101 protein-coding genes (2 of these 101 only partly in view) are annotated in these 115,343 nt (G+C 61.9%); 74 read left to right on the top strand and 27 right to left on the bottom strand.

Annotated elements, in window-relative coordinates; genetic code table 11:
• The 8 genes from mraZ to murD all read left to right on the top strand — a co-directional run.
• Positions 1-408, top strand: partial view of a division/cell wall cluster transcriptional repressor MraZ gene (mraZ, locus tag ABWV64_RS02930; protein WP_353342783.1) — the 3' portion only. The gene continues 96 nt to the left of window position 1, outside the view; only the last 408 of its 504 coding nucleotides appear in the window; its start codon lies beyond the left edge, outside the window; it ends in the stop codon at positions 406-408.
• Positions 409-411: 3 nt separating this feature from the next.
• Positions 412-1,422 carry a 16S rRNA (cytosine(1402)-N(4))-methyltransferase RsmH gene (gene rsmH / locus ABWV64_RS02925; protein ID WP_353342782.1) on the top strand — a complete coding sequence of 337 codons (1,011 nt, stop codon included), beginning with the start codon at positions 412-414 and terminating at the stop codon, positions 1,420-1,422.
• Positions 1,423-1,779, top strand: a complete 357-nt coding sequence (ftsL, locus tag ABWV64_RS02920) for a cell division protein FtsL (protein ID WP_353342781.1) — start codon at positions 1,423-1,425, stop codon at positions 1,777-1,779.
• A gap of 2 nt (positions 1,780-1,781) precedes the next feature.
• Positions 1,782-3,566 carry a peptidoglycan D,D-transpeptidase FtsI family protein gene (locus ABWV64_RS02915; protein WP_353342780.1) on the top strand — a complete coding sequence of 595 codons (1,785 nt, stop codon included), beginning with the start codon at positions 1,782-1,784 and terminating at the stop codon, positions 3,564-3,566.
• 21 nt (positions 3,567-3,587) lie between these two features.
• Positions 3,588-5,075, top strand: coding sequence for a UDP-N-acetylmuramoyl-L-alanyl-D-glutamate--2,6-diaminopimelate ligase (locus ABWV64_RS02910; protein WP_353342779.1), 1,488 nt, complete (start codon positions 3,588-3,590; stop codon positions 5,073-5,075).
• Positions 5,072-6,499: a UDP-N-acetylmuramoyl-tripeptide--D-alanyl-D-alanine ligase gene (locus ABWV64_RS02905; protein WP_353342778.1), complete on the top strand. Its 1,428-nt coding sequence runs from the start codon at positions 5,072-5,074 to the stop codon at positions 6,497-6,499. Before ABWV64_RS02910 ends, ABWV64_RS02905 begins: the two co-directional genes overlap by 4 nt.
• 81 nt (positions 6,500-6,580) lie before the next feature.
• On the top strand, positions 6,581-7,663 hold the full coding sequence (gene mraY, locus ABWV64_RS02900; protein ID WP_353342777.1) for a phospho-N-acetylmuramoyl-pentapeptide-transferase: 1,083 nt from the start codon (positions 6,581-6,583) through the stop codon (positions 7,661-7,663).
• A gap of 216 nt (positions 7,664-7,879) precedes the next feature.
• A complete protein-coding gene (murD, locus tag ABWV64_RS02895) occupies positions 7,880-9,286 on the top strand; it encodes a UDP-N-acetylmuramoyl-L-alanine--D-glutamate ligase (RefSeq protein WP_353342776.1) in 1,407 nt (468 codons plus the stop codon).
• Here murD and ABWV64_RS02890 read toward each other — a convergent pair.
• Complete coding sequence (locus tag ABWV64_RS02890) at positions 9,283-10,491, bottom strand: BaiN/RdsA family NAD(P)/FAD-dependent oxidoreductase (RefSeq protein WP_353342775.1); 1,209 nt, start codon at positions 10,489-10,491, stop codon at positions 9,283-9,285. The genes murD and ABWV64_RS02890 overlap by 4 nt on opposite strands.
• A 165-nt stretch (positions 10,492-10,656) precedes the next feature.
• Between ABWV64_RS02890 and ftsW the strand changes: the two genes are divergently transcribed.
• From ftsW to recN, 15 genes are all read left to right on the top strand, one after another.
• Positions 10,657-11,823: a putative lipid II flippase FtsW gene (gene ftsW / locus ABWV64_RS02885; protein WP_353342773.1), complete on the top strand. Its 1,167-nt coding sequence runs from the start codon at positions 10,657-10,659 to the stop codon at positions 11,821-11,823.
• Positions 11,824-11,851: 28 nt separating this feature from the next.
• Positions 11,852-13,003 carry a UDP-N-acetylglucosamine--N-acetylmuramyl-(pentapeptide) pyrophosphoryl-undecaprenol N-acetylglucosamine transferase gene (locus ABWV64_RS02880; protein ID WP_353344478.1) on the top strand — a complete coding sequence of 384 codons (1,152 nt, stop codon included), beginning with the start codon at positions 11,852-11,854 and terminating at the stop codon, positions 13,001-13,003.
• Complete coding sequence (murC, locus tag ABWV64_RS02875; protein ID WP_353342772.1) at positions 13,000-14,409, top strand: UDP-N-acetylmuramate--L-alanine ligase; 1,410 nt, start codon at positions 13,000-13,002, stop codon at positions 14,407-14,409. The genes ABWV64_RS02880 and murC overlap by 4 nt, the downstream gene beginning before the upstream one ends.
• Positions 14,410-14,577: 168 nt before the next feature.
• Complete coding sequence (locus tag ABWV64_RS02870; RefSeq protein WP_353342771.1) at positions 14,578-15,048, top strand: hypothetical protein; 471 nt, start codon at positions 14,578-14,580, stop codon at positions 15,046-15,048.
• An 83-nt stretch (positions 15,049-15,131) separates the two neighbouring features.
• Positions 15,132-16,325 (top strand): APC family permease, encoded by a 1,194-nt coding sequence (locus ABWV64_RS02865; protein WP_353342770.1) that lies wholly within the window; start codon positions 15,132-15,134, stop codon positions 16,323-16,325.
• Complete coding sequence (locus ABWV64_RS02860; RefSeq protein WP_353342769.1) at positions 16,322-16,576, top strand: DUF2484 family protein; 255 nt, start codon at positions 16,322-16,324, stop codon at positions 16,574-16,576. The genes ABWV64_RS02865 and ABWV64_RS02860 overlap by 4 nt, the downstream gene beginning before the upstream one ends.
• The gene (locus ABWV64_RS02855; protein ID WP_353342768.1) at positions 16,573-16,824 is read left to right on the top strand and encodes a DUF2484 family protein; all 252 of its coding nucleotides are present in this window, start codon (positions 16,573-16,575) and stop codon (positions 16,822-16,824) included. The genes ABWV64_RS02860 and ABWV64_RS02855 overlap by 4 nt, the downstream gene beginning before the upstream one ends.
• Before the next feature lie 116 nt (positions 16,825-16,940).
• Positions 16,941-17,882 carry a UDP-N-acetylmuramate dehydrogenase gene (gene murB / locus ABWV64_RS02850; RefSeq protein ID WP_353342767.1) on the top strand — a complete coding sequence of 314 codons (942 nt, stop codon included), beginning with the start codon at positions 16,941-16,943 and terminating at the stop codon, positions 17,880-17,882.
• Between the two features lie 77 nt (positions 17,883-17,959).
• Positions 17,960-18,880 (top strand): D-alanine--D-alanine ligase, encoded by a 921-nt coding sequence (locus ABWV64_RS02845; RefSeq protein WP_353342766.1) that lies wholly within the window; start codon positions 17,960-17,962, stop codon positions 18,878-18,880.
• A complete protein-coding gene (locus ABWV64_RS02840) occupies positions 18,868-19,824 on the top strand; it encodes a cell division protein FtsQ/DivIB (protein WP_353342765.1) in 957 nt (318 codons plus the stop codon). Before ABWV64_RS02845 ends, ABWV64_RS02840 begins: the two co-directional genes overlap by 13 nt.
• A gap of 21 nt (positions 19,825-19,845) precedes the next feature.
• On the top strand, positions 19,846-21,192 hold the full coding sequence (gene ftsA / locus ABWV64_RS02835; RefSeq protein ID WP_353342763.1) for a cell division protein FtsA: 1,347 nt from the start codon (positions 19,846-19,848) through the stop codon (positions 21,190-21,192).
• A gap of 459 nt (positions 21,193-21,651) precedes the next feature.
• Positions 21,652-23,349 carry a cell division protein FtsZ gene (gene ftsZ / locus ABWV64_RS02830; RefSeq protein ID WP_353342762.1) on the top strand — a complete coding sequence of 566 codons (1,698 nt, stop codon included), beginning with the start codon at positions 21,652-21,654 and terminating at the stop codon, positions 23,347-23,349.
• 268 nt (positions 23,350-23,617) lie between these two features.
• Positions 23,618-24,544, top strand: a complete 927-nt coding sequence (lpxC, locus tag ABWV64_RS02825) for a UDP-3-O-acyl-N-acetylglucosamine deacetylase (protein WP_353342761.1) — start codon at positions 23,618-23,620, stop codon at positions 24,542-24,544.
• Between the two features lie 174 nt (positions 24,545-24,718).
• Complete coding sequence (locus ABWV64_RS02820) at positions 24,719-25,567, top strand: outer membrane protein assembly factor BamD (protein WP_353342760.1); 849 nt, start codon at positions 24,719-24,721, stop codon at positions 25,565-25,567.
• A gap of 36 nt (positions 25,568-25,603) precedes the next feature.
• Positions 25,604-27,259: a DNA repair protein RecN gene (recN, locus tag ABWV64_RS02815; RefSeq protein WP_353342759.1), complete on the top strand. Its 1,656-nt coding sequence runs from the start codon at positions 25,604-25,606 to the stop codon at positions 27,257-27,259.
• On the opposite strand, the gene ABWV64_RS02810 is transcribed toward recN, so the two are convergent.
• Positions 27,256-28,632, bottom strand: a complete 1,377-nt coding sequence (locus ABWV64_RS02810; protein ID WP_353342758.1) for an FAD-binding oxidoreductase — start codon at positions 28,630-28,632, stop codon at positions 27,256-27,258. The genes recN and ABWV64_RS02810 overlap by 4 nt on opposite strands.
• Before the next feature lie 186 nt (positions 28,633-28,818).
• Here ABWV64_RS02810 and ABWV64_RS02805 point away from each other — a divergent pair, with 186 nt between their 5' ends.
• Positions 28,819-30,465, top strand: coding sequence for a chloride channel protein (locus tag ABWV64_RS02805; protein ID WP_353344476.1), 1,647 nt, complete (start codon positions 28,819-28,821; stop codon positions 30,463-30,465).
• Positions 30,466-30,540: 75 nt separating this feature from the next.
• On the opposite strand, the gene ABWV64_RS02800 is transcribed toward ABWV64_RS02805, so the two are convergent.
• The 3 genes from ABWV64_RS02800 to cobT all read right to left on the bottom strand — a co-directional run bounded on the left by ABWV64_RS02800 (position 30,541) and on the right by cobT (position 34,720).
• Complete coding sequence (locus tag ABWV64_RS02800; protein ID WP_353342757.1) at positions 30,541-30,882, bottom strand: DUF427 domain-containing protein; 342 nt, start codon at positions 30,880-30,882, stop codon at positions 30,541-30,543.
• Positions 30,883-31,010: 128 nt separating this feature from the next.
• On the bottom strand, positions 31,011-32,831 hold the full coding sequence (locus ABWV64_RS02795; protein WP_353342756.1) for an aminopeptidase P family protein: 1,821 nt from the start codon (positions 32,829-32,831) through the stop codon (positions 31,011-31,013).
• Positions 32,831-34,720, bottom strand: coding sequence for a cobaltochelatase subunit CobT (gene cobT, locus ABWV64_RS02790; RefSeq protein ID WP_353342754.1), 1,890 nt, complete (start codon positions 34,718-34,720; stop codon positions 32,831-32,833). Before cobT ends, ABWV64_RS02795 begins: the two co-directional genes overlap by 1 nt.
• Before the next feature lie 205 nt (positions 34,721-34,925).
• Between cobT and ABWV64_RS02785 the strand changes: the two genes are divergently transcribed.
• The gene (locus ABWV64_RS02785) at positions 34,926-35,519 is read left to right on the top strand and encodes an NADPH-dependent FMN reductase (RefSeq protein ID WP_353342753.1); all 594 of its coding nucleotides are present in this window, start codon (positions 34,926-34,928) and stop codon (positions 35,517-35,519) included.
• Here the strand turns inward: ABWV64_RS02785 and ABWV64_RS02780 are convergent.
• The 3 genes from ABWV64_RS02780 to cobS all read right to left on the bottom strand — a co-directional run bounded on the left by ABWV64_RS02780 (position 35,516) and on the right by cobS (position 37,618).
• Positions 35,516-35,944 carry a hypothetical protein gene (locus ABWV64_RS02780; protein ID WP_353342752.1) on the bottom strand — a complete coding sequence of 143 codons (429 nt, stop codon included), beginning with the start codon at positions 35,942-35,944 and terminating at the stop codon, positions 35,516-35,518. The two genes, ABWV64_RS02785 and ABWV64_RS02780, sit on opposite strands and share 4 nt — an antisense overlap.
• A 129-nt stretch (positions 35,945-36,073) precedes the next feature.
• Positions 36,074-36,505 carry a hypothetical protein gene (locus ABWV64_RS02775; protein ID WP_353342751.1) on the bottom strand — a complete coding sequence of 144 codons (432 nt, stop codon included), beginning with the start codon at positions 36,503-36,505 and terminating at the stop codon, positions 36,074-36,076.
• Between the two features lie 129 nt (positions 36,506-36,634).
• Complete coding sequence (cobS, locus tag ABWV64_RS02770) at positions 36,635-37,618, bottom strand: cobaltochelatase subunit CobS (protein ID WP_353342750.1); 984 nt, start codon at positions 37,616-37,618, stop codon at positions 36,635-36,637.
• Between the two features lie 239 nt (positions 37,619-37,857).
• On the opposite strand from cobS, the gene ABWV64_RS02765 reads away from it, so the two are divergent.
• From ABWV64_RS02765 to msrB, 4 genes are all read left to right on the top strand, one after another.
• Positions 37,858-38,433, top strand: coding sequence for a sigma-70 family RNA polymerase sigma factor (locus tag ABWV64_RS02765; protein WP_353342749.1), 576 nt, complete (start codon positions 37,858-37,860; stop codon positions 38,431-38,433).
• Positions 38,430-39,146: an anti-sigma factor gene (locus ABWV64_RS02760; RefSeq protein WP_353342748.1), complete on the top strand. Its 717-nt coding sequence runs from the start codon at positions 38,430-38,432 to the stop codon at positions 39,144-39,146. Before ABWV64_RS02765 ends, ABWV64_RS02760 begins: the two co-directional genes overlap by 4 nt.
• Positions 39,147-39,355: 209 nt before the next feature.
• Entirely contained in the window at positions 39,356-39,922 is a 567-nt protein-coding gene (locus ABWV64_RS02755; protein WP_353342747.1) for a fasciclin domain-containing protein, read from the top strand.
• Positions 39,923-40,123: 201 nt separating this feature from the next.
• Positions 40,124-40,603: a peptide-methionine (R)-S-oxide reductase MsrB gene (msrB, locus tag ABWV64_RS02750; RefSeq protein WP_353342746.1), complete on the top strand. Its 480-nt coding sequence runs from the start codon at positions 40,124-40,126 to the stop codon at positions 40,601-40,603.
• A gap of 80 nt (positions 40,604-40,683) precedes the next feature.
• Here msrB and ABWV64_RS02745 read toward each other — a convergent pair whose 3' ends face one another.
• Positions 40,684-41,307: a J domain-containing protein gene (locus tag ABWV64_RS02745; protein ID WP_353342745.1), complete on the bottom strand. Its 624-nt coding sequence runs from the start codon at positions 41,305-41,307 to the stop codon at positions 40,684-40,686.
• A gap of 74 nt (positions 41,308-41,381) precedes the next feature.
• Here ABWV64_RS02745 and ABWV64_RS02740 point away from each other — a divergent pair, with 74 nt between their 5' ends.
• Positions 41,382-41,639, top strand: coding sequence for a BolA family protein (locus ABWV64_RS02740; protein ID WP_353342744.1), 258 nt, complete (start codon positions 41,382-41,384; stop codon positions 41,637-41,639).
• Between the two features lie 2 nt (positions 41,640-41,641).
• Here ABWV64_RS02740 and ABWV64_RS02735 read toward each other — a convergent pair whose 3' ends face one another.
• Entirely contained in the window at positions 41,642-42,172 is a 531-nt protein-coding gene (locus ABWV64_RS02735; RefSeq protein WP_353342743.1) for a DUF4177 domain-containing protein, read from the bottom strand.
• A 172-nt stretch (positions 42,173-42,344) separates the two neighbouring features.
• Here ABWV64_RS02735 and ABWV64_RS02730 point away from each other — a divergent pair, with 172 nt between their 5' ends.
• Positions 42,345-43,094 (top strand): sulfite exporter TauE/SafE family protein, encoded by a 750-nt coding sequence (locus ABWV64_RS02730; RefSeq protein WP_353342742.1) that lies wholly within the window; start codon positions 42,345-42,347, stop codon positions 43,092-43,094.
• 4 nt (positions 43,095-43,098) lie between these two features.
• Here the strand turns inward: ABWV64_RS02730 and ABWV64_RS02725 are convergent, their stop codons facing one another.
• The 3 genes from ABWV64_RS02725 to gatB form a co-directional block, all read right to left on the bottom strand.
• Positions 43,099-43,578 carry an acyl-CoA thioesterase gene (locus tag ABWV64_RS02725; RefSeq protein WP_353342741.1) on the bottom strand — a complete coding sequence of 160 codons (480 nt, stop codon included), beginning with the start codon at positions 43,576-43,578 and terminating at the stop codon, positions 43,099-43,101.
• A 95-nt stretch (positions 43,579-43,673) separates the two neighbouring features.
• On the bottom strand, positions 43,674-44,297 hold the full coding sequence (locus tag ABWV64_RS02720) for a VPLPA-CTERM sorting domain-containing protein (protein ID WP_353342740.1): 624 nt from the start codon (positions 44,295-44,297) through the stop codon (positions 43,674-43,676).
• Positions 44,298-44,511: 214 nt separating this feature from the next.
• Complete coding sequence (gatB, locus tag ABWV64_RS02715; RefSeq protein ID WP_353342739.1) at positions 44,512-46,023, bottom strand: Asp-tRNA(Asn)/Glu-tRNA(Gln) amidotransferase subunit GatB; 1,512 nt, start codon at positions 46,021-46,023, stop codon at positions 44,512-44,514.
• A gap of 195 nt (positions 46,024-46,218) precedes the next feature.
• Between gatB and ABWV64_RS02710 the strand changes: the two genes are divergently transcribed.
• The gene (locus ABWV64_RS02710) at positions 46,219-47,421 is read left to right on the top strand and encodes a GAF domain-containing protein (protein WP_353342738.1); all 1,203 of its coding nucleotides are present in this window, start codon (positions 46,219-46,221) and stop codon (positions 47,419-47,421) included.
• Positions 47,422-47,436: 15 nt separating this feature from the next.
• Here the strand turns inward: ABWV64_RS02710 and ABWV64_RS02705 are convergent, their stop codons facing one another.
• Together ABWV64_RS02705 and pepN are read right to left on the bottom strand one after the other, a co-directional pair.
• Entirely contained in the window at positions 47,437-48,717 is a 1,281-nt protein-coding gene (locus ABWV64_RS02705; RefSeq protein ID WP_353342737.1) for a hypothetical protein, read from the bottom strand.
• A gap of 277 nt (positions 48,718-48,994) precedes the next feature.
• The gene (pepN, locus tag ABWV64_RS02700) at positions 48,995-51,559 is read right to left on the bottom strand and encodes an aminopeptidase N (RefSeq protein WP_353342736.1); all 2,565 of its coding nucleotides are present in this window, start codon (positions 51,557-51,559) and stop codon (positions 48,995-48,997) included.
• A 300-nt stretch (positions 51,560-51,859) separates the two neighbouring features.
• Between pepN and ABWV64_RS02695 the strand changes: the two genes are divergently transcribed.
• Positions 51,860-52,645 (top strand): gamma-glutamyl-gamma-aminobutyrate hydrolase family protein, encoded by a 786-nt coding sequence (locus tag ABWV64_RS02695; protein ID WP_353342735.1) that lies wholly within the window; start codon positions 51,860-51,862, stop codon positions 52,643-52,645.
• Between the two features lie 44 nt (positions 52,646-52,689).
• On the opposite strand, the gene ABWV64_RS02690 is transcribed toward ABWV64_RS02695, so the two are convergent.
• The 3 genes from ABWV64_RS02690 to ABWV64_RS02680 all read right to left on the bottom strand — a co-directional run bounded on the left by ABWV64_RS02690 (position 52,690) and on the right by ABWV64_RS02680 (position 60,852).
• A complete protein-coding gene (locus ABWV64_RS02690; protein ID WP_353342734.1) occupies positions 52,690-57,798 on the bottom strand; it encodes a Hint domain-containing protein in 5,109 nt (1,702 codons plus the stop codon).
• 338 nt (positions 57,799-58,136) lie between these two features.
• A complete protein-coding gene (locus ABWV64_RS02685; RefSeq protein WP_353342733.1) occupies positions 58,137-60,380 on the bottom strand; it encodes a xanthine dehydrogenase family protein molybdopterin-binding subunit in 2,244 nt (747 codons plus the stop codon).
• A gap of 4 nt (positions 60,381-60,384) precedes the next feature.
• Complete coding sequence (locus ABWV64_RS02680) at positions 60,385-60,852, bottom strand: (2Fe-2S)-binding protein (RefSeq protein ID WP_353342732.1); 468 nt, start codon at positions 60,850-60,852, stop codon at positions 60,385-60,387.
• A gap of 183 nt (positions 60,853-61,035) precedes the next feature.
• Here ABWV64_RS02680 and ABWV64_RS02675 point away from each other — a divergent pair, with 183 nt between their 5' ends.
• Positions 61,036-61,698, top strand: a complete 663-nt coding sequence (locus ABWV64_RS02675) for a TetR/AcrR family transcriptional regulator (RefSeq protein WP_353342731.1) — start codon at positions 61,036-61,038, stop codon at positions 61,696-61,698.
• A 46-nt stretch (positions 61,699-61,744) separates the two neighbouring features.
• Here the strand turns inward: ABWV64_RS02675 and ABWV64_RS02670 are convergent, their stop codons facing one another.
• Positions 61,745-62,497, bottom strand: a complete 753-nt coding sequence (locus ABWV64_RS02670) for an SDR family NAD(P)-dependent oxidoreductase (RefSeq protein ID WP_353342730.1) — start codon at positions 62,495-62,497, stop codon at positions 61,745-61,747.
• 144 nt (positions 62,498-62,641) lie between these two features.
• Between ABWV64_RS02670 and ABWV64_RS02665 the strand changes: the two genes are divergently transcribed.
• The 5 genes from ABWV64_RS02665 (at position 62,642) to ABWV64_RS02645 (ending at position 68,940) form a co-directional block, all read left to right on the top strand.
• Positions 62,642-63,595, top strand: coding sequence for an MBL fold metallo-hydrolase (locus tag ABWV64_RS02665; RefSeq protein ID WP_353342729.1), 954 nt, complete (start codon positions 62,642-62,644; stop codon positions 63,593-63,595).
• Between the two features lie 152 nt (positions 63,596-63,747).
• Entirely contained in the window at positions 63,748-64,209 is a 462-nt protein-coding gene (locus ABWV64_RS02660) for a methyltransferase family protein (RefSeq protein WP_353344474.1), read from the top strand.
• A gap of 137 nt (positions 64,210-64,346) precedes the next feature.
• Positions 64,347-65,918 (top strand): Re/Si-specific NAD(P)(+) transhydrogenase subunit alpha, encoded by a 1,572-nt coding sequence (locus ABWV64_RS02655; RefSeq protein WP_353342728.1) that lies wholly within the window; start codon positions 64,347-64,349, stop codon positions 65,916-65,918.
• A 13-nt stretch (positions 65,919-65,931) separates the two neighbouring features.
• The gene (locus tag ABWV64_RS02650) at positions 65,932-67,365 is read left to right on the top strand and encodes an NAD(P)(+) transhydrogenase (Re/Si-specific) subunit beta (RefSeq protein WP_353342727.1); all 1,434 of its coding nucleotides are present in this window, start codon (positions 65,932-65,934) and stop codon (positions 67,363-67,365) included.
• Between the two features lie 294 nt (positions 67,366-67,659).
• Positions 67,660-68,940: a DUF3422 family protein gene (locus ABWV64_RS02645; RefSeq protein WP_353342726.1), complete on the top strand. Its 1,281-nt coding sequence runs from the start codon at positions 67,660-67,662 to the stop codon at positions 68,938-68,940.
• Here the strand turns inward: ABWV64_RS02645 and ABWV64_RS02640 are convergent.
• The 4 genes from ABWV64_RS02640 to ABWV64_RS02625 all read right to left on the bottom strand — a co-directional run bounded on the left by ABWV64_RS02640 (position 68,876) and on the right by ABWV64_RS02625 (position 73,911).
• The gene (locus ABWV64_RS02640; RefSeq protein ID WP_353342725.1) at positions 68,876-69,937 is read right to left on the bottom strand and encodes a YeeE/YedE family protein; all 1,062 of its coding nucleotides are present in this window, start codon (positions 69,935-69,937) and stop codon (positions 68,876-68,878) included. The genes ABWV64_RS02645 and ABWV64_RS02640 overlap by 65 nt on opposite strands.
• Positions 69,938-70,171: 234 nt before the next feature.
• Entirely contained in the window at positions 70,172-71,119 is a 948-nt protein-coding gene (locus ABWV64_RS02635; protein ID WP_353342724.1) for an ABC transporter permease, read from the bottom strand.
• On the bottom strand, positions 71,112-72,119 hold the full coding sequence (locus ABWV64_RS02630; RefSeq protein WP_353342723.1) for an ABC transporter permease: 1,008 nt from the start codon (positions 72,117-72,119) through the stop codon (positions 71,112-71,114). Before ABWV64_RS02630 ends, ABWV64_RS02635 begins: the two co-directional genes overlap by 8 nt.
• A gap of 94 nt (positions 72,120-72,213) precedes the next feature.
• A complete protein-coding gene (locus ABWV64_RS02625; RefSeq protein ID WP_353342722.1) occupies positions 72,214-73,911 on the bottom strand; it encodes a peptide ABC transporter substrate-binding protein in 1,698 nt (565 codons plus the stop codon).
• Positions 73,912-74,228: 317 nt separating this feature from the next.
• Here ABWV64_RS02625 and ABWV64_RS02620 point away from each other — a divergent pair, with 317 nt between their 5' ends.
• The 3 genes from ABWV64_RS02620 to ABWV64_RS02610 are packed head-to-tail and all read left to right on the top strand — an operon-like array spanning position 74,229 to position 78,389.
• Positions 74,229-76,049 (top strand): ABC transporter ATP-binding protein, encoded by a 1,821-nt coding sequence (locus ABWV64_RS02620; RefSeq protein ID WP_353342721.1) that lies wholly within the window; start codon positions 74,229-74,231, stop codon positions 76,047-76,049.
• Between the two features lie 6 nt (positions 76,050-76,055).
• Positions 76,056-77,222, top strand: a complete 1,167-nt coding sequence (gene argE, locus ABWV64_RS02615) for an acetylornithine deacetylase (RefSeq protein ID WP_353342719.1) — start codon at positions 76,056-76,058, stop codon at positions 77,220-77,222.
• A 3-nt stretch (positions 77,223-77,225) separates the two neighbouring features.
• Entirely contained in the window at positions 77,226-78,389 is a 1,164-nt protein-coding gene (locus tag ABWV64_RS02610; protein WP_353342718.1) for a M20 aminoacylase family protein, read from the top strand.
• A gap of 95 nt (positions 78,390-78,484) precedes the next feature.
• Here ABWV64_RS02610 and moaA read toward each other — a convergent pair whose 3' ends face one another.
• Positions 78,485-79,516, bottom strand: a complete 1,032-nt coding sequence (moaA, locus tag ABWV64_RS02605; RefSeq protein WP_353342717.1) for a GTP 3',8-cyclase MoaA — start codon at positions 79,514-79,516, stop codon at positions 78,485-78,487.
• Between the two features lie 108 nt (positions 79,517-79,624).
• On the opposite strand from moaA, the gene ABWV64_RS02600 reads away from it, so the two are divergent.
• Positions 79,625-80,164 (top strand): hypothetical protein, encoded by a 540-nt coding sequence (locus tag ABWV64_RS02600; RefSeq protein WP_353342716.1) that lies wholly within the window; start codon positions 79,625-79,627, stop codon positions 80,162-80,164.
• A gap of 7 nt (positions 80,165-80,171) precedes the next feature.
• On the opposite strand, the gene ABWV64_RS02595 is transcribed toward ABWV64_RS02600, so the two are convergent.
• Genes ABWV64_RS02595 through glmU form a run of 3 tightly spaced genes read right to left on the bottom strand, consistent with a single transcriptional unit; the run spans position 80,172 to position 84,105 of the window.
• Positions 80,172-80,933, bottom strand: coding sequence for a DNA alkylation repair protein (locus ABWV64_RS02595; RefSeq protein ID WP_353342715.1), 762 nt, complete (start codon positions 80,931-80,933; stop codon positions 80,172-80,174).
• A complete protein-coding gene (gene glmS, locus ABWV64_RS02590; protein WP_353342714.1) occupies positions 80,930-82,750 on the bottom strand; it encodes a glutamine--fructose-6-phosphate transaminase (isomerizing) in 1,821 nt (606 codons plus the stop codon). Before glmS ends, ABWV64_RS02595 begins: the two co-directional genes overlap by 4 nt.
• Positions 82,750-84,105: a bifunctional UDP-N-acetylglucosamine diphosphorylase/glucosamine-1-phosphate N-acetyltransferase GlmU gene (gene glmU, locus ABWV64_RS02585; RefSeq protein ID WP_353342713.1), complete on the bottom strand. Its 1,356-nt coding sequence runs from the start codon at positions 84,103-84,105 to the stop codon at positions 82,750-82,752. Before glmU ends, glmS begins: the two co-directional genes overlap by 1 nt.
• Before the next feature lie 163 nt (positions 84,106-84,268).
• On the opposite strand from glmU, the gene ABWV64_RS02580 reads away from it, so the two are divergent.
• The 31 genes from ABWV64_RS02580 to nuoN form a co-directional block, all read left to right on the top strand.
• Positions 84,269-84,961, top strand: coding sequence for an HAD hydrolase-like protein (locus tag ABWV64_RS02580; protein ID WP_353342712.1), 693 nt, complete (start codon positions 84,269-84,271; stop codon positions 84,959-84,961).
• A 9-nt stretch (positions 84,962-84,970) separates the two neighbouring features.
• Positions 84,971-86,164, top strand: coding sequence for a DegT/DnrJ/EryC1/StrS family aminotransferase (locus ABWV64_RS02575; RefSeq protein WP_353342710.1), 1,194 nt, complete (start codon positions 84,971-84,973; stop codon positions 86,162-86,164).
• Between the two features lie 191 nt (positions 86,165-86,355).
• Positions 86,356-87,519 (top strand): isovaleryl-CoA dehydrogenase, encoded by a 1,164-nt coding sequence (locus ABWV64_RS02570; protein ID WP_353342709.1) that lies wholly within the window; start codon positions 86,356-86,358, stop codon positions 87,517-87,519.
• Positions 87,520-87,546: 27 nt separating this feature from the next.
• Complete coding sequence (locus ABWV64_RS02565; RefSeq protein ID WP_353342708.1) at positions 87,547-89,109, top strand: AMP-binding protein; 1,563 nt, start codon at positions 87,547-87,549, stop codon at positions 89,107-89,109.
• Positions 89,106-90,710 (top strand): carboxyl transferase domain-containing protein, encoded by a 1,605-nt coding sequence (locus tag ABWV64_RS02560; protein ID WP_353342707.1) that lies wholly within the window; start codon positions 89,106-89,108, stop codon positions 90,708-90,710. The genes ABWV64_RS02565 and ABWV64_RS02560 overlap by 4 nt, the downstream gene beginning before the upstream one ends.
• Before the next feature lie 141 nt (positions 90,711-90,851).
• Positions 90,852-91,820, top strand: a complete 969-nt coding sequence (locus ABWV64_RS02555) for an NAD(P)H-dependent flavin oxidoreductase (RefSeq protein WP_353342706.1) — start codon at positions 90,852-90,854, stop codon at positions 91,818-91,820.
• Between the two features lie 3 nt (positions 91,821-91,823).
• Positions 91,824-92,309 carry a hypothetical protein gene (locus ABWV64_RS02550; protein WP_353342705.1) on the top strand — a complete coding sequence of 162 codons (486 nt, stop codon included), beginning with the start codon at positions 91,824-91,826 and terminating at the stop codon, positions 92,307-92,309.
• Between the two features lie 57 nt (positions 92,310-92,366).
• Entirely contained in the window at positions 92,367-94,379 is a 2,013-nt protein-coding gene (locus tag ABWV64_RS02545) for an acetyl/propionyl/methylcrotonyl-CoA carboxylase subunit alpha (RefSeq protein ID WP_353342704.1), read from the top strand.
• A 207-nt stretch (positions 94,380-94,586) separates the two neighbouring features.
• Entirely contained in the window at positions 94,587-95,276 is a 690-nt protein-coding gene (locus tag ABWV64_RS02540) for a glutathione S-transferase family protein (protein ID WP_353342703.1), read from the top strand.
• A 220-nt stretch (positions 95,277-95,496) separates the two neighbouring features.
• Entirely contained in the window at positions 95,497-96,165 is a 669-nt protein-coding gene (locus ABWV64_RS02535; RefSeq protein ID WP_353342702.1) for a glutathione S-transferase family protein, read from the top strand.
• Between the two features lie 179 nt (positions 96,166-96,344).
• Positions 96,345-97,202 (top strand): hydroxymethylglutaryl-CoA lyase, encoded by an 858-nt coding sequence (locus ABWV64_RS02530; RefSeq protein WP_353342701.1) that lies wholly within the window; start codon positions 96,345-96,347, stop codon positions 97,200-97,202.
• 592 nt (positions 97,203-97,794) lie between these two features.
• The gene (locus ABWV64_RS02525; protein WP_110795272.1) at positions 97,795-98,160 is read left to right on the top strand and encodes an NADH-quinone oxidoreductase subunit A; all 366 of its coding nucleotides are present in this window, start codon (positions 97,795-97,797) and stop codon (positions 98,158-98,160) included.
• Positions 98,151-98,684 carry a NuoB/complex I 20 kDa subunit family protein gene (locus ABWV64_RS02520; RefSeq protein WP_353342699.1) on the top strand — a complete coding sequence of 178 codons (534 nt, stop codon included), beginning with the start codon at positions 98,151-98,153 and terminating at the stop codon, positions 98,682-98,684. Before ABWV64_RS02525 ends, ABWV64_RS02520 begins: the two co-directional genes overlap by 10 nt.
• 3 nt (positions 98,685-98,687) lie before the next feature.
• The gene (locus ABWV64_RS02515) at positions 98,688-99,293 is read left to right on the top strand and encodes an NADH-quinone oxidoreductase subunit C (protein WP_353342698.1); all 606 of its coding nucleotides are present in this window, start codon (positions 98,688-98,690) and stop codon (positions 99,291-99,293) included.
• Positions 99,293-100,516, top strand: a complete 1,224-nt coding sequence (locus tag ABWV64_RS02510) for an NADH-quinone oxidoreductase subunit D (RefSeq protein ID WP_353344472.1) — start codon at positions 99,293-99,295, stop codon at positions 100,514-100,516. The genes ABWV64_RS02515 and ABWV64_RS02510 overlap by 1 nt, the downstream gene beginning before the upstream one ends.
• Before the next feature lie 113 nt (positions 100,517-100,629).
• Positions 100,630-102,009: an NADH-quinone oxidoreductase subunit NuoE gene (gene nuoE, locus ABWV64_RS02505; protein ID WP_353342697.1), complete on the top strand. Its 1,380-nt coding sequence runs from the start codon at positions 100,630-100,632 to the stop codon at positions 102,007-102,009.
• A gap of 16 nt (positions 102,010-102,025) precedes the next feature.
• Positions 102,026-102,244 (top strand): DUF5337 domain-containing protein, encoded by a 219-nt coding sequence (locus tag ABWV64_RS02500; RefSeq protein ID WP_353342696.1) that lies wholly within the window; start codon positions 102,026-102,028, stop codon positions 102,242-102,244.
• Positions 102,245-102,262: 18 nt separating this feature from the next.
• The gene (gene nuoF, locus ABWV64_RS02495; RefSeq protein WP_353342695.1) at positions 102,263-103,561 is read left to right on the top strand and encodes an NADH-quinone oxidoreductase subunit NuoF; all 1,299 of its coding nucleotides are present in this window, start codon (positions 102,263-102,265) and stop codon (positions 103,559-103,561) included.
• 9 nt (positions 103,562-103,570) lie between these two features.
• Entirely contained in the window at positions 103,571-104,083 is a 513-nt protein-coding gene (locus ABWV64_RS02490) for a DUF3291 domain-containing protein (RefSeq protein WP_353344470.1), read from the top strand.
• Entirely contained in the window at positions 104,080-104,418 is a 339-nt protein-coding gene (locus ABWV64_RS02485; RefSeq protein WP_353342694.1) for a hypothetical protein, read from the top strand. The genes ABWV64_RS02490 and ABWV64_RS02485 overlap by 4 nt, the downstream gene beginning before the upstream one ends.
• Before the next feature lie 125 nt (positions 104,419-104,543).
• Complete coding sequence (locus tag ABWV64_RS02480; RefSeq protein WP_353342693.1) at positions 104,544-104,948, top strand: DUF5333 domain-containing protein; 405 nt, start codon at positions 104,544-104,546, stop codon at positions 104,946-104,948.
• Positions 104,949-104,954: 6 nt separating this feature from the next.
• The gene (gene nuoG / locus ABWV64_RS02475; RefSeq protein WP_353342692.1) at positions 104,955-106,973 is read left to right on the top strand and encodes an NADH-quinone oxidoreductase subunit NuoG; all 2,019 of its coding nucleotides are present in this window, start codon (positions 104,955-104,957) and stop codon (positions 106,971-106,973) included.
• 14 nt (positions 106,974-106,987) lie between these two features.
• Complete coding sequence (locus ABWV64_RS02470; RefSeq protein ID WP_502902635.1) at positions 106,988-107,383, top strand: YNQ4 family lipoprotein; 396 nt, start codon at positions 106,988-106,990, stop codon at positions 107,381-107,383.
• A 7-nt stretch (positions 107,384-107,390) separates the two neighbouring features.
• Positions 107,391-108,431, top strand: coding sequence for an NADH-quinone oxidoreductase subunit NuoH (gene nuoH, locus ABWV64_RS02465; protein ID WP_353342691.1), 1,041 nt, complete (start codon positions 107,391-107,393; stop codon positions 108,429-108,431).
• Positions 108,432-108,433: 2 nt separating this feature from the next.
• Positions 108,434-108,928 (top strand): NADH-quinone oxidoreductase subunit NuoI, encoded by a 495-nt coding sequence (gene nuoI, locus ABWV64_RS02460; protein WP_353342690.1) that lies wholly within the window; start codon positions 108,434-108,436, stop codon positions 108,926-108,928.
• Positions 108,929-109,022: 94 nt separating this feature from the next.
• A complete protein-coding gene (locus ABWV64_RS02455; protein WP_353342689.1) occupies positions 109,023-109,427 on the top strand; it encodes a carboxymuconolactone decarboxylase family protein in 405 nt (134 codons plus the stop codon).
• Complete coding sequence (locus tag ABWV64_RS02450; protein WP_353342687.1) at positions 109,424-110,032, top strand: NADH-quinone oxidoreductase subunit J; 609 nt, start codon at positions 109,424-109,426, stop codon at positions 110,030-110,032. Before ABWV64_RS02455 ends, ABWV64_RS02450 begins: the two co-directional genes overlap by 4 nt.
• A 61-nt stretch (positions 110,033-110,093) precedes the next feature.
• Positions 110,094-110,399 (top strand): NADH-quinone oxidoreductase subunit NuoK, encoded by a 306-nt coding sequence (gene nuoK, locus ABWV64_RS02445; protein WP_110795259.1) that lies wholly within the window; start codon positions 110,094-110,096, stop codon positions 110,397-110,399.
• A gap of 5 nt (positions 110,400-110,404) precedes the next feature.
• On the top strand, positions 110,405-112,579 hold the full coding sequence (gene nuoL, locus ABWV64_RS02440) for an NADH-quinone oxidoreductase subunit L (RefSeq protein ID WP_353342686.1): 2,175 nt from the start codon (positions 110,405-110,407) through the stop codon (positions 112,577-112,579).
• Entirely contained in the window at positions 112,579-114,123 is a 1,545-nt protein-coding gene (locus ABWV64_RS02435) for an NADH-quinone oxidoreductase subunit M (RefSeq protein ID WP_353342685.1), read from the top strand. Before nuoL ends, ABWV64_RS02435 begins: the two co-directional genes overlap by 1 nt.
• 15 nt (positions 114,124-114,138) lie before the next feature.
• Positions 114,139-115,343, top strand: partial view of an NADH-quinone oxidoreductase subunit NuoN gene (nuoN, locus tag ABWV64_RS02430; RefSeq protein WP_353342684.1) — the 5' portion only. It continues 232 nt past the right edge of the window; the window shows 1,205 of its 1,437 coding nt (coding positions 1-1,205); it begins with the start codon at positions 114,139-114,141; the stop codon falls past the right edge of the window.

The raw sequence follows: 115,343 nt of genomic DNA, 5'->3' as shown, positions 1-115,343 counted from the left end.
GATCCCAACTGGACCGAAGGGCTGAACCCCGAATTGGTCATCGTTTACGGCGATCACCGCCGCAAGTTTCTCGAAGTCTATACCGTCGAGGCCATGGCCGAGGTCGACGAGAAGATCACCGCGCTCAAACGCGGCTCGCGCGAGCGTAAAGTCTTGCAAAGCCTGTTTCACGCCCAAGCCGTCGCCACAAATGTGGACGAGACCGGCCGTTTGGTCATTCCGGCCAAATTGCGCGCCAAGATCGACCTTGATGGCGAGGCGATGTTTGTGGCCGCGGGCGACACCTTCCAGATCTGGAAGCCCGAAACCTACGAGCAAGAGGAATTGGCGCAAACCGAAGCCTTCCTTGACGAATTGCCCGAGGATTTCGACCCGCTCATGTTCCTTGATGATGTGGAGCTGGACTAGGCAATGTCGCCCGACCCGACCGCCCCCGATACGCCCCAGACCAGCGGCTCTGACGCTCCTCATATCCCCGTTCTTTTGCGCCCGCTTTTGCGGGCTGTTGCACCTGTAAAGGGCAGGTGGCTCGATGGCACCTTTGGCGCCGGCGGGTATACGCGCGCCCTACTGGCCGAGGGCGCAGATACCGTATATGGTGTGGACAGAGACCCGTTGGCCCTCGATATGGCCGCAAAATGGGCGGATGATTATGGCGAGCGGTTGAAATTGGTGCAGGGCGTTTTTTCGCGGATGGACGAGTATGCGCAAGACCTCGACGGGGTCGTGCTTGATCTGGGCGTCAGCTCGATGCAACTCGACCTTGCCGAGCGCGGGTTTTCCTTTATGCGCGACGGGCCGCTGGATATGCGGATGAGCCAATCGGGCCGCTCTGCCGAGGATATCGTCAACGAGGCCGATGAGGGCGATATCGCCGATATTCTTTATCATTACGGCGAAGAGCGCGCGAGCCGCCGCATCGCCCGCGCCATTGTGCGCGAACGCGAGGCTGCGCGCATCAATACCACGCTGCAACTATCTGGTATCATTGAAAAATGCCTGCCGCGCAGCAAACCCAACCAAAGCCATCCGGCGACCCGCAGCTTTCAGGCGTTGCGCATCGCGGTGAATGACGAATACGGCGAATTGGTCGCGGGGCTGGAGGCGGCGGAGCGCGCCTTGGCACCGGGCGGTCAATTGGCGGTGGTGACCTTCCATTCGATCGAGGACCGCATGGTCAAGCGCTTCTTGGCCGCGCGCAGCGGCGGGGCGGGGCGGGCCAACCGCTATGCGCCCGAGATGGTCGAGGCCAAGCCGCAATTCACGGTCAAAAGCCGCAAGGCCATCGGGCCGGACGATCAAGAGCTAAGTGAAAATCCCCGCAGCCGCAGCGCCAAGCTGCGTGTGGCGGTGCGCACGGACGCGCCCGCGGGGCCGGTGGATCGCAAATCCATCGGAATGCCGATGTTGAGGGGGGCTTGAATGCGCACGCTGTTTTTTGTGCTGACCGCGCTGGCGGTGATCGGATTGGCCTTTTGGGCCTATCACGAGAATTACAACACCCAACAGGCGATTGCCGAAACCGAACAGGTGCAGCGCGATATCTCGCAGGCGCGCCAGCGTTTGGGCGTGCTCAAGACCGAATGGGCCTATCTCAACCGCCCCGACCGTTTGCGCGAATTGGCCGATATCAATTTCGACCGCCTCGGGCTTTTGCCGCTCACCCCCGAGCAATTCGGCCATATCGATCAGGTCGCGTTCCCGTCCAATGAGGTTTTGCCGATCACCGATCCGGTGGATGTGTCGGGCATGGATGACGTGCGCGGGGTGGATCAATGAGCATGACCCGCACTCCGCTGCGCCCGCTGGCGCGGATTTTGCAAGCCCGCACCAAGGGCGAGAACCCCGACGCGATTGAACGCGAGAATATCCGCCTGCGCCACGAGCAGATGCGCGACCGTGCGCGGCTGCGCGCCGAGGGGCGGCTTTTGGTTTTGGGGCTGTTTTTCTTTTGCGCCTTTGTCGTCGTTGGCGTGCGCATGGGCATGTTGTCGGGCTCCGAGCCGAGCGAGCCGCGCGCCTCTGCGGCGGGGGCCTCGATCCTGACGCAGCGCGCCGATATCGTGGACCGGCGCGGGCGGGTTCTGGCGACGAATTTCGAAACCCACAGCCTTTATGCCCAGCCGCAACAGATGATCGACGCCGAGCGCGCCGCGGCCGGATTGGTGAAAATCTTCCCCGATCTGGACGCCGAAGAGCTGCTCGAAGATTTCACCGGAAAGCGCAAGTTCTTGTGGATCAAGAAGAAAATCAGCCCCGAGCAAAAGCAGGCGGTGCATGATCTGGGCGAGCCGGGGCTGCTGTTTGGCCCGCGCGAGATGCGGCTTTATCCCAACGGCTCGATTGCCGCGCATATCCTTGGCGGGGCCAGCTTTGGCCGCGAGGGGGTCCATGCCGCCGAGGTGATCGGCGTGGCGGGGATCGAGAAATTCTATGACAAGGAATTGCGCGATCCGGCGCGCGCCTCCAAACCGCTGGAACTGTCGCTCGATCTGACGGTGCAGGCCGCTGCCGAGCGGGTGCTGCATGGCGGTATGAAGCTGATGAATGCCAAAGGCGCGGCGGCGGTGCTGATGGATGTGCACACCGGCGAGGTCGTCGCCTTGGTCAGCCTGCCCGATTTCGACCCCAACGACCGCCCGCGCCCCGCCACCGAGGGCGTGCCCTCCGACAGCGTGCTGTTCAACCGCGCGGTGCAAGGCGTCTATGAGTTGGGATCGACCTTCAAGATTTTCACCACCGCACAGGCGATGGAATTGGGGCTGGTCAATCCCAACACGGTGATCGACATTCGCGGCCCGCTCAAATGGGGCCGCCACAAGATCCGCGATTTTCATAACTATGGCAAAGAGTTGTCGGTCTCGAAGATCATCGAGAAATCCTCCAACATCGGCACGGCGCGCATCGCGCAGATGATCGGCACGGCGCGCCAGCGCGCGTTTCTGGGCCAATTGGGCCTGTTGGAAACCGTGCCCTTGGAGATGGTCGAAGCCTCGGGCGGGCGTCCGTTGTTGCCGCCCAACTGGTCGGAAATCTCGACCATGACGATTTCTTACGGCCACGGGCTGTCGACCTCGCCGCTGCATCTGGCCGCTGGCTACGCGGCGATTGCCAATGGCGGCACCAAGGTCACGCCGACGCTTTTGAAACAATCGGGCCCGCAATATGGCGCGCGCATCATGCGCCCCGAAGTGGCCGCCGCCTCGCGGGTGATGCTGCGCAAGGTGGTGACCGACGGCACCGCCAGTTTCGGCGAGGTGCGCGGTTATAATGTCGGCGGCAAGACCGGCACCGCCGACAAGCCCAAGGAAATGGGCGGCGGTTATTACAAGGATAAGGTCATCGCGACCTTTGCCTCGATGTTCCCTGCCGAAGACCCCAAATATGTGCTTATCGTGACGCTGGACGAGCCGGTGGAAACCTCGGGCGACAAACCGCGCCGCACCGCCGGTTGGACCGCCGTTCCGGTCGCCGCCGAAATGATCCGCCGCGTCGCGCCGCTTTTGGGGCTGCGGCCAGAGATTGAACCTGCGCCCGCCGCTGGTATAACGCTGACATCGAATTGAGCGCTAAAAACAGGTGACGTAATGGCAGGCCCCGCAGTTAAATCCCTCGCAGAGCTTGGCCTGACCGCGCAGGGCGGGCGTATGGCCCAGATCACCGGTTTGGCCGTGGACAGCCGCGAGGTGCGCGAGGGCACGTTATTTGCCGCCATGCCGGGCACCAAGGTGCATGGCGCCAGCTTTATCGAGAGCGCCATCACGCGCGGCGCGGTTGCGGTTTTGACCGATGCCGAGGGGGCGAAGCTGGCCGAGGCGGCTTTGGCGGCCTCCGATATCGCGGTGATCGTGGCCGAAGACCCGCGCCAGACCTTGGCCTATACGGCGGCGCTATGGTCGGGGGCACAGCCCGAAACCATGATCGCCGTGACCGGCACCAATGGCAAAACCTCTGTGGCGACTTTCGTGCGGCAAATCTGGACCGAACTGGGCCATGAGGCGATCAACCTTGGCACCACAGGGATTGAGGGCGCATGGAGCGCGCCGCTCCATCACACCACCCCAGAGCCGATCACCTTGCACCGCAATCTGGCGGCGGCGGCGGCGGCGGGGGTCACCCATGCGGCGATGGAGGCCTCCAGCCACGGGCTGGAGCAGCGCCGCCTTGACGGGGTGCAACTCAAGGCCGCCGGTTTCACCAATTTCACCCAAGACCACCTCGATTATCACATCAATTTCGACGCCTATTTCTCCGCCAAGGCGGGATTGTTCGCGCGGGTTTTGCCCGAAGAGGGCACGGCGGTGATCAATATCGACGGGCCGCGCGGCGGCGATATGGTCGAAGTGGCCGCCAACCGCGGTCAGGACCTGATCACCGTGGGGCGCACCGAGGGGGCGGATTTGCAAATCCAAGGACAGCGGTTCACCGCCCATGGCCAAGACCTGCTCTTCGAATGGGAAGGGCGCAGCCAGCAGGTGCATTTGCCGCTGATCGGCGGGTTTCAGGCGGAAAATATCGCTTTGGCGGCGGCTTTGGTCATTGCGGCGGGGGGCGATCCCTACCGCGTTTTCGAGACCCTGCCGCATCTGTCCACGGTGCGCGGGCGCATGCAACTGGCGGCCAAACGCGAAAACGGCGCGGCGGTGTTTGTCGATTACGCCCATACGCCCGATGCGGTCAGCACGGCGCTCAAGGCGCTGCGCCCGCATGTCATGGGGCGGCTTGTGGCGATCATCGGCGCGGGCGGCGACCGCGATGCGACCAAACGCCCCCTGATGGGCGAGGCGGCGGCGCAAAATGCCGATCTGGTGATCGTGACCGATGACAACCCGCGCTCCGAAGACCCCGCCGCGATCCGCGCCTCGGTCTTGCTGGGTTGCCCTGCGGCGCAAGAGATCGGCGACCGCGCCGAGGCGATCTTGCGCGGGGTGGATGCGCTTGGCCCTGGCGATGCGCTGCTCATCGCGGGCAAGGGGCATGAGACCGGACAGGTGATCGGCGATGACGTCTTGCCCTTTGACGACGCCGAACAGGCCTCGGTCGCGGTGATGGCGCTGGACGGAGGTTTGATATGAGCGCGCTTTGGACATCCGCCGATGCGGCGGTGGCCACGGACGGGACGCCCGTTGGCACATGGTCGGTGACGGGCGTGTCGATCGACACGCGCACGATCAAAGAGGGCGATTTGTTTGTGGCGCTGGCCGCCGCGCGCGACGGGCATGAATTTGTGGCGCAGGCATTGGCCAAAGGCGCGGGCGCGGCCATGGTCACCCACCGCCCCGAGGGCGTGGCCGAGGATGCGCCGCTTTTGATCGTCGATGAGGTCCTGCCCGCGCTGGAGGCTTTGGGCCGCGCCGCGCGCGCGCGCACGGGGGCGCGCGTTGTGGCGGTCACCGGATCGGTGGGCAAGACCTCGACCAAGGAAATGCTGCGCGATGTTTTGTCGGGGCAGGGGCGCTGCCATGTGGCCGAGGCGAGTTACAACAACCATTGGGGCGTGCCGCTGACCTTGGCGCGGATGCCGCAAGACAGCGAATTTGCGGTGATCGAGATCGGCATGAACCACGCGGGCGAGATCGCGCCGCTGGCGATGATGGCGCGCCCGCATGTGGCCATGGTCACCACCGTCGCCGCCGCCCATCTCGAAGCCTTTGACAATATCGAGGGCATCGCGCGCGAGAAGGCCGAGATTTTCCGCGGGCTCGAACCTCATGGCACGGCGGTGATCAATGCCGATCTGGAGGTCACGCCGATCCTGCGCGCCGCCGCCGAGGCACAGCGCGCCCATATCATCGGCTTTGGCGAGAGCGCCCCCGACTACCGGCTGACCGGCGTCAAGCTGATCGGCGATGCCACGGTGATCAGCGCCGAGATTTCCGGCGCGCCGGTGCATTTCAAATTGGACAGCGCGGGGCGGCATTTTGCGATGAACGCTTTGGGCGTGCTGGCCGTGGCCGATGCGCTTGGCGCCGATGCGGCGATTGCGGCCACCGATATCGGCCGTTGGCGCCCGCCCGCAGGGCGCGGCACCCGCGAAGAGGTTTGCCTTGATCGCGGCGATGCAGAGGCGGTGATGGAATTGATCGACGATGCGTTCAACGCCAATCCCACCTCGATGAGCGCCGCGCTCGAGGTGCTCGCCGCCGCGCAGCCCAAGGACGGGCTGGGCCGCGTCAGCAAGGGGCGCCGCATCGCGATCTTGGGCGATATGCTCGAACTTGGCCCAGGCGAGCACGCCATGCACGCGGGTTTGGCCGAGCTTGATTACATCACTGATCTCGACCTTGTGCATTGCGTCGGGCCGCGGATGCGCGCCCTGCATGAGGCCTTGCCGCAGGCGCAGCGCGGCAAATGGTTCGAGGGCGCGCCCGAAATGGCCGCCGTGGTGCACCGCTTGGTCGATGCGGGCGATGTGGTGCTGGTCAAAGGCTCCAAGGGCAGCAAAGTGAGCACGGTTGTTGACGCGCTGCGCAAATTGGGCCAAGCCGCGCGGGACTGATTTGCTTTGCCGTTTTAGGGCGCGCAGGGCATAGATATCGGGGGGTAGCCCCCGCAAAAGACTAAATGAGGGACGTGTCGCATGTTTTATTGGTTAACCGGACTGTCGGACGGTGGGGATTTTTTCAACCTCTTCCGCTATATCACCTTCCGCGCCGGTGGGGCCTTTCTGACGGCGCTGGTCTTTGGTTTTATCTTCGGCAAACCCTTGATCAACGTGCTGCGCCGCCGCCAAGGCAAGGGCCAGCCGATCCGCGATGACGGCCCCGAGGGTCATTTCGTCAAGGCCGGAACCCCCACGATGGGCGGGCTGTTGATCGTCGGGGCCTTGCTGACCTCGACGCTGCTTTGGGCGCGGCTCGACAATCCCTATGTGTGGATGGTGCTGTTTGTCACCATGTCCTTCGGCGCCATCGGTTTTGCCGATGACTATGCCAAAGTCTCCAAGCAAAACACCGCAGGTGTGCCCGGTAAATTGCGGCTATTGCTCGGCTTTTTGATCTCTGGCATTGCCGCTTTTTGGGCCACGCAATACCACCCCGATGCCTTGCAATATCAAATCGCCCTGCCGGTGTTCAAAGATGTTTTGCTCAATACGGGCATGTTCTTTGTGCCTTTTGCGATCATCGTGATCGTCGGATCGGCCAATGCGGTGAACCTGACCGACGGGCTGGACGGGTTGGCGATCATGCCGGTGATGATTGCCTCGGCGACTTTGGGGGTGATCTCCTATTTCGTCGGCAACTCGGTTTTCGCCGGATATCTTGATGTGCATTACGTCGAGGGCACGGGCGAGATTTTGATCTTCTGCGCCGGTCTGATCGGCGGCGGTTTGGGCTTTTTGTGGTATAACGCGCCGCCCGCTGCGGTGTTTATGGGCGATACCGGATCGCTGGCGCTTGGCGGGGCCTTGGGGGCCATTGCCGTGGCCACCAAACATGAAATCGTCTGGGCCATCGTCGGCGGGCTGTTCGTGGTCGAGGCGCTCTCGGTGATCATTCAGGTGCTCTATTTCAAACGCACCGGCAAGCGGGTGTTCCTCATGGCGCCGATCCATCACCATTACGAGAAAAAAGGCTGGGCCGAGCCGCAGATCGTGATCCGCTTCTGGATCATCGCGCTGATCCTCGCGATGATCGGTCTGGCGACGCTCAAGGTGCGTTAGGGCGTAAATGCGCGCGGGACGCGGGCAAGGCGCTCGCGGGTTTGCGCGCGTTGCAGGTCCGCCGATATGGCCACCGACGCAATACCGACGTTATACCGACGTGATACAGACAGCGATTTCGCGCCCTGATCTGCCCCTTGCGGGGCGGCGCGCGCGGGGGCCTTGTCGCGCGGCGCGCGCGGGGGCATTGTGCGGGCAACAACGACGGGGGCGGGCATGATTCCGGTGCAAGGGTTTGACGGGCTGCAGGTGGCGGTCTTGGGGCTGGGTCGGTCGGGCCTGACGGCGGCGCGGGCCTTGCGCGCGGGCGGGGCAGTGCCGCTGTGTTGGGACGACAACCCACAGGCGCGCGCGGCGGCCGAGGTCGAGGGCTTCGAGCTGCGCGATCTGTCGCGGGCAGGGGGGTTCGAGGGCGTCGCTCTTTTGGTGGTCTCGCCTGGTATCCCGCATCTCTACCCCGCGCCAAACCCTTATGTTTCAATGGCTTGGGCGGCTGGCGTGCCGGTGGACAATGACATCGGCCTGTTTTTCCGCAGCTTCGCCACCGAGGATTGGAGCGATTACGACAGCCCGCCCAAAGTCGTCGCCGTCACCGGATCGAACGGCAAATCGACGACTTCGGCGCTGATCGCGCATGTGCTGGGCGCGGCGGGAAAACCGGTGCAGCTTGCGGGCAATATCGGGCGCGGGGTGCTGGACATCGACGAGCCTGACGATGGCGGTGTGGTGGTGCTTGAACTGTCGAGCTACCAAACCGATCTTGCCCGTGCTCTGACCCCCGATATTGCTGTTTTTACTAATCTTTCTGCCGATCACCTTGATCGCCACGCCGGTATGGGCGGCTATTTCGCGGCCAAGCGGCGGCTCTTTGCCGAGGGCGGCCCCGACCGCGCGGTGATTGGCGTGGACGAGTTCGAGGGGCAATATCTGGCCAACCAGATGTCGGAGGGCGCGGGCGATGATCGGGTCATTCGCGTCTCGTCGGGGCAAAAGCTGACGGGGGCCGGATGGACGGTGTTTGCGCGCAAGGGGTTTTTGAGCGAATACCGCAAGGGCAAGCAAATCGGATCAATAGATTTACGTCAAATCAAAGGCTTACCAGGCGCGCATAACCATCAAAACGCCTGCGCCGCCTATGCGGTGTGCCGCGCTTTGGGGCTTGCGCCGCGGATGATCGAGCAAGGATTTGCCAGCTATGGCGGGCTGCCGCACCGCAGCCAGATCGTCGCCGAAGCGGGCGGGGTGACCTATGTGAACGACAGCAAGGCCACCAATGTCGACAGCGCCGCCAAGGCCCTGTCGGCCTTCAAACGTATCCGCTGGATTTGCGGTGGCTTGGAGAAGGAGGGCGGCGTTGCTTCCCTTTCGGCGGCGGCGGGCGAGGTGATCAAAGCCTATGTCATCGGGCGCGAGGCGGCGGGTTTCGCGGTGCAATTACAAGGGGTTGACGCCGAGGTCTGCACCACGATGGAAGAGGCGGTGCGCCGCGCGAGCGCCGAGGCGCAGGCGGGTGATACCGTTCTTTTGGCCCCTGCGGCGGCGAGTTTTGATCAATATGACAACTTCGAGCGGCGCGGCGAGGATTTCATGGCGCAGGTGGCGGCGGTGACCGGCGCGCCCTAGGGGCGGCGCGCGGCGATATCCTTGCCTGCGGCGACGCCCGAGGACCATGCCCATTGGAAATTATAGCCGCCGAGCCATCCGGTGACATCGACGCTTTCACCAATGAAATAAAGGCCTTGCACGGTTTTTGACATCATTGTCGAAGAGGATAGCCCATCGGTGTCGACCCCGCCGACGGTGACCTCGGCGGTGCGGTAGCCTTCGGTCCCTGAGGGCGTCAGCCGCAGGTTCGTCAGCCGCTCGCAGAGTGCCCGCAGCATCGCATCACTTTGATCAGCCAGATTGCCCGCAAGCCCCCAAGATTTGCTCAGATCATCCGCCAGTTTCGCAGGCAAAAGCCGTGCCAGTTCGGTGCTCAGGTTCTTGCGGCCCTGCTCTTGGCGCCGCGCGCGCAGCATCTCGAAGGGATCGGCGGCGGGCAGCAGGTTGATGGCGATCTCTTCGCCCTCGCGCCAATAGGAAGAGATTTGCAACATCGCCGGACCCGAAAGGCCGCGATGGGTAAAGAGCATGTTTTCCTCAAACGAGGCGCCTCCCGCCGCGGCGCGAACCGGCAACGCCACGCCTGCCAGCGGCGCAAAACGGCCTTCGGGGAAGGTAAAGGGGACCAGCCCCGCGCGGGTCGGGGTGACCGCCATGCCGAATTGCGCGGCGATCTGGTAGGCAAAGCCCGTCGCGCCCATTTTGGGGATGGATTTTGCCCCCGTGGCGACGACCAGATGGCGCGCCGTGACGCTTTTGCGCTTGCCGGCGACCTCCAAACTGGCGTGAAACCGCTCGCCGCGACGGGTCAGATCAACGACAGAAGTGAGCAGCGACAACTGCGCCCCCGCGCGGGCCATTTCGTCAAGCAACATGGCGACGATCTGCTTGGCGCTTTCGTCGCAAAACAGCTGTCCCAGCGTTTTTTCGTGCCATGCGATGCCGTGGTTTTGCACCAGATCGAGGAAGTCCCATTGGCTGTAACGGCTTAGGGCGGATTTGTGGAAGTGCTTGTTCTGGCTGATGAAATTTTCGGGCGCGCAGTGCATATTGGTGAAGTTGCAGCGCCCGCCGCCCGATATGCGGATTTTCTCGCCCGCGGCTTTGGCGTGGTCGATGACCAAAACCCGCCCGCCGCCTTGGGCCGCATGGGCCGCGCACATCATCCCCGCCGCCCCCGCGCCAAGGATCAATGTGTCATACTCTACATGCCGCTGTTCCATGGGGGTGAGGTGCCGCGCAAAACGCCGCTTGGCAAGGCGTTTGTGCCCCTAAAAGGCTAGCGCCGCGCAAATTTTCGCGTTACACTTATAGGCAGACCCGGCAAACGGGCGGTGCGGACCCTCAAACGGGGGCCGTTTGATGAGGCAGTGTTAGGCAGTTTACCCATGACAGAAATGGTCTATGGCACGATTCCCGTTCGGGATGTTGAGCCGGTTCTTCCCAAATGGTGGCGCACGATCGACAAGTGGTCGATGACCTGCATTTTGATGCTTTTCGGTGTCGGGATTTTGCTCGGGCTGGCGGCCTCGCCGCCCTTGGCCGCGAAAAACGGGTTCGACCATTTTCATTATGTGCAGCGGCAGGCGGTTTTTGGCGGCATGGCGATGGTGGCGATGTTCATCACCTCGATGATGAACCCCAATCTGGTGCGCCGTTTGGCGGTTCTGGGGTTTTTGGCGGCTTTCGCGGCGCTGATGATGTTGCCCTTCTTGGGCACCGATTTTGGCAAGGGCGCGGTGCGCTGGTATAGTCTTGGCTTTGCTTCGGTGCAGCCGTCGGAGTTTCTCAAGCCAGGGTTCGTTGTGGTCGCCGCATGGATGATGGCCGCGAACCAAGAGATCAACGGCCCTCCGGGGATGAGTTGGTCCTTTATCTTGGCGGTTGTTATTGTTGCCTTTTTGGCGATGCAGCCGGATTTCGGGCAGGCCTCGCTGGTTTTGTTCGGCTGGGGTGTGATGTTCTTTGTCGCCGGTGCGCCGATGATTTTGCTCTTGTCGATTGCGGGGCTGGTGGTGCTGGCGGGCAGCTTTGCCTATAACAATTCCGAGCATTTCGCGCGCCGCATCGACGGGTTTTTGAACCCCGATGTCGATCCGACCACGCAGTTGGGATATGCCACGAATGCGATCCGCGAGGGCGGGTTCTTTGGCGTGGGTCTGGGCGAAGGGCAGGTGAAATGGTCGCTGCCCGATGCCCATACCGATTTCATCATCGCCGTGGCCGCCGAGGAATACGGGTTGATCCTGGTGATGGTGATCATTGCGCTTTATGCCTTTATCGTGGTGCGCTCCTTGATGCGGTTGATGCGCGAGCGCGATCCCTTCATCCGCCTCGCGGGCACGGGGCTTGCCTGCATGTTCGGCGTGCAGGCGATGATCAACATGGGCGTGGCGGTGCGGCTCTTGCCCGCCAAGGGCATGACCTTGCCCTTTGTCAGCTACGGCGGCTCGTCGGTGATCGCCTCGGGCATTGCGGTGGGGATGCTTTTGGCCTTCACCCGCACACGGCCGCAGGGCGAGATCGGCGATATCCTGCGCGGGCGCGGGCGGTAAACGGTAGGGCGAGGGCGCAGATATGAATATGAACGCACCTCTTTTGATCATCGCGGCGGGCGGCACGGGCGGGCATATGTTCCCCGCGCAGGCCTTGGCCGAGGTGATGCTGCGCAAGGGCTGGCGGGTCAAGCTGAGCACCGATGCACGCGGCGCGCGCTATACGGGCGGCTTTCCCCATTCGGTGCAGATCGAAGAGATCTCCAGCGCGACCTTCGCGCGCGGCGGCGCTCTGGCCAAGCTGGCCGTGCCGTTTCGCATTCTGGGCGGGGTGTTCGGCGCGACGATGAAGATGCCGCGCGACAAGCCTGCGGTGGTGGTCGGATTTGGCGGATACCCCTCGATCCCCGCGATCGCGGCGGCGACAATTTTGCGCAAGCCGCGGATGATCCACGAGCAAAACGGTATTTTGGGCCGTGTGAACAAGGTTTTTGCCAAACGCGTGGATGCGGTGGCCTGCGGCACTTGGCCGACCGATCTGCCGCAAGGCGTTCAGGGGTTTCACACCGGCAATCCGGTGCGCGCGGCGGTGTTGGAGCGCGCGGGCGCGGCCTATATCGTGCCGGGGGATTATCCGATGTCCTTGCTGGTGATGGGCGGCAGCCAAGGCGCGCGCATTCTCTCCGATGTGGTGCCCGAGGCGATTTCGAAACTGCCGCCCGAGGTGTTGCGCAACATCCGCGTGGCCCATCAGGCGCGGGACGAGGATGGCGCGCGGGTCAGCGAATTTTACGCCAGCCACGGCATCGACGCCGAGGTCGAGCCGTTTTTCCACGATGTGCCGCGCCGTATGAGCGAGGCGCAACTGGTGATTTCGCGCTCGGGGGCTTCCTCGGTCGCCGATATCAGCGTCATTGGCCGCCCCTCGATCCTCATTCCTTTTGCCGCCGCGTCGGGGGACCACCAAACCGCCAATGCGCGCGGATTGGTTGACGCGGGGGCGGCAATCTTGATCCCCGAAGACGCCCTTGCGCCCGATGTGCTTTGCGCGCAAATAGGCGCGGTTTTGGGCCACCCCGACGGGGCGCTCAAAATGTCGCAAGGGGCGCTCGGCGTCGGCAAACCAGATGCGGCCGATGATTTGTCGCAGATGGTCGAGGCGCTCGCCAAAGGATGGCGGCCCAAGACCCGCGCCAGTGAAAACAGCGCCAGTGATAGCAGTGAAGGACAAAGCCAATGAACGCAGCCACGAAACTCCCCGGTGATGTTGGTCCGATCCATTTTGTCGGGATCGGCGGGATCGGTATGTCGGGGATTGCCGAAGTGCTGCTCAACCACGGCTATGTGGTGCAAGGCTCGGATTTGAAGACCTCGAAAATCACCGACCGTTTGGTGAAGAACGGCGCGCTTGTGTTCGAAGGCCAGCGGGCCGAGAACCTCGCAGGGGCCGAGGTGGTGGTGATTTCTTCGGCCATTAAACCGGGCAATCCTGAATTGGACGAGGCGCGCCGTCTGGGCTTGCCGGTGGTGCGCCGCGCCGAGATGCTGGCCGAGTTGATGCGGCTCAAATCCAACATTGCGATTGCGGGCACCCATGGCAAAACCACCACCACGACGATGATGGCCGAGCTTTTGGTCGCGGGTAATTTCGACCCCACGGTGATCAATGGCGGGGTCATTCATGCTTATGGCTCCAATGCGCGCATGGGGCAGGGCGAATGGATGGTGGTCGAGGCCGACGAAAGCGACGGCACCTTCAACCGTCTGCCCGCGACCATCGCGATTGTGACCAATATCGACCCCGAGCATATGGAGCATTGGGGCGATTTCGACACGCTGCGCCAAGGGTTTTTGGACTTCGTGTCCAACATCCCCTTCTATGGGCTGGCCGTGTGCTGCACCGATCACCCCGAGGTGCAAACCTTGGTGGGCAAAATCACCGACCGGCGCGTGGTGACCTACGGGTTCAATGCGCAAGCCGATGTGCGCGCGGTGAACCTGACCTATAAGGCGGGCGTGGCGCATTTCGATATCGCGCTGCAAGCCGAAGGCGTGGTGATCGAGGGCTGCACCCTGCCCATGCCGGGTGATCACAATGTGTCCAACGCCCTGTCGGCCGTGGCCGTGGCGCGGCATCTGGGCATGAAGGGCGAGGAAATCCGCGCCGCTCTGGCTGCTTTCGGGGGCGTGAACCGGCGCTTTACCAAAGTGGGCGAGGTGGACGGCGTGACCATTATCGACGATTACGGCCACCATCCGGTGGAAATTGCCGCCGTGCTCAAGGCCGCGCGCCAAGCCACCGAAGGGCGGGTGATTGCCGTGCACCAACCGCACCGCTATTCGCGGCTGCATTCGCTCTTTGATGATTTTTGTTCGTGCTTTAACGAGGCCGATGTCGTCGCCATTGCCGAGGTCTTTGCCGCAGGCGAGGAGCCGATCGAGGGCGCGGGGCGCGATGATCTGGTCGCGGGTTTGATTGCCCATGGCCACCGCCACGCGCGCGCGTTGCAAAGCGAGGACGATTTGGAGCGCCTCGTGCGCGAGCAGGCCAAAGCGGGCGATATGGTGGTCTGCCTTGGCGCGGGCACGATCAGCGCATGGGCCAATAACCTGCCCGCGCGTCTGGCCAAGCCGGACGCGGCCTGAGAGTTTCGAGTCTGCGCCGCCGCGCGCGCGGGCCAAACGCGCATCCGTGCAGGCAAATGCGCGGGGCGAGATATTTCCAAGGCCCGCATCAAGACGGGCCATATTCAATAAGACCGCGCCTGTGCCATTTCGCTCAGGCCGCTCTTGGGGCAGTCAAGGAGCGTTTCCATGAAGGATGCTTTGTTTTTCATGCTGTTGTGTTTGCCGTTTATCGCGGTTCTGGTGGCGGGCTACGGCGGCTACCGGCAGCGGGTGCCGACGGCAATTTTGGCGGTTGTCTTGTTGATTGGCGTGCCGGGGCTGGTGCTGACGGCGGCCTATTTCATCTCTTCGGTGTTGGGGGCGGATGATCCTGATGCGCGGCTGTTTTTCATGTTGGTGCTGATGGGGCATCTGGGCGCTTTGGCCTTTTCCATCGCCAGCTTTGCCTTGATGTGGCGGCTGCGCAATGCGCAAGAGCGCCGCCGTCAGCGCGAGCAGGGCGTTTTTGCGTCCAAGCGCCAACTCGCCGCCGCCACGGCGAAAGCGCAGGTGCCCGCGCAAGACGAGAGCGCGAGCAAGGGCACGGGCACGAGCACGGGGCAAAGCGACGCAGAAGGCTATGCGCCCTCTGATACGCTTGAGTTTTCGCGCACTTAGGGGCAGGTTGCTTGCACCATGATCCTTGATAGCCCTCCTCTCCTCTTTGCGCCGATGCGCGCCGCGCGACTTTGGTGCGCGTCATGAGCGCGCAACTGCAAAGACGCATCGGGCCGGGTTTACTGACCGCTTATGGCGTCGGCATCATGGTCGGAGCGGGCATCTATGTTCTGACCGGTGCGGCGGCGGGGGCGGCGGGCCTATGGGCGCCTTTGGCCTTTGTCTTTGCGGGGCTGGTGGCTGTGCCCTCGGCGCTCAGCTTTGCCGAACTTTCCGCGCGCATACCCGAAGCCGCGGGCGATAGCGCCTATGTCGAGGTTGGTCTCGGGCGGCACGGATTGGCGGTTCTGGTCGGTGCGATCAATATCATCGCGGGGACCGTGGCCGCCGCTGCGGTGTTGCGCGGCGGGGTGGGGTATCTGACCTCGATAGTGGATGTGCCCTCGGCTTGGGCGATCATCGGGCTTGGGCTGTTTTTGACGGCCGTGGCGATCATCGGCGTGCTCGAAAGCCTTGCTTTGGCCGCCGCCCTGACGGTGGTCGAGGTGATCGGTTTGATGTTGGTGATCTATGCGGGGTTTCACGCCGTGCCGGTGCCGGAGTGGTCGGTGCCCTTGCCGCCCGTTGAATGGAACGGCGTGGCCGCCGCGACGGTTTTTGCATTTTTTGCCTTCATCGGCTTTGACGACATGGTGAATATGGCCGAAGAGGCCCGCGATCCGGCCCGCACCATGCCGCGTGCGATCATTGCGGCGCTGGCGCTGACGGCCTTGCTTTATGCTCTGGTGTCCTTGGCCGCCGTGCGCGCGGTGCCGCGCGAGGCTTTGGCCCTCTCCGAGCGGCCCTTGGCCTTGGTCTGGGAGGCGGGCACGGGGACGGGCGCGGTGTTCCTCTCGGCCATCGCCGTGGCCGCCGCGCTCAACGGCGTTCTGGCCCAGATCGTCATGGCCTCGCGGGTGCTGTTCGGGCTGGGGCGCCGCTCGCCCGCCATGGCGGTTTTCCACAAAACCCACCCGCGGTTCGGCACGCCGGTTCTGGGCACGCTGGCCGTGGGCGCGGCGGTGATCGTCTCGGCCTTCAGCCTGCCTGTCGCGGCTTTGGCCGAAATCACCTCGCAGGCGCTTTTGATCGTCTTTGCCATCGTCAATGCGGCTTTGATAGGCGTGAAGCGCAAACAGCCCGCATCGCCCTTTGCGGTGCCGCTCTGGATGCCGTGGCTGGGCATCATTGCCTGCCTCGCCGGATTTGAAGCGTCTTTCTTGGGAGGCGGCGCATGAGCCTGTCTTTGATCATCGCCTGTTGCTGGGTTCTGGCCGCGACCGTGACGGCGATGTTGCCGATGCGGCGGCAATATTTGCCTGGTCTGGCGCTGCTGTTGGCCGCGCCTTTGCTGATCGGTGCGATCGGTTGGGACTATGGCTGGATACCGGCGCTGGCGGCGCTGGCGGCCTTCGTGTCGATGTTTCGCAACCCGCTTAGATACCTGTGGAAGCGCGCCAAGGGCGAGCGGCCGGAGATCCCGAAATGAGCCCCTCGTTGATCCTTGCCTGCCTATGGGCGGTGGCGGCGAATGTCTTGGCCATGACGCCCAGCCGTGATCACCATTGGCGCAATGCCTATATGTTGATCGCCGTGGGGATTCCGATCTTGGGCTATGTGACATGGCAAAACGGGCCTTGGGTCGGGCTATTGGTGCTGGCCGCCGCGATGAGCATCCTGCGATGGCCGGTGATCTACCTTGGTCGCTGGCTGCGGCGGCGGGTCGGGCGCGGATAGGCATCTGCCCCAGATCTGTTGGGGCATCTGGTCCGACATCTGGCCCCACATCTGGTTTGCCCTGCGGCCTTGCTTCGCGTATATCGCGGGGGACACAGTATATATGGGGTTGCTTGATGATATCGCAGGATGATGTGCCACAGGTGCGCGGGAGCGTGACATTCGGGCGCGCGCTGTCCGAATTGACGTGGCTGCGCGTGGGCGGGCCTGCGGATGTTTTGTTTCAACCTGCGGATCTGGCGGACTTGCAGGACTTCTTGCGCGGTCTTGCACCAAACATTGCGGTGTTTCCCATGGGCGTCGGGTCAAACCTGATCGTGCGCGACGGCGGGCTGCGCGCTGCGGTGATCCGGCTTGGGCGCGGTTTCAACGGGATCGAGATCGAGGGCACTCGCGTGACGGCAGGGGCGGCGGCGCTGGATGCCCATGTCGCGCGCAAGGCCGCGGCGGCGGGCGTCGATTTGACGTTTTTGCGCACCATTCCGGGTGCGATTGGCGGGGCGGTGCGGATGAATGCGGGCTGTTACGGCTCCTATGTGGCCGATCATTTGATCGAAGCGCGCGCGGTGCGCCGCGATGGCGCGCTCGAGGTGCTCAAGCCCGATGATCTCAAATTCGCTTACCGGCAAAGCAGCCTGCCCGAAGGTTGGGTGTTGACCGAGGCGGTATTCGAGGGGGCGGCGGGCGATCCCGATGCGCTCGAGGCGCGCATGAGCGATCAATTGGCCAAACGCGATGCCAGCCAGCCGACCAAAGAGCGCAGCGCCGGCAGCACCTTTCGCAATCCGGCGGGGTTTTCCTCGACCGGCAAGGCCGATGACGTGCATGATCTGAAGGCGTGGAAGGTGATCGACGATGCGGGGATGCGCGGTGCAAGGATCGGCGGTGCCCAGATGAGCGAGATGCATTCCAATTTCATGATCAACACGGGCGGCGCCACGGCGGCGGACCTCGAAAACCTCGGGGAATTGGTGCGAAAAAAGGTTTACGAAAATAGCGCAATAACGCTAGAGTGGGAAATTATGCGGGTGGGCGACCCCTCGCGTGAGCAAGCATAAATACAGGCAGTTTCGCCCGCAAAAGGGCGACGATAAAAACACGGGCCGCAAAGGTCCGGATGATTAAGGCATAACCGGTGGTGGGTTCGAGCAAAACAGCCTCCAAAGTTGCAGTGTTGTTGGGTGGTCCTTCGTCTGAGCGCGAAGTGTCGCTGGCGACGGGGGGCGCATGCGCCGCGGCTTTGCGTGAGGCGGGATATGAGGTGGTCGAGGTCGATGCGGGCCGCGATCTTGCGGCGCGTCTGACCGAGATCGCGCCTGATGTGGTATTCAACGCCTTGCATGGCCCCTACGGCGAGGACGGCACGGTGCAGGGTTTGCTCGAATGGATGGGGCTGCCCTATACCCATTCGGGGGTTTTGGCCTCGGCCCTCGCGATGGACAAACAGCGCAGCAAAGAGATTTTCAAAGCCGCAGGCCTGCCGGTGATGCAAAGCATTCTGGCGCCCAAGGCCGACGTCATGGCCGCCCATGTCATGGCGCCGCCCTATGTGGTCAAGCCCAATAACGAAGGCTCCTCTGTGGGGGTCTATCTGGTGCATGAGGCGGCCAACGGTCCGCCGCCGCTCTCCGCCGACATGCCCGATGTGGTGATGGTGGAAACCTTTGCGCCGGGGCGCGAGTTGACCACCACGGTGATGGGGGATCGGGCGCTGACGGTGACCGATATCTTGACCGATGGCTGGTATGACTATGATGCCAAATACAAAGAGGGCGGCAGCCGCCATGTGGTGCCCGCCGATATCCCGCAAGAGATTTTCGACGCCTGTCTTGATATGGCCAAACGTGCCCATGATGCGCTTGGCTGTCGCGGCGTGAGCCGGACGGATTTTCGCTGGGACGAGGCGCGCGGGATGGACGGGTTGATCATTTTGGAGGTCAACACACAGCCCGGCATGACCGGCACATCGCTCAGCCCCGAGCAGGGGCAGGCCGTGGGCATCAGCTTTCCCGAGCTGTGCGCTTGGATGGTCGAGGACGCCTCATGCCAAAGATAGAGATACATCGCCCCGCGCGCGCACAGGCCGCGCGTCCGCAGGCCGCCGAGGGCGAGGCCCCCATGGCCCCCGCCGCGCCGCGCAAACGGCGCGCCAAATCCGATCCGGCGCCGTCGCGCTGGTCCTACCGGATGCAGCGGATGATGCTGACGCCGATCTATCGCAAAGCGGTCAAGATCGGTGTGCCTGTCTTGTTGGTCGTGCTGGCGACGGGGGGGTATTTTGCCTCGCAAGAGCGGCGCGACGAGGTGGCGGCGGTGTTTTCCGACATGCGCAACCGCTTCGAGACGCGGCCCGAGTTCATGCTGGGCATGATGGCGATCGATGGCGCAAGCGAGAGCGTCGCCGAAGATATCCGCGAGATCGTGCCGATTGATTTCCCGATCTCCTCATTCGATCTCGATCTGGTTGAAATCCAAAAATCGGTCACCGGATTGGCCGCTGTGGCCGAGGCCGCCGTGCGCATCCGTCCGGGCGGTGTGCTACAGGTCGATGTGCGCGAACGCGAGCCGGTGGTGTTGTGGCGCAGCTACGAAGGGCTGGCCTTGCTCGATATCAATGGTGTGGCGGTCGGGGCGCTTGACCGTCGCGGCGCGCGGCCCGATTTGCCGATGATCGCAGGTGACGGGGCCGAAGCGCATGTGGCCGAGGCGCTTGGCCTGATCCGCGCGGCGGGGCCTTTGGGCACGCGGCTGCGCGGTCTGGTGCGCATGGGCGAGCGGCGCTGGGATGTGGTGCTTGAGGGCGGCACGCGGATTTTGTTGCCCGAAACCGGCGCAGTGCAGGCGCTGGAGCGGGTCTTGGCGCTTGATAGTGCGCAAGAGATGCTCAGCCGCGATCTGGCGGCGGTGGATATGCGCCTTGCGCAGCGCCCGACGCTGCGCATGAACGCGGGTGCGATTGAGGAATGGTGGCGCATTCAAGAGATTACGGCCAAGAAATAGGACGCAGGAAAGTCAAAGCAGATGATCGAGCTATATGAAACCCAGCGGGCGATGCGCAAAATGCGCAAGGCGGCGATTGAACGCGGCGTGGTTGCGGTGCTTGACGTCGGCAGCTCGAAAATCGCCTGTCTGGTGCTGCGCTTTGATGGCACCGAGGGCGGCGTTGAAAGCGACGGCATCGGCTCCATGGCGGGGCAGGCGGGGTTTCGCGTCATCGGTGCGGCGACGACCCGTTCGCGCGGTGTACGCTTTGGCGAGATCGAAGCCATGGGCGAGACCGAACGCGCCATCCGCACCGCGCTTCAGGCGGCGCAAAAAATGGCCAATATCCGTGTCGATCATGTGCTGGCATGTTTTTCGGGGGCCGAGCCGCGCAGCTATGGTCTGGCGGGCAATGTCGAGCTTGAGGGCCACGTGGTCACCGAGCAGGACGTCAGCCGCGTTTTGTCGGCCTGCGACGTGCCCGATTACAGCGGCGGTCACAACGGCGCGCGCGAGGTGCTGCATGCGCAGCCGGTGAATTTCGCGCTCGACCATCGCTCGGGCCTTGCCGATCCGCGCGGGCAGATGGGGCAGGTGCTGTCGACCGATATGCATATGCTCACCATCGACGCCGCCGCGATCCAGAATTTGGCCCATTGCGTCAAACGCTGCGATCTTGAACTGGCGGGGGTGGCCTCTTCGGCCTATGTGTCGGGTGTGGCGGCCTTGGTCGAAGACGAGCAGGAGCTTGGCTCGGCCTGTATCGATCTGGGCGGCGGGGCGACCGGCGTGTCGATCTTTATGAAGAAACACATGATCTACGGCGATGCGGTGCGCATGGGCGGCGATCATATCACCTCGGATATTTCCATGGGGCTACAGGTGCCGATGGCCGTGGCCGAGCGGATCAAGACCTTCTATGGCGGCGTCGTGGCCACGGGCATTGATGACCGCGACGAGATCGAGATCGGCGGCGATACCGGAGATTGGCATCACGACCGGCGCACGGTGACGCGGGCCGAACTCATCGGCATCATGCGCCCGCGGGTCGAAGAGATTTTGGAAGAGGTGCGTGCGCGTCTGGATGCGGCGGGCTTCGAGCATCTGCCAAGCCAGCAGATCGTTTTGACCGGCGGCGGCAGCCAAATTCCGGGGCTTGATGGATTGGCCAGCAAGATTTTGGGTCAGCAGGTGCGCCTTGGCCGTCCGTTGCGCGTGCATGGCTTGCCGCAGGCCGCGACCGGTCCGGCCTTTGCCAGCGTTGTCGGCATGTGCCTGTTTGCCGCCCATCCCCAAGACGAATGGTGGGATTTCGACCTGCCCGTGGATCGCTATCCGGCGCGTTCGCTCAAGCGGGCGGTGAAGTGGTTTCGCGACAATTGGTAAGCCTTAAGCGGCCTCCTACTATATCGTGTGGGGGCGGCGCTTGGGGCTTGGGGCGGGTTTCCGTCGCGTGAGGCAAAGAATCACCTGACGGCGCATCGCGCATATGCTAAGGTTTTCTTAAGGCCCGTAGAGGCCGATCGCGCCCGAACACGGGCCAAGGCGGACCGAGCAGTCTCCCTTGATACAGAAAAATGCACCCGAAAGGGGCCGCAAGAGTTGTCCCTTATGTGGATAACTTGACCTCGATCGCCCTAATCCTATGGGTTTTCCACAGGTCATGCGCAATATCTCGCCTAAAATCGCACATCATGGTGCGGTTGCCAGTGGTTTGCGCCATATTTTGTGTCGAGATTGCGTTTTTTGAGTGACGACTCTGAGAACAGACGGTAACAATGGCCGTGATTAGGTAAATTAAAGAATGCCCCGCTGACGCGGGCAAACCATCAGGTGGACAGATCGATGACATTGAACCTTATGATGCCCGAACAAGAAGAGCTGAAGCCCCGCATTACGGTGTTTGGCGTTGGGGGCGCTGGCGGCAACGCTGTGAACAACATGATCGAAAAGAACCTCGAAGGGGTCGATTTCGTCGTGGCCAACACGGACGCGCAGGCGCTGCAACAAAGCCGCTCTGACAGCCGCGTGCAATTGGGGATCAAAGTCACCGAAGGTCTTGGGGCAGGGGCGCGCGCAAGCGTTGGCGCCGCCGCAGCCGAAGAAAGCATCGAGCAGATCGTTGACCACCTCGCGGGCGCGCATATGTGCTTTATCACCGCGGGCATGGGCGGCGGCACCGGCACCGGCGCGGCCCCGATCATCGCGCAGGCCGCGCGCGAGCTTGGCGTTCTGACCGTTGGCGTTGTGACCAAACCCTTCCAATTCGAAGGCAACAAGCGGATGAAGCAGGCCGATGAGGGCATCGAAGCCCTGCAAAAGGTCGTCGATACGCTGATCATCATTCCGAACCAGAACCTCTTCCGTCTGGCCAATGAAAAAACCACCTTCACCGAAGCCTTCTCGATGGCCGATGACGTGCTGTATCAAGGCGTTAAGGGCGTGACCGATCTGATGGTCCGTCCGGGCCTGATCAACCTCGATTTCGCCGATGTGCGCGCCGTGATGGACGAGATGGGCAAAGCGATGATGGGCACAGGCGAGGCCACGGGCGAAGATCGCGCCGTGCAAGCCGCCGAAAAAGCCATCGCCAACCCGCTGCTGGACGAGATTTCCCTGCGCGGTGCCAAGGGCGTTCTTATCAATATCACCGGCGGCCACGACCTCACCTTGTTCGAACTCGACGAAGCGGCCAACCGGATCCGCGAAGAGGTCGATCAGGATGCGAATATCATCGTCGGCTCGACCCTCGACACCGCCATGGAAGGCGCGATGCGCGTGTCCGTCGTGGCCACGGGGATCGATGCGGTGGATGTGAACACCGACCTGCCGCTGCCGCGCCGTAAATTGGCCGAGCCGCTCAAGCAACAAGCCGCCGAAGAGGCACCTGCCGCTGCCGCACCGGCAGAGCAGCCCGCTCCCGTCGCTGCGCAAACCGCGCAGCCCGAGCCGACGCTCTTTGCCGATCTGGATGCGCAATCGGCCGCCGCCGAGGATCAGATGGAAGATATCTTCGAAGCCGAGCAGCAGCCCGCTGCGCGCCGCGTCGAAGATGATGTTCCGCCCCCCGCCTACCAGCCCCGCGCGCCGCAAGCGCCCGAGCAGCACGCCAGCATCGAAGCCGAGGCAGAAGCCTTTGTTGCGCCGCGCGCTCCGGCCCCTGGCACGCCGACACCCGAGGCTCTGGCCCGTTTGCAAGCCGCCGTGCATAACCGCGCGCAGCCTCAGCAACCGGTTCAACGCCCCGCAGCCGCAGCACCGCAACAGCCCGTGCGTCAGGCCACACAGTCCGACAGCGAGCGCCCGCGTTTCGGGATCAACTCCTTGATCAACCGCATGACCGGCCATGGCGAAGGCGAAGCGGCGCAATCGCGTCCGCAAGCCCAGCCCGCCGCGCCGCAGCCGGTGCAGCAGGCCCGCCCGCAAGCGCCCGCGCAATCCTACGCGCCCGCCGCTCACGCCCAGCCGCAGCAAACACCGCAGGCCGAAGCGGACCAAGACCGCATCGAAATCCCCGCGTTCTTGCGCCGTCAGGCGAATTGATCCGGCGGAAATCCGCCCGCGTCAGGGCTGCTGACGCTGCGTTGCAAAATCTCGAAAAAGACCGCCCGTCGGCGGTCTTTTTTGTTGTTTTATAGTAGCTTACTGATATTGCCTTGGCGGCGATCCATGTGGAGCGCCGCGCTGCAGCGTGATTGTTTCATTCCGTTACAAAGAGTGAATTGAGGCTCCCATAAGGCGCGCCTATTTTACCGCCAAGCGGCAAAAGGGCAGACGATAGCCCCCGCATCCCTACCATGAGGTCCACCACGTGCAGCGCACATTGAAATCTGCGGTTAGCTTCTCCGGCGTCGGTTTGCATTCGGGCAAACCGGTGACGATGAAGGTCTGCCCTGCGCCGGTCGGGCGCGGGATCTGGTTTCGCCGCACGGATCTTCCGCTGCGCAGCAGCCTGATCCCCGCGCGTTGGGATGCGGTCCATCAATCGCCCCTTTGCACCAAGATCGAAAATGCGTCGGGCGAGAGCCTGTCGACCATCGAGCATATCATGGCCGCGCTGGCAGGCTGCGGTGTGAGCAATGCGCTGGTCGAGGTCAGCGGGCCGGAAGTGCCGATCCTAGACGGCAGCGCCGCCGCCTTTGTGCGCGGGATTATGGCCCATGGCCTCAAAGAGCAAAACGCGCCGCTCAAAGCGCTGAAGATTCTCAAACCCGTGGAGTTTCGCGCGGGCGAGGCTTGGGCGCGGCTTGATCCGGCCGATGCGCTGTCGATCGAATTTCACATCGATTTTGCCGATGCCGCCATCGGGGTGCAGCATAAGGCGCTGAATATGTCGAACGGATCCTTTGTGCGCGAATTGTGCGACAGCCGCACCTTTTGCCGCAAATCGGATGTGGATGCGATGCATGACCAAGGTCTGGCGCTTGGCGGGACCTATGAGAATGCGGTTGTCGTTGACGGGGCCAAGGTCCTGAGCCCTGGCGGTTTGCGCCATTCGGACGAGGCCGTGCGTCACAAGATGCTGGATGCTTTGGGCGATCTGATGCTGGCTGGCGCGCCGATCTTGGGGCGCTATACGGGGCACCGTGCGGGCCATGCGATCACCAACAGCCTGCTGCGCGCGGTTTTTGCGGATGCGGAAGCCTATGAATGGGTCACCTGCGATGACCAAACCGCAGCAAAATTGCCCGGTGCGGGGCTGCATTGGGACGAAATCCCCGCCGCCTTTGTCGCTTGAAGGTCGCGCTTTGCGACAAAACATGCGCAAAGTCGTTTTGCAGCGGAATTTTTCGTGCTAGGACCGGATGGAAAAGCAGGGTAAACCCTGCTCAGGGCGCTGCAGACAAATGGCGCTGATGGCTAAGCACAGGGCCTTGATCGAGGCCAAGGCAGGACAAGGGTGAGAGCAAGGATGACAGGCGGCAGAACCCGAGCATATTCTCTGGGCGCAGCGCTTTGCGTCGCGCTTCTTGCCGGTTGCGGTGACAATCGCGCCGTGAACAATGGCGAAGTTCCGCTTGAGGCCTATTCCGCCGAACAGATTTACGGCCGAGGCGAATTCGAACTTGGCCGCCGCCGCGCGGATGACGCGGCCGAATATTTTGGCGAGGTCGAGCGGCTCTACCCCTATTCGGAGTGGGCCAAACGCGCCTTGATCATGCAGGCCTTTTCCTATCACAAGGCGCAAGATTACCCCAACAGCCGCTCTGCCGCGCAGCGGTTCATCGATTTCTATCCCACCGACGAAGACGCCGCCTATGCACAATATCTCTTGGCGCTGAGCTATTACGACCAGATCGACGAAGTGGGCCGCGACCAAGGGTTGACCTTTCAGGCCTTGCAAGCGCTGCGCGTGGTGATCGAGAATTACCCCGACAGCGAATATGGCCGCGCGGCGGTGCTCAAATTCGATCTGGCCTTTGACCATCTTGCCGCGAAAGAGATGGAAATCGGGCGCTATTATCTCAAGGGCGAACATTACGCCGCCGCCATCAACCGGTTCCGCGTTGTGGTCGAGGATTTCCAAACCACGACCCATACCGCCGAGGCGTTGCACCGTCTGGTCGAATCCTATCTGTCTTTGGGCCTGACCAATGAGGCGCAAACCGCAGGGGCGATTTTGGGCCATAACTTCCGCTCGACCGAATGGTATGATGACAGCTACAAATTGCTGACGGGCCGCGGGTTGGAGCTTGAGGCCGCTGGCGACAGCTGGCTGCGCCAAGTGTATCGCCAGATGATCAAAGGCCGCTGGCTCTGACCGTTTCATCGGTCATGGCTGTGGGGGCAGCGAGCCGTGCTCAGACATCTTGATATTCGTGACATGTTGATCATTGACCGGTTGGAGCTTGCGTTCCAACCGGGTCTCAATGTTTTGACCGGCGAGACCGGCGCGGGCAAATCGATTTTGCTCGACTCGCTGGGGTTTGTTTTGGGCTGGCGCGGGCGGGCCGAATTGGTGCGCGCAGGGGCCGAGCAGGGCGAGGTCGTGGCCGAGTTTGATCTGCCGCAGGGCCATGCCGCCCATGCGGTTCTGGCCGAGGCCGGATTGCCGCCCGCCGAGGACGGGTTGATCATGCGCCGTGTGAACGGGCGCGACGGGCGCAAGACCGCTTGGGTCAATGATCGGCGCTGTTCGGGCGAGGTGCTGCGCGCCTTGTCGGAAACCTTGGTGGAGCTGCACGGGCAGCATGACGATCGCGGGCTGCTGAACCCGCGCGGGCATCGCGCGCTTTTGGATCAATATGGCGCTCTGGAGGGCAAGCGCGCGGCGTTGCGCGGGCTGTGGCGCGGGGTGCATAGCGCGCGCAAGGCGTTGCAGGCGGCGCAGGCCGCGTTGGACGAGGTGCGCGCCGAGGAGGACTACCTGCGCCACGCGGTGGCCGAATTTGACGCGCTCGACCCGCAGCCTGGCGAGGAGGCCGAATTGGACACGCGCCGCCGCCAGATGCAAGGATCGGAGAAAATCCGCGAGGATGTGGTGCGGGCGCATCATGCCTTGGGTCATGAGGGGGCCGAAGGCTCGATCGGCAATGCGCTGCGCTGGCTGGAGGATGCGGCGGAGCGCGCCGAGGGGGCATTGGATGCGCCCATGGCGGCGCTGGCGCGGGCGATGATCGAACTGGACGAGGCGGCGGATGGGGTCGTGCGCTGCCTCGAGGGGCTGGAGTTCAATCCGCTTGATCTGGAAATCTGCGAGGAGCGGCTTTTTGCGATCCGTGCCTTGGCGCGCAAACATGATGTCCTGCCCGATGATTTGGCGGCTTTTGCCAAAGGTTTGCGCGGCAAACTGGCCGCATTGGAGGGCGGCGAGGCGGATCTGGCCGAGCTAGAACAGGCGCTCGCCGCCGCCGAGGCCGAATATGATCAGGCCGCAAGCAGCCTCACGCAGGCCCGCCGCAAGGCCGCCGCGCGGCTTGATAAGGCGGTGACCGCCGAACTGGCCCCGCTCAAGATGGAGCGCGCGGTGTTTGCCACCGAGATCACCGAAGAAGAGGCCGGCCCCGAGGGGCGCGATGCGGTCTCCTTCACGGTGGCCACCAACCCTGGCGCGCCCTCGGGGCCTTTGGGCAAAATCGCCTCGGGCGGGGAACTGTCGCGCTTTCTATTGGCGCTCAAGGTCTGCCTGTCGGGCGAGAACAGCGGCGTGACGATGATTTTCGACGAGATCGACCGAGGTGTGGGCGGCGCCACGGCCGATGCGGTGGGGCGGCGGCTGGCGGGGCTGGCCGCGGGCGGGCAGGTTCTGGTCGTCACCCATTCGCCGCAGGTCGCGGCGCTCGGCGCGCATCACTGGCGCGTGGAAAAGCGGGTGGAGGCGGGGATGACCCTCTCAACGGTCACGCTGCTCGAAGCCGAAGAGCGCACCGGAGAAATCGCGCGGATGCTGTCGGGCGATACGATCACCGATGCGGCCCGTGCGGCGGCCAAGGCCTTGATGAGCGACGCCTAATTGCGCGGCGGCACCAGTTTTCCGGGATTCATGATGTTATGCGGGTCGAGCGCGGCCTTGAGGGCGCCCATGACGTCCCATGCGGGCCCGTGTTCGGCGGCCATATAGCGCAGCTTGCCAATGCCGATGCCGTGCTCGCCCGTGGCGGTTCCGCCCATGTCGAGCGCGCGTGTGACCATCCGGTGGGCGACCGTTTCGGCGCGCGCGACCTCATCGGGATCGGCCTCGTCAAAAAGCAAGATCGCGTGGAAATTGCCGTCGCCCACATGGCCAAGGATCGGACCGGTGACATTATGCGCGGCCAGATCGGCGCGGGTCTCGTTCACCGCATCGGCGAGGCGCGAGATCGGCACGCAAATATCGGTCACGATCGCACGGCACCCCGGGCGCGAGGCCATACAGGCGTAATGCGCGTTGTGGCGCATGGTCCAAAGCGCGGTGCGGTCTTCGGCTTTGATCGCCCATTCGAACCCTTTGCCGCCATGATCGGCGACAATCTCGCCAAAGCTTTCGGCCTGTTCGCGCACGCCGCCGTCGGAGCCGTGGAACTCCACCATCAGGTGAGGACATTCGGGCAGGTTTGATCCGGCGTAGCTGTTGACGGCGGCGGCGGTGGCGGCATCCACAAATTCGATCCGTGCCATGGGAATGCCGATCTGGATCGTATCCATGACGCAGCGCACGGCGCTGTCGATATCGTCAAAGGCACAGATGGCCGCCGTGACGGCTTCGGGCTGGCCTTGCAGGCGCAGGGTGATTTCGGTGATCAATCCCAATGTGCCCTCGGCCCCGACAAAAAGCGCGGTCAGATCATAGCCCGCCGAGGATTTGCGCGCGCGCGTGCCGGTGTGGATCACCGACCCATCGGCCAGAACCACCTCCAGCCCCAGAACATTGTCGCGCATCGTGCCGTAGCGCACGGCGGTGGTGCCGCTGGCGCGGGTCGAGGTCATACCGCCCAGCGAAGCATTCGCCCCCGGATCGACGGGAAAAAACAATCCCGTGGCGCGCAATTCGGTGTTGAGCACTTCGCGCGTGATCCCCGGTTGCACGGTACAATCCATATCGGCTTGGCCGATGCGCAGCAGTTTGTTCATTTGCGAGAAGTCGACGCAGATGCCACCGCTGAAGGCTTGGGCCTGCCCTTCAAGAGAGGTGCCCGTGCCCCATCCGATCACCGGCACATGATGGGCGGCGCAGATTTTGACGATCTGCGCAACCTCCTGCGTGGTTTGCGGATAGGCGACCGCATCGGGCGGGGTGAGGGGGAAATGCGTTTCGCTGCTCCCGTGAAGGTCCAGATCGGACTTGGAGAGGCTGAGGCGTTGGCCTAAGACTGTTGTAAGCGCGGCAAGGGCTGCATCGATGTTCATGAGGGTCCTCTGTGGCGTGTCCGCCGAACCCTAGGCGATGCAAGCTTTCGGGGAAAGTCATAAGACGGGACGGTGCATATGGGACGGGCGGGCGAAACCAAAGCCAGCACAGAGCTCCGGCAGGGACGGCGACGCCCTGCGGGTATTCTGGCCAGCCTGCGCGGCGAGGCCACTGCCGCAGGCGGCATGGTTTGGAGCGAATTATCTCGTGCAATCAAGGTTATACGCCAAAAAGGGCCAAGCCAGTTCCAGTTCTGGCTGATCGCGGTGGTGATCGGCATCGCGGCGGGGGCTGCAGCAGTCGGATTTCGCGGCGCAATCAATGCCTTGCAAGGTTTCCTTTACGGCACCGATGACGTCGCCCGCTTGCACAGCTTTGCGCGCACTTTGCCGTGGTATTGGATCGTCACGCTGCCGATATTGGGCGGGTTGATCGTCGGGGTGATCTTGCACCGCTTTACGCCGGACGGGCGGGTGCGCTCGGTGTCCGACGTGGTCGAGGGGGCGGCGATGAGCGAGGGGCGGGTCGAGATTCGCGCCGGTCTGGCCTCGGCTGCGGCCTCTTTGATCACCCTGTCCACCGGCGGGTCGAGCGGGCGCGAGGGGCCGGTGGTCCACCTTGCGGGTGTCATGTCCACATGGGTGTCGCAGCGTATTCACGCCAACGGGATGATCGGTCGCGATTTGCTGGGCTGCGCCGTGGCCGCCGCCGTTTCGGCCAGCTTCAATGCGCCCATCGCAGGGGCGCTTTTCGCGCTTGAGGTGGTGCTGCGCCATTTCGCGGTGCATGCTTTCGCGCCCATCGTGATTGCCTCGGTCGCGGGCACCGTGGTCAGCCGGTTGAGCTTCGGCGATGTGCCGGAGTTTTCACTGCCCTTGGCCAACCAATTGGAATTCTACGTGGAATTACCGGCGTTTTTGCTGCTCGGGGCGATTTGCGGTTTGGTGGCGACAGCTTTGATGCGGGCGATTTTCTTTGCCGAAGATGTTGCCAATCGGGTGCAGAAGCGCAGCGGTATGCCGCGTTGGTTGCGCCCTGCAGCCTCGGGCGCGGTGCTTGGGGTGATGGCGATCGGTTTTCCGCATATCATCGGCGTTGGATACGAGACGACCTCGGCGGCGCTCAAGGGGCAAATCGGCCTGCGCGAGGCGATGGTCTTTGCCATGCTCAAGGCGGTGGCGGTCGCGGTCACCATCGCGGGGCGGATGGGCGGCGGGGTGTTCTCGCCGGCGTTGATGCTCGGGGCGCTGACGGGATTGGCCTTTGGCCTGATTGCCACGCCGATGTTCCCCGAAGTCTCCGGCTCGCACACGCTTTATGCGCTGGCGGGGATGGGGGCGGTCGCGGCGGCGGTTTTGGGCGCGCCGATCTCGACGACCCTGATTGTCTTCGAGTTGACCGGCGACTGGCAAACCGGCCTTGCCGTCATGGTGGCGGTTTCGATCTCCACGGCCTTGGCCTCGCGGCTTGTGGACCGGTCTTTCTTCTTGACCCAACTGGAGCGGCGCAACATCCACCTTGCGGCGGGGCCGCAGGCCTATTTGCTGGCGATGCACCGCGTATCGGGCGTCATGCGCCCCATGGGCGACGCGCGTATGCCCAGCGAGGAGCATTGTTGGGAGATGATCCGCGACGGGGTGTATATCGACGGCAATGCGACGCTGGAGGCAGCGATGCCGATCTTTGACCGTGCGGGGGTGGCCTATATTCCGGTGGTCACGCTGACGGGCGAAGACGATGCGCCCGAATTATGGGGTGCCTTGTTCCATGTCGATGCGCTCAAGACCTTTAACCGCGCCTTGGCGGCAACCGCGGCCGAAGAGCATTCATAACCGCGAAGACGCGCGAAACGCCCCGCCCAAAGATAAGGGCAGGGCGCGAAAGCATCATGCGGCAGGTGGCTCTGGTCAGACGCGCTCGACCGTCACCAGATCAGTGGCGTAAAAGGCCAGATGGTCCTTGATGCGCGCCACATCCTCTTTGGGGGTTTCATAGGTCCAAGCGGCGTTTTCGATCGTCTGGCTCTTGGTGACGATCGAATAGTAGTTCGCCGCGCCCTTATGGGGGCAGGTGGTGCTATGGTCGGTGCGGTCCAAAAACGCCATGGCGATATCCGAGCGCGGGAAATAGATCACCGCCGGATGGTCGCCCTCGGTGAGTTCCAGCGCCTCGCGGCTTTCGCCCAATACCGCGCCGCCCGCGCGCACGGTCCATGTGCCTTCGGCTTTGCGTATCACAATCTTTGTCATCTTCTTCTCCCCAAAAATCCGTTCATCTGTCCTGCCCCCATCATGTGACAGGGGTATGTCATCCGCCATAGGCGCAGCATTACGCAAGGCGGGTCAAAAACCAGTAAAAGCGCGCCTCGGCCCTTGGCCTAAGCTTGCAGCGGTGCTGTCGCGCTGGCCAACCATAGAGCAGCTTTGCCCTCAAGCCGAGGGCTGATTTTGTCGCGGCACGCAGCGTGATATGCGTCGATCCACGCGATTTCCCCTCCGTCAAGCAAGGACAGGTCGATCAGGCGGCGGTCAATCGGCACATAGGTCAGGGTTTTGAAGTCATACATCTCGCGCTGCGCATCGCCGCCCGTGATCGGCGCGGCCTCTTGCACGACGATCAGGTTCTCGATGCGAATGCCAAAGGCCCCTGGTCGGTAATATCCAGGCTCGTTGGACAAAATCATCCCCGCCTTGAGCGTTACATCCGATATCCGGCTGAGCCGTTGCGGCCCCTCATGCACGCACAGATAGACGCCGACGCCGTGGCCGGTGCCGTGATCATAGTCCTGCCCTGCGGCCCAGAGGGGCGCGCGGGCCAACGCATCGAGATCGCGGCCCTTCAGCCCTTTGGGAAAACGGGCGCGGCTCATGGCGATCATACCTTTGAGCACGCGGGTAAAGGCCGATTTCTCTTCCGCCCCGATGTCCTCGGCGCCGCCCACGGGCAAGGTGCGGGTGATATCGGTGGTGCCGTCCAGATATTGCCCGCCGCTGTCCAAAACCACCAGATCGCCGCGCCGGAGTTTGCGGTTGGTGTGCGCGCTCACGCGGTAATGGATCACCGCGCCATTGGGTCCCGCGCCCGAGATCGTATCAAAGCTGATGTCGCGCAAGGCATTGGTATCGCGGCGCTTTTGCTCCAACGTCTTGACCAGATCAATCTCGGTCAGGCTTTCTTGGTCCTGTGCATCATACCACGCCAGAAAATTGCAAACCGCCGCGCCGTCGCGCAGATGCGCCTCGGTTGTGGCGTTGATTTCGGCCTCGGTTTTGCAGGCTTTGGGCATCACGCAGGGGTCCGCGCCCCATTGGATCGCGCTGCCCGCCTCGGTCAGGGCCATTTCCACCGCAATCGGGGCGCTGGCCTCATCAAGGCGCACCGGCGCGGGCAGGCTGCGTAGCGCGGGCAAAAAGGCCTGCGGCGGGCGGATCGTGACCTCGTCGCCCAGATGGGCGCGCAGGGCGCCGCCTATTTTTTCCTCGGCGCAATAAAGGGTCAAATGCCCGCTGGCGTGCAGCACCGCAAAGGCATGGGGCACGGGATTGCGCTCGATATCGGAGCCGCGAATATTCAGCACCCACGCGATGCTATCGGGCAGGGTGAGCACCGCGCAAGCCGCGCCCGCCGCCGCCAGATCCGCGCCGAGGCGCGCGCGTTTTTCAGATGAGGTTTGGCCCGCAAGCTCTTCGGGGTAAATAGATATTTTCCCCACCGGCGGCGCGGGTTGATCGGGCCAGACCAGATCGACGAGGTTGCCCGAGGGCTCAAGAAGAATGCCGGTTTCGGCCAAGCCCGCTTCGGCGCGGGCGATCTCGGCGCGGGTATGCAGCCACGGGTCAAAGCCGATCCGCCCGCCATCCGGCAACTGCGCCTTGAGCCAGTCGGCGAGGCTGACCTCGGGCCAAGGCACGGGGGTGAAATGGGCCGGATCGATTTGCGCGCGGACCTGCTCGCGGTAGCGCCCGTCGATGAAAACACCCGCGGCCTCTTGCAGCGCGGCGCAAAATCCGGCCGATCCGGTAAAGCCCGTCAGCCATGCCAGACGGTCATCGCGCGGGGCGACATATTCGCCTTGATGGGCGTCGCTGCGCGGCACCAAAAAACCCGCCAGCCCCTTTTGCGCCATCACCCCGCGCAGCGCGGCGAGGCGCGGCGGGCCTTGGTCGGGGCGGGCGGGGTCTTCGAAGCTTTGAAACATCAACCGGCCCTGCGCGCGGTGGGTTTCATCCCCAAAATGCGCGCCCGTTTGCGCGGGTCGGTGTCAAAGAGCGAGGCCAGTTGTTCGGTCATCGCGCCCGCCAATTGTTCGACATCGGTGATGGTCACCGCGCGGTCGTAATAGCGCGTCACATCATGGCCGATGCCGATGGCCAAAAGCTCGACCATCTTGCGTTTTTCCACCATCGCAATCACATCGCGCAGGTGTTTTTCCAAATAATTCGCGGGGTTAACCGACAATGTGCTGTCATCCACCGGCGCGCCATCGGAGATCACCATAAGGATTTTGCGCGCTTCGGGGCGGGCGGCCATACGCCGGTGCGCCCATTCGAGCGCCTCGCCGTCGATGTTTTCCTTGAGCAGCCCTTCTTTCATCATCAGGCCAAGGTTCGGCCGCGTCCGGCGCCACGGGGCGTCGGCGGATTTATAGATGATGTGGCGCAGATCATTGAGCCGCCCCGGTTGCTGCGGACGCCCGTCGGCAAGCCATTTCTCACGGGCCTGCCCGCCTTTCCATGCGCGCGTGGTAAAACCGAGGATCTCGACCTTGACGTTGCAGCGCTCCAGCGTGCGCGCCAGAATATCGGCGCAGATCGCCGCGATGGAGATAGGACGGCCCCGCATCGAGCCGGAATTGTCGAGCAACAGCGTCACCACGGTATCGCGAAATTCCGTGTCATGTTCGATCTTGAACGACAGCGGCGTGGTCGGATTGGCAACCACACGCGCCAAACGGCCCGCATCCAGAATGCCCTCTTCGAGGTCAAACTCCCACGAGCGGTTCTGCTGCGCCTGCAGGCGGCGTTGCAATTTGTTGGCCAAACGCGACACCGCGCCTTTGAGCGGCTCAAGCTGTTGGTCCAGATAGGCGCGCAGGCGTTCCAGTTCGACCGGTTCGGCCAAATCCTCGGCGGAAATTTCCTCATCGTGATCAGATAGATAGACCTGATAATTGGGATCGGCGTCTGAAACTGGCTGCGGTGCGGGCGGCTCCATCGGGGCTTCGCCTTCGGGCAATTCGGTCTCGTCGCCCATTTCCTCATCGGCCAGATCATCCATCGAGACCTGCGCCGAGGCGCTGTCTTGTTGCTCGTCTTGGCTTTGTTCGGGCGAGGCTTCGGCGTCGTCCTCTTGGTCGTCCTGATCGCCGGCGCTGTCAGGGTCTTGCTCTTCGTCTTGGCTTTCCTCGGCGCTGTCGTCTTGATCCTCGTCATCGCGGTCGGGGTCTTCGCCCAACTGGTCGCCATAGCCGAGTTGTTCGATGATCCGGCGCGAGAAGACGGCAAATTCCGATTGATCCGCGAGCTTGTCATCCAAGCTGCCCAGCGTCCCGCCGGTTTGCTCTTCGATGAAGCCGCGCCAGATTTCCATAACGTTATGCGCGCCATGGGGCAGGGCGCGGCCCGTGGCCAGATGGCGCACCAGATATCCGGCAGCCACCGACAAAGGCGCATCTTGGGTCGAGGTCACTTCGGCATAGCCGAGGCGTTTGGCATCGGTGGCGATTTTCGCGTCGATGTTGGACGCCGTTCCAGGCATATCGCGCGCGCCCATGGCCTCGCAGCGTGCGGTCTCCATCGCCTCGTATAATTCACGCGCCATATCACCGGGGGGGGCGTATTTGGCGTGGGTTTCGGCATTGTGATAGCGGCGCTGCATCGCCAAGGCATCCGCCGTGCCGCGCGCCAAAAGCACTTCCTCGCGGCTCATCCGGCGGCTGACTTGCGGCAGGCGCATCGCGTCGCCCGACATGCCCGCCGGATCGACCGAATAGCTGACCGACATCTCAGGGTCGTTGGCCATGACTTTGGTCGCCTCGGCGAGGGCTTTTTTGAACGGATCGGCGGGGTTGTCGGTGGGCTTGCTCATGGCATTGGTAAATCACTCCTGCCGCTGTCGGGCAAGAGGCTGGCGCGCGCGAAGGGTGAAAAACCTTGCGGCGCTTTGGCGCTGCGTGGGCGCTGTGGCTCGCACAGCGGTTTGTATATTTTTGCACATAAGTTGCCATTGTAGCGGCCTTCTGTGCGCGCCATTTAGGGCAAGAGACAGACACTTATCAGTTAGGAGACTGACCATGACCACCACCCCCCGCATCGCCATCATTATCGGTTCCACCCGCGAGACCCGTTGGGCCGACGTGCCCGCGCAATGGATTTTGCAAAATGCCAAGCGGTTGCGCGATGATATGGAATTCGAGCTTGTCGATCTGCGCGATTTCGATCTGCCGATGTTTGACGAGGCCACCTCGAACCTTTGGGCGCCGTCCTCCGACCCCAAAGCCGTCGCGTGGCAAGAGAAGATCGGCGCCTATGACGGGTTCATTTTCCTGACCGCCGAATACAACCATTCGATCACGGGGGCGCTGAAAAACGCGCTGGATCAGGCCTATAAGGAATGGGTGCGCAAGCCGATGACGGCTTTCGGCTATGGCTCTATGGGCGCAAGCCGCGCGGTCGAGCATCTGCGCCATATTGCAGTCGAGTTGCAAATGGTGCCGGTGCGCGGTGCGCTGCATCTGGGCGGTGCGGATTTCTTTGCGGCGCATCCGATGGGCGGCGGCGCAGGGGTGGAGGCCGTCGAGGCGAACCTCCTGCCGTCGCTCACATCCATGTTGGACGATCTGGCGTGGTGGGTGCGTGCCACAAAAACCGCGCGCGACGCGGGCTAACCCATCAGCTTAAGGCAGCTGCGGATGTTGCGCTGTGCCTGATGTGCGGCCCATGCCGCATCTTTGCCCGTGCCGCTTAATTCGGCGCGGGTGAGCAACCGGTAATGCGCGACCTTTGCTTCGAGGCGACGGTGCAAGGCCGCGCGGCGCTGATCGTCAGGCGTGACTGCCTCCAGCAGATCAATCATGGCCGCGCGTTGGGCCTGTGTTTGGTCTGAACTGGCGGCACTCATCAGCCATTGGAATTCCATCTGCGCCGATAGCCGTCCGGTGCAGGCTGCGAATTGCGCGACGAGCGGGTCGGTAATGGTGACAGGCGCCTGCGCGGCGCCTTCGCCCACGGCCAGGGCCGGTGATCCGAAGGGGATCGCAAGTGTGACGCTCAGCGCGATCAAGAGCGCCGGAAATGTTCTCAAACTGCTCATATTTTCACCTTTTAGGTCAAAATCACGTCTGTAAAGAGTGCAGTTTGAAAACTATCCTATTGTGGTAAGCATCAAGTGAACCACCGCTTGCGAAGATGCGGCGGGTTTTATGTTAATGATCTCAATCGATTATTGGGGAAGGTTGCGCGGAAGCGCGCGCGCTGCGGCGCGGGTCTCGGGTTGGGATCGGGCAAATCTGCGGCAATCTTGCATCACCATTTCACCCTCGGTGCGCGCATCGGCATCGGCTTGCGGCCCGAACCAATAGGTCTGCTCGCCCCGCGTTTCCTCGATCAGCGGGGCCATATTTTCGCGCATTTTCTCCACCGGCACGCCCATCCATCTGGCGTTGACCGCGATCATCGCCTCTGAGGCCGCGGCATAGGCGGCTTTGTCGGGCGACGCGGGAAGTTTTTCGGCGATTGCCCCATAGAGCGCCGCACATAGCGCGGGGGCATAGGGATTGGTGTCCGCCGGTATCGGCGCATTGGGGTCAGGTGTCACACAGGCCGCAAGCGCGGCGAGAGATGCAGGGGCGATAAAGCGATAAAGTCGAACCATAGCCTATCTAAGGCGCAATCGGGGGCCTGTGTAAACGCTGCGGCGCACGGATCGGTGGAAAACGGCTGATACGCAAAGGGCGCGCCCGTTGCTGGGCGCGCCCTATGGTCAAAGCGGTGGGCGCTAAGCCTAGAAGGCGACCGAGGCGGCGCTTTCGGGCAATTCCTCGTCAAAGCAGCGTTGGTAGAATTCCGCCACGGTCTGGCGCTCCAACTCGTCGCATTTGTTCAAGAAGGTCAGGCGGAAGGCATAGCCGATGTTGCGGAAAATCTCGGCGTTTTGTGCCCATGCAATCACCGAACGCGGCGACATCACGGTGGACAGATCGCCATTCATGAAGGCCGTGCGGGTCAGATCGGCAACGGTGACCATCTGGCTGATCTGTTTGCGGCCTTTTTCGGTGTTGTAATGGGGGTTCTTGGCCAGAACGATCGCGGTTTCCGCATCGTGGCTCAGGTAGTTGAGCGTCGCGACCAAGGACCAACGGTCCATCTGGCCTTGGTTGATCTGCTGCGTGCCGTGGTAAAGGCCCGTGGTGTCGCCAAGGCCGACGGTATTGGCGGTGGCGAAAATCCGGAAATGCGGGTTCGGCGTGATGACCTTGTTTTGGTCAAGCAGCGTCAACTTGCCGTCGACTTCGAGAACCCGCTGGATCACGAACATCACATCGGCGCGGCCCGCGTCATATTCGTCGAACACAATCGCGGTCGGGTTGCGCAGCGCCCAAGGCAGAATGCCTTCTTGGAATTCGGTGACCTGCACACCGTCTTTGAGCTTGATCGCGTCCTTACCGATCAGATCGATCCGGCTGATATGGCTGTCGAGGTTGACGCGCACGCAGGGCCAGTTGAGCCGCGCGGCGACCTGTTCGATATGGGTGGATTTGCCCGTGCCGTGATAGCCTTGGATCATCACACGGCGATTGTGCGAAAATCCCGCAAGGATCGCCATCGTGGTGTCAGGGTCGAATTTATAGGTCGGGTCGATGTCAGGCACGCGCTCGCTACGCTCGGCAAATCCTTTGACCACCATATCCGTATCGAGGCCAAAGACATCGCGCACGGAGATCTCTTCGGTCGGTTTTGCGTTGATGTCGATAGTGCCGTCCGCCATGTGCGAGATCCTTCAAGTGCCTGAAATATGTCTTGCGAAAGAGGGGCAAAGGAAGCGCCCCTGCGCTTTGCCCTCGTTGGTGCAATAAAATGCAGGCAAGGGCAAGGGGCGGGGCAGGGATTGCCGCCCTAGGGCGGCGCATTGGCGCAGCGTTACGCGGCAGTCGCGCGGCGATGCACCTGCGCTATGGGCCTATTCCTCTATGGCGCTCGGGCGCGGCGCGTGATTATCATGCGCCCATGACAACGCGTGCGGATATTGAAAACCTGCTGGCTCGGGTCGCTATGGGCGACCGCGATGCCTTTGCCGCGCTCTATCGTGCGACCTCGGCGAAACTTTTTGGCACCTGCTTACGTGTCTTGAGCGAAAGGGCCGAAGCCGAAGAGGCCGTGCAAGAGGTATACATCAAGATTTGGCGCAATGCGGATCGCTATGCGGCGGGCGGGTACAGCCCGATGACGTGGCTGATCACCATCGCGCGCAACCACGCGATTGACCGGCTGCGCAAGCGGCGCGCGCAAGTGATGCGCGGCGAGGCGGGCGGCGGCAGCGATGAGGGCGGCGGCAATTTGCTGGACCAGATCGCCGATGGCGCGCCCAGCGTCGAGGCGCGGATGATTGCGGAAGGCGAGGCGGGGCGCATCGGTGTTTGCCTTGGTGAATTGGAGCGCATGCGCAGCGAAGCCGTGCAGCGCGCCTATCTGGGCGGTGAGAGCTATGCCGATCTGGCGGCGCATTTCGATGTGCCGCTCAATACAATGCGAACATGGCTGCGCCGCAGCCTTTTGAAACTCAAGGAGTGTTTGAGCCGATGAGCGCCGAGACGCCACAGCCCGAAGACGACCGCGCCTTGGCGGGGGAGTATGTGCTCGGCCTGCTGGAGCCGGCGCAGGTGCAGGCCTTTGAGGCGCGCATGAGCCGCGATCCGGCGCTGCGCGCATTGGTCGCCGATTGGGCCGAGGGCTTGGTGCCTTTGGCCGATGGCGGCGAGGTGGCGCCGCCTGGCACGACATGGCTCAATATCGAACAGACGCTTTTTGGAAATGAGGCCAAATCCGTGCCGTTCTGGCGCAAGCTGGGGATCGGACAGGCGGTGTTTGGGGCGATCGCCGCCGCGAGTTTGGCTTTTGTCGTGGTCAATTCGGGGCTTTTGCAAAGCGGCGCACCGCTGAGCACGACCGCCCCCGCCATGCGCGCCGATCTTGGCGCGCAGATTACGGCGCAGGATGCGAGCCTTGTTGTGGCCGCGCTTTATGACAGCACCAGCGGCGAGATGCGGCTCAATCGGGTTGCGGGCGAGATGCCTTCGGCGCGGGCGCGCGAGATTTGGGTGATTGCCGGAGAGGCCGCGCCGCGCTCCTTGGGGCTGCTCGAGATGTCCGCCGAGACAGTGATCCGCGTGCCTGAAGAGCTGCGCGCGCAAATGGCCGGTGCGGTATTGGCAATCTCGGACGAGCCGTTGGGCGGCTCCCCGACGGGCGCGCCGACCGGCGCGGTCTTGGCCGCAGGGCCGGTGACGGCGCTTTAATCCACTTTTCTTTCTATTTTGATGCCTCCGGTGAAACCGGTTAGGAATTTGTAATATATTGGTTTTTTGGCGATCATCACGCCGCCGTGACCTCAGGTGCGCCCTTCGTGATAGGAATTTTGAAACTAGTTGGATCGCCGCCCCGTAACTCCTCGTGATCCAGGCCAAAACGGCTGCGGACATAAACTGATCCAACGAGGACGACTGATATGACCTTTAAGAAAACCTTCGCCGCTACTGCTGCTCTCTTGATCGCGGGCACCGCCGCATTTGCTGATGGCCATTCGATGAAAAACCCGATGGTGGGCGGCGCAGAAATGTTCGCTGACAAAAACATCGTCGAAAATGCCGTGAACTCCGCCGACCACACGACCTTGGTCGCCGCCGTCAAAGCCGCAGGCCTTGTCGACACGCTGATGGGCGAAGGCCCCTTCACCGTTTTCGCCCCGACCAACGCTGCATTCGGCATGTTGCAAGAGGGCACAGTTGAAATGCTGCTCAAGCCGGAAAACAAAGCCGCGTTGCAAAAGGTTCTGACCTGCCATGTGGTCGCTGCCAATGCGATGTCCGATGCGATTGGCAAGATGATCGCCGATGACAACGGCAAACATGCCGTGCCGACAGTCGGTGGTTGCACCTTGCAAGCCTATATGGAAGGCGATGACATCGTTCTCGAAGACGAGCGCGGCCGCAAAGCCAAAGTTACCATCGCCGATGTCAAGCAATCGAACGGCGTGATCCACGTCATCGACACGGTGCTTTTGCCCAAAATGTAAGAGGCAACTGGATTGGGGCGGCATCGTTGAGTGCTGCCGCCTCATGTCGCCCCATTCCTGTTTGTGCCGCATCGCGTTGACATATTTCTCACGCATGTGTGCAAAACCGTGGCTTGTCACGGGGCGGGGTGGCGGGTCACATCTCCTGAGGGCGCGCCGCCTTGCCACATATGAATTTTTATCCGATTTGGAGGATACCCGATGAAACGCCGTTCTTTTCTTGCCTTAACCGCTGCCATGGGCACTCTTGGGGCCACCGGCCTGATGCCGCGCCGCACGATGGCCGAAGAAACCTTTGAAGTGACCCGCACCACGGCGGAATGGAAGGCGATGCTCACCGATCTGCAATATGCGGTGATGCGCGAAGAGGCGACCGAACGCGCGGGCACCTCGCCGTTGGACAAAAACTACGCCGATGGCATGTATCATTGCCGCGGCTGCGATCTGGCGGTCTATAGCTCCGAGACAAAATACGACAGCGGCACGGGATGGCCGAGCTTTTACCAATCCATGCCCGATGCCATCCGCACCAAAGAGGACCGCAAATTGTTCTCGGTGCGCACCGAATGCCATTGCCGCCGCTGCGGCAGCCATTTCGGCCATATTTTTGATGACGGTCCCAAACCCACGGGGATGCGCCATTGTCTGAACGGCGTGAGCCTCGTGTTCAAAGCGGCCTGAGCGCCGGCCAATGAAAACCGCCGCCGGAGGAAATCCGGCGGCGGTTTTTCTTTGCGTGATGCTTGAGGTTTTGTCGCTACCTATTTGAAATTGCGGCTGTCTTTGAGTTGATCCCAAGCCCAGACCACCTCTTGAAGCTGTTCTTCTTGGCTGCGATCACCGCCGTTCATATCGGGGTGCAGCACTTTGATCAGCTTTTTGTAGGCCTTGCGCACCTCCGCCTTGGTCCAATGGTCCTTGGCCTCCAGAATATCAATCGCGCGCCGTTCGGTGGGCGGCAAACGGCGGGTGCCGGTGATGGATTTTCCGGGGTTGCGGGTGGCATTGCTGCCCAAAACCTGATGCGGGTCCTCGATGCCGAGGCGCGCCCAAGCGCGTTCTTCGGGGCTGCCCATGGGTTTGGTGGTGCGCTCCCAAACCTTGTCTTTGCTGGCCTGCGCATTGATTTCCGCTTCGGTGGTGCCGTCGAAGAAATTCCATTTGAGGTTATATTCGCGCACGTGGTCCTTACAGAACCACAGGTAGTCGTCCAGAACATCCGGCGCACGCGGCGCGCGGTATTTTCCAGGCTCTTCGCAGCCGTCTTTGCTGCACACACGTTGCGAGGTTTCGGATGCTCCCGACATCCCCCTGCGCCCACGCGGATTTTTCTTCTTTGCCGAAGACACGGACATATCGAAACCGAAGGGATCTGGTTTGGGCATTGGCTTACCTTTCCGACTCAGGCCGTAGAGTTTAGACTACTCACGCCGAGATTGAAGGGGCAGGAGCAAAAATAATGGATAGATCCGCAAGAATTCGCGCACAGCTGGAACAAGCCTTCGATGCGCAAGTGGTTGAAGTATATGACGAAAGTGAACAGCATCGGGGTCACGCCGGATATCAGGAGGGGGGGCAGTCGCATTTTCGTGTGGTGCTGCGCGCGCCCGAGTTTGCCGATATGAACCGCATCGCCCGTCACCGCGCCGTCCATGCCGCCATCGGGGCGCAATTGATGGGCGAAATCCATGCGCTCGCGCTGGAGCTTTCCACCTGATCCTAGCTCTTTTCGGGGTCTTCCGCCGCGCCAATCAAGGCCGCGCGGCGGCGCACGGCGCTGGCCAATGAAGGATCGGGCGGGGCCGTATCTTCGACGCCGTTATCGCCAAGATTGCCGCCAAGATTGCCGCCAAGGTTGTCGCCGAGGGGGGCAGAGTGCAGGGGCGGGTCGGCTTTGACCGTCGCCGCCGCTTCGGTTTCGGGGGCAGCAGGAGCGGCCGCGCCTTCGCCCGCCGCGTCATCCGTTCCGGCTTGAGGCCCCTCCAAAAGGCGCGGCGCGAAGGGGGCGGCGTCGCTGGGTTTGAGGCGGCGGAACACCAAGAGCGTGCGATATGTGGTGTGCGAGGAGGTCAGCCCCGTGCGCTCTTCGCTGGGCAAGGTTTCGGCGCGCAAAAACTCCCACCCATGCACGCTCATATCGTTCATCACGATCTCGATCGTATTGGCAAAGCGCCCTTCGGGGGATTTGATCCCTTTGGCCTTGCGCCCCTTGGTGGGGGCGGGGATCACGCGGTAATCATATTGGCTCATCAAAATCGATCCGGCAAAATACTTGGGTCCTGTCCTAAAGGATAGGCAGATGACGCGCAGAGTCCATACGTGAGGGGGCGCTGAACACCCGCCATTGCGCCGCCGCACGCGCCGTGCCAGACAGATAGACAGGTTTGCGGGCCGATCTCGCGGCGCGCAGGGAGCTTTCACAGTGTTAGATATCCTCGTTCTGGTCGCTGCCGGTTTTTTCGCAGGCATTCTCAACGCGGTGGCAGGCGGCGGCACGTTTTTGACGTTTCCGGCGCTTGTCTTTGTCGGGCTGCCCGTGGTGACGGCCAATGCCACGGCCACTCTGGCCGCTTTGCCCGGATATATCGGCAGTGCCTATGCGTTTCGCCGTGAGGTGGTCACCGAGGGGCCGCTTGGCCTATGGGCGATTGTCGCAACGGCGGCGGTGGGCGGCGCCATGGGCGGCGGGTTGTTGTTGGTCACCTCGAATGCGGCCTTTAGCGGGCTGGTGCCGTGGCTGTTGCTTTTGGCGACGGTGCTTTTTGGCGGCGGGCCGTGGATTTTGGCACAGCTCAAGAAACGCGGCGCGGGGCAGGCGGGGCGCGCGATCTCTATCGTGGCGGTCTTTGCGGTCAGCCTCTACGGCGGCTATTTCAATGGCGGATTAGGGATCATCTTGCTCGCCACCTTCGGGATGCTGGGCTATGTGAATATTCACGGGATGAACGGGATCAAGACCCTGCTTTCGGCGGTGATTTCCATCGTCGCAACCGTGGCCTTTGTCTGGGCGGGGCTGATCGCATGGCGTGAGGCGGGGGTGATGATGCTCTCGACGGCTGTGGGGGGCTATGTCGGGGCACTGGCCGCGCGGCGCATCACGCGCACGGATTTGCTACGCTGGGGGATTGTCGCCATCGGCGCGGCGACAACCGTGATTTTCTTTTTGAAATAGGGTCTTACGATTTTTTGCGGCGCAATGTCATCGGGGTGTCGACGCTTGGGGGCCGCGGCAAATCCTTATGCGCCTCATACATGGCGGCAATTTTGGCATGGACCTCGGACGGGTAGGGCGCGACGCGCGGCCCGCTTTGGTCGATATGCAAGGACACCCCTTCGGCCGTCGCCGAAAGCCAGCCGTCCTCATGCCACAGCTCCGAGAAGTAGTGCAGGCTTTTGTCCGTCATATCAAGGATTTGAAAGCTGACACGGACCTTGGCGTCGAGATGCAATTCGCGTAGATAGCGGATGCGAAGTTCGGCGGCATAGGTCGTCAATTTGCGCGTGGTGATATAGTCTTGGGTGATGCCAAAGTCGTCAAAAACCTCATCGAGCCCATGGTCGAACAAGACGCCGTAATAGGCCATGTTGAGATGGTTGTTGAAATCGATCCACTCGGGGCGGATGCCCATGGGTTTGGATAGAAAGGCTTTGGTCACGCGCGCGCTCCTTTTGTCGTGCGGCGCAATAAAGACCAGAGCGGACCGGCGCATGCAAGGTGCGATGACGCGCCAGCCCTTTGTTTTTTCGCAACTTACCCTTTGCGGCGGCGCAGGGCGCCAAAGCCCAGCAATCCGGTCAGCAAAAGCGGCAATCCGGCAGGCAGCGGCACAGCAGGGGCAATTTCCGCCACGCTATAGGTGAAGTTGTCGATGCCGATGTTCCAATCCGTGCCCCATTGGAAATAGGCCGCACCCGCAAGCGTGACCCCCGGCGTCATGTTGACCGAGGACCCTGTGTGACCGGTCACGTCGCTTTGCCAAACAAGTCCCCAAGCGCCGTCATAGATGCGGAAGCTGGCATCGCGAGCGGCCACGCCACCGCTATAATTCCCGAAATCGAAGCTGTCGAAGGTCATCTCATAGCCCGCATCAATGGCAAAGCTGAATTGCCCGACTTGGCCGTTTATCGCCGCAAATGCGACATCGGTGAGTTCGCTATAGTCGTTTGTCCAGTGATCGACATTGGACACGGTCACGGCCGTATTGCCAAAACCTGCGACCGTGTCATTGGTGACATCCACATTGGTGCTATCGCCGATCGTGTCGTCGAAATCCGTAAAGTCTCCGGCGACCTCGTCGAAGGTCATGATAACGGTTTCGCCAAGGGCAGGAGTGGCCAAGGCAAGCGCCGATAGGCAAATCAGTAGGTGTTTCATAGGAAATCCTCTCAAAAACGGTCCCGCGAAAGCGGGTGAAAAATAAGATAGGGCAGCGTAATCGGCACACTATAGCTTGAAATTCCCTTGTTTGCAACGGTTTTGAGCGCGCCTTGCCGCGCCGCCCGGCCGAGCAAAAGCGCCGCCGTTGAACATGTCAAAGACGGCGCAGGCCGGTTCGGGAACTTGCGTATTGTGCGCTGTTGGTTGCGGTTTACTGCCCGAGTTTGGCCGCGACCAATTCGTTGACCGCTTTGGGGTTGGCCTTGCCGCCCGTGGCTTTCATCACCTGACCGACGAACCAGCCTGCCAGTTTCGGGTTGGCCTTGGCCTTTTCGACCTGATCGGGGTTGGCGGCGATGATCTCGTCCACGGCGGCCTCGATGGCGCCGGTATCGGTGACCTGTTTCATACCGCGCTCTTCGACGATCTGCGCAGGATCGCCGCCTTCGGTATAGACGATTTCAAACAGGTCCTTGGCGATTTTGCCTGAAATCGCATCCGACGAGATCAGATCGATGATGCCGCCGAGTTGCGCGGGGCTCACGGGGCTGTCGGTGATGTCGTGATCTTCCTTCTTCAGGCGGCCGAAAAGCTCGTTGATGACCCAGTTGGCCGCCAGCTTGCCGTCACGCCCTTCGGCCACGGCCTCGAAGTATTTCGCCGCCGGAACTTCGGCGGTCAGCACCGAGGCGTCATATTCCGAGAGGCCGAAGTCTTTGACAAACCGCGCCTTTTTCTCGTCGGGCAGTTCGGGCAGCGTGGCTTTGATCTGGTCCACCCAAGCCTGTTCGATGGTCAGCGGGAGCAGATCGGGATCGGGAAAATAGCGATAATCATGCGCCTCTTCTTTGGAGCGCATGGAGCGGGTTTCGTTCTTGTCGGGATCGTAAAGGCGGGTTTCTTGCACCACCTCGCCGCCCGCTTCCACGATGGCGATCTGGCGGCGCGCTTCGACCTCGATCGCGGCTTGGATGAACCGCATGGAGTTCATATTCTTGATTTCGCAGCGGGTGCCCAGATGCGAGAAATCCTGCGTTTCCATGTATTTCTCGTATTGACCGGCACGGCAGATCGATACGTTCACATCGGCGCGCAGGTTGCCGTTTTGCATATTGCCGTCGCAGGTGCCCAAATAGCGCAGGATCTGGCGCAGCTTGGTGACATAGGCGGCGGCCTCTTCAGGGCCGCGAATATCGGGGCGCGAGACGATTTCCATCAAGGCCACGCCCGTGCGGTTGAGATCGACGAATGACATATTCGGGTCCATGTCATGCACCGATTTGCCCGCGTCCTGCTCAAGGTGGATACGCTCGACCCGCACCAGACGCGCAACGCCGGGGCCCATATCGACCAAAATCTCGCCCTCGCCAACGATGGGATGATAGAGCTGGCTGATCTGATAGCCCTGCGGCAGATCGGGATAGAAATAGTTTTTGCGGTCAAAGGCCGAGAAAAGGTTGATTTCCGCCTTCAGACCCAGCCCCGTGCGCACCGCCTGCTCGACGCAATAGTCGTTGATCACCGGCAACATGCCCGGCATGGCGGCATCGACGAACGCCACATTGGCGTTCGGCTCAGCGCCGAATTTGGTCGAGGCGCCCGAGAAGAGTTTTGCGTTGGAGGAGACCTGCGCATGGACCTCCATGCCGATCACCAATTCCCAATCGTGTTTCGCACCGGCGATGACTTTGGGTTTCGGGGTCTCATAGGTCAGGTCGAGCATGGTGTCTCCTTTGCGCGCAGGCTGCTTGGCCTGCGTTTTATGGCAGCAAAGATACGGGGGCAAGAGGGGGCGGTGCCAAAGCGCTCCGAGGCTTCATCGGCAAACATCCGCGCGGGTGGCCCGTGGCGCGAGACGACGTTAAGACTTTGTTAAGATCAAAACTTTACGTTTGGTCAACCTTTCGGATGAGTGCTCATGACAATGTATGAAAAGGCCCTTAAGACCGACAAGAAGGACGAGTATGCGTTGCTCCGGTCCTTGAAGTTGATTGACGCGCCGCGCGCGGCAGCGTTGGATGCGCTGACACGCTTGGCCTGTGATCTGCTTGGCGTGCCGATCGCCCTGATTTGTTTTCTCGATGATCGCCATGAAACCCAACATATCAAAAGCAGTTTCGGCCTGCCCGAACCTTTGGCAAAGCAGCGCCAATTCCCTTATTCCCATTCGTTTTGCAAATATGTGAAACGGTCGAATGCGCCTTTGGTGGTCGGGGATGCGCGCCTGCATGATGTTCTCAAACACAACCCCGCATTGCGTGATTTCAATGTCTGCGCCTATCTGGGGGTTCCGGTGTTTGGGCCAGATGGCACGACATTGGGCACGGTTTGTGCCTTGGATAGCAAACCGAGGGAGTGGAGCGAAGAAGACCAGCGGAAATTGACCGATCTGGCGCTTTGTGTAACGCGCGAGGTGTCGCTGCGATGGGCGGTAACCGAGGGGCAGGAGGCGCGCGCCGAAGCGGATAGCGCGCGCGAGAGCCTTGCGGCGCAAAATGCCTGCCGCGATGCTATTCTACATGCCTTTATGGGCGCGGGGCAGGGGGTCGAAGAACGGTTTAATCGTGCATTGAAGGCCGCGGTCGAGATGTTGGGCATGGCCAGCGGCAATATTGCGCATGTGTCAGGCGAAACTGCCGAAATTGTCGGGCGTTATGTAAGCGGCCGTGATGCGACAGCCCATCCGGACGCCGCGTCCGAGTTTGATATGCCGATCGCACTTGAAGGCACATTCGCCGCGCGGCTGGTGACGGGCACCGAGCGGGTTGCGCTGAGCGACTGTGCGATGTCGGGCAATGGCGCAAATCGCTCCTTATGCGGGTTTTGCCCCGAATCTTACCTCGGCGCGCCATTGGTGGTCGAGGGGGTCACTTTTGGCATCTTGGAATTTGTCGGCCTCAAGCCGCGCGAAGGCGGGTGGAGCGCGACCGATCTTGCGCTGTTTGACCATATTCGCCTTGTGGTGAGCGCACATCTTGAGATGCTAAAAAACATCAGACAATTGCGCGCCTCCGAGGCGGCGATTGCCTCGGCTCTTTTGGATCAACGCGAGACATTGCGCCAATATGCGGCTTCTGAAATCGGCGCGGGGACCTTGGCAATAGAGCCCGTCGCGGAATAGCCCGAGCGATCCCGATTATGCAGGTTTCTCCATCCGGCGCAGCCCGCGCGGCGTGAAAGCGATGACCGTGCCTTCGCGTAGCTCCTGTTCGAAGACTTTTGCAATCCATGCCTTTGCGGTAGCTTCGCCGCGCACGCGCAGGGCCTCGCGGCTTGGTAAGGGATGAGGCAGGTTCGGACCCGCGGAGGCCTCGGCCCAAACCAGGGGATGCAATTCACGCAAATGATCGGTGCAAATCCACTCCAATGCGCCATGCACCTCGGCGCGCGCGGCGCGCGCGGCGGTGTCCGGCAACAGGTTTTCCGCCAACGGGGCCATTGTCACCGCACAAAAAGCGGCCAAAGCGTTGACCCCATGTTGGTCCGTGGACCGCTCCAAAATATCGCGCAGCCCGTCGATGAAATAGTCCACATCCACATGGGCCGCGCAAAAGGGATCAACCGCAAGCGCATCAAGATAGACCCATGCATAGGCCCCAGCGCCCCACAGATGTGTCGTGCGCGCGGCAGTGCGGCGGGCCTCAAGGTCCAACTGCCGGTAGCTGCCAAACCAGCGCGGCAACAAATGGTTGCCCATCGCACGCATCGGCCGCGGATTGGCGGGATCGAGGTCGATCAAGGCTTCATAGGTGTCGGCCACATGGTCTTGGGGCCTCGGTTTCGCGGCCAAAAGCGCGCAGCGCGCTGCCGCCAAAGAGGGCGCATCTGCGCTGCTTTCGTCAAAGGCGCTCAAAATCCGTTCGGCGCGCTGGAAATGCGCGCGAAAGGCGGCCCGCGCGAGGGCGGGGATTTCTTCGCGCCAGCCGGTGCCTCGAAAGGCCCACCCGATATCGATATGGGCATGGGCGACGATCAAGGCGATGGCATAGTCATTCGGTGTCTCGTTCAATATCTCTTCAAGCGCGGCCAGCCCCAACAAGGACGGCGCGCTGCCGTCTGCCAAAGCGTCGGTTACGGCGCCGACCACATCGGCGCGCGCGCCGAAGGCCAACAGGTCCGCCACGGGGGCACCGGCCGAAGTGCGCGCGCAGGCGGTATCGGCGCGCATGATAGCGGCGCTCAATTCGGACCAACGCTCCTGACGGGCCAGAAAACGCCCCTGATCTTCATGGGCTGCGCGCTGTATCTCTTCGGCCGATTTCGGGCGGGCAGGCAGCAACAGTTGCTCGGCAATTTGCTCGGGGCTGAGCGAAGCGGGTTGCGATGCCCCGCGTGCAGAGCCGTTCCGGACGCGGCCGCGCAGGGACAGGGGCAGGGTATCGAGGACGGCGCGAAGAACGGGAGACAGAGCGGGCATAACGGACCTTTTTGCGGCGTCGCAAGCGCCAAAAGTCACCTGCGGAAAACTAAATCAGACACGGGCGGGGCCGCGTCGAGTTAATCTAAATTGATCGGAAAAAGGGGCCAAAGCGTGTCGCTCTCGCGCAGATATAAGGGAATTTGCGCGCAGGTATTGCGCCAAGCTTGTGGCGAGCATTCGCGCATTGCGGCGTAAAGCGGCGCAGGAGCGGTGATCTGTTGTAAATCGCCGCCCCTGCGCCACAGGAGTTAACCAAGGGTAAATATCGCGCCGCTCAGCTGGCCAAAATCCGCGCGACCATTTCGGTGGTGTCGGGGGACAGCCCCTTGGCGGCGGCGATCCGTTCCAATGCCTCTCGGGCCAAGCTTTGCCGCTGCGCATCATAGAGCGTCCATGAGGAAAAGGCCGACATCATCCGCGCCGTGGTTTGCGGATTGAGCGGATCGAGCGCAATCAGGTGATCGGCCAAAAGCGCGTATCCGGCGCCTGAGATGTGATGGAAACCGGCATGATGGCCCGCCAATGCCCCGAAAACCGCGCGGAAGCGGTTCGGGTTTTTCGCATTGAAATCAGCATGATGGGTCATGCGCTTGGCGGCATCTGAGGCTTTGTCGGGAGCGGCAAAGGCAATTTGCGCGGCAAACCATTTGTCCATCACGAGGCGGTCATGCTTCCACTGTTGGTAGAAGGCGGCATTTTCATCGGCGCCAAACTCTTGCGACAGCAAGGCGCAAAGCGCGCCATAGTGTTGGGTCATATTATCCGCGCTGGCACATTGCGCGGCGGCGGTTTTGCCGCCGTCAAGCCGCGTGATCATGCCCAGCATCCGCGCCTGCAGCGCGCGTTTGCCCGCCGCCTTGGCATCGGGGCTATAGGGGGCGGGGGTGTCCATTTCGGCATAGAGCCGCGGCGCGGTGTCGGCAAAATGGGTGGCCACGGTTTGCGCGATGGTTTCGCTGATGTCATAGATGGCTTGCGGGTCCGGCGTGATGCCCTTGGCATGGAGCGCCTGCGCGATGTCCTCTTGCGCGGGCGGTTGCAGCATCAGCGCGCGGTAGGCGGGGTCGAGAGACGCATCGCGAGCGATGTCGCGCAGCGTGTCAAGGTATTCGCCCTCGGGGGCGCCGCCGTTTTGCACCATATCCATCCGCAATTGCCGCGCAATCTGTGCGCCCGCTTCCCAGCGGTTAAACGGATCGGTGTCATGGGCGAGAAGGAAGGCGCGCTCCTCGGGCGTGCTCGCGCGCTCCAAGATCACAGGGGCGGAAAACCCGCGCAAAATCGACGGGACCGGAGGCGCGCCCAGACCTTCGAAGGTGAAGCTTTGCTCGGCCTCGGTCATCTCCAAGACGGTGGTCGCCTGCACCTCGTCGCCATTGGGCGAGAGCAGGCCGAGGGCGATGGGAATGACGCGCGGCGGTTTGCTGTCCTGTCCCGGGGTGGGGGGTGTTTCTTGTTTGAACGTAAGGGTATAGGTGCCGTCTTTGAAGTCGTCTCTGACGCTGAGGCGCGGCGTGCCCGCGTCGGAATACCACCGTTTGAATTGGGTCAGATCGCGCCCTGTGGTGTCCTCGAAGACCTTGAGCCAATCCTCGATGGTGGCGGCGTCGCCATCGTGGCGCTCGAAGTAGAGGTCCAGCGCCTTGGCATAGGCTTCATCGCCGACCAGCGTCTTGAGCATCCCGATCAGTTCGGCGCCTTTTTCATAGACCGTGGCGGTGTAGAAGTTATTGATTTCTTGAAAGCTTTCGGGGCGGACGGGATGGGCGAGGGGGCCGCCGTCCTCGCGGAATTGCCGCGCGCGCAGGTCGATCACATCACGGATTCGTTTGACGGGGCCGGAGCGCATGTCGGAGGTGAACTGGCTGTCGCGGTAGACCGTCAGCCCTTCCTTGAGGCACAGTTGGAACCAGTCACGGCAGGTGATCCGGTTGCCGGTCCAGTTGTGGAAATACTCATGCGCGATGATCGCCTCGATGGTTTCAAAATTGGCGTCGATCGAGGTTTCGGGCGAGGCAAGAACGCAAGAGGAGTTGAATATGTTCAATCCTTTGTTCTCCATCGCGCCCATATTAAAGTCATCCACGGCAACAATGTTGAATATGTCCAAATCATACTCGCGCCCATAGACCGTTTCGTCCCAACGCATCGAGGCTTTCAAAGCCTCCATGCCAAAGGCACATTTGCCCTCATCGCCGTGGCGCACATAGATGTTGAGATCGACCTGCTTGCCCGAAACCGTGTTGAACTGGTCGGAGTGGGCAATCAAATCGCCCGCGACCAGCGCAAACAGATAGGCCGGTTTTGGCCAAGGGTCGTGCCATTCGGCAAAACCATGACCCGCGCCCGCCGGATTGCCATTGGACAGAAGAACCGGCAAATCGCCCTCAATGCGCACGGAAAACGTGCTCATCACATCGGGGCGGTCGGGGTAATAGGTGATTTTGCGAAAACCCTGCGCCTCGCATTGGGTGCAATACATGCCGCTCGACATGTAAAGCCCTTCGAGCGCGGTGTTATCTTCGGGCGCGATCTCGACTTCGGCCTCGAACGAGAACGGCGCATCGGGGACGGCGCAGCTGAGCCCTTTGTCGGTGATATGCGGGGTGATCTCTTCGCCGTCGATCTTGGCCCAGATGAGCTTAAGGTCTTCGCCTTCAAGGAAAAAGTCCCGATTTACATTGTCCGGATTTGGCCGGAACTGGATGCGGGAGATAACGCGTGTGGCTTTGGGCGCGAGGCGAAAGGTCAAGGCCACGCTGTCGACCAAATAGGCGGGAGGGGTGTAATCCTTGAGGTAGATCGTCGGATTGGGTTGCGTGGCGCGGGCGTCGAGCATGGCAGGGCCTTTCATGGAACCGGATGTTGCGCTTGACGTTATGTCGATGAAGGGCGGGCCGCAATGGCTTGCCGCACGGGGGCGCCCCGCGCGTGATCCCTCTCACGGACCGAATGGCGTCTTGATAACTGCCCGCGCCAATCAGGTCTTGCCCGCGTGATGGCGGGGCCTTTTGCATGATGAATGGGCGATTGCCGCTCGAAATATGCCCCCGCACAAGCCCTTGTGCACGGTTTGCTGTTTTCTTAATCGATCGGCGCGCATAATCTGGACGGCAATAGGTAAGCTTAGGGACGACACATGGCACGACCGGTCATTGGAATTATCGGCAATCATCAGGTGATCGGCGATAGCTATCAAGTGCATGCGGGCGGGATCATGAATTCCGAGGCGATTGCCGAGGCCTCTGGCGGCTTGCCCTTGGTGGTGCCCGCCGATCCGCGTTTTGTCTCTGTCGCAGAGCTGATGGAGGTTTGCGACGGGTTTTTGCTCACCGGCGGGCGGCCCAATGTGCACCCTGAAGAATACGGCGAGGACGCGACGCCCGCGCATGGTGATTTCGACCGTTGCCGCGATGCGATCACCTTGCCGCTCGTTCGGGCCTGCGTCGAGCGCGGGCAACCTTTCCTTGGCGTGTGCCGCGGGTTTCAAGAGGTCAATGTCGCCATGGGCGGCACGCTCTATCCCGAAATCCGCGATTTGCCGGGACGGATGAACCACCGCATGCCGCCCGATGGCACCATCGAAGAGAAATTCGCCCTGCGTCACAAGGTGACCTTTACCCAAGGCGGGGTGTTTCATGCGCTGATGGGCGCGCCCGAGGTGATGACCAATACGCTGCACGGGCAGGGGATCAAAACCGCAGGGGCGCGGATCGTGATCGACGGTCATGCCCCTGATGGCACGCCCGAGGCGATCTATGTTCAGGGGTCGGCGGGCTTTACGCTTTCGGTGCAATGGCACCCCGAATACCGCGCGGCCGAGGATCCGGTGTCAAAACCGCTCTTTGCGGCCTTTGGCGCGGCGGCGCGGGCATGGGCCGAGGATAAGCGCCCGATGCCGATGGGCGCGCTGCAAGAAGCCTAATCCTCTTTCTAACTTTTTTCAGTCTCTTAAGGGGCGATCCTGACCTAGGGCAGGATCAACTTCGCCTCATGCGCCTTGATGCATTTGCGCGCGGTCTCGCCGTATTGGCTGGGGTTGCTGCGCAATTCGGGGAAGACGGCGAAAAGCTCTTCGCGCGCTTGGTCGGAGATCGCCGAGATGCCCAGATCGGCGGCGTGGAAGCTCTCGGTCGCGGCGCCCTCGGCGTAGACGACCTCATGGCGGTCGAACATCATGTGGAAATAGGTGACTTTCTCGCGCTCGAGCACCCGCACATCGCGCCCGTCGACCAGATGTTTGGCCGCGACCAAAACCTCTGACGTGCCGAACAACAGCTCGGCGCGGTAGCCGGTGAACAGAATGCGGTGCTGCGGCGAGACGAGCAGGGGCCGCCGCGCGCCTTCCATGACGTTGGAATTGATTGCGATGGGGGCAAAATTGCCGCGCCCCTCGACGGTGCGCGTGCCCATCCAGCGAATGGGTTGCGGGCCGTGATCGCGTGTGATGACCATATCGCCTGCGCGCAGGCTTTCGATCGGGCGCTCGCCGCGGGGCGTCAAGATACGCGCGCCGGGGGTAAAGCAGATGATCCGTTCGATGTTCTGGAAATGCACCGTGCCCGAGCCGTCGAGCAGGGCGACCGATCCGTTCATACCGCCGTTGACCCCGTCGGGATCGTTGATCACGAGGGTCGACATATCGGCCAACCCGGCCACGTTCAACACATCGCCGTTGGTCTCGCCGCCTTCGCCGCCGACGATACTGATATCGCCGGTGGAGCCTGCCAGATCGGAGAGGATAAACAGATCGTCGCCGTCGCCGCCTTCGGCATAATCGCCGCCCGCGAGATAGATTTCGTCGTCGCCAAGGCCGCCGTAGTATTCGTCCGCGCCTTCGCCGCCGATCATCGTATCGTTGCCCGCGCCTGCGGTGATCGTGTCGTCGCCGTCGCCCAGCGTGATGCTATCGTCGCCCGCGCCCGCATCGACGCTCCAGTTGTCGAAATTCAGTGTCCCGTCGACCGTATCGTCGAAATCCGACAGAACCAGCCCTTCGATCTCGTCAAAGGTCAGGGTAGAGACGCCATCGGTCGCGGTGCCGCTTTCGCCATCCGTCGCGGTCAGGTCAATGCCGGTGCTCAGGGCGGAGAAGTCCAGAATGTCGACATCGGGTTCCGGTTCGCCGCCGTCGATGTAATCATCGCCAAAGCTGTCTTCGATGGCGAATGTATCGGAGCCGCCCGCGCCATACATGCTGTCGGCATCGGTGCCGCCCATGATCACATCACCGCCGCCGCCGCCCGAAAGCGTATCGCTGCCTGCGCCGCCAATGAGCGTATCGGCCCCTGCGCCGCCGGTGAGGCTGTCATCGCCTGTGCCGCCGTCCAATGTATCGCTGCCCGCGCCGCCGCTCAGCGTGTCGCCGCCGTCATTGCCGGTCAGGCTATCGGCGCCATCGCCGCCGAGCACACTGTCATTGCCCGAGCCGCCGGTGATCACATCGTCGCCATTGCCCGCCTCGACGGTGATACCGGTGCTGTCGCCGACCATATCGACCATATCGGCATCATCGGGCAGGATCAGATATTCGATCTCGCTAAAGCTGATGGTGCTGGTGCCGTCAGAGATGAGGCCGGATTTGTCACCGTTAAAGACAATGGTGACGGGGCCGGTCATGCCCGACAGATCAATCGTGTCGACATTGGTCGCGCCGCCTTCGCCGCCGACGATCGTATCGTCGCCAAGACCTGCGCCGTTGATCACAAATGTGTCGCTGTCATCGCCGCCATACAGCACATCCGCGCCCGCGCCGCCGGTGATCGTATCGCTGCCCGCGCCGCCATAGACGGTATCGTCGCCCGCCCCGCCGACCACGCTGTCATCGCCCGCATCGGCATGGACGACATCATCGCCAGCGCCGGACAAAACCGTATCGTTGCCAGCGCCCGCTTCGATGCTGTCGTCATCGCCCACTTGGCCGACGAGGATGGCGTCATTGCCGTCCACCACATCGCCGTCGGGATCACCCGTATAGGCCGCATCGATCAGATCACCGCCCGCCGTGCCGCTGACGATGCCGTCTCGGTCGGTGACGGTGGTGGTTTCGATGTTCGAGAAGGCCAGTTGCGAGCCGTCAACGAAGGTGACGGTGCCGTTTTCGGGGTCCAACTCGTCATAGACGATGTTTTGAACGCCCGCGAGCTGCATGGAGTCGCCGCCGGTCTCGCTGCTTTCGCCGCCGTCGACCGAGAAATTGGTGCCGTCCAATGTGGCCGCATCGATGACAAAGAGATCATCGCCGCCGCCGCCAAGCGCCGTGTCACCGCCGCCGATAGAGATCGTGTCATCCCCGTCGCCGCCGCCGATAAGGTCGGCGCCCGCGCCGCTGTTGATACTGTCGTCGCCAATGCCGCCATCGATGGTGTCGTTGCCAGTGCCGCCGAGGATGCTGTCGTTGCCATCCTCGCCGTAAAGCAGGTCGTCAGAGCCGCGCCCGTCGATCGTGTCATCACCGCCGCCGCCATAGATATGGTTGGTGTAATCGGCGCCCATGACGTCATAGCCGGTCAGCACATCGCCGAAATCCGAGCCGATCAAACCATCGACGCCGGTTTCATTGACATCGCCCGTGGCATAGCCGCCGCTAAAGGTATTGGCGGTCAGGTCGACATTTACCGCCGCATCGGACAGCGAGTAATCGACAAAATCCATGCCGGTATCGCCGTTGAACGTATCGGCGCCTTCGGATCCCATAAAGGTGTCGTCGCCTGCGCCGCCGTGGTGGTAATCATCACCCGCGCCGCCATCGATCAGATCGTCGCCGTCGCCGCCATATAGCGTATCATCGTCATCGCCGCCGTTCAGCGTGTCATTGCCAATGCCGCCGGTGATGCTGTCAAAACCCGCGCCGCCGTCGAGGCTATCGTCGCCGTCGCCGCCCGCAATCGTATCGTCACCGGTGCCGCCATCGACAGTGTCGTTGCCCGTGCCCGCATCGACGACATCCGCGCCGGTGCCCGCGGCAATGTTATCAGCGCCGCCATCGCCAAAGACCGTGTCGTCCCCCGCGCCCGCATCAATCGTATCGTCGCCCGCCACGGTGGGCTCCATGACGTCGAAATGCACATCGGAAATCCAGATGGCTTGGGTGTTCACATCGGCGTTGCCGTAGGAAATGCTGATCGAAGAGACGGGACCGGCGATCTCGACGAGGATCGATCCGGCTTCATCGGCTTGCGAGGTCTCCACGTCGCCAGCGGTGACGGTATTGCCGACCACGGCGGCCGAGCCGTCAGGGGTGAGGGTGATGGTGACAGGATCGCCCGCCGCATCAACCGCGGTGACGGTGACCACGTCGCGGTGGTTGCCTGCGCCCCAATCCACATCGTTGATGCGGAAGACAACGTTTTCCACCTCGTCGCTTGCGGTCGATCCGGTCGCAGCGGCAAAATCGAGGGTGGTGGTCGATGTCGCGCCGTCGCCTTGGCCTGCCATATTGAGGCTGGACTGCTCGCTCATCGGCTCGGTATCGCCGACAAAGATCGTATCGGTGCTTTCGATCGCCCAAGTCGGGTTATTGTTGCCGTCATCTGCGATGGAGACGGTGACATCCATTTCGCCGGTGTTTTGGGTGATGGAGCCGGTCACCGCCGTGCCATCGGCGCCCATATCCGACCAGTTCAGGCTTTCGCTGCTGAGCTTTTGGGTGGCGCCATCGCCTTCGATGACATCTTCCCCATCGCCGCCCGTGATGCTGTCGGCGTCCGAGCCGCCCGCAAGCGTATCTGCCCCGTCGCCGCCGTCCAGCGTGTCGGCCCCGTCGCCGCCTGCGACGCTGTCATCGCCGGTGCCGCCGAGGACGGTGTCGCTGTCTTCGCCGCCGTCGAGAACGTCGTTGCCGCTGCCGCCGTCAATATAATCGTTGCCCGCGCCGCCATCGATTGTATCGGCGCCATCATCGACCACGATGCTGTCAAAATTGACATCGGTGATCCAGATGCCCTGCGTGCCGTTCAAAGCATTGGCGTAAGAGATCGAAATATCGCTGACCGGACCGGCGATTTCAATCAGCGCAGAGCCGCCCAGTTCATTGGGATTATCTGCCGCATCATTGGCGGTGATGGTATTGCCCGAAACCGTATCGCCGCCGCCCAGCGTGATGATGACATCAACAGGATCGCCGTTTGCGTCCAGCGCCGTGATGGTAATAACGTCGCGGTGGTTGCCAGCGCCCCAATCGATATCGTTGATCCGGAAGGTGACATTCTCGACCGCATCGTCGTAGCCCACCTCATTGGCCGCAAAGTTCAGCGATACCGTCGAGGTCGCCCCATCACCGTCGCCAAACAAGAAGAGCGAGGATTGCGGGTCAAAGTCTTCGCCAGGGGCGACATATTGCGTGTCGCCCGTTTCGACTTGGTAGGTGGGGTTGTTGTTGCCGTCATTGGTCACCGAGAAGGTGACATCCATCACGCCGGTGTCTTGGGTGAAGCCGCCAGCTAGGTTTGTGCCGTCGCCGCCTTGCAGGTCCCATTGCAGGGTCTCGGAGGTGGGAAGGGTGCCGTCAACAGAGCCGCCACCGCCATAAAGCACATCGTCGCCGGTGCCCCCGTCGATCCGGTCCGCGCCAAAATCGCCATATACGGTGTCATTGCCTTCGCCGCCCGACACGCTGTCCGCGCCGCTGCCCGCTTGGACCACATCGTTGCCCAGACCGGCGATGACCGTATCGTCGCCTGCGCCCGCTTCGACGCTATCGGCATTCGATCCGGTGCCATCGTCGACGCTCTCGAAAGAGAGGTCCTCGAAACTGCTATCAATATAGTCATCACCTGCCGTGCCATCGACAATACCGTTTGGCTCGGCATAGGCGGGGGCGGCGGCGGCGGTGCCGGAGTTGAATGTATAGGGCTGGGTATCAAAGACGAAATAGACGTTGCCGTCTTGGCCAAGGTAATAGGTGCCGGTGTTGGTTTGGGTGCCGGTGGTGCGATCAAAACGGCTGGTGCGGCCGACCCATGTGACCGTGCCGGTTCCCAATACCTGATCGGTGGTGAATACGGTGGAGCTCGTGTTAACCACGTCTCCCGTGTCCAGCGAGCCATCGCCGAGATTGACCAGATACCCTGTAGGCATGACGTGCCTGCTCCTTAAATCCAGAGCCAGCACTGCTTGCTCCGGACACCTTACCTCAAATGAGGGACGTCTTTAGCGCATCCCTTCGACCACCGTGGTCGTATGTTTTACATGTGTAATCAAGAGCTATGGCCGCAATTGGGGGCATTTGAGAAATAATTGCGGCAAATTTGACAAAGATTGACGCAAAAAAGGCACGCGTCAGCGCACCATGGTTGAAAAATGACCCTTTGCATTGATTTTCGTGACCGACGATCAGGTTCGGCTGCGAAAACCTGCGTGACAAAAAAGGAGGGCACGCGGCCCCCCTTGGTCTTTCTCGTGGCGCTCTGGCCTGATCATAAAATCAGGTCGAAGTCCTCGATAAGCGGCAGGCGGCGTGCCCGTTTGCCAGTGAGGTCGAACAAGGCGTTCGCCAAAGCCGGCGCGGCGGGCGGCGTTCCTGGCTCTCCGGCGCCGGAGGGCGCTGTGCCGGAGCCGAGCACCGCGACAGAGACCTGCGGCATCGCAGAGATGCGCAGCCCGTCGTAGTCATAAAAATTGCCCTGTTCGACAGCGCCGTCGGCAAAGGTGATCTCGCCGGTTGTCGCCGCCGACAGGCCGTAGACCAAACCGCCGAACATCTGTGCCTCGACGTTTTGGGGGTCGAGCACGACGCCGACATCACAGGCGATAAAGGCGCGCGCGATGCGGATGCCGCTGCCCGTGTCCTCGACTTCGATCACCTCGGCGACAGGGGTGCCGAAGCTATGGGTAAAGGCAACGCCGCGGCCCGTGTTCGGCGCTTTGGGGCTATTCCAGCCTGACATTTCCCCGACTGTTTCCAAAACCTTAGCGCTGCGGGCGTCTTCGCCGCGCATCAATTCAAGCCGGAAGGCCAAAGGATCGGCGCCCGCCGCATGGGCCAACTCGTCGATAAAGCTCTCGTGGAAGAACCCGTTAAAGGACGAGCCGACAGAGCGCCAAAATCCCACCGGAATATCCAGATCGGCAAGGTAGCCCGCAATGCGGTAATGGGGGATGGCGTAGGGTTGATCGAATGCGCCCTCAAGATGGGCCTTGTCGGGGCCGGAAGGGGCAAATCCCATAAGCCGCTGCGCCCCTTGCTGGGCCACCGATTGCGCCGCGATCTTGCCGTCCATGCGCACCGCTTTGCCGTCGGCCACCGCGCCGGTAAAGCGCGCCATCGCTCCGGGGCGATAGAAATCGTGGCGCATGTCCTCTTCGCGGCTATAGGTAAGCTTGACCGGCGTGCCTTGCATCTGTTTGGCAATCCGTGCGGCCAGAACCGCGCAATCGGTCTCGCAGCGCCGCCCGAAGCCGCCGCCCATGACGGGGGTGACAACGGTGACAGCTTCGGCATCCAAACCCACCGCTGCGGCGCATTTCTTGCGCAGCAAATAGGGCACTTGGTTGCCGGTGGTGATCTGCATCGCATCGCCCGTGTAAAGCGCGGTGGCGTTCATCGGCTCCATCGTCGAATGGGCCAGATAGGGCAGGCTATACTGCGCCGTGATCTCGACGGCCCCCTCGGGCAAAGGCGCATCCGCATCGCCGTCCTTGCGCAAGACGGCGTTTGGCTTGCCGTCGAAAGCTGCCTCGATCCGCTCGAAAATGGCTTTCGTATCAGGGGGGTAGGGCGCATCGCCCCAAGTGACGTCAATCGCATCAACGGCCTGCATGGCGAGCCATGTGTTGGTGGCCACCACCGCGACCCCATCGCCCAGATCAATGATCTTCTCGACCCCCGCCATGTCGCGCGCGGCGCTGTCATCAAAAGAGATCATCGCGCTGCCAAGGCGCGGGTTGATGCGCACGGCGGCGAATTTGACGCCCTCGGGACGCGCATCAATGCCGAACATCGCGGTGCCGGTGGATTTGGAAATCATATCGAGACGCGGCATGGCTTTGCCAAGATATTTCCACGCCGAGGGCGCGCGCAATTGCGCGCTCTTGGGCATGTGGTTTGCGGCATCGCCGGCCAGTTCGATATAGCCAAGGCGGCGCCCGTCCGGCGCGATCACCATGCCGTTTTCGGTCTTGAGCGCCCGCGGTGCGACGTCCAGCCGCGCGGCGGCGGCGGCTTTGAGCGCCTCGCGCGCCGTCGCGCCCGCCATGCGCATTTTGGTGAAACCATCGGCCATGGAGGTGGAGCCGCCGGTGATCTGCATCTTGAGCAATTTGCCGACGAAATCGAGGTTCTCGCCCACGGATTCTTGGAATTCGGTCAGGGCATACTCCTTGAAGGGCAGCGCGCTGCCAAGCACCGCACCGTTGTAATAGGCCTCGGCGGGGGGGCCGTGCTGGATGCGGATGTCTTCCCATGCCACGTCCAGTTCTTCGGCGACCAAAGCAGCCAGCGTGCTTTGAGTGCCTTGGCCCATCTCGGCGCGCGGGGTGATGATTTGCACGCCCTCTTGGTCGATGATCAACCACGCATTGAGCGAGGTTTCACCCGCGCCGGTTTCGAGCGGATTGGCGGGGGTGCGCCGGTCGGTATAGATGCCGAAAGCGGCGCCGCCAACAACGGCCGCGCCGGCGACCATGAATGTGCGGCGGGTGATTTTTCCAAGCTTTGACATGGTGTTATCCTGCGTTCTTCAAGGTTGCGGCGGCGGTGTGAATGGCGGCGCGGATGCGCGGATAGGTGCCGCAGCGGCATAGGTTGCCCTGCATGGCCTCATCAATATCGCCATCCGTCGGGGAGGGAGTTTGCGCCAAAAGCGCAGCGGCCTGCATGATCTGCCCCGATTGGCAGTAACCGCATTGCGCGACCTGATGATCGACCCAAGCGGTTTGCAGGGCGTGCATCGCATCGGGGGTTCCGAGGCCTTCGATTGTGGTGACCTCTCCGTCGACATCGGCCAGAGCGATCTGGCACGAGCGCACAGCCTCGCCATCGATATGCACCGTGCAGGCGCCGCAGGCCGAGACGCCGCAGCCGAATTTCGTGCCCGTCAGGCCGACCGCATCGCGCAGCACCCACAAGAGCGGCACATCTCCGGGCAAATCGACGCTGTGCTCTGCGCCATTGATGGTCAAAACTGTGGCCATGAGAAATGCCTCCCTTTGGGCTATTGCAATGAGCTTTTGACAAAGTGGGCGATTTTTGTCATCTCGTCAATTGACAAAATAAATGATTTTTGTCAGTTTGATTTCTGAGGCAAGCGTGCTGGGTCGCCCGCGGATCCGCTAATCTGCAATAGTCAATAACAATCAAGGTCTTATCATTTGGGTGTGACGCAAGAGACAATGGATCGGGGCGGTGATCTGGAGGCGGATATGCGCGCCGGTGACGATGCCGCGCGCGCCGCAGTGGAGGCGAAACGCGCCGCCATTTTGGGCGCGGCGCTCCTGTGTTTCGCGCAATACGGGCTCAAGCGAACATCGATGGAGGATATTGCCAAATCGGCGGGCATGTCGCGCGCCGCGCTCTATCTACACTATAAAAACAAGCGCGATATCTACAGGTCTTTGGCGCAGGGCTATTTCGACGGCGTGGCCGCAGGGGTCGCGGCCGCATTGGACCGAGGCGGCAGCATCGGCACGGCGCTGTCGCGGGCTTTTGCGGCCCATGCGGATGAGACGTTTGAACTGATCCTCAACTCACCGCATGGCGGCGAGATGCTGGACGTCACCGATAGCGAATGCAGTGATATCATCGAGGCAGGCGAGGCGCGGCTTGTGGCGCTTTACGCGGCTTGGCTCGACGCCGAGGGCGCGGCCGGTCGGGTGCAATTGGCGGCGTTTGGCGGGGCGCCCGAGCTGGCGGCGACCATGCTCGCGGCGCTGCACGGCGTCAAGAAAACGAGCCGCAGTTACAGCGAGCTACAAGCAGGCGCGGCGCGGCTTGCGCTGATTTTCGGGCAAGGGTTGAGCGTGCAAGGCTTGGCCTTGTGATGTGGTGCGGGGCCGCCTTGGGCCGCCCCGCAAGGCCGCGGCGCGCCTAGACCTGACCGCCCGCGATCTGGATTTCCTGTCCGTTGGTGCTTTCGCTCAAAGGATTGCAAAGCCACATCGCCGAGGCGGCGACTTCTTGAGGCGAAATCAAACGCTTATGGCGATTCAGTTTCACCATCATATCGCGGGCCTCATCGGCGGAGACGCCTGCGCGGTCTTTGATCGCATCGACGTTTCGGGTCACAATCGGCGTGTCCACATAGCCGGGGCAAATGGAATTGAACGTGTAGGGCCCGCCCATGAAATCCTCGGCAAAGGAGCGGATCATGCCGATCACCCCGTGTTTGGAGGCCGCATAGGCCCCCGCGCCGCCCGATCCGCGCACGCCTGCGATCGAGGAGATTGCAATCACGCGGCCCCAATCCGTGGTCGTCATCGATTTCAAGCATTCGCGCACCGTATAAAAGCAACCGTCCAGATTGGTCGCCATGATCTTGCGCCAGAATTCGGTCGAGGTTTTATGCAGCTTGCGCCCCTCGGCGATGCCCGCATTGGCAACGCAAATCTGGATCGGGCCGCGCAATTCGACCGCTTCGGCGATGACGCGCTCGACGGCTTTGTCGTCGGTCACATCCATGACCATCGGGTGCATGCCGTCCTCGGCCACCTCTTGGAGGACCTCCAAACGCCGCCCTGTGATGGTGACTTGTGCGCCTGCGCGGGCCAAATCGCGCGCGATGGCAAGGCCGATGCCGGTGCCGCCTCCGGTGACGATGGCGTGTTTTCCTGTCAGATCCATGATGTCTCCTCCCTGAGATGTGGTTTTGTTGGCACCATACCGAGGCTTCGAAGCGGCGCAAGGCGGGGCGGAAAAAACGGGGGTTACATTCATGCTTGTGAATGTGTAGCCTGCGCATAACCAGTATATGCGGAGGAGCACGGCATGTTGCGGAGTATCACGGCGGCGATGGTCGCATCTTTTTGGGCCAGCGGTCTTTGGGCGAGCGAGGATATTCCCGACCAATACCCGCAATCGGAGCTTTACGAGAAGCCGGTCGAAGTTGTGCCGCATGTGTTTTCGGCCATCGGGGCCACCGCGCCGCCGAACTATGAGAACGCAGGCCATAACAACAACCTGTCCTTTATCGTGACGCAGGACGGCGTGATCGTCGTCAATGGCGGCGCATCGGCGCGTTTGGCTGCGGCGTTACACGCGGAGATCAAGGCCGTCACCGACCAACCCGTCCGTTTAGTGATTTCCGAGAACGGGCAGGGGCATGCGATCCTCGGCAACAGCTATTGGGCCGATCAGGGCGTCGAGATTTTGATGCATGTGGAGGCGGCGCAGGAGGTCAAGGAAAACGGCGATTTCATTTTGCAGGCCATGGAGCGCTATAACCGCGAGCGCGCCGAGGGCACGCGGATTGTGATGCCGACGCAGACCTTCGAGGATCGCAAGGTGATCGAAATGGGCGGCGTGACGGTCGAGGTGCTGCATCTCGGCCCTGCCCATGGTCCGGGCGATACGCAGGTCTGGATCCCGCAATGGAACACGATGATTGCGGGCGATATTGCCTTTCACGAGCGGATGCCGCCGATTTTTGGCGATACCTGCGTGAAGTGCTGGATCGAGACATGGGAGAACGGGCTTGAGCCATTGGCGCCGACCTATATTATTCCGGGCCACGGGCATCCGACCAATCTGGCGCAGGTGCGGCGCTATACCCGTGATTATCTCGTTGATCTGCGTGAAAAAATCGGCGCACATATCGAGGCGGGCGGAGATTTGGCCAGCGCCTATTATATCGATCAAAGCCGCTGGGCGCATCTGGATACATTCGATGAATTGGCGACGAAAAATGCGGGCCGCGTCTATGAGGAAATGGAGTGGGAATAGCGCCACTAGGGCCGGTTTTGCCGCGCGGCGGGGCCTCAATGTGACCCGCTGGCGGCAGGCGAAGCGGCGGCCTATCCGTATTACTGCGTATTTTGACCACTAAGACCCTTGGCGCGCTTGGCCCTGCCGATAAAGCCAGCTATGAAGTGCGCATGAAATGGATTGATATGCCTCCGGTTTATTTGATCGCCGCGATTGTCATCGCGTGGGCGCAGGCGCGGTTTGCCGCCTTTGGCCTTAGCTTTGGCGCGGCGCGCGGATGGTATTGGGCGGATTTTATGGGTGGCTTGATGATTGGTGCGGGGCTGCTTTTGCTGGTTCTGGCCGCAGTGGAGATGCGCCGCAAACGCACCACGATTATCCCGCACCGCGAGGCCGACGCCTTGGTTGATACGGGGATTTTTTCGCGCTCGCGCAACCCGATCTACCTCGGGGATGCGCTGATCTTGACCGGCGCGATCTTGTGGATGGATGCGGTTTTGGCCTTGGTCTTGGTGCCGCTGTTCATCTGGATCATCGAGCGACGCTTTATCCTGCCCGAAGAGCAGGCATTGCGCCGCAAGTTCCATACCGTTTTTGCGAAATACAGCCAAAAGACGCGGCGTTGGATTTGACAGTGCAAAGCGTGTGGGGCAAATGAGTTTTCAATCGGCTGCGCAATAATATTGCGTGGCCATTCCTATGTTGGTTCGGATATAACGCGCCGAATCCAAGATGTGACCTAAGGACGACCTAAAGGGGGACGCAGAACGTGAAAATCGGAACGCCAAAAGAGGTGCTGGAGGGCGAGGCACGGGTTGCCATGACGCCGGACAGCGCGCGCCAGCTGCAAAAGCTGGGCTATGAATGTGCGATTGAAACCGGCGCGGGTGCGCTGGCTGGCTTTTCGGACGCGCTATATAAAGAGGCCGGTGTCGAGGTTGTGAAAACCGCGGCGGCCCTGTTCAAGGCCTGCGATATCATCGCCAAGGTCCGCGTGCCCACGGATGCCGAGGTCAAGCGATTGAGCGAAGGGCAGACGTTGATCTCCTTCTTCAATCCTGCGGCGAATGAAAAGCTGATGGAATTGGCCGCCTCCAAGGGTGCCAATGTGATCGCCATGGAAATGGTGCCGCGTATTTCGCGCGCCCAGAAGATGGATGCGCTGTCGTCGATGGCCAACATCGCCGGTTACCGCGCCGTAATCGAGGCGGGCAACAACTTTGGCCGTTTCTTCACCGGTCAAATCACTGCCGCCGGTAAAGTGCCCCCCGCCAAGGTTCTGGTTGTGGGCGCAGGCGTGGCCGGTTTGGCCGCGATTGGCACGGCGACATCATTGGGCGCGATCACCTATGCGTTCGACGTGCGCCCCGAAGTGGCCGAGCAGGTCGAATCCATGGGCGCCGAATTCGTCTATCTGGATTTTGAGGAAGAGCAGCAGGACGGCGCGGCGACCGGCGGTTACGCGGCTGTGTCCAGCCCCGAGTTTGCGGCGGCTCAATTGGCCAAATTCCGCGAACTCGCGCCCGATATGGACATCGTGATCACCACGGCGCTCATCCCCAACCGCGAAGCCCCCGAATTGTGGACCGAGGACATGGTGCAATCCATGAAGCCAGGTTCGGTGATCGTCGATCTGGCGGCGGAAAAGGGCGGCAACTGCAAGATGACCGTGATGGACGAGAAAATCGTCACGGAAAACGGCGTGACCATCATCGGTTACACCGATTTCCCATCGCGCATGGCGGCGCAGGCTTCGACGCTTTATGCCACCAACATCCGCCATATGATGACCGACCTGACGCCGGAAAAAGACGGCCAGATCAACCATAATATGGAAGATGACGTGATCCGCGGCGCGACCGTGACCTTTGACAAAGAGATCACCTTCCCGCCGCCGCCGCCCAAGGTCAAAGCCATTGCCGCGCAAAAGAAAGAAGCGGTCAAGGAGCTGACGCCCGAGGAAAAACGCGCCGCAGAAACGGCGGCCTTCAAGGCCCAGACCAAGCAACAGGTCGGCCTGTTGGCGATCGGGGGCGCATTGCTCTTGGCGGTGGGGCTGGTCGCTCCGGCCAGCTTCATGCAGCACTTTATCGTGTTTGTCCTGTCGGTCTTTATCGGCTTCCAAGTCATCTGGGGCGTGGCGCATTCGCTGCACACACCGCTTATGGCTGTGACCAACGCGATCTCGTCGATCATCATTTTGGGTGCCTTGATGCAAATCGGGTCGGGTTCCGGCCTTGTGATCTTGCTGGCCGCACTGTCCGTCTTCATGGCGGGTATCAATATCTTTGGCGGCTTCCTCGTCACGCGGCGCATGCTTGCCATGTTCCAGAAATCTTAAGGAGTATAGGATTATGGAATTCGGATTTACGACAGCGGCCTATGTGGTCGCGGCAGTCCTCTTCATCCTCTCTTTGGGTGGTTTGTCGGGACAAGAAAGCGCCAAACGCGCGGTGTGGTATGGCATTGTCGGCATGGCCTTGGCCGTTGCGGCAACGCTTGTGGGGCCGGGCGCCGGTCTATGGCTCTTGTCGATCCTGCTCATCGCAGGCGGCGGCATGATCGGTTATGTTGTGGCGACACGGGTGCAGATGACCGAGATGCCGCAGCTTGTGGCGGCGATGCACTCTCTGGTCGGTCTGGCGGCGGTTTTCGTCGGCCTGATCGCGCATATCGAGCTGGGCCGTGTGATGGCCATGGGCGAGGCAGAACGCGACGCTTTGGAAGGGTTCGCGGGTCTTTTGGCGCATAAAGACGGCGTCGAGATCAGCATCCTGCGTGTCGAATTGTTCCTCGGTATCTTCATCGGTGCCGTGACCTTTACCGGTTCGGTCGTGGCTTATGGCAAACTCGCGGGCAAATTGTCCTCGAACGCCACCAAGCTTCCGGGCGGGCATATGCTCAACGCGGGCGCCGCTGCGCTCTCGGCGATCTGCCTGATCTGGTATTTCAACACGGGTGGTTTCTTGCCGCTCTTCGTGATGACTTTGGCGGCGCTGTTTATCGGCTATCATCTGATCATGGGCATCGGCGGCGCGGATATGCCGGTCGTTGTTTCCATGCTCAACAGCTACTCCGGCTGGGCCGCGGCGGCGATTGGTTTCAGCCTCGGCAACGATCTGCTGATCGTGGTCGGCGCGCTGGTCGGCTCCTCGGGTGCGATCCTGTCCTACATCATGTGTAAGGCGATGAACCGGTCGTTCATTTCGGTGATCTTGGGCGGCTTCGGCGGCACCACGGGCCCCGCGATGGAAGTCGAGGGCGAGCAGGTTGCCATCGATGCCGAGGGTGTTGCCACCGCGTTGGACGAGGCGGACGAGATCATCATCATCCCCGGTTACGGTATGGCCGTTGCACAAGCGCAGCAGGCGGTTTCCGAGTTGACCAAGCGTTTGCGTGACAAGGGCAAGAACGTGCGTTTCGCCATCCACCCCGTTGCGGGGCGTTTGCCGGGCCACATGAACGTGCTCTTGGCCGAAGCCAAAGTGCCCTATGACATCGTGCTGGAAATGGACGAAATCAACGAGGATTTCCCCGAAACCGACGTGGCGATTGTCATCGGGTCCAACGACATCGTGAACCCAGCGGCGCAAGAAGATCCCAACAGCCCCATCGCCGGTATGCCGGTTCTGGAATGCTGGAAGGCCAAGCAGGTGTTCGTGTCCAAACGCGGCCAAGGCACCGGCTATTCGGGCATCGAGAACCCGCTGTTCTACAAAGAGAACACGCGCATGTTCTATGGCGACGCGAAGGAAAGCCTCAACAAGCTGTTGGGTTTGATCTCCTGATCTGAACCGCAGGTTGAAAACCGTGAAGGGCGCTCCGATCGGGGCGCCCTTTTGCCTTTGGCGCAGGCGGTCGCGAGAGGGGCGCAGGCGGAGCCTTCGGCGAGGATATTTGGAGAAGCTGCAAGCAGCAGGGAGCTGCTTTGCCCAAGCGGATGGGAATTGGCGCAAGCGAGGCGGGTTTGGCGGCGATTGTATACCGCTGTATTCATATAAGCTATTGATATCAGGACAAAATGCCCCGTATGCGGTTCGGCTTTGCTCTGATAAGACCGATCCATGAACAGGAGATCCCCAATGGCCCCCATCCTTGATCATCCGCTCCGCTACGGGCTTGCCAATGAATTGCACGCACGGCCTTTTCCCGCGCTCGATGTGCCTTGCACGGCGGTCTATATCGCCATCAAGCGGCCCAAGGGCGCGGCGGCGCGAGATCGCGGCGCGGATATGGCGCATTTGGTTGCGCTGCTTGACCGGTTCGGCGCGCCGCATCCGCAACCGGAGGCGACGCATTATTCGGGGCAGATCGGGCGGCATACGATCAAATGGGAGCAGCATACCGAGTTTGTGACCTATACGGCCTTTTCATCGGGCTTGTCCGAGCGGCCTTTCGATCCGGCGGATTTCGATGTCTTCCCCGCGGCTTGGCTTGAGGCGGCGCCGGGGGTGCGAGTGACATCGGCCTTGCTGCGCATTGCGCCTTGGGCGAGCAAGGAGGATGCGGCGGGGAAGCTCAAGGAATGGTTTGTGCCTGAAAGTCTTGCGGCGAGCCGTGTGCTTGGTGATGCGGCGGTGGCGGCGGGGGATTTTCGCATCGATCCGGCGGGGCATTTGCGGTTTGCGATCTTTGTCGCACCCGATACGGGCCGCCGCCGCGTCGGACGGATTGTGCAGCAGGTGTGCGAGATCGAGACCTATAAGGCCATGTCGATGCTCGGCTTTGCCCGCGTCAAGGAGATGGGCGCGGCCATGGCGGAAATGGACGGAAAGCTGGCCCATCTGATGGGGGCAATGCGCCAAGCCGAAGCGCCGGCCGAGGAGACACTGGCCGAGCTTTTGGAGGTTTCGGCGCAGCTGGAGGATATGGCGGCGCAGGTGGCGTTCCGCTTTGGCGCCACGGGGGCCTATGAGGCGATCGTGCAGCAACGTATCGAGGTCTTGCGCGAAGAGCGTTTCGACGGGCGCCAGACCTTTGCCGACTTCATGCTACGCCGCTATGATCCCGCGATGCGCACGGTGAAATCTGCGCAAAGCCGTTTGGCGGCAATGGCGGATCGGGCGATGCGGGCGGGGGATTTGCTGCGCACGCGGGTCGATGTGGAGCGCTCGGCGCAAAACCAAATGCTGCTCGAAAGCATGGACCGGCGCGCGGATTTGCAATTGAACCTGCAAAAGACGGTCGAGGGATTGTCGGTCGTGGCGGTGAGCTATTACGCCGTGAGCCTCGCGGGCTATTTGCTCTATCCCCTTGCCGCGCCTTTGGGGCTGAGCAAGGGGGAGATGTTGGCGGCGATTACTGTGCCGGTTGTTGCTGCGGTGTGGTGGATGCTGCGCCGCGTGCGAAAGCGCCTTCATTGAGCCATTTCGCCGCGAGATAGCCGCCAAGCGCGACCGAGGCGATGGCGAGCAGCGCGGCGATGGAGAGCGTCGGGATGCCCGACAGGCCCGCACCCACGGTGCAGCCACCAGCGAGCACGCCGCCCACGCCCATCAGCGCTGCACCGGCCATATAGCGGCCGGTTTGGGCGGGGCTTTCAAAGCTGGCCCATTGGAACTGCCCGCGCAGAAGAGCGGCCCCAAGCGCGCCGAGGAGGACGCCGCCCAACAGGCCGGTGCCAAAGCCTGCGGGGATCGAGGTGCTGGCCAGCGTCCAGAACAGGGTTTCGGCGGCGGGGGAGGTGAAGGAGAGGCTTTCCATCGCGACGGGATCAAAGTCGTCATACAGGATGAACCCCGTGCCGACCCACGCCAGCGGAACCAAGGCGCCCAAAAGCAGCGAAGGCACCAGCAAGCGCCACGACAGCCGCGCGCGATAGGCAAGCCCCGCGCCGATGGTGGCGATGATCAAGGCCCAGATCAATCCATTGCCGGGCAGGGCGGCATTTTCAAGCGGCAGGGTCACGGCGCCAAGCGTGGTGCGAAGAGGTGCCAGAACGCCCTTGAGCGTCGCGTGGGCCACAACAGCAAAGACCACAATCACCAAAGCGGCGCGCAGGTTTCCCGAGGCGCTCAGAACCGTCAGGCGCGAGACACAGCCGCGGGTGAGCACCATGCCGATGCCAAAGGCCAAACCGCCCAAAAGGATCGCGGCGTAGGGCAGATCGGCGGCCATAAAACGGTGCGCGTCAAACGAGATCAAACCCGCGAAGATCGCCGCTTGCGTGCCGAGCGCGGCGACAGCCAGCGCGGCGAACCACACGCCCGCCGCTTGGCGGCGGTCCTCGCCCATCACCGCGCGGCGAAAGCAAAAGCGGGTGATTTGGGCCAAGGCGCCAAATGCGACGCCAATGAGCAGGGCGAAATAGACGGCGGCCTGCGGTGCGGTCAGGTTTTCAAAGCCAAAGGATTCGAACATTTGGGTGCTCCGATATCGGGAATATATTCCTCATGAGGCGCGAAGCGCAGCAAATCAAGGGGATTTGCCGGTTTGGATGAGCGTTGAAGCGGAATGCTGTTCTCGGGCGGCGGCGCGCGGCGAACGGCGTTCTTGGCGCGATGCGCGCGGCGGGACAGGGGGGTAGGCGCGCCGCGCCGCGCCGCATAGCTGTTCCTTTTTGAATGTATCGCCCGAAGCGGCGCTTTTGGCGCCTTAACGGCCGCGGATCCGCGGGTCGAGCGCATCGCGCAGACCGTCACCGATGTAGTTCACGGTCAGAACCGTCAGCGAGATCGCCACGCCGGGCCAGATCACCCGTTCGGGGTATTGCTGCAGGTAGTCGGTCGCATCGAACAACAGCCGCCCCCATGTGGGAAAATCGGGCGGAAAGCCGAGGCCAAGAAAGCTCAGCGCGCTTTCGGTGATGATTGCATTGGCGATGCCCAGCGTCGCCGAGACCATGATCGGGCTCATGACGTTGGGCAGGATATGACGCGAGATCATCTTGGCGTTTGTGGTGCCGGAAGAACGGGCGGCGAGGATAAATTCGCGCTCTTTGAGCGCCAAAACATCCGAGCGCACGATCCGCGCCGTGGGCATCCACGAGGTCACGCCAATGGCGGCGACCATAAGGATGAAAATCCCCGTTTCCGGCCCGAAGGCCGAAGAGAGCGGATCGCGAAACAGCAGCACCATCACCAGCATCAAGGGCAACAGCGGCAGGGCGAGGAAAAGATCGGTCAGCCGCATCAATAGTCCGTCGAGGGCGCGAAAATACCCCGCCAGAACGCCGATGAAGCTGCCGAGGAACAGCGCCAAAAGCATGGCAGTGACGCCGACGGCCATGGTGATACGCCCGCCTGCGAACATGCGCGCCATCGTGTCGCGGCCAAGCTGGTCTGTGCCAAAGGGATGGGCCAGCGAGGGGCCTTGGTTGCGGGCGCGGATGTCAATATATCCAGGGTCCAGCGCCCATAGCATCGGGCCAAAGATCACCGACAAGAGGATCAAGATGAAGACGATGGCGCCCGCCATGGCGCCTTTGTGGGAGCGAAACTGTGCCCAGACGTCCCACCATTGCGACCGCGGCGGGGCGGAGGGGACGGCGTCGCTGAGCGCCGCGATGGCGCTGGCGGTGTTGCTGCGGGTCGGGTCAGTCATAGCGGATCCTCGGGTCGAGCACGCCGTAGAGCACATCGGCGATCAAGTTGAACACCACGATCAGCACGGCGAAAATAAAGGTCAAAGTTTGCACCATGGGCAGGTCGTTGGCTTCGATTGCGGTGATCAAAAGCTGTCCCAGCCCGTTCACCTTGAACACTTGTTCGGTGATGATCGCGCCGCCAAAGACCTGCGGCACGCCAAGGGCGATGACTGTCACCACAGGGATCATCGAATTGCGCAGCACATGCGAGAGCACCACGATGCGTTCGCCCAGCCCCTTGGCGCGCGCGGTGCGCACGTAGTCTTGGCCGAGGTTGTCGAGCATGGAGGCGCGCATAAAGCGGCTGATTTGTGCGGCGTTATAGAGGGCCAGAACAAAGACCGGCATAACCATCTGGCGGATCTGCATTTTGAAACTGGCCCAATCGTTGACCACCAAAGTGGTGTCGTAGATCGAGGGGAACCATCCCAGCTGCACCGAAAAAATCACGATGAGCAGCACGCCGGTAAAGAAGGTCGGCACTGAAAAGCCGACCATCGAGATGAATGTGCCGATCTGGTCGAACCATGAATATTGCTTGTAGGCCGAGTAAATCCCGATCGGCAGCGCGATGAGCACCCCGACGATATAGCTCATGCCCACCACCCAAAGGGTTTGCGGCATACGCTGCGCGACGATCTCCATCACGGGGCCGCGGGTTTGCCACGAGATTACCCGCTGCTGGCCTTCGGCGAGCGAGGTGTTGAAGAGCACGTCGAACAAATGCATCGGCTCGATGATGAAGAATTGATAGAGCCAATTGCCAAATCGGATATGGATCGGCTTGCCGAGGCCGAGCGCCTCGCGCATGCGCTCTTTGACCTCTGGCGGCACGGTCAAGGGCACCTGTGCCATCGGATCACCCGGGGCGAGTTCGAGCAGCAAGAAGATCACAAGGCTGATGAACAAAAGCGTCGGGACGGCAAGGACCAATCGTCGAATGGTAAAGGTCAGCATATACGGCGCCTTTGCAGGTCAGTCTGAAGGGGGGAAGGGGAATGTGCAAAAGGGCGCGCCAACTCCAGCGGCGCGCCCTTGATAATGCGTTGGATTACTTCACACGGTGCCAGTCGGCGGCATTCCAGATTTCGGAATCCCATGTGTTGAGCACCACGCCGCCAAGGCTGTTGGCATGGGCCGAGACACGGCCGCGATCCACCAGCGGGATGATGACATAGGCCTGCATCAGCATGTCGTTCATCGCTTTGGCCAATTCGGCGCGCTTGTTGATGTCGCCGGTTTTTGCCATCTCGGCGATCAAAGCGTCATAGTCTTCCGAGCAAAAGCGCGGCATGTTGTTGCCTTGCCATTGGGTTTCGGGGCGCGGGAACTCGTCGCAGGCCCAGTTGGCCATATAGGCTTCGGGGTCGGTGCCGTCGAAGTTGTTGGCATACATTTCCACATCGGCCCAGAACTTTTGGAAGGTGTCGGGCGATCCGGGATCACCGCCAAAGAAGACCGAACCGGAGATGTTGCGCAATTCGGTTTCCACGCCGATCTCGCCCCACCACTGTTTGAGCAGGGCTTGGAAATCCTGACGCACGGCGTTGGTCGAGGTCTGGAAGAGCATCGACAGGCGCACGCCGTCTTTGGCACGTACGCCGTCGGCGCCTTTGGCCCAACCTGCATCGTCGAGGATTTTATTCGCACCGGCGATGTCTTGGACAAGGCAGCCGTCATTGGCCGTCGAGGCATAGATCGCAGGGGCAGGCAGGACGTTACAGGTCGGACGGCCCGCATCGCCATAACCGATTTCGGTCAGCAATGTGCGGTCGATCGCCATCGAGAGCGCCTTGCGCACGTTGATGTCGGTCAAGAAGGGGTGCGGGTGTTTTGCGGTGCCGCGCTCATCGCCCAATTCCGCCGAAGGGTCGGTTTGGTTGACCTGGATTTGCTCGACCAATGTGCCAAAGCCCGAGACGATCTTGCCTTTGCCAGCGGCTTCCATCTTGGCCAGAACTTCGGGCGCAAGCTGCAGGTTCCACGCATAGTCAAACTCGCCGGTTTCCAGAACCGAGCGACCCGCTGCCGTTGCATCGCCGCCGCCCTTGAGGGTGACTTTGGCAAACGCCGGCTTGGCCGGATCGCGGTAATAGGGGTTGGCCTCAAGCTGGACCACATCGTTGGGACGGAAATCGGTCACCACAAAGGGACCGGTGCCGATTGGGCCATAGTTCGCATCGGTGCATTCGGGCATTTTCGGGCCCAAGCAGTCTTTGAACTGTGCCTTTTGCAAGATCGGCGATTGGGCGCCAACGAAGGGACCGTAGGGGAAGGGTTTGGCCACGCCGAATTTCACCACGACGGTCTGTGCATCGGGGGTTTCCACCGCCGTCACGTCAAGGAATTTCTCCGATTGGGCACAGCCGCCGCCCTCTGCGGTGCAATACTCCCATGTGAATTTGACATCCTCGGAGGTCACATCCGAGCCGTCCGACCATTTGAGCCCGTCCTTGAGCTTCCATGTGACGGAGGTCAGATCGGCCGAGACGCCGCCGTTTTCCACGGTGGGCACTTCATCGACGAGCCATGGCACCATTGCGCCGGTTTCATTGTAGCGCGCGAGAGGCTCGACCACCAAAGAGGCCGCCTCGAGGTCTTTGGTGCCGCCCGAAAGATAGGGCGTCATGATCGAGGGCGCTTGCCAATAGATGATTTTCACTTCGCCGTCGCTGCCGCGTTCGGCCATCGCCACAGGGGCAAAGGCGCTGGCTGCGATAGCCCCGAGAAGTAGGGATTTCAGGTTCATAACTCTCTCCATGTTGGACACGTCTTTATGCTTGCGCGTGTCTTAGGCGTGCGTGTGGGGGCGCTGCGGGCACGGTGTCGGGATTTGTCCAAACATTGCGCGCCGCCGGTTCGACAGACCGCTTGCGCCAATCGGATTCCCCCACGATTTCAGCATCGAAAACCGAAGCCGCGCAAAATGCAAGCAATTGATTTGACCAAATGGTCCACGCCGTCGCGGCAGCTTGCTACCGTAGTGATAGCGGTTTGACACTGCGGTGCCTGTGTCTATAGCGTCGGCAGGATAAATCGCCCCTCCTGTCACCGGATAGCTTGCCAATGCTTGATCAGCCCATTGCCGAAATTCGCTCACTGCGGGTTGAGTTTCAAACCAAAGACGGCCCCGTCGTGGGTGTCGAAGACGTGTCCTTTACGGTGGGCGCGGGCGAAACCGTTTGTATCGTTGGCGAATCCGGTTCGGGCAAATCGGTTTCCTCCTTGGCGTTGATGCGCCTGATCGAATATGGCGGCGGCACAATTGCGGGCGGCGAGATGCGGTTTCATCCGCAAGAGGGCGCCGATCTGGACCTTGCGGAGGCCGATCAAAGCCTGATGCGCACCATTCGCGGCAACCAGATCGGGATGATCTTTCAAGAGCCGATGACGGCGCTGAACCCTGTGTTCACCGTCGGGCGGCAATTGACCGAAGGGCTGCGGCTGCACAAGGGAATGACCAAAAAACAGGCACAGGCGCGGGCGCTCGAGCTTTTGCGCCAAGTGCGCATTCCCGAGCCGGAGCGCCGGTTGGCGCAATATCCGCATGAATTGTCGGGCGGGATGCGCCAAAGGGTGGTGATTGCCATGGCGCTGGCCTGCGAGCCGCGCCTGCTGATCGCGGATGAGCCGACAACCGCCTTGGATGTGACCATTCAGGCAGAGATTTTGGCCCTGATCGACCGGCTGAAGCGCGAAACCGGCACGGCGGTGATGTTTATCACCCACGATATGGCAGTGGTTGCGCAAATGGCCGACCGCGTTGTGGTGATGTTTCGCGGCAATAAGGTCGAAGAGGGCAGGGTCGAGGATATTTTCGAGCGGCCCCAGCACAATTACACCAAGGCGCTTCTCGCCGCTGTGCCCCGACTGGGCGAGATGCGCGGCAAACCCTTGCCCGAGCCGATGCGGCTCTTGGGGCAGGAGGGCCAAGAGATCAAACCGATCGCGGGCACGAACGAGCCTTTGTTGACGGTGAAAAACCTCACGACGCGCTTTGCCGTCAAGGGCGGGTTTTTCCGCCGCACCATCGCCAATGTGCATGCCGCCGAGGATGTGTCTTTTACCTTGATGAAGGGCCGAACGCTGAGCCTTGTGGGCGAATCCGGTTGCGGAAAATCCACCGTCGGCCGTTCGATTTTGCGGCTGGTGGAGCCGCTGTCGGGCGAGGTGCGCGTCGGCGAGCACGATATCATGCCGCTGGGCATGGGCGAGTTGCGCCGTGCCCGCCAAGACATGCAAATGATCTTCCAAGACCCTTTTGCCAGCCTCAATCCGCAAATGAATCTGGCCGATCAGGTCTCTGAACCGATGCGCAATTTCGGCACCCATAGCGGCGCGGATATGCAGGCGCGAGTCGCGATGTTGTTTGACCGTGTGAAATTGCCGCGCAGCTTCATGCACCGCTATCCGCACGAACTCTCCGGCGGGCAGCGCCAGCGCGTCGCCATCGCCCGCGCGTTGGCGCTCAACCCCAAACTCATAATCGCCGATGAAGCGGTCTCTGCGCTTGATGTGTCGGTGCAGGCGCAGGTCGTCAACCTGATGATGGAGCTACAGGCCGATCTGGGCCTGAGCTATCTGTTCATCAGCCACGACATGGCCGTGGTGGAGCGGGTGAGCCACGATGTCGGGGTGATGTATCTGGGCCGGATCGTGGAAATCGGCCCGCGCGCTGCGGTCTTCGAAAACCCCCAGCACCCCTATACCAAAGCCTTGATGAAGGCGGTGCCAATCGCCGATCCGCGCAAGCGTAAGTCTGAAAAAGACTTGAATTTCAAGCCGATCCCCTCGCCAATTCATCCGGTCGGCCATGTGCCCGAGCCAAGCCGTTACCGCGAGGTCTCTGCCGGTCATATGGTTTTGACCACTGATTCCGGATATTGATGCGACATGACGGATCGCCTGTCGCCGCTCGAGATCATGACCGCTCTGGTCGGCTTTCCCACCGTCTCCAGCGCCAGCAACCTGCCGCTGATCGATTGGGTCGAAGGCTACCTCAAGGACCACGGCATCATCGCCCATCGTCACTATGACGAGACGGGCGAGAAGGCGGCCCTCTTCGCCCAAGTCGGGCCTGCGATCGAGGGGGCGGTGGTCTTGTCGGGCCATACCGATGTGGTTCCCGTCGAGGGGCAACCATGGGCCGGTGATCCGTTTCGCGTGACCGAGCGCGGCGGGCGCTATTACGGGCGCGGGTGTTGCGATATGAAGGGCTTTGACGCGCTGGCGATCTGGGCTTTGGTCGAGGCGCAGTATCGCGGCCTCAAACGCCCGCTGCAAATCGCGCTTAGCTATGACGAGGAAACCGGATGCACCGGCGCGCCGCCGATGATCGCGGCGATGCACAATGTGCTGCCAAAGGGCGAGGCGGTGATCGTGGGCGAGCCGTCGGGCATGGATATCGTCACCGGCCATAAGGGCAGCGCCAGCTATGGCACCCATGTGATCGGCGTCGATGTGCATAGCTCGATGATGCATCGGGGCGTGAATGCGATTATGGAGGGGGCCAAGCTGGTCACTTGGGCCACGGAACAAAACGCCGCCAACCGTGCCAAGGCGCCGTCCGTGGTTGCAGCGATCTTTGATCCGCCTTGGACCACGGTGCATGTGGGCACGATCCGCGGCGGCACGGCGCATAACATCACCGCGCGCGATTGCTGGTTCGATCTTGATTTTCGGGTGTTGCCGGACGAGGATCCGGTCGCATGGCGCGCGGCCTATTTCGCCCGCGTGCAAGAGGTCGAGGCCGAGATGCAATCCGTCTGCCCGCAGGCGCGGATCGAGATCCAAGAGGTGTTTTCCATCCCGCCCCTGCGCCCCGAACCGGAGGGACGGGCCGAGGCATTTGTGCGGCGCATCACGGGGGCAAACGGATCGAAAGTCGTCAGCTACGGCACCGAAGCGGGGCATTTCCAATCTGCGGGCTATTCGGTGGTGGTCTGCGGCCCTGGCGATATTGCCCAAGCGCATCAACCCGATGAATACATAGAGAAATCCCAGCTTGAGGCCGGACATGCCTTTATGTGCCGCCTGCTGGACCAACTGGCGGAAGGATAATCCATGCCTGTCAAAAACCGGTTTGCCGAATTGCAAAGTGAAATCACGGCTTGGCGCCGCGATATTCACACCCATCCCGAATTGATGTTCGACACCCATCGCACCTCGGCTCTGGTGGCCGAAAAACTGCGCGCCTTTGGCTGTGACGAGGTCAGCGAAGGCATCGGGCGCACCGGTGTTGTGGGCGTGATCAAGGGCCGCAAGAACGGGTCGGGCAAGGTCATCGGGCTGCGCGCCGATATGGATGCTTTGCCGATCCTCGAGGCGACGGGGCTGGACTATGCTTCAAAGACCCCGGGCGCGATGCATGCCTGTGGTCACGACGGCCATACGGCGATGCTCTTGGGGGCGGCGAAATACCTCAGCGAGACGCGCAATTTCGACGGCACGGTGGTGGTGATCTTCCAGCCCGCCGAAGAGGGCGGCGGCGGCGGCAAGGTCATGTGCGACGACGGGATGATGGAGCGTTGGAACATCCAAGAGGTCTATGGCATGCACAATTGGCCCGGCATGCCGGTGGGCAGCTTTGCCATCCGCGAGGGCGGGTTTTTCGCGGCGACCGATGAATTTACCGTGACGATTGAGGGGCTTGGCGGTCATGCGGCGAAACCGCATGAAACCATCGATCCCACGGTGACGGCCTCGCATGTGGTGCTGGCGCTGCAATCCATCGCCAGCCGCAATGTCGATCCGACCGAGCAGGTCGTGGTTTCGGTCACATCGTTTCGCACGGAATCGGATGCCTATAACGTCATCCCCCAGCGGGTCGAGCTGCGCGGCACGGTGCGCACCTTGGACCGCGATGTGCGGCTGCAGGCCGAAGAACGGTTCAAAGCCTTGGTGTCGAATACGGCGGCGGCCTACGGGGCCAAGGCCGATATCCATTTCGAGAATAACTATCCGGTGATGGTCAACAGCCCCGAGCAAACCGGATTTGCCGCACAGGTGGCGCGTAAGGTCGCGGGCGATTGCGCCGAGGCGCCTCTGGTTATGGGCGGCGAGGATTTCGCCTATATGCTCGAAGAGCGTCCCGGAGCCTATATTCTGGTCGGCAATGGCGACACGGCGATGGTCCACCACCCCGAATATAACTTCAATGACGAGGCGATTCCGGCGGGCTGTAGCTGGTGGGCGGAGATTGCCGAGCAGCGGATGCCGATCGGATAAACGGCGTCGCATGGCCTGAAGGCACTGGCCTGCAATTGAAAACGCCCGCTGCGTCCATGGATGCGGCGGGCGTTTTGTCATTGCGGGGCGGTGGGTTAGCCGCCGGTATGGCTCATGTGGCGCGACATCTGGCCATCGACCACCTGCCGCGAATAATCGAAATCATGGCCCTTGGGCTTATGGCTGATCGCGTCGCGAATGGCGGCCTCCAGAACCGCCGCATCATTGGGCGCGCGGCGCAAAGGTGTGCGCAGATCGGCCATGTCTTCTTGGCCAAGGCACATGAACAGATCCCCCGTGCAGGTCAGCCGCACGCGGTTGCAGCTTTCGCAAAAATTATGGCTCAGCGGGGTGATAAAGCCGATCTTTTGCCCCGTCTCCTCAATGCGCACATAGCGCGCAGGACCGCCGGAGCGCTCGGCCAGATCGGTTAGCGTGTAATGCTCCGCATAGGTGGCGCGCAGGTCCTTGAGCGGCCAATATTGGTCCAAACGGTCCTCGTTGCCGATGTCGCCCATGGGCATGACCTCGATCCACGTCAGATCCATATCGCGCGCCGCGCACCATTCGGTGATCGGGATAAGCTCGCTCTCGTTAAAGCCTTTGAGTGCCACGACGTTGATTTTGACACGGAGCCCCGCGTTTTGCGCCGCATCGATCCCGCGCAGCACCTGATCCAGACGGCCCCAACGGGTAATCTCGGCAAATTTCTGCGCGTCCAGCGTGTCGAGCGAGATATTGACCCGTTTGACCCCTGCCGCAGCCAAGGGGGCGGCGAATTTCTCTAGCTGCGATCCATTGGTCGTCAGCGTCAATTCCTTGAGCGCGCCGCTTTCCAGATGCCGCGTCATCCCCTCGAAAAACGTCATGATGCCGCGCCGCACCAATGGCTCGCCGCCGGTGATGCGCAGTTTCTCGACGCCCAGCCCGATAAAGGTCGAACACATGAAATCCAGCTCTTCGAGCGTCAATAGCTCTTTCTTGGGCAAGAACGTCATGTTTTCCGACATGCAATAGACACAGCGAAAATCGCATCGATCCGTGACCGAGACGCGCAAGTAGTTGATTGCGCGCGCAAAAGGATCGATGAGCGGTGCCAAGTCAGGGGCGGTATTTGCATGTGTCATTGGGCGAAGGTAGGGGCGCGCGCGCGGCGGGGCAAGTGCGATCTTGGTGCTGCTATGGGTGCTGTTGTGGGTGTTGTTTTGGCGTGGGTTTCATCCTAGTTTCGGGGCATGAAACGTATTTTGTCCTGCTTCGTTCTGTCCTGCGCCGTTTTTGCGCAAAGCGGCTGCGCCTTGGTGCATAGGCCCGCCCAAAGCGAGCCGCCCGCCGCCACGGGTCAAACCGAGGCCGAGGCGCCGCCAGAGGCCAGCGCCGAGACCGATGCGCAGGCCCTCGACGCGCAAGCCCCCGCCGCGCCGCCCAAACGCCCCCCCGCATCGGCCCGCACGGCAGAGCAATTCGACACCACCAGCCAAGCCGACCGCGCCGCGGCCGTCGAGGCGGCGACCGATACGCAGGGCAGGCTTTTGGGGCGCAGCATCACCAGCCTCGGCACGCCGACCGAAGCCGGATTTTGGATCAAAACGCCATTGGCCGACGCGCGCGCCAAAGGGCGGGTGAGCCATCCCGAAACCGGAGCAAGCGTGCAGGTGGATTTGATCCCGCTGGAAGGCGAGAAAAGCGGCGGCAGCCGCATTTCACTGGCCGCGATGCGGCTATTGGGGGTGGCGCTGACGGACCTGCCGGAGCTTGATATTTACCTGCAATAACAGCGTATTATTCGCCGTCTTTATCGGCCGATGCGGTGCCTGTTTGGGCGGGTGTCGGGGTGAATTTTGCCTTGCCCGCAGGTTTCGGCCCCAGAAATTTCGCGGCTTCCTTGCGCGCAAAGGGCTTCATATCCTTGGCATAGTTGGTCAAGAAATACTGCGCCCGTTCGGGATCATGTTTCGACAGATCGCGGATCCACCACGCCACCGATTTCTGGATGAACCATTCGGGGTCACGCACATATGTCGCGGCCCATCCAAGAACCCTTTGGCGGATCGCCATTTCTTCGGGCTTGGGGTGGTTTTGTTTGGTGTAGGGCAGGGTGATCACCATCGCGGCGCGGCGGGTCCAATGATGGTCCGACTTGGTCCACTCTTCGACTTCTTCGATGCGCTCGGGATGGGCGACCAGACGCTTTTGCCCCGCCATCATCACATGATCGGCGATGGCCCAGCTGTCGAATTGCGGCACCCATGAGGTGATGAGATCCCAAATGGGAGCGTCGTCCTTGATCCGCGCTTGGGTCAGCAGTTTCGCCGCCGCCAGACGCGCTTCGAAAATATTGGTGTCCCAAAGCGCCGAGGCCAGCGCCACACGTTCGGCCACGCTCATCCCCTCGCGCCAGGTTTTGGCCAGATCAGTGATCGCGGGGTTGGGCACGCCGAGATAGTCGCGCGGCACCTTGTGATAGTCCGCCATCCCTTCGGCGCGGCCCTCTTCGATATGGGCGCGCAGATCGCTCAGCGCTCTGTCTAGGGTTATGGTCATTCGACAGTCACCGATTTTGCTAGGTTGCGGGGTTGGTCCACGTCGGTGCCTTTGGCGACCGCCGTGTGATAGGCGAGAAGCTGCGCCGGAATGGCATAGAGGATCGGCGCGAGGATCGGGTCGACGGCAGGCATAGTGATGGTTTTCCACGCATCGGCTGCGGCGTCTTTGGTGCCTGCGGCGTCGCTGACCAAAAGCACCTTGCCTTCGCGGGCCATGACCTCTTGCATATTGCTGACCGATTTGTCGAAGAGCGTGTCGCGCGGAGCGAAAACCACCACCGGCACATTGCGATCAATCAAGGCGATGGGGCCGTGCTTCAATTCGCCAGATGCATAAGCTTCGGCGTGGATGTAGCTGATTTCTTTGAGTTTCAATGCGCCTTCGAGGGCTAGAGGATACATCAAGCCACGCCCCAAAAAGAGCACGTCCTGCGCTTCGGCCAATCCGGTGGCGCAGGCCAGCATCGCCGCATCCTCGTCCAGCGCGGCGTTCAAAACCGTCGGCAAGGCGCGCAGATGCGAGATCAGATCATCCATGCGTTCGGGCGTGATCTTGCCGCGTTGCTCGGCGGCTTTGAGCGCCAGCAGAAGCAAAACCGTAAGCTGGCAGGTGAAGGCTTTGGTCGAGGCCACGCCGATCTCGACCCCCGCCAAAATCGGCAGCGCCACATCGCTTTCACGCGCGATGGAGCTTTCGGGGACATTGACCACCGACAGGATCTGATCGGCCTTGCCCTCGCAATAGCGCAGCGCCGCGAGCGTGTCGGCGGTCTCGCCCGATTGGGAGACGAACAGCGCGGCGGTGCGGGCGGTGATCGGCGGTTCGCGGTAGCGAAACTCCGAGGCGATATCGACCTCGACGGGCATGCCTGCGATTTGCTCGAACCAATATTTCGCGGTGAGGCAGGCATAAAAGGCCGTGCCGCAGGCCACCATGGTCAGCCGGTCGAGTTTGGTGAAATCGATCTCTTCGGGCAGGGTGATCGCCGCGCCGTCGCTGCCAAGGTAATGGCGCAGGGCCTCGCCGATAACACGCGGCTGTTCGGCGATTTCCTTGGCCATGAAGTGTTTGTGACCGGCCTTGTCGACGCGGGCGGCATCGATGCGGATGGTGCGCTTCTCGCGGTGGACCTGCTCGCCCGCCGCATTGCGGATATCGCAGGAATTGCGGGTCAGGATGACCCAATCGCCCTCGTCCAGATAGGTGATCTGATCCGTCATCGGCGAGAGCGCAATCGCGTCGGAGCCAAGGAACATCTCGCCCTTGCCATGGCCTACGGCGAGGGGCGAGCCTTTGCGCGCGCCGATCATCAAATCATCCTCACCGGAAAACAGGAAGGCGAGGGCAAAAGCGCCGTCGAGCCGCGAAAGGGTCTTGGCGGCGGCCTCGCGGGGGCTCATCCCGCTGTCGAGGTAATGCGCGGTCAAAAGCGCGATGGTTTCGGTGTCGGTCTCGGTGTGAAAGCGGACCCCGTGAGCGGCCAGTTCCTCGCGCAATTCGCGGTAGTTTTCGACGATGCCATTGTGAACGACCGCGACTTTGCCCGCCTGATGGGGGTGGGCGTTGGTCACCGAGGGCGCGCCATGGGTGGCCCAGCGGGTATGACCGATGCCGGATTTGCCCGCCAAAGGCTCATGCACCAGAAGATCGGAGAGGTTGACCAATTTGCCGACCGCACGGCGACGGTCCAATGCGCCGTTGTTGACGGTGGCGATGCCGGCGCTGTCATAACCGCGATATTCGAGGCGCTTGAGCGATTCAACAAGGATGGGGGCGGCTTCGTGATCCCCCAGAACTCCGACAATACCGCACATTACTCCGCATCCTCACGCTGTTTTTTCTTTTTGGATTTTAACATATCGAACAATTTTACCGCGAGGCCGGCTTTGTTGACCTGTTTGGCGCGGCCAAGGGCAAGCGCCCCGTCGGGCACATCCATCGTGACCACGGATCCCGATGCGGTCATCGCCTCATGGCCGATGGTGACCGGCGCGACCAGCATGGTGTTGGAGCCGATAAAGGCATCGCGGCCGATTTCGGTATGGTGTTTGAACACGCCGTCGTAATTGCAGGTGATCGTGCCCGCGCCGATGTTGGCGCGCGCGCCGACGGTGGCATCGCCGATGTAGCTGAGGTGGTTGACCTTGGCACCGGCTTCGATCTGGGCGTTCTTGACCTCGCAAAAATTGCCGACCCGCACATCTTCGGCCAGCTCCGCACCAGGGCGCAGGCGTGCATAGGGGCCGACACTGGCGCGCTGGCTGACGTGGCAGCCTTCGAGGTGGCAAAAAGCGCGGATATGGGCGCCGCTCTCGATGGTGACATCGGGGCCGAAGACGACGTTTTGTTCGATTACGCAATCGCGCCCGACAATGGTGTCATAGGCGAAATGCACGGTTTCGGGGGCGGGCATGGTGATGCCGTCTTCGAGCGCGCTGAGGCGTGCGCGCGATTGAAAGGCGGCCTCTGCTGCGGCCAGCTCAACGCGCGAATTGACGCCCAAGGTTTCGGCCTCCTCGCAGGTCACGGCGGTGGCGCTGAGCCCGCGGTCTCGGGCCAATCCGATGATATCGGTGAGGTAATATTCCCCCGCCGCATTGTCGTTGCCGACGCGATCCAAAAGGCCGAACAGCGCCTCGCGGCTGGCGCAGATCACGCCGCTATTACAGAGGGTTATGGTGCGTTCTTGCTCTGTCGCGTCTTTGAATTCCACGATCCGGTCGAGCCTGTCGCCGGACATCACCAGCCGTCCGTAGCGGCCTGGATCGGCGGCGTCAAAGCCGAGCACCACCACGTCGCATGTGGCGCGCGCGGCGATCATCGCCTCCAAGGTTTCGGGGCGGATCAGCGGCGTGTCGCCGTAAAGCACGATCACATCACCGGCGAAATCACCAAGCGCCTCTTTGGCTTGCAAGACCGCATGGCCGGTGCCCAATTGTTCGGTCTGCAGCACGACTTCGGCGGTCTCGTCATAGGCGCGCGCGGCGGCCTCGACCAGATCGGCGCCGTGGCCCGCGACCACGATGTGCCGCTCGGGGACAAGCGCGCTTCCGGCGCGCATGGCATGCACCAAAAGCGGCGCATGGGCGATTTGGTGCAGCACCTTGGGAAGGTCGGAATTCATCCGCGTGCCTTTGCCTGCGGCGAGGATGACGAGGGCCGTGCTCATGGGCGATCCTTTGATGGTCTGCGGCTTGTGCCGCTTTGCTTTGACCCCGTTTTAGACAGATGCGGGCAGGGTGCAAGGGCCGCGCAGTTCAAGAATGATTGCGGCCTGTGACAAAGACAGGCAAAAAGGCGCGCATAGGCACAATGACAAGAGAGAACAGGCCATGGCCAATACGCAAGCACGCAAACCTGCGGTGATCTTTGATCTGGACGGGACGATTGCCGACACCAGCCATGATTTGGTCAATGCGGCCAATGCTTGTTTCATCGGCATGGGGGTGGGGCAGATGCTCGACCCGACCGAGGACGCGGCGGTGGCCGTGGGCAAGGGCGGCATGGGGATGCTGCGCCTTGGTCTGACGCGGATGGGGTTCGAGGGCGATATCGAGGCCGAGATCGCCGCGCAATATCCCAACCTCTTGAAAGCCTATGAGGCGGATATCGCCAGCCATACGGTGATTTACCCCGGATTTCTGGAGGCGGCGGCGGCGCTGCGCGAGGGCGGATTTGCGGTGGGGATTTGCACCAACAAGCTTGAATATCTGGCGCTGCAGCTTCTGGATGCTTTGGCGATCCGCGAGGCGTTTGATGCGGTGATCGGCGCCGATACGATGCCGACGCGCAAACCTGATGTTGCGCCGCTGCGCGCCGCGATTGAACGTTCGGGCGGCGATGTGGCGCGCGCCTTGCTCGTGGGCGATACGATCACCGATCACACCACTGCGCGGGCCTTTGGGGTGCCTTCGGTTTTGGTCACCTTCGGGCCGGGCGGACGCGTGGTCGAAGAGATGCAGCCCGACCACCTGTTGGAGCATTACGATCACTTGCCCGATGTGGCGCAGCGGCTCTTGGCCTAGGGCGCGCCCATGCAAGAGGTATTCACCGGCAATTTCACCCAGCAAGAGCCGATCCCCGAAGAGGCGATCGAGGCTGCCGTTGCGGTGATGCGCTCGGGGCGGCTGCACCGCTATAACGTGGCGGCGGGCGAGGCGGGCGAGGTGGCGCTCTTGGAGCGCGAATTTGCCGCCATGACGGGGGCGAAATATGCGCTGGCCGTGGCCTCGGGCGGCTATGCTTTGGGCTGCGCGCTGCGGGCGCTTGGCGTGGGGCATGGGGACCGCGTGCTCACCAATGCCTTTACCTTGGCCCCCGTGCCAGGAGCGATTGCCGCCGTGGGCGCGGTGCCGGTCTATGTCGGCGTCACCGAGGGGTTGGTGATTGATCTTGATGATCTGGAGGCAAAGGCCGCGCAGGCCGATGTGTTGATGCTCTCGCATATGCGCGGGCATCTGTGCGACATGGACCGCTTGATGGCGATTTGCGAGGCCCATGGCATCCGCGTGATCGAGGATTGCGCCCATACGATGGGGGCCGATTGGCGCGGCGTGCCCTCGGGGCGCCACGGTGTAATCGGTTGTTATTCAACGCAAACTTACAAGCATATCAATTCGGGCGAGGGCGGATTTTTGATCTGCGACGATGCGCAGGTGATGGCGCGGGCGGTGATGCTGTCGGGGTCCTATATGCTTTATGATCGCCATTTGGCCGCGCCCGAGCCGCAGGTTTTCGAGGCGGTGAAATACGACACGCCCAATGTGTCGGGCCGCATGGATCACTTGCGCGCCGCGATCTTGCGGGTGCAATTGCGCGCCTTGCCCGATCAGGTGGCCAAATGGAACGCGCGCTACCGCGTGGTCGAGTCGGGGCTGCGCGATACGGCGGGATTGACGGTGGTGGAGCGCGGCGCGCATGAGGGCTTTGTCGGCTCCTCGATCCAGTTTCTTTTGCTCGATTGGCCGCCCGCCAAGGTGCAGGAGGTCTTGCGCCGCTGCGCCGCGCGCGGGGTCGAGCTTAAATGGTTCGGCGGGGCGGAGCCTGCGGGATTTACCTCGCGCTACGACAGTTGGCGCTATGCCCCCAGCGCGCCCATGCCCGCGAGCGACCGTATTCTGGCGGGGCTGGTGGACATGCGGCTGCCGTTGACCTTCAGCCTTGAGGATTGCGCGCTCTTGGCGCGGATCATCCGCGGCGAGGTGGCGGCGGTGTATCAATCCGCCTGACGGGGCTTTTCGATCATCACGGGCGGCGCGCGCCGCGTCCCTCTTACGGCGTCTTGCGCCGCGGCGGCGGCTGCGCGCTTTCTTGCTTGGCGCGGGTTCGGGGCGCCTTCGTGCCAACAAATTCTCTTGATCCGTCACAGGTCTTCCCGTAGATTAATGAACAAGCGTTCAATAACGGGGAGGTTAGGGCGATGTTCAACCATACAATGACGTTCGATTTGGGCGAGGACGTGAATGCGCTGCGCGAGATGGTGCACCGTTTTGCGCAAGAACGGATCAAGCCCTTGGCAGCGCAGGTTGACCAGAGCAATGAGTTCCCGAACGCGCTATGGAAAGAGATGGGCGATCTGGGCCTGTTGGGCATCACGGTGCCCGAAGAGTTTGGCGGCGCGGGCATGTCTTATCTGGCCCATGTGATTGCGGTCGAAGAGATCGCGCGCGCCTCGGCTTCGGTGTCTTTGTCCTACGGCGCGCATAGCAATCTTTGCGTCAACCAGATCAAGCTCAACGGCAGCGACGAGCAGCGGCGTAAATACCTGCCCGGTTTGATTTCGGGCGATCACATCGGCGCTTTGGCCATGTCCGAACCCGGTGCGGGATCGGACGTTGTGTCGATGAAGCTGCGCGCGGAAAAGCGCAATGATCACTACCGTTTGTCGGGCAATAAATACTGGATCACCAACGGGCCGGATGCGGATACTTTGGTGGTCTACGGCAAGACCGACCCCGATGCGGGATCGAAAGGCATGACGGCCTTTATCGTCGAAAAATCCATGGCCGGATTTTCCACCAGCCCGCATTTCGACAAGCTGGGGATGCGCGGGTCGAACACGGCCGAGTTGATCTTTGACGGGGTCGAAGTGCCCTTTGAAAACGTGCTGGGCGAAGAGGGCAAAGGCGTGCGCGTTCTGATGTCGGGTCTGGACTACGAGCGCGTGGTTCTGGCGGGCATTGGCACGGGGATCATGGCGGCCTGCCTTGATGAAATCATGCCCTATATGGCCGAGCGTAAGCAATTCGGCCAACCGATTGGAAACTTCCAACTGATGCAGGGCAAGATTGCCGATATGTATACGGCGATGAATTCGGCGCGCGCCTATGTCTATGAGGTGGCGCGGGCCTGTGATCGCGGCGATGTCACGCGTCAGGATGCCGCCGCCTGCTGTCTTTATGCCTCCGAACAGGCGATGGTGCAGGCGCATCAAGCCGTGCAAGCCATGGGCGGCGCAGGGTTTTTGGCCGATGCGCCGACCGCGCGCCTGTTCCGCGATGCCAAGTTGATGGAGATCGGCGCAGGCACGTCGGAAATCCGCCGGATGCTGATCGGCCGCGAACTGATGGGCGCGATGGCGTGATGCGGGTCGCAAGCGAGCGGGGATAGGATGCTGGAGGCGGCGCGGTCATATGAGGCGCTTCGGGGCCAATTCGCGTGGGCGTTTCCCGCGCGGCTCAATATGGCGGCGCAGGTCTGTGACGATTGGGCGGATAAGGCGCCCGATCAAACCGCGATTATCGAGCTTGACGCAGGCGCGCGGCGCGAGGTGAGCTATGGCGCGCTGCGCCGGATGGCCGATACATTGGCGCATGTTTTGCAGGCGCGCGGGGCGCGGGCAGGGGACCGGATCGGCGTGCTGCGCAGCCAAGACGCATGGTGCGCGGCGGCCCATATCGCGATCTGGAAACTGGGCGCGATTTCGGTGCCTTTGTTCAAGCTGTTCCAGCGCGACGCTTTGGCGGTGCGGGTGCGCGATGCGGGGGCGGTTTTGGTCGTCACGGACCGTGAGGGCGCGCGGGCCTTGGGCGATCTGGCCGCGCCTTTGGTGGTGGATGATCTGGCGGTTGCGGATGCGGCGTTTGGCACCGCGCAAACCGGCCCCGAAACCCCTGCGGTTTTGATCTACACCTCCGGCACGACAGGGGCGCCCAAGGGGGCGCTGCACGGTCACCGGATGCTGAGCGGCCATTTGCCCGGTGTCGAGATGAGCCATGATTTTCTGGGCCAAGCGGGCGATTGCCTGTGGACCCCTGCCGATTGGGCGTGGATCGGCGGGTTGTTCGATGTGGCCATGCCTGCTTTGGCGCTTGGCGTGCCGGTGGTGGCCGCGCGCATGGCCAAATTCGACGCGGATGCCTGCGCAAAGATCATCGCGCAAGGCGCTGTTCGAAATGTGTTTTTCCCGCCCACGGCTTTGCGCATTCTCAAGGCGTCAGGCGCGCACATCGGCGGGCTGCGCTCGGTGGCCTCGGGCGGCGAAAGCCTCGGGGCGCAGATGCTCGATTGGGGCCGCGATGCGCTTGGGGTCACGATCAACGAGTTCTACGGCCAGACCGAATGCAATATGGTTGCCTCCTCCTGCGGCACGATTTTCGAGGCGCGCGCCGGATGTATCGGCAAACCGGTTCCGGGGTTCGAGATCGCGGTTCTGGATGGCGGCGGCGCGCCCACGGATGGCGAGGGTGATGTGGCGGTAAAACGCGGCGCGGGGTCGATGATGCTTGGTTATTGGAACCGCCCCGAGGAGACGGCGGCGAAATACAAAGGCGATTGGATGTTGACCGGAGATCGCGGCATTTGGGAGGGCGAATATTTGCGCTTTATCGGCCGCGAGGATGATGTGATCTCCTCCGCCGGTTACCGCATCGGCCCCTCCGAAATCGAGGATTGCTTGCTTCGCCATAGCGCCGTTGCCACGGTCGGCGTGGTCGGCAAACCCGACGCGCTGCGCGGCGAGATCGTCAAAGCCTATGTCGTGGCCAAAGAGGGGATTGCGGCGGATGCGGAACTGGCCAAGCTTTTGCAATCCCACGTCAAAGACCACCTCGCAAGCTATTCATATCCCAGAGAAATCACCTTCCTTGATGCGCTGCCCATGACCGTCACGGGCAAGGTGATCCGCAAAGAGCTCAAGGCGCGTGCATGTGCCGAAACGGAGAGACATCCATGAAACTGAACTCCCAAGCCTTGCCGTCTTCGGACGCGTTCAAAACCAACCGCGCGGGGCATCTGGAGGCCTTGGAGATCGTGCGCGAAGCCGCAGAGGCGGCGGCCATGGGCGGGGGCGAGAAGAGCCGTGCGCGCCATGTCAGCCGCGGCAAGATGTTGCCGCGCGAGCGGGTGGCGAACCTGCTCGATCCCGGATCGCCGTTTCTTGAGGTCGGGGCGACGGCGGCGCATGGGATGTATGACGGCGCGGCGCCCTGTGCGGGGGTGATCGCAGGGGTCGGGCGCGTCATGGGCCAAGAGGTCATGGTGGTGTGCAATGATGCCACCGTGAAGGGCGGTACCTATTACCCGATGACCGTCAAAAAACACCTGCGCGCTCAAGAGATTGCCGAGGAAAACCACCTGCCTTGTGTCTATCTGGTCGATAGCGGCGGGGCGAACCTGCCCAATCAGGACGAGGTGTTCCCCGACCGCGACCATTTTGGCCGGATTTTCTATAACCAAGCACGGATGAGCGCCAAGGGCATTGCGCAGATCGCGGTGGTCATGGGGTCGTGCACGGCGGGCGGGGCCTATGTTCCGGCCATGTCGGATGTGACAATTATCGTGAAAGAACAGGGCACTATCTTCCTTGCTGGTCCGCCCTTGGTCAAGGCCGCCACCGGCGAGGTGGTCAGCGCCGAGGACCTTGGCGGCGGCGATGTGCATACGCGCCTGTCGGGGGTGGCCGATTATCTGGCCGAGGATGACGGCCATGCTTTGGCTTTGGCGCGGCGCGCGGTCTCGCATCTCAACCGTGCCAAACCCGCGACCGTGCAGTGGCAGGTGCCCGAGGCCCCCGCCTATGATCCCGAAGAATTGCTCGGCGTCGTGCCTGCGGATTTGCGCACGCCCTATGACATTCGCGAGGTGATCGCGCGGGTGGTGGACGGCTCGCGTTTTGACGAGTTCAAACCGCGTTTCGGCGAAACCTTGGTGACGGGGTTTGCCCATCTCGAAGGGTGCCCCGTGGGGATCATCGCCAACAATGGCGTGCTGTTTTCCGAGGCCGCGCAAAAGGGCGCGCATTTTGTCGAACTGTGCTCGCAACGCAATATCCCGTTGATTTTCTTGCAAAATATCACCGGCTTTATGGTCGGGCGCAAATATGAGAACGAAGGTATCGCGCGGCACGGAGCCAAATTGGTGACCGCCGTGGCGACGACCAATGTGCCTAAAATCACCATGGTGGTGGGCGGATCGTTTGGCGCGGGCAATTACGGCATGGCGGGGCGCGCCTATCAGCCGCGCTTCATGTGGTCATGGCCGAGCAGCCGCATTTCGGTGATGGGCGGGCCGCAAGCGGCGGGGGTTCTGGCGACGGTGAAACGCGACGGGATCGAGCGCGCGGGCGGCACGTGGAGCGCTGCGGAAGAGGAGGCGTTCAAGGCCCCGACGATTGCCATGTTCGAAGAGCAATCGCATCCTTTGTATGCTTCGGCGCGGCTTTGGGATGACGGGGTGATCGACCCGCGCAAGAGCCGCGATGTGCTTGCGCTGAGCCTGTCTGCGGCGCTTTGTGCCCCGATTGAGGAGACGCGGTTTGGCCTGTTCCGGATGTAGCGAAATGGCGCGTCGGTATCACGTCGGTATGACGTCGGTATTGCGTCGGTGCGGTTTTGCGCGCGGCGCAGGCGGCGCTCGGGCGCGCGTCATTGGGTGCGCAGGGCGCGAGAAAGCCCGCGACTTGCCGGAGGGCGGCGCATGAAAACGCGGCTGACGGATGCCTTTGGTCTCAAATGGCCCATCGTGTCGGCCCCGATGGCGGGGGCGGCGGGAGGCGCTTTGGCGGGCGCGGTGAGCGGCGCGGGGGGCTTGGGTCTGATCGGCGGCGGTTATGGCGATGCGGATTGGATCGACGCCGAGTTCGCGCGCGCGGGTGCGGCGGGTGCGGCGGGTGCGCCGGTGGGCTGCGGCATGATCACATGGCGATTGGATGAGGCTTTGTTGGAGCGCATCCTCGCCCAGACCCCGCGCGCGGTGTTTTTGTCCTTTGGCGATGTGGCGGCCTATGCGCCGCGCATCCATGCGGCGGGCGTGCCCTTGATCGCGCAGGTGCAAGATATGGAGGCGGCGCGCGCCGCGGTGGATGCGGGCGCGCAGGTGATCGTCGCCCAAGGCTCGGAGGCGGGCGGGCATGGCGCATCGCGCGCGACGATGACCTTGGTGCCCGAGGTGGCGGATTTTCTGGCGGCGCAATCGCCCGATACGCTTTTGCTTGCGGCGGGGGGGATTGCGGACGGGCGCGGATTGGCGGCGGCTTTGATGCTGGGCGCCGATGGCGCGGTTGTCGGCTCGCGCTTGTGGGCGGCGGCCGAGGCTTTGGTGCCCGAAGGCTTGCACCGAGCGGCCACGGCGGCGACGGGGGATGCAACCTTGCGCACGCGGGTGCCGGATGTGGCGCGGGGCATGGATTGGCCGCGCCCGTTCAACATCCGCGTGATGCGTTCGGCGGGCACCGAAAACTGGCACGGCGCACCCGAGCAGATGAGCGAGGCCGACCGCGCCGCATGGCGCGCGGCGATGGCGGCGGGGGATGCGCGCATGGCCACGCCGATTGTCGGCGAGGCGGTGGGCCTGATCGGCGATATCCGCCCTGCGGCGCAGATCGTGGCGCAGATCGGCGAAGAGGCCGCGCGGCTGTTGCGCGGCGGATGGGCGAAAGGAGCCTAGGACATGGCACGCATACCTGAAGAAGGGGTTTTTACCCAAGGCAAGATCGACGCCTCGACGGGGGCGCGCTGGATCTATGTGACGCCGCAAATGGCGCGGGCGCATCCCAAGGGGCGGCTGTCGCTGGGCCTGTGGTTGATCGTGACCTATTTCATTGCCGTTGCGGCGTTGCGGATCATCGAACTGGCGCAATATGAGGCGCTGCCCGTGGGGGCGGCGGCGGTCTTGGTGGCCATCCCGCTGCTTTGCGCCTTGCTTTTGGCGCTGCGCGCGCCTTGGGGGGCGGTTCTGGTGATCATCTTGTCGGTGCTCTCGGTGGTTGGATCCTTGTCGCGGATGGGCGGGGCGGACCCGATTGGCTTGATCAATACGCTCGTGTTGATCGCGGTGGCGGTTTACTTGCATGAGGGGGATCGGCCGAACCTGATCTACCGGCATCGGTATCGCAGTTATAAATCCAAAGAGGGCGCCGATGGCGCCGCGAAATGAGGGCGCTGGTGGCGCTGTTCTGTATGGGCGCCGATGGCGCTGTTCTAGGGGGCTGATATGTTTGACAAAATCCTGATTGCCAACCGCGGCGAGATTGCCTGCCGGATCGCGGCGACGGCGCGGCGTATGGGTGTGGGCACGGTGGCGGTCTATTCGGATGCGGACGCGGGGGCGGCCCATGTGGCGGCCTGCGACGCGGCGGTGCATATCGGCGGCTCCGCGCCTGCGGACAGCTACCTGCGCGGGGATGTGATCATTCAGGCGGCGCTGGACACAGGGGCCAAGGCGATCCACCCCGGATACGGGTTTTTGTCGGAAAACCCCGATTTCGTCGATGCGGTCCATGCGGCGGGGCTGGTCTTTATCGGCCCCTCGGGCAAGGCGATCCGCGCCATGGGCCTCAAGGATGCGGCCAAGGCTTTGATGATCGAGGCGGGGGTGCCCGTGGTGCCGGGCTATCACGGGGCGGAGCAGGACGGCGATTTTCTCAAGGCGCAGGCGGGCGAGATCGGCTATCCGGTCTTGATCAAGGCCGTGGCGGGGGGCGGCGGCAAGGGGATGCGTCTGGTCGAGCGGGCCGAGGCGTTTGACGCCGCGCTCGCCAGCGCGCAAAGCGAGGCGCGCACGGCCTTTGGCAATGCCGATGTGCTGATCGAGAAATACATCACCGCGCCGCGCCATATCGAGGTGCAGGTCTTTGGCGATGGTTCCCGTGCCGTGCATCTGTTCGAGCGCGACTGCTCGCTGCAGCGGCGCCACCAGAAGGTGATCGAAGAGGCCCCCGCGCCCGATATGCCCGAAAACGTGCGCGCCGCCATGGGCGCGGCGGCGGTCAAGGCGGCCGAGGCCATCGGATATAGCGGCGCGGGCACGATCGAATTTATCGTCGACGGATCGGGCGGCGGCACGGGCGTTTTGCAAGAGGACGGGTTCTGGTTCATGGAGATGAACACCCGCCTGCAGGTCGAACATCCCGTGACCGAGGCGATCACCGGTGTCGATCTGGTGGAATGGCAATTGCGCGTGGCGGCGGGCGAGGCTCTGCCCTGCGCGCAAGAGGATCTGTCGATCACGGGCCATGCCTTCGAGGTGCGCCTTTATGCCGAGGACGTGCCCAAGGGGTTTTTGCCCGCCACGGGCACCTTGACGCATTTGCAATTTCCCGATGGCGCGCGCGCCGATAGCGGGGTGCGGGCAGGCGATGTGATCTCGCCGTTTTATGATCCGATGATTGCCAAGGTGATCACCCATGGCCCCACCCGCGCCGCCGCTTTGCAACAGATGCGCGCCGCCTTGGCGGGCACGCAGGTGACCGGAACGGTGACCAATCTGGCGTTTTTGGGCGCGCTTTGCGATCACGGCGGATTTGCGGCGGGGCAGGTGGATACCGGATTGATCGCGCGCGATCTGGAGGCGCTGGTGGCCGCGCCCGTCCCGCGCGCCGCGCATCGGCTCAGCGCCGCGATGGCGGCGGCGGGGCTTGGTGTAGGGCCGGACGCAGGGCAGGGCGCTGGGCCAGAGAACGCGACTGTGATCGGGCAGGGGTTTTCGCTTTGGGCGCCCCTGCGCCGTAGCGTGGCGCTCACATGGGGCGAGGAGGCGTTCACCGTGGTGCTCATGCTTGAGGGCGCGGACCGCGTTTTGGCCGAAGTGGTCACCTCGGGCGGCAGCGAGGCGCTGGTGGCCGAGCGGATCGCGGGGGCGTGGCGCATCAATGGCGCGCCGATGCCCGCCGCCGCCGTGTCGGGCGCGGTGGTGACGGTGTTTGACCACTACGGTTTGCCCTTTGGCATCATCGACCCGCTGGAGCGCGCGCAGGGCGCGGGCGGGGATGGCAACCTGATCGAGGCCCCGATGCCGGGGTCGGTCAAGGCGGTCTTTGCCAAGGCGGGGCAATCCGTGGCGCAGGGCGACCGTTTGGCGGTGCTCGAAGCGATGAAGATGGAACACGCGCTTTTGGCGGCGCGCGACGGGGTGGTGGCCGAGGTGCTTTGCGCGGCGGGCGATCAGGTCGAGGCGGGCGCGGCGCTCATACGGCTGGAGGAAGCCGAAGGGGAGGCTGCGGCCTAGGGCGCGGGCGCGCGGCTGCAGGGAGTTTGGCACAGGGGCAGGCACGGAGGCTGGCACGAAGGTTGGCGCAGGGGCGGGTTGGCGCAGTGGCAGGCGCCGCGCGTTCCTTATGTGCCGTGACGTCGCAAGCCGCGGGCGGGGCAAAGCGTTGCGCGGCGCAGGCGGCTTTGCCACAGTCCGGCGCAACACATAAGAGGGAGAGAGACCATGACCGACACATTGACGCTGCACCATGTGCCTGCCTCGCGCAGCTTTCGCATTATCTGGCTGATCGAGGAGATGCGCGCTGCGGGGGTGGATTTGCCCGCGCTGCAGATCGAGACCTATGCCATCGCCGACGGCTCCTTGCGCCGCGCCGAATTCCTGAGCCGCAGCCCTGCGGGGCGGGTGCCGGCGCTGGATGTGGACGGGGTGAGCCTGTTCGAGAGCGGCGCGATCATCGAATACCTGTGCGAGCGCCATCCCGAGGCGCAACTGGCCCCCGCGCCGCGCACGCCCGAACGCGCGGCGTTTTTGCAATGGCTGCATTTCGCCGAGACCATGGCCAACCTGATTGCCAATATGAACATGCAATATCTGTTCCTGCGCGATCCCGCGATGCGCAGCCCGACGGTGCTGAAGATGGAGGCGCGGCGGCTTGAGGCCTGTATCGGCGCGCTGGAAGCCGGATTGGCGGGGCAGGAGTGGCTGCTCAAGGGCGGGTTCTCGGCGGTCGATTGTATGCTCGGCTATAACCTCTCGGCGGCGCCCTATTTCGTCAAACTGGACGCCTATCCCAACGTGCGCGCCTATTTCGCCCGTATGGAGGCACGCGAGGCCTATCAAGCCGCGCGCCGCCAAGACGGGCCTTCGGCCTTCTACAAACGCGATTTCTATGCGCCTGATGACACGCAATAGGGCGCAAGGCGATCAGGCTCAGCGTGAGGGCATGGCCATGGGGTATGGCGCGCGGGCGGCGCGCGCGCATCCCCGAGCGCGGCCTTGCCGGACTATGGGGCGCATCTGGCGTGGGGGGCTTGGTTGCGCCTGACCTTGGGGCACTTTATAAGACCCGCTTTCTTGGCGCCTCGACGGGTGCCTGACAGCATCTGATGGCGATGGGCCACGAGGAGACGATATGATCACGCTACACCATGTGCCGCAAAGCCGCTCGATGCGGGTGCTTTGGCTCTTGGGGGAATTGGACCTGCCGTTTCAAGTGGTCAGCCACGGGTTCGACAAAAGCCTGCGCGACCCCGAATACCTCTCGGTCAGCCCCGCTGGGCGTGTGCCCTCGCTGGAGATCGACGGCGAGCGGATGTTCGAAAGCCTCGCCATCGTGCATTACCTGTGCGAGCGGTTTGCTCAGGCGCCGCTTTATCAAGGGCCAGGGGATATCGACCGCATGGCATGGCTGGTCTGGGTCGAGTTTGCCGAGACCATCAGCCAGCACGCCGCCAATCTGACCCAGCAGCATATCGCGCTGCGCGAGGATCACATGCGCTCGGCCACGGTGATGCAGATCGAGGCCAAGCGGATCGAGAAATGCTATAGCGCCATCGAGGCGCGGCTTTCGACGCCGGTGGAGAACCGTGACTATCTGCTCACGGGGGGCTTTTCGGCGGCGGATGTCTGCACGGGGCAGGCGGTCTATATGGCGCGCCACTTCGCCCCGATCGAACCCTTTCCCGAGCTCAGCGCATGGTATGCGCGCATCACCGAACGCCCCGCCTTCCAAGCCAGCCTGCCGCAAGAGGGCGCGGGCCGGATTTTCGCCAAGGAGTTCTATCCCGCTTGGGAAAGCTGAGCGGCGCTTTGCCTATCGCTGCGGCGCGCTGGGCCTAGGGCCGCTTCTCGCGCGGCGGACGCGGGGGGCGCGGGGGGCAAGGACGAAGGGCGAGGGGCGAAGGGCACGGCGGCGCGAAAGATCGCAGGCAGGGTGACACAAGGCGGCAAAGGCGCAGCGCAAAAGAGGGGAGCATCGCCATGGGCGAGTATGTCGAGATTTTTGAGATGGGTCCGCGCGACGGGCTGCAAAACGAAAAGCGTCCGATCCCGACGGCGCAAAAAATCGCACTGGTCGATTGCCTGTCGGGCGCGGGGTTCAAACGCATCGAGGTGGCCAGTTTCGTCTCGCCCAAATGGGTGCCGCAAATGGCCGATAGCGCCGAGGTTCTGGCGGGGATCACGCGGGCCGAGGGCGTCTCCTATGCGGCGCTGACCCCCAATATGCGCGGCTTCGAGGCGGCATTGGCGGCGCGCGCCGATGAGGTGGCGATCTTCGGCTCGGCCTCCGAAGGCTTCTCGCGCGCCAATATCAACGCCAGCATCGACGAAAGCCTTGCCCGTTTTGCCCCCGTGGCCGAGGCCGCCAAAGCGGCGGGCGTGCCGCTGCGCGGTTATATCTCTTGTGTTACCGATTGTCCTTATGACGGGCCGGTTGCCCCTTCTGCGGTGGCGCAGGTGGCGCACAAACTGCGCGCGCTGGGCTGCTATGAGATCAGCCTTGGCGATACCATCGGGCAGGGCCGCCCCGAAACCATCCGCGCGATGCTTGATGCGGTGCTCCAAGAGGTGCCGGCGGTGATGCTGGCGGGGCATTACCACGATACGGCGGGGCGGGCCTTGGACAATATCGGCGCGTCGCTGGAGGCGGGGCTGCGGGTGTTTGACGCGGCGGTGGGCGGTTTGGGCGGATGCCCCTATGCGCCGGGCGCGGCGGGGAATGTGGCGACCGAAGCGGTGGAGGCCTATCTGCGCAAGGCGGGATACGAGACCGGCCTTGACGGCGCGGTGATCGCCAAGGCCGCCGCCATGGCCCAAGCGATGCGCAGGGGCGATTGATCCGCGCGCGGGGCAGGGACGGGGACAGGGACGGGGACAGGGACGCAGGCAGGGGCAGGGTCGCGCAACGGCCAGAAACGGGTGGGGCTGCATGTCCGGCGCACGTCAGGTGGCATATCGGTCGGCGCATGGGTTGGCCATTGGTCGGCGGCTCTTGCGGTGTTTTGGCGCGCGGGTTTGCAGGGCGGCCTTGCGGTGCGGGTTTGCTTGCGGGTCTTGGGCGAATCCCTTGCGCGGCGCGGGGCGCGGCGGGCGCGAAATTAACCCTGCCTTAATCTTTGCCTTGCCCTTTGCGGCGCTTTTGGCCGCGAGAGAGCCGCCAGATTCGGCAAGTGTCGGAAAACTTGGTTAACTTTTACCGTGAAAACATCTTTTGCACAGGCACCGCTGAGGGCGGTTTTCGCCCGTGCCCGCGCGCTGTCATGCCTTGTTTTTGGGGCTTTGTGAACAAACGTATACGGCGCGCAATCTTTATGAATTCAGGCTTTTGAATATGTCCGACTTTGGTTGACCCTGCCAAGGGGCAGGAGTAAACCACGAGGCAGCTAAGCAGCCAGTTGATGCGCCCCCGCGCGCATGAAAGGAGCCACTCATGGAAGAGATGCTGAAGGAATACCTTCCCATCCTCGTCTTTCTGGCCATTGCCATTGCCCTTGGCCTTGTCCTGATCCTCGCCGCCATTGTCATTGCCGTGCGCAATCCCGACCCTGAAAAAGTGTCGGCCTATGAATGCGGGTTCAACGCCTTTGACGATGCGCGCATGAAATTCGACGTGCGCTTCTATCTGGTCTCGATCCTCTTCATCATCTTCGATCTTGAGATCGCCTTTCTCTTCCCTTGGGCCGTGGCCTTCAAGGATCTGAGCATGGTCGGATTTTGGTCGATGATGGTGTTCCTTGGCGTGTTGACCGCCGGATTTGCCTATGAATGGAAGAAGGGAGCGCTCGAATGGGAGTGATGACCGGAGCGAATACCGCGGGCGCCGACCGCGAGGTCGCCACGCAGGCGCTCAACGCCGAGCTGCAAGACAAGGGCTTTTTGCTCACCTCTGCGGAGGATCTGATCAATTGGGGCCGCACCGGATCGTTGCACTGGATGACCTTCGGGTTGGCCTGCTGCGCGGTCGAGATGATGCATACCTCGATGCCGCGCTATGACGCCGAACGTTTCGGCATCGCGCCGCGCGCCTCTCCGCGCCAATCGGATGTGATGATCGTGGCGGGCACATTGACCAATAAAATGGCCCCCGCCCTGCGCAAGGTTTACGACCAGATGCCCGAGCCGCGCTATGTGATCTCGATGGGGTCCTGCGCCAATGGCGGCGGCTATTACCACTATAGCTATAGCGTTGTGCGCGGCTGTGACCGTGTGGTGCCGGTGGATATCTATGTGCCCGGATGCCCGCCCACGGCCGAGGCGCTGCTGTATGGCATTTTGCAACTGGCGCGCAAAATCCGCCGCACCGGCACGATTGCGAGGTAAGCGATGAGCGAAGCACTCAAAGAACTTGGCGCGCTGATTGCGCTGAAGCGGCCCGATTGCGTGGTGGATTGGGCGGTGGCGCATGGCGAATTGACCGTCGATGTGGCCCCTTCGAGCCTTCCGGCGCTGGTCGAGTTTCTCAAGACCGATCAAAATTGCCGTTTCTCGTCGCTGGTCGATATTACGGCGGTGGATTACCCCGCGCGGGCCAAACGGTTCGACGTGATCTATCACTTCTTGTCGATGTATCAAAACCACCGCATCCGGCTGCGCGCCGCGATCCGCGAAGAGGATATGGTGCCCTCGATTGTCGATGTGCACCCTTCGGCCAACTGGTTCGAGCGCGAAGTCTTTGACATGTTCGGCATCCTGTTTTCCGGCCACCCCGATTTGCGCCGTATCCTCACCGACTACGGCTTTCGCGGCTATCCGTTGCGCAAGGATTTCCCGACCACGGGCTATACCGAAGTGCGTTACGACGACGAGTTGAAACGCGTGGTCTACGAGCCGGTGAAGCTGGTGCAGGAATACCGCCAGTTTGATTTCATGTCCCCATGGGAGGGTGCCGAATACATCCTTCCGGGTGACGAGAAGGAGGCAGCGAAATGATGGACGGCTCCAAATTTGACGACGGCAGCGTGGATGCGCTGAGCGGCGAGCAGAAAATCCGCAATTTCAACATCAACTTCGGCCCGCAGCACCCTGCGGCGCACGGGGTTTTGCGGCTGGTGCTGGAGCTTGACGGCGAGATCGTCGAGCGCTGCGATCCGCATATCGGCCTGTTGCACCGCGGCACGGAAAAGCTCATGGAGAGCCGGACCTACCTGCAAAACCTGCCGTATTTCGACCGGCTCGACTATGTGGCGCCAATGAACCAAGAGCACGCTTGGTGCCTTGCCATCGAGCGTCTGACCGGCGTTGAAGTGCCGCGCCGCGCCTCGCTGATCCGCGTTCTTTATTCGGAAATCGGCCGCGTTTTGAACCATTTGCTCAACGTCACCACCCAAGCGATGGATGTCGGCGCGCTGACCCCGCCCTTGTGGGGCTTTGAAGAGCGCGAAAAGCTGATGTTCTTTTATGAGCGGGCCTGCGGGGCGCGTTTGCACGCGGCCTATTTCCGCCCCGGCGGTGTGCATCAGGATCTGCCCGATGATCTGCTCGATGATATCGAGGAATGGGCGCTGGAATTCCCCAAGGTGCTGGACGATATCGACGGGCTGTTGACCGAAAACCGGATTTTCAAACAGCGTAACGTCAATATCGGTGTGATCACCGAGCAGGATATTCTCGATTACGGCTTCTCGGGCGTGATGGTGCGCGGCTCCGGCCTTGCATGGGATTTGCGCCGCGCGCAGCCCTATGAATGCTATGACGAGTTCGAGTTTGACATCCCCGTGGGCAAGAACGGCGATTGCTATGACCGTTACCTGTGCCGCATGGAAGAGATGCGTCAATCGACCTCGATCATCCGTCAGGCGATTGTCAAACTACGCGAGGCCACGGGCGATGTTCTGGCACGCGGCAAGATCACCCCGCCCAAACGCGGTGATATGAAAACCTCGATGGAGAGCCTGATCCACCACTTCAAGCTCTATACAGAAGGCTTCCATGTGCCCGCAGGCGAGGTTTACGCCGCGGTCGAAGCGCCCAAGGGCGAATTCGGCGTCTATCTTGTGGCGGACGGGTCCAACAAACCCTACCGCAGCAAAATCCGCGCGCCTGGCTTCTTGCATTTGCAGGCGATGGATCACGTGGCCACAGGTCACCAGCTGGCCGATGTGGCGGCGATCATCGGCACGATGGATGTGGTGTTCGGGGAGATCGACAGATGATGATGGGCTTCACTTTGACCGCAGCGGCTGGCATGGCCGCGCTGATGATGTGTCTGGCCGCTCCGAAGGCGCACCCCGCCACATGTTCGGCCAAGAAGAACGGATAAGACCAGATGTTGCGTAGGCTCCACCACACCCAACCCGACAGTTTCGCCTTTGCCCCCGCCAATCAGGCATGGGCCGAGGCGCAGATCACCAAATTTCCCGAAGGGCGTCAGGCCTCGGCGGTTATCCCCTTGCTTTGGCGCGCCCAAGAGCAAGAGGGCTGGCTGACGCGTCCGGCGATTGAACATATCGCCGATATGCTTGGCATGGCCTATATGCGGGTGGTCGAGGTGGCCTCGTTCTACTTTATGTTCCAATTGCAACCTGTTGGTTCTGTTGCACATATTCAGGTTTGCGGCACGACGTCCTGCATGATTTGCGGGGCCGAGGACCTGATCGCCGTGTGCAAGGAGAAGATCGCCGGCAAGGCGCATGAGCTGTCCGGCGATGGCAAGTTTTCGTGGGAAGAGGTCGAATGCCTCGGGGCCTGTGCGAACGCGCCGATGGCGCAGATCGGCAAGGATTACTACGAGGATCTGACCGCCGCGCGCCTGAGCGAGATCATCGACGAATTGGGCGCGGGCAAAGTGCCGGTTCCTGGACCGCAAAACGGCCGTTATGCCGCCGAGCCTGCCTCGGGCGTGACCTCTTTGGCGCAATATGTCGAAGGGCGCGCACAGTATAACGCCTCTGTCCAAGCCGCCGTTGATATCGGCGATACGGTCAAGCGCATCGACGGGACCGAAGTGCCCTTGGTGACCCCGTGGCAGGACGGCACGGGCAAATTGGGCGGCGCCTCTGCCGGATCGGTTTTGGAAGGCAAGGGCGGTAAGTCTGGTGCAGGCAGCGCCAAAGCGGCTGCGAAAACCGCCGCCAAACCCGCCGCCAAGGCCAAGGCCGACAGCACGGGCGCAACCAAACAAGAGGCGAAAGCCACCAGCAAAGCCAAGCCCAAGGCCAGCGCCAAGTCCGAGGCAAAGCCCGCTGCGACGAAAGATGCCGCGGCCACCAAAGGCGGCGTGAAGGCCAAGAAGGTCAGCGCCGCCGCTGCGAAGAAAGCCGAAGCGGCGCCGAAAACGGCGGCGAAATCGACGGCCAAAACCGCCGCCAAACCTGCTGCGAAAACCGCTGCTGCCGACAAAAACGCGCCGACAGGGGCGGGCAAAAAGCCGCGCACCATGAAAGCGCCGCGCAAGGCGGGGGCGGATGACCTCAAGCAGATCAAGGGCGTCGGTCCCAAGCTGGAGGCCTTGCTGCACTCTTTGGGCTTTTTCCACTTCGATCAGGTCGCCAAATGGAGCGCCGACGAGGTTGCATGGGTCGATGACCATCTTGGCACCTTCCGTGGCCGCGTGGCGCGCGACAACTGGATCGAGCAAGCAACAAAACTGGCCGCGGGCGAGGAGACCGAGTTTTCCGCCAAGGTCAAAAAAGGCGGCGTCTACTAAGGCGCTGGAGAGATAGATGAGCAAGCAAGAGCAACATCTGGCACGCAAGGGGCGCATGGCCGCCCTCGTGATTGCCGCGACGATGTTGCTTTGGATGGGGGCGCAGGTGCTCGGCGCGAAATTGGGGATGGAGGCGCGTTACCTCTTCCTCTTCGATTTCGCCGCCATTGCCGCCTTTATCTGGGTGTTTGTGGTGATCTATCAAATCTGGCGCGCGCGCCAAAAGACAACGTGAACGGGCGAGGATAGCCTTATGCTGAACGATCAGGACCGGATCTTTACCAATATCTACGGCATGCATGACCGCACGCTGAAGGGCGCGCAGGCGCGCGGCCATTGGGACGGCACTGCCGGTATCATCAAAAAGGGCCGCGATTGGGTCATCGACACGATGAAGGCCTCGGGGCTGCGCGGGCGCGGCGGTGCGGGCTTTCCGACGGGTTTGAAATGGTCCTTCATGCCCAAGGAAAGCGACGGTCGCCCCGCCTATCTGGTGATCAATGCCGACGAATCCGAACCGGGCACCTGTAAGGACCGCGAGATCATGCGCCATGATCCGCATACATTGATCGAAGGCGCGCTGATCGCCTCTTTCGCGATGAATGCCAACACCTGCTACATCTATCTGCGCGGCGAATATATCCGCGAGCGCGAGGCGCTGCAGACGGCGATTGACGAATGCTATGACGCGGGTTTGATCGGCAAGAATGCCGCCAAATCCGGTTGGGATTTCGATGTCTTCCTGCACCACGGGGCAGGGGCCTATATTTGCGGCGAAGAGACCGCATTGCTCGAAAGCCTTGAGGGCAAAAAGGGCATGCCGCGGATGAAGCCGCCGTTTCCGGCGGGCGCGGGGCTTTATGGCTGCCCGACCACGGTGAACAACGTCGAATCCATCGCCGTTGTGCCGACGATCTTGCGCCGCGGCGCGGAATGGTTCTCGGGCTTTGGGCGGGCGAATAACGCGGGCACGAAACTCTTCGCCATCTCGGGCCACGTCAACAACCCCTGCGTTGTCGAAGAGGCGATGTCGATTTCCTTTGAAGAGCTGATCGAGAAACATTGCGGCGGTATTCGCGGCGGTTGGGACAACCTCAAAGCGGTGATCCCTGGCGGCTCGTCGGTGCCTTGTGTGCGCGGCGAGAAGATGAAAGACGCGATCATGGATTTCGACTACCTGCGCGGCGAGCTGGGCTCCGGCCTTGGCACGGCGGCGGTGATCGTGATGGACAAAGAGACCGACATCATCAAGGCGATCTGGCGTCTGGCGAAATTCTACAAGCACGAAAGCTGTGGCCAATGCACGCCCTGCCGCGAAGGCACGGGGTGGATGATGCGGGTGATGGAACGTCTGGTCAAAGGCGAGGCCGACCCCGAAGAGATCGACATGCTGTGGGATGTGACCAAACAGGTCGAAGGCCACACGATTTGCGCGCTTGGCGATGCGGCGGCTTGGCCGATCCAAGGGTTGATCCGCAATTTCCGCGACGAAATCGAAGACCGTATCAAGGCGCAAAAGACCGGTAAGGTCAGCGCCGTGGCCGCAGAGTAAACCATCATGATGCCCAAGGGCCACCATATCGCGGAACTGAACATCGGGCGGCTTGTCGCGCCGGTGGATGATCCGCGCGTGGCCGAATTCATGGGCAATCTCGACCGCATCAACGGCATGGGCAAACGCATGCCGGGGTTTGTGTGGATGATGGAAGGATCGGGCGAGTCAGGCACCGGCAATACCGAAAACGCCATTGGCGGTGATCCGCAATCGGTGGCCAATCTGACGGTCTGGCAAGATGCGCCAAGCCTTGAGAATTTCGTTTGGAACACGGTGCACCGGCAATTCTACGCTCGCCGCGCCGAGTGGTTCGAAATTATGGGCGCGATGCATTTCGTGATGTGGTTCGTGCCCGAAGGCCATCGCCCGACGCTGGAGGAGGCGCTTGAACGGCTGGACCATCTGCGCGCCCATGGCGATAGCGCCGAGGCCTTTGGCTGGGACTGGCTGCAGGGGCAAAATATGGGCCTCAAGGGGCTTTGGAAGATGCACGGATGTGCGCAGGAGGAGGTTGCATGAGACACCCGATGATGATCGCGGCGGCCCTATGCGGGGCTTTGGCGCTGTCGGCCTGCACCTCGCCGTTCCAAAAGAACCGCACGGTGTTTGACGGGCGCAGCTATAAATCCAAACTCGATGTGTCCAAGGACGATCCGGCGGCGGTGATGGCCTCGGTCGGGGCCACGAGCGAGACTTTGGCCGGCGCGCGCGAGGCCGTGCGCCACCGCGCCACCACTCATTGCATCAAACAATACGGCAGCTCCGATATCGTGTGGGACATCTCCCCCGACGCCGAAGAGCCCAATATCGTCAATGGCAATCTGGTCGTGAAGGGGCGTTGCCTGGGATGGTAAGCACGTTGATACATAAGGGTTTTTCGCGCCGTTATTGCATAACAGCGGCGCAAACTCCCATCTGCATGGCAGATGGCGGGCGCAAATCCCTGCGCGCCGCCCTGCCACTGACAGGAGTATCTTTTATGCGTGTTATGACCACTATGATCCTTGCCGCCAGCCTCTCGATTGCCAGCGCCGCCGAAGCGCGCGCCGATCTGCGCAGCGAGAAAGACATCAACGACGGGCTTTTGGCGATCGGTATTGCCGACGAGATCCGCAAGAATTGCGCCGTCATCTCGCCGCGGATGATCCGCGCTTACCGCTATATGAACACCCTCGAAAGCATGGCCAAGGCGCGCGGATATTCCGACGCCGAGATCGAGGCCTATGTGACCAACAAGGCCGAAAAGGCCAAAATGCGCAGCCGCGGCGAGGCCTATCTCAAGGCCAAGGGCGTGCAGCGCAGCAATCCCGAAACCTTCTGCGATCTGGGCCGCGCCGAGATTGCCAGCAATAGCCGTATCGGCGCCTTACTGAAAGCAAAGTGAGACCCCATGTCTGACCTACGCAAGATCATTATCGACGACCAAGAGGTTGAAGTGGACGGGGCGATGACCCTGATTCAGGCCTGTGAGCAGGCGGGCGTGGAAGTGCCGCGTTTTTGCTATCACGAGCGTCTGTCCATCGCGGGCAATTGCCGCATGTGCCTTGTCGAAGTGGTCGGCGGCCCGCCCAAACCGGCGGCCTCCTGCGCGATGCAGGTCAAGGATTTGCGCCCTGGTCCCGAGGGGCAACCGCCCGTGGTGAAAACCAATTCGCCGATGGTGAAAAAGGCGCGCGAAGGGGTGATGGAATTTATCCTCATCAACCACCCGCTCGATTGCCCGATTTGCGATCAGGGCGGCGAATGCGACCTGCAAGATCAGGCCATGGCCTACGGCATTTCCGAGACGAGGTTCAAAGAGCCAAAGCGCGCGGTGGATGACGTCAACCTCGGCCCGCTTGTGGGCACGGCGATGACGCGCTGTATTTCGTGCACCCGCTGCGTGCGTTTCACCACCGAAGTGGCGGGCATCACCCAGATGGGCCAGACGGGCCGCGGCGAGGACAGCGAGATCGTCTCCTATCTGAACCAGACGCTCGACAGCAATATGCAGGGCAATATCATCGACCTGTGCCCCGTCGGCGCGCTGACCTCCAAGCCCTATGCCTTTACGGCGCGGCCTTGGGAATTGAGCAAGACAGAGAGCATCGATGTGATGGATGCGCTGGGATCGAACATTCGCGTCGATACGAAGGGGCGCGAAGTGATGCGGATTTTGCCGCGCAACCATGACGGCGTGAACGAGGAATGGATTTCCGACAAGACCCGTTTCGTTTGGGACGGGCTGCGCCGCCAACGGCTTGATACGCCTTATATCCGCGAGAACGGCAAGCTGCGCAAAGCCGGATGGGGCGAGGCGCTCGGCGCCGCCGCCGCCGCCATGAAGGGCAAGAAAATTGCCGGTCTGGTCGGTGATCTGGCCCCTGTCGAGGCGGCTTTCGCGCTCAAGCAAATGATCACCGGTTTGGGCGGGTCGGTCGAATGCCGCACGGATGGCGCGAAATTGCCAGCGGGCAACCGTTCGGCCTATGTGGGCACGGCGACGATCGAAGACATTGATGACGCTCAATATATCATGTTGATCGGCACCAACCCGCGCGACGAGGCGCCGGTGCTGAACGCGCGGATCCGCAAGGCATGGACCAAGGGCGCCAATGTCGCCTTGATCGGTGCGGCGGCGGATTTGACCTATGACTATGTGCATATGGGCACGGATCGCGCGGCGCTCGACAAGCTGACCAAACATAAATTCACCGACATCAAAGAGGTGCCATCGGTCGTCATCGTCGGGCAGGGCGCCTTGCGCGAGGCCGACGGCGCGGCGGTTCTGGCCGCTGCGATGGATGTGGCCGAGAAAACCAACGGCAAGCTTCTGGTTCTGCATAGCGCTGCCGCGCGCGTCGGCGCGATGGATGTGGGGGCGGTGACCGAAGGCGGTCTGGACAAGGCCATCGAGGGGGCCGAGGTGATCTATAACCTTGGCGCCGATGAGGTCGAAATCGCGGCAGGACCCTTTGTCATCTATCAAGGCAGCCATGGCGACCGCGGGGCGCATCGCGCCGATATCATCCTGCCTGCGGCGGCCTATACCGAAGAAAACGGATTGTTTGTGAACACCGAAGGGCGCCCGCAATTGTCGATGCGCGCCGGTTTCGCACCCGGTGAGGCGAAAGAGAACTGGGCGATCTTGCGCGCCCTGTCTGCCGAAGCGGGCGAGGCTTTGCCCTTTGACAGCCTTGCACAGTTGCGCACGGCGCTGGTCGCGGCGGTGCCGCACCTTAAGGGCGTGGATGAAGTGGCTGAAAACGTTTGGGAAAAGCTGCCCGCAGGGGCGCTTGGACTGGCCGATTTCGTCCCCGCGATCAAGGATTTCTACCTCACCAACCCGATTGCGCGCGCCAGCCAGTTGATGGCCGAACTGTCGGCCAATGCCGCCGCGCGCGGCAAAGAGGCTTTGGCCGCAGAGTGAGATATGGCGCGTCCATAAAGCCGGCGCTTGGCGCGCTTGGGCTGATGGCGGCGCTCGGGGCTTGTGCGCCCAGCGGTCAGGATGTGTCGCGGGCCGCGCCCGCGCCGCAGTATCTGGGCATCGAAACACAGCTTCTCGATGGTGATCTGGTCAATTTTCAGGTCGCCATGCGCGGGGCAAGCGGGCGCGCCGATGTGGCGCAGTTTGCGCAATGTGCGGCGGCGCAATACACGCTGATCCGTGGCTACGGATTTGCGCGTCATTTGCGCACCAATGTGACAGAGCAGGGTGGCCTGTGGCGGGGGGATGCGATTTATACCATCTCGCCGGCGCTGCCCCGCGGATTGAAAACGATCGACGCGGAAGTCGTCGCTGCGCATTGCGCGGAAAATGGAATACCGGCGGTATGAGGACCTGATGGCTGACTTTTTTACCACGACCACCCTTGGAATGGGCCTGCTGATTGTAGGTCAGGTTCTTTTGATCGTCCTGCCGCTTCTGGTGGCGCTGGCGTTCTTGATGTATGCGGATCGCAAGATCTGGGCGGCGGTGCAGATGCGGCGCGGGCCCAATGTGGTCGGCTTTTTCGGCCTGATGCAGAGCTTTGCCGACTTCCTCAAATATATCGTCAAAGAGGTGGTTTTCCCTGCGGGCGCCGACCGTGTGGTTTTCTTGCTCGCGCCGATGGTCAGCCTTGTGATGGCGCTCATCGCTTGGGCGGTGATCCCCTTCAATGACGGTTGGGTTTTGTCCAATATCAACGTGGCGATCCTTTATGTGATGGCGGTCTCCTCCTTGGAGGTCTACGGCGTGATCATGGGCGGTTGGGCGTCGAACTCGAAATACCCTTTCCTCGGCTCCTTGCGCTCTGCGGCGCAGATGATTTCCTATGAGGTCTCGATCGGGTTGATCATCATCGGCATCATCATCTCGACCGGCTCGATGAATTTCTCGGCAATCGTCGGCGCGCAGGACGGCTCTTATGGTCTGTTCTCGTGGTATTGGTTGCCGCATTTCCCGATGCTCTTCCTTTTCTTGATCTCGGCGCTGGCCGAAACCAACCGCCCGCCGTTTGATTTGCCCGAAGCGGAATCGGAATTGGTCGCGGGGTATCAGGTGGAATATTCCTCGACGCCCTTCTTGTTGTTCATGATCGGCGAATTGGTCGCGGTTGTGTTGATGTGCGCGCTGACCACCTTGCTGTTCTTTGGCGGCTGGCTGTCGCCGATCCCCGGTTTGCCCGATGGCATCTTGTGGATGATCGGCAAAATGCTCTTTGTCTTCTTCATCTTCTCGATGGTGAAGGCGATCACCCCGCGCTACCGCTATGACCAGTTGATGCGGATCGGTTGGAAGGTCTTCCTGCCCATGTCGCTGTTCTGGGTCGTTCTGGTGGCCTTCCTTGCAAAATTCGAAGCTTTCGGCGGTGCCTATGCCCGCTGGGCGATTGGAGGCTGATCATGGCTAATGTCGATTATCGCCGCGCGGCCGGATATTTCCTGCTGACCGATTTCATCAAGGGCTTTCGCCTTGGTTTGAAATACTTTTTTGCGCCCAAAGCGACGCTGAACTATCCGCATGAAAAGGGGCCGTTGAGCCCGCGGTTCCGCGGCGAGCATGCGCTGCGCCGCTATCCGAACGGCGAAGAGCGCTGCATCGCGTGTAAATTGTGCGAAGCCGTCTGCCCCGCGCAGGCGATCACCATTGACGCCGAGCCGCGCGAGGATGGCTCGCGCCGCACCACGCGCTATGACATCGATATGACCAAATGCATCTATTGCGGGTTCTGCCAAGAGGCCTGCCCCGTGGATGCGATTGTCGAGGGGCCGAATTTCGAATTCTCGACCGAGACCCGCGAAGAGCTGTTTTACGACAAGGAAAAGCTGCTTTCCAATGGCGAGCGGTGGGAATCCGAGATCGCGCGCAACCTCGAGATGGATGCGCCTTACCGATGAGCCTGTTTTCGCCTCATACCTGCGCAAGCCTGCCCGCCTGCACCGCCCCGCGGGGCGGCGGCCGGTGCGCGCCGTGCCAAAGAAAGGCGATCCGATGACTGGCAAGACCCCGTTCGAATTGATGATGGAGCAGGCCCAGGAGATGGCCAAAGCCTTCAATCCGGCGCTCGAAAGCTTTTCGCCCAAAGGGTTTGAAACCCTCTGGCCGACGATGCCCAAAGAGATGATGGAATTTGCCTTTGGCAAGGGGATGAGCAAGGACGGGCTGGATGCGAAAACCCGCCTTTTGCTCACGCTTGCGGGGCTGACGATGCAGGGCGCGCAAAGCGATACGCAGGTGCGCATGACCGTGCGCCACGCCATCGAGGCGGGCGCCACCAAAGAAGAGATCGCCGAGACCATCGCGCAAATGTCGATGTTCGCAGGCATACCCGCCATGACCCGCGCCATGGATCTTGCGCGCGATGTGATGGCAGACAAAGAGGAAGACGAGACATGACGGTTGCGGCATTTGCCTTTTATCTATTCGCGATCTGTGCGGTTCTGGGTGGCTTGTTCACCGTCATCAGCCGCAACCCTGTGCATTCGGTGCTGTGGCTGATCTTGGCCTTCCTCTCCTCTGCGGGGCTGTTTGTGCTGATGGGGGCCGAATTCGTCGCCATGCTGTTGATCATCGTCTATGTGGGCGCGGTCGCGGTGCTTTTCCTCTTTGTGGTGATGATGCTGGATGTGGATTTCGCCGAGCTGCGGGCGGGCATGGCGCAATATATGCCGCTGGCCCTGCTGATCGGGGTGGTGATCTTGATGCAGTTCGGCATGGCCTTTGGCGTGTGGGAAAGCGCCGAAGGGGCGCAGGCCGCGCGCGAGGCCGTGGCGCCGGCGGATGTGGAAAACACCGCCGCCTTGGGCGCGCTGCTTTATGACAAATACTTCTTGTTGTTCCAATTGTCGGGGCTGATCCTTTTGGTCGCGATGATCGGCGCGATCGTTTTGACCCTGCGCCACCGCAAGGACGTCAAACGCCAGAATGTGCTCGAGCAGATGTGGCGTGATCCGGCGCAGGCCATGGAACTCAAGAATGTGAAACCGGGGCAGGGGCTTTGATGAGACGCAAAACCTTAACCGAGCCAATGAACGCGACGAGATATGACCGCGAGGGACGAACATGATCGGAATTGAACATTATCTGGCAGTGGCTGCCGCGCTTTTCGTGATCGGGATTTTCGGCCTGTTCCTGAACCGCAAGAATGTGATCATCTTGCTGATGAGCATCGAATTGATGCTGCTGGCGGTGAATATCAATCTGGTGGCTTTCTCTTGGTATCACGGCGATCTGGTCGGGCAGGTGTTCACGCTCTTCGTGCTCACCGTTGCCGCCGCCGAGGCCGCGATCGGCCTTGCGATCCTTGTGAGTTTCTTCCGCAACCGTGGCACCATCGCGGTTGAAGACGTCAATGTGATGAAGGGCTAAGAGATATGGTCACGACAATTCTTTTTGCGCCCCTCATCGGGGCAATCATCGCGGGCTTTGGCTGGCGGACGATTGGCGAGAAGGGCGCGCAGTATCTGACCACCGGTCTGCTGTTTCTGGCCTGTTTGCTTTCGTGGATCACGTTTCTGACCCTCGGCACCGAGACGCAGCACATCCATATTCTTGACTTCATCCAATCGGGCACGTTGGAGACCTCTTGGGGCATCCGCCTTGATCGGTTGACCGCCATCATGCTCATCGTGGTGACCAGCGTTTCGGCGCTCGTGCACCTCTATTCCATGGGCTATATGGCGCATGACGACAATTGGGGCGAGGGCGAGCATTACAAGGCGCGTTTCTTTGCCTATCTGTCGTTCTTCACCTTTGCTATGCTGATGCTGGTGACCTCCGACAACCTTGTGCAGATGTTCTTTGGGTGGGAAGGCGTGGGCGTGGCCTCCTATCTTCTCATCGGTTTTTACTACAAAAAGCCGTCGGCCAATGCCGCCGCGATCAAGGCCTTTGTGGTCAACCGTGTCGGCGATTTCGGCTTTGCGCTTGGGATCTTCGGCCTGTTCTACATGACCGACAGCATCCGCTTTGACGATATTTTTGCCGCCGCGCCCGCTTTGGCCGATGCGACGATCACCTTCCTTTGGACCGACTGGAATGCGGCGAACCTTCTGGCCTTCTTGTTGTTCATCGGTGCGATGGGCAAATCGGCACAGCTTTTCTTGCACACATGGCTTCCCGACGCGATGGAGGGCCCGACGCCTGTGTCGGCTCTGATCCACGCGGCGACCATGGTGACGGCGGGGGTTTTCCTTGTCTGCCGCATGTCGCCCTTGATGGAATATGCGCCCGAGACTTTGGCGTTTATCACCTTCCTCGGCGCCTCGACGGCCTTTGTCGCCGCGACCATCGGTTTGGTGCAAAACGATATCAAACGGGTCATCGCCTATTCGACCATGTCGCAGCTTGGCTATATGTTCGTGGCCGCAGGCGTGGGCGTCTATTCGGTGGCGATGTTCCACCTTTTGACCCACGCGTTTTTCAAGGCGATGCTGTTCCTTGGCGCAGGCTCGGTGATCCACGCGATGCATCACGAGCAGGACATGCGTAACTATGGCAACCTGCGCAAGAAAATCCCCTATACGTTCTGGGCGATGATGATCGGCACATTGGCGATCACCGGCGTTGGTATTCCGCTCACGACCATCGGTTTTGCCGGTTTCCTGTCCAAAGACGCGATCATCGAGAGCGCCTATGCGGGCACCGATGGCGGCTATGCCTTTTGGATGCTGGTTGTGGCTGCGGCCTTCACCTCTTTCTATAGCTGGCGCTTGATGTTCCTGACCTTCTACGGCGAGGCGCGCGGCGACAAACATACCCATGAACACGCCCATGAAAGCCCCATGGTGATGTTGGTGCCGCTCGGCGTTCTGGCGCTTGGCGCGGTCTTCTCGGGCATGGTCTTCTATGGCAGCTTCTTTGGTGATCATGACAAGGTGAACCGTTTTTACGGTATTCCCGCGCATCACGCCGCCGAAGAGGGCGGGCATGGCGCGGCCGACACCCATGATGGTGCGGCCAAGGACGAGGCGCATGGCGACGACAGCCACGCAGCAGCCGATACCCATGCCAAGGCCGAAGACAGCCACGGCACTGACAGCCACGCCACCGACAGCCACGCCAAAGACGGCGCCATGGCCCATAGCGGCGCGGCCCCGAAAGGCGCGATCTATATGTCGCCGGACAACCATGTGATGGATGACGCGCACCATAGCCCCAAATGGGTCAAGGTCAGCCCCTTCATCGCCATGGTTTTGGGCTTTATCACCGCCTATTGGTTCTACATCGTCAATCCCGCCATGCCGCGCAAATTCGCCGAGGCCCAGCGGCCGCTCTATCTGTTCCTTCTGAACAAATGGTATTTTGACGAAATCTATGACGTGATCTTTGTCAAACCGGCCTTTGCGCTCGGGCGGTTCTTGTGGAAACGCGGCGATGGCAATGTCATCGACGGCTCGATCAACGGCGTGGCCATGGGCATTGTGCCCTTCTTCACCCGCCTCGCGGGACGGGCACAGTCCGGCTATATCTTTACCTACGCATTCGCCATGGTCATCGGGATTGTTGTCCTGATCACATGGATGTCGCTCACCGGAGGGGCGGAATAATGGATAACCTTCTTTCCATCGTCACCTTCCTGCCGGCCTTGGCGGCGCTGATCCTTGCGGTGTTTTTGCGCGGCTCGGACGAGGCGGCCAATCGCAATGCGAAATGGGTGGCTTTGATTGCCACGGCGCTGACCTTCCTTGTGTCGCTGTTCATTCTGGCCGAATTCGACGCCTCCAACACCGGTTTTCAATTCGTTGAAGAGCGCGCGTGGGTGGCGGGTCTGACCTATAAAATGGGTGTGGACGGAATTTCGGTTCTGTTTGTCCTGCTCACCACCTTCATGATGCCGCTGGTGATTGCGGCAAGCTGGGGCGTCGAGAGCCGCGTCAAGGAATATATGATCGCCTTCTTGCTGCTCGAGACGCTGATGCTTGGCGTCTTTATGGCGCTTGATCTGGTGCTGTTTTATGTGTTCTTCGAGGCGGGCCTTATTCCGATGTTCCTGATCATCGGCATCTGGGGCGGGGCGAACCGCATCTATGCCTCGTTCAAATTCTTCCTCTACACCTTCCTTGGCTCGGTCTTGATGCTGGTGGCGATGGTGGCGATGTATGCGGATGCGGGCACGACCGATATTCCGACGCTTTTGACCCATCAGTTCGGCTCCGAGAGCTTCTCGCTCTTCGGGATGCAGATCGTCGGCGGGATGCAAACCTTGCTCTTCCTCGCCTTCTTCGCCTCGCTGGCGGTGAAAATGCCGATGTGGCCGGTGCACACTTGGTTGCCGGACGCGCACGTGCAGGCCCCGACCGCAGGTTCGGTGGTTCTGGCGGCGATCCTTTTGAAAATGGGCGGCTACGGCTTCTTGCGCTTTTCCTTGCCGATGTTCCCCGTGGCCTCCGAACTGCTGGCGCCGCTGGTGTTCTGGATGTCGGCGATTGCCATCGTTTACACTTCGCTGGTGGCGCTGGTGCAAGAGGATATGAAAAAGCTCATCGCCTATAGTTCCGTCGCTCATATGGGCTATGTGACCATGGGGATTTTCGCGGCCAATCAACAAGGCGTGGATGGCGCGATTTTCCAGATGATCAGCCACGGCTTTATCTCCGGCGCGCTCTTCCTCTGCGTGGGCGTGATCTATGACCGGATGCACACCCGCGAGATCGAGGCCTATGGCGGTCTGGTGAACCGGATGCCGGCCTATGCGCTGATCTTCTTGTTCTTCACCATGGCCAATGTCGGTCTGCCTGGCACCTCGGGTTTCATCGGCGAATTCCTTGTTTTGATGGGGATTTTCCAAGTGAACACTTGGGTTGCTCTGGTCGCGACCTCGGGGGTGATTTTCTCGGCGGCCTATGCGCTGTGGCTCTATCGCCGCGTGATGCTGGGCGATCTGATCAAGGAAAGCCTCAAAACCATTCGTGAGATGAATTCGCGCGAAAAGGCGATCTTTGCGCCGCTCGTGGTCATGACGCTTTTGCTCGGGGTTTATCCCGCGCTTGTCACCGACATCATCGGCCCCTCTGTCGAGGCGCTGGTATCCAACTATGACACGGCTGTTGCCCACGCCCCTGCGGCGGGTGGCATGGCCGCGTCCCACTGACGGGAGCCCTGAGACATGATCCAGGCTGATCTGAATACAATCGCGCCGGAAATCGTTTTGTCTGTCTATGCCATGGTGGCATTGGTGGCGGCGGTCTACACCGGCAAAGACAAGATCGCGGGGCTTTTGGTCTGGCTGACGGCGGGGCTGTTTGCGCTCATTGCGGCGTGGATCGGCTTTGGCGGCTCGGGCACGACACAGGCCTTTGGCGGCATGTTCGTCGATGACGCTTTCTCGCGCTTTGCCAAGGTGACGATCTTGCTGTCGGGGGCGGCGGTCTTGGTCATGGGCCAAGAGTATATGTCGCGCCGCGGGATGTTGCGGTTCGAATATCCGATGCTGGTGGCGCTTTCGGCGGTCGGCATGATGATGATGGTTTCGGCAGGGGATCTGATGGCGCTTTACATGGGGTTGGAGCTGCAATCGCTCGCGCTTTATGTGGTTGCCTCCTTGCGCCGCGACAGCGTGAAATCCACCGAAGCGGGGATGAAATACTTCGTCCTTGGCGCACTCAGCTCGGGCTTGTTGCTTTACGGCGCCTCGCTCACCTATGGCTATACCGGCACGACGCTTTTTGCGGGGATTATCGACGCGGCCAGCGGCGATGCGCCTTTGGGGCTGTTGTTCGGCCTCGTCTTTGTCACGGCGGGTCTGGCCTTCAAGGTCTCGGCGGTGCCGTTCCACATGTGGACGCCCGATGTCTATGAGGGCGCGCCGACCCCGATCACCGCGTTTTTCGCCACCGCGCCGAAAATGGCCGCGATGGGTTTGATGGCGCGGGTCTTGCATGACGCCTTCGGCGGCGTGGTGGGCGATTGGCAACAGATCGTCGCGCTTTTGGCGGTTTTGTCGATGTTCCTCGGCGCGGTGGCCGCGATCGGGCAAACCAATATCAAACGTCTGATGGCCTATTCGTCGATTGCCCATATGGGCTTTGCCTTGATGGGGCTTGCGGCGGGCACGGTCTTGGGTGTGCAGGCTTTGCTGATCTATATGGCGATCTATGTGACGATGAATGTCGGCGCCTTTGCCTTCATCTTGACCATGGAGCGCGACGGCGAGCCGGTGACCGATATCAAGAGCCTCAACCTTTATGCGCGCAGCCATCCAGGCCGTGCCATGGCGGTGCTGTTCTTGATGTTCTCGCTGGCGGGCGTGCCGCCCTTCTTGGGCTTTTTTGGCAAATTCTACGTGTTGCGCGCCGCTTATGAGGCGGGTCT

This window comes from Litorivita sp. NS0012-18, assembly GCF_040371945.1.
GTDB lineage: Bacteria > Pseudomonadota > Alphaproteobacteria > Rhodobacterales > Rhodobacteraceae > Litorivita.
The sequence above is the reverse complement of the archived record's forward strand: the minus strand, read 5'-3'. Positions and strand labels throughout refer to the sequence as shown.

Bases quoted from the DNA above. Each gene is read 5' to 3' on its own strand.
- ABWV64_RS02840 (WP_353342765.1), top strand. From the start codon at position 18,868: ATGCCAAAGATAGAGATACATCGCCCCGCGCGCGCACAGGCCGCGCGT.
- ABWV64_RS02710 (WP_353342738.1), top strand. From the start codon at position 46,219: ATGACAATGTATGAAAAGGCCCTTAAGACCGACAAGAAGGACGAGTAT.
- ABWV64_RS02705 (WP_353342737.1), bottom strand. From the start codon at position 48,717: ATGCCCGCTCTGTCTCCCGTTCTTCGCGCCGTCCTCGATACCCTGCCC.
- ABWV64_RS02515 (WP_353342698.1), top strand. From the start codon at position 98,688: ATGAGCGAAGCACTCAAAGAACTTGGCGCGCTGATTGCGCTGAAGCGG.
- ABWV64_RS02625 (WP_353342722.1), bottom strand. From the start codon at position 73,911: ATGAACCTGAAATCCCTACTTCTCGGGGCTATCGCAGCCAGCGCCTTT.
- ABWV64_RS02695 (WP_353342735.1), top strand. From the start codon at position 51,860: ATGGCACGACCGGTCATTGGAATTATCGGCAATCATCAGGTGATCGGC.
- nuoI (WP_353342690.1), top strand. From the start codon at position 108,434: ATGGCTAATGTCGATTATCGCCGCGCGGCCGGATATTTCCTGCTGACC.
- ABWV64_RS02795 (WP_353342756.1), bottom strand. From the start codon at position 32,831: ATGTTTCAAAGCTTCGAAGACCCCGCCCGCCCCGACCAAGGCCCGCCG.
- ABWV64_RS02595 (WP_353342715.1), bottom strand. From the start codon at position 80,933: ATGACCATAACCCTAGACAGAGCGCTGAGCGATCTGCGCGCCCATATC.
- ABWV64_RS02640 (WP_353342725.1), bottom strand. From the start codon at position 69,937: ATGTTCGAATCCTTTGGCTTTGAAAACCTGACCGCACCGCAGGCCGCC.
- ABWV64_RS02580 (WP_353342712.1), top strand. From the start codon at position 84,269: ATGGCCAATACGCAAGCACGCAAACCTGCGGTGATCTTTGATCTGGAC.
- ftsW (WP_353342773.1), top strand. From the start codon at position 10,657: ATGACAGAAATGGTCTATGGCACGATTCCCGTTCGGGATGTTGAGCCG.
- ABWV64_RS02785 (WP_353342753.1), top strand. From the start codon at position 34,926: ATGACCACCACCCCCCGCATCGCCATCATTATCGGTTCCACCCGCGAG.
- ABWV64_RS02650 (WP_353342727.1), top strand. From the start codon at position 65,932: ATGGAATTCGGATTTACGACAGCGGCCTATGTGGTCGCGGCAGTCCTC.
- murD (WP_353342776.1), top strand. From the start codon at position 7,880: ATGATTCCGGTGCAAGGGTTTGACGGGCTGCAGGTGGCGGTCTTGGGG.
- argE (WP_353342719.1), top strand. From the start codon at position 76,056: ATGACGGATCGCCTGTCGCCGCTCGAGATCATGACCGCTCTGGTCGGC.
- ABWV64_RS02540 (WP_353342703.1), top strand. From the start codon at position 94,587: ATGACCGACACATTGACGCTGCACCATGTGCCTGCCTCGCGCAGCTTT.
- ABWV64_RS02630 (WP_353342723.1), bottom strand. From the start codon at position 72,119: ATGCTGACCTTTACCATTCGACGATTGGTCCTTGCCGTCCCGACGCTT.
- rsmH (WP_353342782.1), top strand. From the start codon at position 412: ATGTCGCCCGACCCGACCGCCCCCGATACGCCCCAGACCAGCGGCTCT.
- ABWV64_RS02525 (WP_110795272.1), top strand. From the start codon at position 97,795: ATGGAAGAGATGCTGAAGGAATACCTTCCCATCCTCGTCTTTCTGGCC.
- ABWV64_RS02800 (WP_353342757.1), bottom strand. From the start codon at position 30,882: ATGACAAAGATTGTGATACGCAAAGCCGAAGGCACATGGACCGTGCGC.
- mraY (WP_353342777.1), top strand. From the start codon at position 6,581: ATGTTTTATTGGTTAACCGGACTGTCGGACGGTGGGGATTTTTTCAAC.
- nuoF (WP_353342695.1), top strand. From the start codon at position 102,263: ATGCTGAACGATCAGGACCGGATCTTTACCAATATCTACGGCATGCAT.
- ABWV64_RS02635 (WP_353342724.1), bottom strand. From the start codon at position 71,119: ATGACTGACCCGACCCGCAGCAACACCGCCAGCGCCATCGCGGCGCTC.
- nuoK (WP_110795259.1), top strand. From the start codon at position 110,094: ATGATCGGAATTGAACATTATCTGGCAGTGGCTGCCGCGCTTTTCGTG.
- ABWV64_RS02720 (WP_353342740.1), bottom strand. From the start codon at position 44,297: ATGAAACACCTACTGATTTGCCTATCGGCGCTTGCCTTGGCCACTCCT.
- ftsZ (WP_353342762.1), top strand. From the start codon at position 21,652: ATGACATTGAACCTTATGATGCCCGAACAAGAAGAGCTGAAGCCCCGC.
- ABWV64_RS02735 (WP_353342743.1), bottom strand. From the start codon at position 42,172: ATGAGCCAATATGATTACCGCGTGATCCCCGCCCCCACCAAGGGGCGC.
- ABWV64_RS02760 (WP_353342748.1), top strand. From the start codon at position 38,430: ATGAGCGCCGAGACGCCACAGCCCGAAGACGACCGCGCCTTGGCGGGG.
- ABWV64_RS02575 (WP_353342710.1), top strand. From the start codon at position 84,971: ATGCAAGAGGTATTCACCGGCAATTTCACCCAGCAAGAGCCGATCCCC.
- cobS (WP_353342750.1), bottom strand. From the start codon at position 37,618: ATGGCGGACGGCACTATCGACATCAACGCAAAACCGACCGAAGAGATC.
- ABWV64_RS02500 (WP_353342696.1), top strand. From the start codon at position 102,026: ATGAGCAAGCAAGAGCAACATCTGGCACGCAAGGGGCGCATGGCCGCC.
- ABWV64_RS02450 (WP_353342687.1), top strand. From the start codon at position 109,424: ATGACGGTTGCGGCATTTGCCTTTTATCTATTCGCGATCTGTGCGGTT.
- ABWV64_RS02480 (WP_353342693.1), top strand. From the start codon at position 104,544: ATGCGTGTTATGACCACTATGATCCTTGCCGCCAGCCTCTCGATTGCC.
- cobT (WP_353342754.1), bottom strand. From the start codon at position 34,720: ATGAGCAAGCCCACCGACAACCCCGCCGATCCGTTCAAAAAAGCCCTC.
- ABWV64_RS02610 (WP_353342718.1), top strand. From the start codon at position 77,226: ATGCCTGTCAAAAACCGGTTTGCCGAATTGCAAAGTGAAATCACGGCT.
- murB (WP_353342767.1), top strand. From the start codon at position 16,941: ATGATATCGCAGGATGATGTGCCACAGGTGCGCGGGAGCGTGACATTC.
- nuoE (WP_353342697.1), top strand. From the start codon at position 100,630: ATGTTGCGTAGGCTCCACCACACCCAACCCGACAGTTTCGCCTTTGCC.
- ABWV64_RS02810 (WP_353342758.1), bottom strand. From the start codon at position 28,632: ATGAACATCGATGCAGCCCTTGCCGCGCTTACAACAGTCTTAGGCCAA.
- ABWV64_RS02910 (WP_353342779.1), top strand. From the start codon at position 3,588: ATGGCAGGCCCCGCAGTTAAATCCCTCGCAGAGCTTGGCCTGACCGCG.
- nuoL (WP_353342686.1), top strand. From the start codon at position 110,405: ATGGTCACGACAATTCTTTTTGCGCCCCTCATCGGGGCAATCATCGCG.
- ABWV64_RS02600 (WP_353342716.1), top strand. From the start codon at position 79,625: ATGAAACGTATTTTGTCCTGCTTCGTTCTGTCCTGCGCCGTTTTTGCG.
- ABWV64_RS02690 (WP_353342734.1), bottom strand. From the start codon at position 57,798: ATGCCTACAGGGTATCTGGTCAATCTCGGCGATGGCTCGCTGGACACG.
- ABWV64_RS02485 (WP_353342694.1), top strand. From the start codon at position 104,080: ATGAGACACCCGATGATGATCGCGGCGGCCCTATGCGGGGCTTTGGCG.
- ABWV64_RS02560 (WP_353342707.1), top strand. From the start codon at position 89,106: ATGAAACTGAACTCCCAAGCCTTGCCGTCTTCGGACGCGTTCAAAACC.
- ABWV64_RS02555 (WP_353342706.1), top strand. From the start codon at position 90,852: ATGAAAACGCGGCTGACGGATGCCTTTGGTCTCAAATGGCCCATCGTG.
- murC (WP_353342772.1), top strand. From the start codon at position 13,000: ATGAACGCAGCCACGAAACTCCCCGGTGATGTTGGTCCGATCCATTTT.
- ABWV64_RS02530 (WP_353342701.1), top strand. From the start codon at position 96,345: ATGGGCGAGTATGTCGAGATTTTTGAGATGGGTCCGCGCGACGGGCTG.
- ABWV64_RS02545 (WP_353342704.1), top strand. From the start codon at position 92,367: ATGTTTGACAAAATCCTGATTGCCAACCGCGGCGAGATTGCCTGCCGG.
- ABWV64_RS02860 (WP_353342769.1), top strand. From the start codon at position 16,322: ATGAGCCTGTCTTTGATCATCGCCTGTTGCTGGGTTCTGGCCGCGACC.
- ABWV64_RS02765 (WP_353342749.1), top strand. From the start codon at position 37,858: ATGACAACGCGTGCGGATATTGAAAACCTGCTGGCTCGGGTCGCTATG.
- ABWV64_RS02855 (WP_353342768.1), top strand. From the start codon at position 16,573: ATGAGCCCCTCGTTGATCCTTGCCTGCCTATGGGCGGTGGCGGCGAAT.
- ftsL (WP_353342781.1), top strand. From the start codon at position 1,423: ATGCGCACGCTGTTTTTTGTGCTGACCGCGCTGGCGGTGATCGGATTG.
- ABWV64_RS02755 (WP_353342747.1), top strand. From the start codon at position 39,356: ATGACCTTTAAGAAAACCTTCGCCGCTACTGCTGCTCTCTTGATCGCG.
- ABWV64_RS02865 (WP_353342770.1), top strand. From the start codon at position 15,132: ATGAGCGCGCAACTGCAAAGACGCATCGGGCCGGGTTTACTGACCGCT.
- ABWV64_RS02880 (WP_353344478.1), top strand. From the start codon at position 11,852: ATGAACGCACCTCTTTTGATCATCGCGGCGGGCGGCACGGGCGGGCAT.
- ABWV64_RS02745 (WP_353342745.1), bottom strand. From the start codon at position 41,307: ATGCCCAAACCAGATCCCTTCGGTTTCGATATGTCCGTGTCTTCGGCA.
- ABWV64_RS02915 (WP_353342780.1), top strand. From the start codon at position 1,782: ATGACCCGCACTCCGCTGCGCCCGCTGGCGCGGATTTTGCAAGCCCGC.
- gatB (WP_353342739.1), bottom strand. From the start codon at position 46,023: ATGCTCGACCTGACCTATGAGACCCCGAAACCCAAAGTCATCGCCGGT.
- ABWV64_RS02455 (WP_353342689.1), top strand. From the start codon at position 109,023: ATGACTGGCAAGACCCCGTTCGAATTGATGATGGAGCAGGCCCAGGAG.
- ABWV64_RS02805 (WP_353344476.1), top strand. From the start codon at position 28,819: ATGGTTTGGAGCGAATTATCTCGTGCAATCAAGGTTATACGCCAAAAA.
- msrB (WP_353342746.1), top strand. From the start codon at position 40,124: ATGAAACGCCGTTCTTTTCTTGCCTTAACCGCTGCCATGGGCACTCTT.
- ABWV64_RS02905 (WP_353342778.1), top strand. From the start codon at position 5,072: ATGAGCGCGCTTTGGACATCCGCCGATGCGGCGGTGGCCACGGACGGG.
- ABWV64_RS02620 (WP_353342721.1), top strand. From the start codon at position 74,229: ATGCTTGATCAGCCCATTGCCGAAATTCGCTCACTGCGGGTTGAGTTT.
- ABWV64_RS02665 (WP_353342729.1), top strand. From the start codon at position 62,642: ATGTTGCGGAGTATCACGGCGGCGATGGTCGCATCTTTTTGGGCCAGC.
- ABWV64_RS02435 (WP_353342685.1), top strand. From the start codon at position 112,579: ATGGATAACCTTCTTTCCATCGTCACCTTCCTGCCGGCCTTGGCGGCG.
- nuoH (WP_353342691.1), top strand. From the start codon at position 107,391: ATGGCTGACTTTTTTACCACGACCACCCTTGGAATGGGCCTGCTGATT.
- ABWV64_RS02775 (WP_353342751.1), bottom strand. From the start codon at position 36,505: ATGGTTCGACTTTATCGCTTTATCGCCCCTGCATCTCTCGCCGCGCTT.
- ABWV64_RS02565 (WP_353342708.1), top strand. From the start codon at position 87,547: ATGCTGGAGGCGGCGCGGTCATATGAGGCGCTTCGGGGCCAATTCGCG.
- ABWV64_RS02890 (WP_353342775.1), bottom strand. From the start codon at position 10,491: ATGGAACAGCGGCATGTAGAGTATGACACATTGATCCTTGGCGCGGGG.
- ABWV64_RS02490 (WP_353344470.1), top strand. From the start codon at position 103,571: ATGCCCAAGGGCCACCATATCGCGGAACTGAACATCGGGCGGCTTGTC.
- ABWV64_RS02645 (WP_353342726.1), top strand. From the start codon at position 67,660: ATGGCCCCCATCCTTGATCATCCGCTCCGCTACGGGCTTGCCAATGAA.
- ABWV64_RS02740 (WP_353342744.1), top strand. From the start codon at position 41,382: ATGGATAGATCCGCAAGAATTCGCGCACAGCTGGAACAAGCCTTCGAT.
- ABWV64_RS02660 (WP_353344474.1), top strand. From the start codon at position 63,748: ATGAAATGGATTGATATGCCTCCGGTTTATTTGATCGCCGCGATTGTC.
- glmS (WP_353342714.1), bottom strand. From the start codon at position 82,750: ATGTGCGGTATTGTCGGAGTTCTGGGGGATCACGAAGCCGCCCCCATC.
- ABWV64_RS02520 (WP_353342699.1), top strand. From the start codon at position 98,151: ATGGGAGTGATGACCGGAGCGAATACCGCGGGCGCCGACCGCGAGGTC.
- ftsA (WP_353342763.1), top strand. From the start codon at position 19,846: ATGATCGAGCTATATGAAACCCAGCGGGCGATGCGCAAAATGCGCAAG.
- ABWV64_RS02570 (WP_353342709.1), top strand. From the start codon at position 86,356: ATGTTCAACCATACAATGACGTTCGATTTGGGCGAGGACGTGAATGCG.
- ABWV64_RS02820 (WP_353342760.1), top strand. From the start codon at position 24,719: ATGACAGGCGGCAGAACCCGAGCATATTCTCTGGGCGCAGCGCTTTGC.
- ABWV64_RS02680 (WP_353342732.1), bottom strand. From the start codon at position 60,852: ATGGCCACAGTTTTGACCATCAATGGCGCAGAGCACAGCGTCGATTTG.
- ABWV64_RS02780 (WP_353342752.1), bottom strand. From the start codon at position 35,944: ATGAGCAGTTTGAGAACATTTCCGGCGCTCTTGATCGCGCTGAGCGTC.
- ABWV64_RS02535 (WP_353342702.1), top strand. From the start codon at position 95,497: ATGATCACGCTACACCATGTGCCGCAAAGCCGCTCGATGCGGGTGCTT.
- pepN (WP_353342736.1), bottom strand. From the start codon at position 51,559: ATGCTCGACGCCCGCGCCACGCAACCCAATCCGACGATCTACCTCAAG.
- ABWV64_RS02550 (WP_353342705.1), top strand. From the start codon at position 91,824: ATGGCACGCATACCTGAAGAAGGGGTTTTTACCCAAGGCAAGATCGAC.
- glmU (WP_353342713.1), bottom strand. From the start codon at position 84,105: ATGAGCACGGCCCTCGTCATCCTCGCCGCAGGCAAAGGCACGCGGATG.
- nuoG (WP_353342692.1), top strand. From the start codon at position 104,955: ATGTCTGACCTACGCAAGATCATTATCGACGACCAAGAGGTTGAAGTG.
- ABWV64_RS02670 (WP_353342730.1), bottom strand. From the start codon at position 62,497: ATGGATCTGACAGGAAAACACGCCATCGTCACCGGAGGCGGCACCGGC.
- ABWV64_RS02685 (WP_353342733.1), bottom strand. From the start codon at position 60,380: ATGTCAAAGCTTGGAAAAATCACCCGCCGCACATTCATGGTCGCCGGC.
- moaA (WP_353342717.1), bottom strand. From the start codon at position 79,516: ATGACACATGCAAATACCGCCCCTGACTTGGCACCGCTCATCGATCCT.
- ABWV64_RS02870 (WP_353342771.1), top strand. From the start codon at position 14,578: ATGAAGGATGCTTTGTTTTTCATGCTGTTGTGTTTGCCGTTTATCGCG.
- ABWV64_RS02510 (WP_353344472.1), top strand. From the start codon at position 99,293: ATGGACGGCTCCAAATTTGACGACGGCAGCGTGGATGCGCTGAGCGGC.